The sequence below is a fragment of the Clostridium sp. AM27-31LB genome, assembly GCF_003480745.1.
Lineage (GTDB): Bacteria > Bacillota > Clostridia > Lachnospirales > Lachnospiraceae > Butyribacter > Butyribacter intestini.
The window spans coordinates 348,993-459,013 of the sequence record NZ_QUJS01000002.1; the positions used below are offsets into that span (position 1 = coordinate 348,993).

Sequence of the window (110,021 nt, forward strand, 5' to 3'; positions counted from 1 at the left end):
CATACTCTTGAATACTAGCAGGTTTTCCGTTAATCAGAAGTAACCCTTCCCAATCATTCGAAAATTCCATATAATGTTCTATTAACAGATTTAAACTATTCTCATTACTTTTTACCAATTCTTTAATGAATGGTACACAATTATCTCCCATCATTGTACCATAATAAATATGTTCAGGTCTAAATCTCATTAGAAGCAATGTTTTTGTTCCGGAACTTAGTTGCCTGTAGATATTCCCTTACCATATCTATTTTTTAATGCTTCTCCAAAAACAACATCTGCTTGGTCAATCTTTTTTATTACACGCTTAGTAAAAGGATCGTCAAACCATTCTGTTTTTTCCATCGTGTAAAATAAAGTTTACTATTCATACACACTTTATCCAATGACACATTTTCTCTACCAATAATTAAATTCAACATCGTTCCACCTCCTAATTTTGTATTTCTAGTTTCATTATTTTATAGCCTCCTAAGACTGTCTTTTTCGTTTTCTTGCTAAAGTAATAGTTTACAGTAAAGGGAGTGGGTTAGTCAAGGGGTTGGGGTGGAAAATTAGGGGGTATGAGCAAATCCCATCTGCGTTGCGGACTTCCAACTATGAAATTCGTCTGTCCGAAAATGAAATGGGAATGGAACAGTACTACTAAGAAATCCAAGCGTGTATGCCATTGTGATAACCCATGCACAACTTCTTCCTGCGGAAGAATGAATTTACATCTACCCTGAAAAAAATCTTCGTGCTTACCCCGGATGTGTTCGTGATACGGAAGAATGGGATTCCACATACAAAATACGTGTAAATGTAGAAAAAGCCATTAACCACTTTAAAGACAGTTTTTGTGTTGCAGGTCGTAAGACACAGAATGAAAAAACTCTTCGTTCTGATTTACTGCTTGCAGGGATTGCACAGCTGCTCACTGTCATAGTAGCTGATAAAATTCATAAGCACCCGTATATCCGTAGCTTGAAGCCGTTAATAGCATAATCTTCTATATTTCCCACCTGTTTTACAGGCAGATAATTCTATCTGCTTTGTTTTTATGCAATAAAATCCTATTTCGCATAAACATCTCTTTAAAATCCGGTTCTGCTGGATTTTTCCCTATTGGAATCAAGATTTCAAACTTGTTTCGCAATTACCTATAAAATGTACTTTAGGTATTTTTTTAATCCTCTTTTCATATTTGTATTGCATATTGATTATACTTACCCTGCATCATCACTATCTGCCAAATTTTTTTTCATTACTTCTGTCATTTTTTCACCTACATCTCCATAAAATCCATCAGCGAAATCTGGTTGCTGTGTGGCAGATCACCCATAAGCCCTAAATCTGCCATTGTTTCCACAACTTTCTCGCTGACTTTACATCTGTTCTTAAAATCCTCCCTTGACAAAAACTTACCCTTGCTCGCTTCGTCCTCTATCATCTCGGCAGCTTTATCACCCAGTCCGTCGATTGTAGAGAATGCCGGCATAAGTTTTCCGTCTACTATCTGAAATCTGTTTGCCTTTGCACGATATATATCAATCTTTACAAATTCAAAACCTCTGGCGTACATTTCCTGAACTATCTTCATATCCTCAAATGTATCTTTTTCTTTGTCCGACAGTTCATTTTTTCTCTTTTTATAATCGTCCATATAGTATCCGAGTCTTTCTTTTCCAAGACACATAAGCTCATAGTTAAATGAGGTAGCTCTTATACTGAAAAATGCTGCATAATATGACAATGGATAATGTACTTTAAAGTATGCTACTCTCAGTGCCATCATTACATATGCGGCTGCATGGGCTTTTGGGAACATATATTTTATCTTTTTGCACGACTCAATATACCAGTCAGGTACATTGCACGCTCTCATGTCCTCCTCCATATCAGGGGTCAGACCTTTTCCTTTTCTTACGCTCTCCATTATCTTAAAAGAACGCTCATTCTCAACTCCCATATGAATAAGATATATCATTATATCATCTCGTGTACATATGGCTGTTGAAAGTGTGCAGTCACCTGTTGAAATATAGTATTGTGCGTTTCCAAGCCACACATCAGTACCATGCGAAAGTCCTGATATTCGCACAAGGTCTGAAAAATTCTTAGGTTTTGCTTCTTTTAACATTCCATGTACAAACGGTGTTCCAAACTCAGGAAGACCAAGACAGCCAAATGGGCATCCGTCTATATCCTCAGGTTTTATTCCGAGTGCTTCGGTACTTTCAAACAGCGAAAGCACTTCTTTATCATCCATTCTTATCTGTGATGCATCAACTCCCGTAAGGTCTTCAAGCATTCTTATCATGGTAGGGTCCTGATGGCCTAATATATCAAGTTTTAAGAGGTTTGCATCAATCTTATGATAATCGAAATGTGTTGTTATTATTTTAGAGGTCATATCGTTTGCCGGATGCTGCACTGGAGTAAATGTATAGATTTCTTCTCCCATCGGCAGAACTACAATTCCGCCGGGATGCTGTCCGGTGCTTCGTCTGACACCTACGCAGCCCTGCGATATTCGCTCTATCTCAGCACCTCGTTTTGACTGTTCCCTTTCCTCGTAATATTTTTTTACATATCCGTAAGCAGTTTTTTCTGCAAGCGTTCCTACTGTTCCTGCTCTGAAAGTATGTCCTGCACCAAAAATTACCTCTGTATAATCGTGTGCATTGCTCTGATATTCACTTGAGAAATTAAGGTCAATATCAGGCTCTTTGTCTCCCTTAAATCCGAGGAATGTCTCAAACGGAATGTCATGTCCCTCTTTGCACAGCATTTCACCGCATCTTGGACATTTCTTGTCCGGCATATCACAAGCCGAGCTGCCGACATATTTTTTTACATCCTCCGAATCAAAGTCATAATAATGGCATTTTGGACAGTAATAATGTGCCGACAGCGGATTTACCTCTGTTATTCCCGCCATCGTCGCTACAAATGACGAACCTACCGAACCTCTTGAGCCTACAAGATAACCGTCCTCATTTGACTTCCACACAAGTTTCTGTGCGATGATATACATAACGGCATATCCGTTGCTTATAATAGAGTTTAACTCTCTCTCAAGTCGCTCTACTACGACCGGAGGCAGGTCAGGACCATATATTGAATGTGCTTTATTGTAGCATATATCTCTTAAATCCTGGTCTGAATTTTCAATCTGCGGCGGACATTTTCGCGGGCTGCACGGTTTTATATTGTCTACCATGTCGGCGATGAGATTTGTATTTGTTATAACTATCTCCTCAGCCTTTTTTGCTCCGAGATACTGAAATTCAGAGAGCATCTCAGCAGTTGTCCTGTAATAAAGAGGTGCCTGAAAATCTGCATCTTTAAAGCCTTTTCCAGCCATTATTATGCGTCTGTAGACCTCGTCCTCCGGATTTAGAAAATGCACATCACAGGTGGCGACTACGAGTTTATTATATTCTTCACCGAGAGAAACAATCTTTCTGTTTATCTCCATAAGGTCATTTTCATCCTGTATCTGAGGATATTTGTCGCTGTCCCTTACCATAAATGCGTTGTTTCCAAGTGGCTGTATTTCAAGATAATCATAGAACTTGACAAGTCTGTCTATTTCTTCCTCAGGCTTTTCTTCAAGTATTGCACGATAAAGCTCGCCCGCTTCACAGGCTGAACCTATCATAAGTCCCTCACAGTATTCAAGATAAAGACTTTTTGGCAGTTTTGGTCTTCTGCTGAAATATTTTAAATGTGACTCAGAGATAAGCCTGTAAAGATTTACACGGCCTGTCTCATTTTTGGCAAGTATGACCGCATGGTATGACGGCATTTTTCTTATCGTTTCCATAGACGGCTTACCTATCTCATTTAATTTTGCAAGCGTATCTATACCTTTTTCATCAAGTTTTTTTATAAGTTTTATAAATATCTCTGCCGTACAGCCTGCATCATCTACCGCCCTGTGATGATTTTCAAGTGATACTCCGAGTGCTTTTGCAACCGTGTCAAGTTTATATTTTGAGAGTTCAGGCAATAATGCTCTTGACATTGAAACAGTGTCGATAACCGTAAAATCAATGTCATAACCTCTCTCCCTTGCTTTCTGTGTTATAAATCCCATATCAAACGATGCATTATGTGCGACCATAACACTATCACCGCAAAATTCAAGAAATTTAGGCAGTATCACATCTATATTTGGCGAGCCTGCGACCATATTATCATCTATGCTCGTCAATTTTGTTATATTAAACGGAATAGGTCTTTCAGGGTTTACAAATGTGCTGAAAGTATCGACTATCTGCCTGTTTTCTACTTTTACTGCACCGATTTCTATTATCTGGTTGCTCTTTGCACCAAATCCGGTTGTCTCAAGGTCAAAAACGACAAACGAGCCGCCAAAGTTCTGTCCCTTGTCATTTTTGACTGTTCCGATAAGGTCATCTACAAGGTATGCCTCAACTCCGTAAAGCATCTTTAAATTGTCATCCGGTTTTAAACAATGGTCGGCATCAGGGAATGCCTGAACCACACCGTGGTCTGTTATTGCCACTGCCGTATGTCCCCATCTCTTTGCAGTGTTCAGATAATCAGAGACAGACATAACAGAATCCATCTCGCTCATCTGTGTATGTGCATGAAGTTCAACTCTCTTCATTCCCTCGTAATTATCTTCTCGATATACACGGTTGTCCTTGCCCGGCTTTATGCCCTTTATTGAACTTATTCCCACTTCTCTTGAATATGTATCGTAAAGTGCGATACCTTTCATCTTTATGAATTTACCCTTTTTAATATTGTCTCTTATAGGGTCGGCTTCATCCTTTTTTATAAATATCTTTGCAGAAATAGTGTCCGTAAAATCAGTTACATTGAACATAAATATGATTTTTTCATTTCTTATCTCTCTCTCCTCAGTTGAGGAAACCATACCTTCTATTACAACTTCACCAATCTCATCCTGAATGTCAGCAATCTTTGTGATTTCTCCGTCACAATTTCTGCCATAGAAACATTCCTCATCAAATGGAATCTTGCTCTTTGTAAATTTACCTTTACCATATTTTCTGTCGTTTCCATATCTTGTTGAACCACCTGCGGCTGTCTTTTTTGATGAACCATTATCTGTTGATTTTTTAGCTGCTATATTATTCTGTGCATTGCTGTTTTTTGATGTGCCTGCAGAGCCGTTACCTGAAGCCTGTATGTCAAATCCCATCATGGCGGTATCAGATGCCACAGCTTTAGGCTGCATATTGTTTTCCGGTTCCATACCGGCAGCCGGCTCCACCGGAATATCAAAGCCCATATTCGTTGCAGCATATGCCATATCATCAACATAATAATCCGCCGCATCAAAAGGAATATCTGAACCCATTCCGTCTGTTCCGTTTTTTGACATTGACATACCATTTTGCAATTCGGCAGTGTTCTGTAAAGGGATATTGTCCTGTTTCTGCATTGTTTTTTGCTTTGACGGGAACTTAAATATTTCTGTTTTCTTTTCCTTTTCTTTTACAGGCTCGGTGTATTCAACATCTACAGTTATATCAAATCCTGCTTTCTCATTAAATATCTTTACAAGACTGTCTTTTAAATTTTTTTCCCTGCCACGGTACATACTGTCATCTTCACATGAAATATAAATTTCTGACTCCTTCATCTCAAAATTTCCCTGATAGAGCATATCAAACTCTAATATATTTTCAGCTTTGAATATCTGAAGAAGGCTGTCTTTATACTCATCAAAAAATACCTTTGCATTGTATTGTTGTGAAAGTTCAAATCTGTCATGTACTTTTATGTCAATGTCAGCATTGCCGAAAAAAACACCTAATGCGTACTCTAAAAGACATATCTCCCTGTATGCTACAACATGGCTGCTTACAAGATATATTTCTATCAATTTATTTTCTTTTGAAACAACGACATTTTCAACATTTACATCATCAAATATCTTTCGCTGTCTATCTGTAAGATTAAGACCTTCAAAAGTTTCAAGTAACAATCTCTGCATATTTATTCGGCTCCATTTCTGCATCATTTTCGATATTTAACACATATAGCTGACATTCGCAATTCACTTTCGCTGCCTGCTCATGAACGCAGTTGTCTTATAACATAAGCATCCTACTGTGCTCTATACACGGGAAGTGTAAGAATATTTATAAGCGTTCAAGTTCCTCTTTTAACACGGCAAGTATCTCATTTTCAGGCACTTTTCTTATAATCTCACCTTTCTTTATAAGAAGTCCCTCACCATTTCCGCCTGCTATTCCTATATCAGCTTCTCTTGCTTCTCCCGGTCCGTTTACGGCACATCCCATAACGGCAACTTTTATATCCATATCCATATCTTTTACCATATCTTCAACCTTTGCCGCAAGGCTTATAAGGTCTATCTGCGTTCTGCCGCAGGTCGGACATGAGACAACAGTCACACCGCCTTTTCTAAGTCCCAGAGTTTTTAATATAAGTTTAGCTGAACGTATCTCCTCGACAGGGTCACCGGTGAGTGAAACCCTTATCGTATCACCTATTCCCTGATAAAGTATATTTCCAAGTCCTATCGCTGATTTGATATTGCCTGACAATACCGTACCTGACTCCGTTATTCCAACATGAAGCGGATAAGGTGTCTTTCCTGCTATGAGTTCGTGAGCTTTTATGCACATCATAACATCTGACGATTTTATGCTTATAACAAGATTATCATAATCCATATCTTCAATTATCTTAACTTTATCAAGTGCACTCTCAACAATGCCCTCCGCCGTTACACCGCCGTATTTTTCTATAAGGTCTTTCTCAAGAGAACCGCTGTTTACACCGACTCTTATCGGAATGTTCCTCTCTTTTGCCACATCGACCACTGCTTTTATTTTCTCAGCAGAACCGATATTTCCGGGATTTATCCTTATCTTGTCTGCCCCGTTCTCCATTGCCGCAATAGCAAGACGATAATCAAAATGAATATCGGCAACCAGCGGTATATGAATCTGTTCTTTTATCTCCGCAATCGCTTTTGCCGCTTCCATCGTCGGAACAGTGCTTCTGACGATGTCACAGCCTGCCTTTTCAAGTGCAAGTATCTGCTCTACCGTTGCTTTAACATCCTCTGTTTTTGTATTTGTCATAGACTGTATTGCAATCTTATTTCCTCCTCCGATAGCAACATTTCCTATTTTTACAACTTTCGTATTATCTCTATACATTTTTCTACCTCTTTTCAAAAAAATCAACACTTTTATCTTTTTATGGCTGAACTGTTACCAATTATATATCACAAAAACCATGATGTCCTAAAGACACCATGGTTTAAAATACTCTACTGTCAACACTTGCAATACTGACAATAATGATTGCAACATCTAAGAAATATATCCCAATACACCGGGGCAAAATTCCAAAAAATTAATTCTTACCAGATAGCATTGACCGACGGCTTAATGATTATAAATCTATTGCCTAATGCAATATCTTTATTATATCATTATACATTACAAATACCATGAACAGCATCAGCACAACAAATCCTGCAAAATGTACGAAGCCTTCTTTTTCCTTATCTACAGGCTTTCCTCTTATGGCTTCTATCAGGATAAATACGATTCGCCCTCCGTCAAGTGCAGGGAGCGGCAAAAGGTTCATTACACCTAAGTTCGCACTAAGTAATACTGACATATAAAGTATCTGCAGCATAACGACTTTAAATCCGTAAGATTTACTCTGGTTTATCGCATCCCCTACCGTATCAACGATTCCGACCGGTCCTGATACATTTTTGATAGATACATTTCCCGTTATGAGTGCTCCAAGACTTCCAACTGTTGTCTCTATCCAGTATTTTACCTCAACAAAACTGTACTTGACAACATCAAATGTACTCTTGCTCTTTTCATCCATTGATGCTATAAAGCCAAGTGTTTTTGTTGAATATGGTTCAGGCGTTACTTTGAATGTTTTTTCCTCACCTTTTCTGTCGACTAAAAATGTAACTTCTTTTCCGTCACTGTTTACCTCATTCATAGCCGTACTGAGTTCGCCTGCATTGACAATTTTTTTACCATTTACTTCTTTAATTATATCCCCAGCCTTAAAGCCTGCCTTTTCAAAAGGTTTACCCTCTGTGACAGAAGAAACCTCGGCTGCCGCTTTTTCATTTGTTCCATATGAAAATCCGAAAAGATATGTCTTATAATTAGGGTCTATCTTAAAAGATTTTTCTTTGCCGTTTCTTGTTACAACTATATCCACATCTTCTCCCGTAAGCGGATGAAGCATGGTATATGTGTCTATCTGACGGCCTATCGTTATCTTCTTACCATTTATGCTCTTTACGACATCCCCAACTTCAAGTCCTGAACTTGCTGCCGGCTGGTTGTCATATATATGTTCGATTATAGGATAATCAATTCCGGCATTTGCAAGTATTATCACCGAAAATACAAATGCAAGTATAAAGTTAAAGAACGGACCTGCAAACACTATTGAAAATCTTGCCCATTTGCCTTTCACATTGAAAGAATTTTCATCTTCGTTTATCTCGTCCTCTCCTACCATGGCACATGAGCCGCCAATAGGCAGAAGTTTCCATGAATATTTCGTACATTCCTGCCAGTCTTCATTATTCTCAAAATATTTCTGTGAACAGAACAATTTAAAAATAAATCCTTTTTTACCTTTTGCTACGGTAATAAGTCTTGGTCCCATTCCGACTGAAAATTCAGGAACACCGACACCGTTCTTCTTTGCGAGAAGAAAATGTCCCAGCTCATGTATTACGACTATGACCGTAAATATCAATAACGCCACCAATATATTCATATGATCCTCCATAAAATCTGTTTATTATCATTTATCATATTTACTCAATATATATGAATAAACTTTCTGTTCAATCTCAAGAATTTCTTCTAAAGACGGCTCTTTCACTGTTGTATGTTTAAGCATACATTCTTCAATTATATCTGCTATCTGCAGATATGCTATTTTTCTGTCAAGAAATAACGCAACAGCCTTTTCATTTGCTGCATTAAGGACAGTAGGCATACTGCCGCCCTCCCTGCAGGCATCATACGCAAGCCTTAACCCCTTAAATGTCTCCATGTCAGGTTTTTCAAAAGTTATCTCCGACATTTTCCAAAAATCGAGTCTCTCTCCGGGGAGGTATCTTCTTTCAGGGTATGTGAGTGCATACTGTATAGGCAGTTTCATATCCGGTGTTCCAAGCTGTGCTATAACTGCACCGTCCTTAAACTGTACCATTGAGTGAATAACACTCTTTGGCTGTACCACGACCCGAATATCATCGCAGGACACATCAAAAAGCCACTTTGCTTCAATCACCTCAAGACCTTTATTTACCATTGTCGAAGAGTCGATAGTTATCTTTCTGCCCATAGACCAGTTTGGATGTTTCAGTGCATCCTCAACCTGAATGTTTATAAGTTCTTCTCTTTTCTTTCCTCTGAAAGGACCACCTGATGCAGTAAGAAGGATTTTGTCAATATCCGAAGCATTTTCACCGTTAAGACTCTGGAATATTGCCGAATGTTCACTGTCTACCGGAAGAAGTTTCACACCATATTTTTTTATCATTGGCATGATTATATGACCTGCCGTAACAAGTGTCTCTTTGTTTGCAAAGGCAATATCTTTTCCCGCTTTTACCGCCTCGATAACAGGTTTTATGCCTATCATTCCGACAACCGCCGCAACTGCTATGTCGGCTTCATCTATCGTGGCACAGGCTATAAGTCCGTCCATACCGGTTACTATTTCGGTCTCCGGGTTCTTTAGATTTTTTTGTAATTCTTCTGCTTTTTTCTTATCAAAGACACATACGAGTTTTGGCGAAAATTCCTCTATCTGTTTTTGCAATAAAGTTATATTACTGCCTGCTGCAAGAGATACAACCCTCATATCATCATTGTTTCTTATAACTTCAAGCGTCTGGGTTCCTATCGAACCCGTGGAACCAAGCACCGCTATATTTTTTATTTTCATATCAATTCCCATTTCTGAACAGTTTTTCTTTATTAAAAAGACATTTTAGATTATCTCAAAATATCTCTTCCTGCTCTAAAACAAACATAAGTTTATTATAATTATAATAACATATACTTAACAAGGTAAAATACAATAGGTGCAGTAAATATAACACTGTCAAATCTGTCGAGTATTCCACCATGACCCGGAATAAGATTTCCATAGTCTTTTATATTGTGATTTCTCTTTATCGCCGATGCCGTAAGGTCACCTATCTGTGAGATAACTGCAGAGACAGCACCTATTATCGGCAACTGCCAAAGCATCTGCCCTTTGCCCCAGAATACCATTGCAAAGATAAATCCTATAAGTGCCGCACCGGCTATACCACCGACACAACCCTCTATGGTTTTGTTTGGGCTGAGTTTTGACGGCATCTTATGTTTTCCGATAAGTTTGCCAACACAATAAGCACAGGTATCTGACCCCCATGAACCTATATATATGAACCAGACGAGAAGTATTCCGTTAGGTACATATCTTACCTTGAATACAAATGACAGCATAACCGTCACATATATAAGACCAAACATAAGCATTGTCATCTGTTCTGAATTATATTTAGGATAGGCAATGACATAACACGCCATGAGAACCATAAGCGTGAGGATAAGCCACATGACAAGTTCCTCAAAGCCGTTGTTAAGTATCAATACATCAGTCACTATGCTTGATATATATCCGATAAGTGCAGGCATTGTTTTTTCCATGCCCACGGCTCTGTAAAGTTCATAAAGTCCTATCACTGAGATAAGCGTTATAACAAAGAATAAAGGATACCCTCCGTAAACCATAAGTGCTATCGTTATCGCCATAAGAACGATTCCGCTTAATAATCTTGTTTTAAACATAAATAAACCTCTCTTATTTTACACCGCCAAATCTCCTGTCCCTTGATTGATAAAATTCAACAGCTTTCTGTAAATCTTTTTTTGAAAAATCAGGCCACAATACATCCGTAAAATAAAATTCTGCGTATGCAAGCTGCCATAAAAGATAATTTGAAAGCCTTTGCTCTCCACTTGTTCTTATCATAAGGTCAGGATCAGGGATTCCGCTTGTGTCAAGATGTGAGGATATTATATCCTCCGTTATATCTTCTGGCAAAAGACTTCCTTCTTTAACTTCATTAGCAATGGAAATGATACTTCTTTTTATCTCATCTCTGCTTCCATAATTTAATGCAACCTGAAAATGGAGTCCCGTGTTTTCGGCTGAAACTCTTTCAAGTTCGATTATACGCTCCTGGAGGTCTTTATCAAGTTTTGAAATATCACCTATAACTCTTACCTGCATATTGTTCTTTTTGCTTGTTTTCAGGCAATCCTTAAGATATGAATGTAAAAGCTTCATAAGTGCATCCACTTCTTCTTTTGGTCTTGACCAGTTTTCAGTTGAGAATGCATACATCGTCACATATTCGATTCCCATATCCCATGCAGCGGCACATATTTTTTCGACATTTTTACTGCCTGCGGCATGGCCTGCATTTCTCGGAAGCATACGCTTTTTTGCCCATCTTCCATTGCCATCGAGAATTATTGCAACATGCCTTGGAACTTTTCTTTCTTCCATCTTTATTCTCCATTTCCTGCGAAATTATAGGGACAGACATAATCTGCCTATCCCTTTTATTTACATATAAGCAAAAATATTATACAGTCATAATCTCTTTTGACTTTTCATCGACCATATTGTCAACTTTTGCTATAAATTCGTCAGTGAGTTTCTGAATGTCGTCCTCTGCACCTTTTTGCTCATCCTCTGATATTTCACTTGCTTTAAGCTGTTTCTTAATCATATCGTTTGCATCTCTGCGGATGTTTCTGATTGCAACTTTAGCACCCTCACCTTTTTTCTTAACATCTTTTACAAGCTCTTTACGACGGTCTTCCGTAAGTTCAGGGAAAGTGAGTCGGATAACTTTTCCGTCATTGTTTGGTGTAAGACCGAGATCAGATGTAAGGATAGCTTTTTCTATCTCCTTGATAAGACTTGCTTCCCATGGCTGGATAACTATAGTTCTTGCTTCTGATACGGATATGTTTGCAACCTGCTGAAGATTTGTAGGTGTTCCGTAATATTCAACCATTATCTTGTCAAGTACATGAGGGTTTGCACGACCTGCTCTGATAGTAGTATATTCACTTGCAAGACTGTCTAATGACTTGCCCATTTTATCTTTAAATTCTTTTAATTCAATACTCATAATAGTCCTCATTTCTGCACACATTTTCATATATTTAAATCTGTATCAGGTGTGCACTGACACCGTTCATTTGCACCATACTATAAATTAAGCAGTTACAAGTGTACCTTTTGTCACACCGTTTACCGTGTTTACAATACTGTTTTCTTCATTTAAACCGAATATCATCATAGGCATGTGGTTTTCCATACATAATACGGCTGCTGCAAGGTCAATTACACCAAGTCTGCTGTTTACGACATCCTCAATGCTTATCTCATCAAATTTCTTTGCATCAGGATTTACGGCAGGATCAGAGTCATACACACCATCTATTGATTTTGCAGAAAGAATAACGTCCGCTTCAATCTCGATGGCACGAAGAACAGTAGCCGTATCTGTTGAGAAGTACGGATGACCTGTTCCTCCGGCAAAGAATACTACCATACCCTTTTCAAAATATTTGTTTGCCCTGTCTTTAGAGAAAAGTTTAGTAAATGAACCACACTCAAACGGTGTCAGAACATTTGTTTTTATTCCTACAGATCTGAATATCTCAGATACATATATACAGTTCATGACTGTTGCTAACATACCTATCTGGTCTGCTTTCGTTCTATCAATATTTTCACTTGTGCGTCCTCTCCAGAAGTTTCCTCCGCCTGTGACGATACCAACCTCAATACCTGCATCAACAAGCTGTTTAACCTGCTTTGCAACTCCTATACAGGTAGCTTCGTCAAAGCCTGTTTTATTTGGTCCGGCTAAAGCTTCACCGCTGAGTTTTAATAAAATTCTCTTATATTTTGCCATAATGCACCTCTTATTTTTATGTATTTTTACATTCTTAATTTAGAATTATATCACGATTTGTCTTTCATGTCAAAATCAATGTCTTTTGATGGTCTCCTTTGTCGAGCATATCTTGTCGGCGATGCACACCACCCATCCCTCTAAGCATACGGGCGGTATAGGTGTAAGCGGAAACATATGCCTCTTGATTATGTTTTTTGTACGGCTGTTTATTTCAAAGTCCCTTTCGGCATTTGCAAGTGCCGCCGACGGATGATAAAAGCCGTGAGGTCTTTTGTGCCCATCCTCCTTATCATGCCAGTCATAGAGAAAATAATCATGTAAAAGAGCACCTGTTATAAGTGAATAGTAATCGACACTTAAATTATACTTTTCCGCAATATAACAGCTCATATATGCCACACTGACACTGTGCATATATACGCTTGTCTTTCCATGCTGTATAAACTGTTTGCTGTTTTTAAATCTCGATGACTCTCTTATCTCATTTAATATCTTCCATATAAGCGGTTCATGTTCAATACCTTTTTTCAATCTTCCCTCCCACAGACAATAAGTCCGTATCTGTCCTGAAAAAATATATAGGCTCTGTCAAATACAAGCCACAAAAACTCGGCACAAAGCACACCCAAAATAATAATTATAAATACCGGCATATCTTTTGCCTTTTCTATCATATTTTTTGAGAATATCACATCAAGACCAGTCACGGTGAAAGATATAACTAATGCTGCTATAAGCATGATATGATACAATATCCCTTTTATTATATATTCCGTGCTTTTCCTAAATGTTTTTCCGGCATTTGACGCCTGCCTGTCTTTTTGCCTGAAATACTCCGCGACAAGAACATAAACACAAAAGCCTGCAAATGTAAAACAGTAAAGCTTTTGTGGTGCAAGTATAATTCCTAGAATAAATGCTCCGATTGAAAATCCTAAAGCCGTCACAGTTCCAAATTTTCTCTCAACGCATCCGGCTAAAAATGAAGCTGCCGCAAGAAGAAAAAGTGAGCTTGTCTCTATAATGCCGGATGCTATCTGTAATATCACCGTAAATGCCATAATGATACCGCACCATGCCACCTGTTTTGATTTTAAATGCAACTGCAAAGATCTCCTCCCATACATTCACAAAGCGAATCAGCACACCAAAGGTCACAACAGATATTTCCTGTAGAACAGTTGTCAAGGTTGTTTCCATAAGGACCTCTGCCATAACCCGAACCATATTGCTGATATCTCTGCCTATTGTTATTCTGATTATAGCCATAACCCTGTGCACCCTGACTGTAACCCTGAGTTCCCTGACTGTAGCCTTGCGTACCCTGATTATAACCGTTGTAGCTTGTCTTACCATTTCGCATATCCATTATCTGACTGTATGCTTCCTGAACCTGTTTAAATTTTTCTTCGGCAAGGTCTGACAGTGGATTTCCGGCATTTGCATCAGGATGGTATTTGCGGCTAAGCTCTCTGTATGCTTTTTTTACCTCATCATCAGTTGCATTTGGTGAAACACCAAGTATCTGATAGGGATCTGTAATGTTGCTCATATTTATTTTACCTCATTTCCATTTACTATTTTATCAAATTTATTCCAAACTCCTGCATAGAGTATATTTCTTAATATATCAATATACTGAACGCACGGAAGTTTTTCAAACTCTGCACACGCTTCCGAAATCTCATCGAGAAGCATATCATATACCTTTCTGTTAAAACAATCTTTGTCATCAGTTGCAAGATATTCTTTTTTAAGAGGATTAAATCTTTCTTTTTCTATATCCTCTCTTATATCGTCAAATGCATCCATAATATATACAAATCTGCCAAGATGATACCCAAACTTTCTTATCTGTTTTTCAAAATAATCTTTCTTATAGCAAAAAAGCTCTGCAAGGAGCTTTCCAAAGCAATCGGCTGCTTCAAGTATGTCAGCATTGTCGTTTTTTTCAACGAGTGTAAGTTTTTTAAGACTCTTTTTAATACACGCTGCCTGCCGTCTGTAGACTCTTGCAACCTGTCTGTGAGCTTTGTCATATATAGCGGCACCCACATAACCTTTTACAGAGCCATCATCATTTTTATCATCAAGACAATGATAATAGCTTAAAAGCATATTCATATCAGCACAGTAATCCGTATATTTGTTGTATATGACAGTCTGCTTTTTTGCAGGATGCACAACACACCTCTTTTTTTCAGATATATTGTCAGAATCATATAGTGATGTAAGAAATATAGTCATAAAAGTCATGTCATATGTGAGAGTAAGTCTCCCAATAAAACCATACCTGTTTCTTAGTCTTTCACACAGACCACAATAAAATCCGTGATATACAGTATAATCTTTTATTTTAAGTTCCGGTTTTCTTATCTGAACATATCCAAACAAATCTGTACCTCCCGACAAAATCTTGTAGCACAAAGTGCGGCAGATGCAACGCATCTGGATTTTGGAGTTATTATATCACACTCTTTATGTCTTTATCATTTACAAACAATAAATTATTTATAAAAAATTTATTGTCTGAAATGATTAACATGAATTAGCTGCCTATAAATGCCGCATGAAGATATTTATTTGCATTTGAGATATTTATAATGTTTTCTATACGCTTTTTTAATAAAGTTACATTCACAGGCAGATTTACAACTTCACTGGCACCAAGCTCTATCACTTTTGTCTCATTATCAAAATCACCATATGCAGTCATCATGACAACAGGCATTTTTTTGAGAAAAGATGTTTCTTTTATCTGATCAAGTATTTCAATTCCTGACATTTGTGACATATCTGTACTACATATAACAAGACTAACCTCCGAAAAGTTTTTCTTTAATATATGCAAACCATCTTCGCCCTCATCTGCTTCAATGACATTGTATTTGTCACTGAGTACTCCGGTGAGTAAGGATCTGTTTTTTTCAGAATCATCAATTATAAGGATTGTATCTTTGTCCTCATAATAATCATCGTCAAAATCCATCTCGGATTCTTTCTCAAGTCTTCTCACAAATGACTCTTCAGAAATCGGCTTTGAAAAATAATAACCCTGTATATTGTCACAACCCATACTTTTTAGCATTTCGTATTGTTTTTCGTTCTCGACACCTTCAACTACCGTCTCTATCTCAAGATTTTTAGCCATCTGAATGATAGTATATATAATATTGCTTGCTCTCTCTGACTGTTCAAGATCATCCATAAATTTCATATCTATTTTTAATATATCAAAGCAGCAGTCTTTTAACATATTTAATGACGAATATCCGCTTCCAAAATCATCCATAAGCACTTTGAATCCATACTTCTGTAATGTATGTATCGCCATAATGAGATCTTGAGGATTGTCCTCATAAGCACTCTCTGTAATCTCAAGCTTTATATCGTCTGAGGTAAGTTCATACTTCGCAAGCAGACCTAAAACCTCTTTATAAAGATTTTCATTGTAGAAATTTATTCTTGACAGATTTACTGAAACCGGCACAACATGATTATTATTGTCTTTTTCTTTTCTTTGATGTCTGCACACTTCTTCACAGACATACATATCAAGTTTTGTTATAAATCCGTTTTTTTCAAATGCAGGTATAAAGATACCCGGTGAAATCATTCCCTTTTTAGGGTGCTGCCACCTCACAAGTGCCTCTGCACTTATCGTTTTCTTTGTCTTTACATCAACTATAGGCTGATAATAAACGACAAACTCTTTATTTTCAAGAGCTGAATCCATCTCATTTATAAGTTCCTGCTCTACAAGCATTGATTTTTTAAGGCTGTCATTGTAATAATTCCAACGAGTTATGTAATTCCCCTTAACTTCCTGCATCGCCATTGATGCCCTGTCGCATAGAAGTTCAACCGGTGTATCCATGTCATCGGCAATACAAAATCCGGCATGAAGAAATATAGGATAATTAAGGCTGTTCCATGAAGCTTTTCCAAGCAGAAACCGTTCAAAATCATTTATATTTTCATCTAAGTATTCTTTTGTAGTGCATATCGCAAAATGATCTGCCTCAAGTCTCGCACAGGTACCATGTTTCTTTGTTATCTTTTTTAATGTGGAAGCAATGTTTTTAAGTATCATGTCGCCATTTTTCCCACCAAACAGTTCATTCACGATCTTAAATCTGTCGATATTTATCATACCGATAACATATGTATTCTCTTTGTCGTTTTGCAAAATTTTTTCAACAGATGTGCAAAAACTGTCACGGTTGTTTAATCCCGTAAGTGTATCTCTTTCTACTCTGTATTTTAATTCCATCATGGTATTTTTCATTTTTGTCTCTGCTTTCATCTCTTCGGTCAGATCCATAAATACAACATGGAATGTTTTACAATCCTCATGTTTTGCAAGCATCTTAGCTGATACGCCTGTCCACAATATGTTTTTGTTTTTGTTTATAAGACGCATCTTGCAATGTATTATCTCATCCTCATCCTTGCACATGATTTCTCTTAAAACTTCTTCATCCTTAGCATAAATAACATCATTTATATCATGATTTATAAGAGTTTGAAGTTCACTCTTCATATATCCGAGCATACTTGAAAGTCCATCATTAAAATAAGACATTTTCAGCCTAACGCTTTGTGGTGAAACTTCGATTATACCTATACCACCCGGCACTGTATCTATAAGGTTCGACATCTGATGTTTTGTATCTTCAAGAACCTCTTTCATATTTTTCTTTTGATATATATTTTTCTCTATTATGTTTGTAATTCTTCTTTTGACGATTTTAGGCTCATAAGGTTTTGCTATAAAGTCATCTGCACCTAATACAAGTGCTTTATATTCATTTTCCTGTTCACCCGCCTGTGTATTTACAACAATCGGAATATCACAATATCTCTTATCAGATTTTATGTTTTTCAAAAAATCTATACCATCCATAACCGGCATTATTATATCTAAAAGGATGACATCTACCTTAATGCCATTATCCAGTATCTCTAATGCCTGGGCACCATTTTCAGCCTCTATAACATCATAATCATTTTCAAATATTCCTTTTAATATTACTCTGTTTACCTCTATATCATCTATTATCAGAATAACTATCCTATCATTCATATTTCATCCTACCTCACAATTACATTAGCGTACATAAACCTGCTTAATTTATATTATACTTTGATTTTAACACACTTACAATATTTATTTTCACCTTTTAGAAATCTGTATATGCAAGATAAGCAGACCATATTTAAATGATCTGCTTATTATCTTTATTATTTAAAATCTTTAAGAAGTTTTGGAAATATCTCAAGACTCCTTTTTAATATGCCCTGCATATAAGCTATAGTGATGCCGTAATTTGTAAAAGGCACTTTACTGTCTACGGCACATTTCATTCGGTATCTTACTTCTCTTTCATTTAACATACATCCGCCACAATGTATTATCAGAGCATAATCTTTAAGATTTTCAGGAAAATCCCTACCCGAAGAAGTTTCGATAATCAGTTCCTTTCCTGTATATTTTTTCAGCCAGCGTGGTATCTTTACCGTGCCTATATCGTCACATTGTCTGTGATGGGTACAACCCTCAGATATAAGTATTTTGTCACCATCTTTAAGTTTATCAATGGCATGAACCCCCTCTACGGCTGTTTCTAAGAAACCCTTATATCTTGCCATAAGAATAGAAAATGATGTCAGCTTTATATCCTCAGGGGTATCAGCCGATACTTTTTCAAAAACCTGACTGTCTGTTATCACAAGCGATGGCTTTTTTGAAATCCCTGCAAGTGTTTCACTAAGTTCGCTTTCCCTACAGACTATTGATGTTGCCCCGGCTTCAAGTATATCTCTTATAGTCTGCTGCTGCGGCAGTATAAGTCTGCCCTTTGGAGCAGCAGAGTCGATAGGCACTACCAGAACCACAAAGTCTGACGGTTCGATAATGTCACCAACTATTTTCAGTTTGGTATCTTCGGTCTTAAGCATAGTTGAAACACGCTCTTTAAGTTCTCTCATGCCGATACCTTTTAGTGCACTTACACTTACTGTATTGTCATTTGTTGGAATATCCTGAACAATATCCGATTTATTATATACTATAAGATACGGAACTTCTTTTTTTGAAAACATTTCCACAAGCTGTCTGTCACAGTCCGATAATCCTTTTGCTGCATCAACCACAAGTATTGCAACATCGACCTTATTTACAACCTGCTTTGTCTTTTTTACTCTTAGTTCGCCAAGTTCGCCCTCATCATCAAATCCGGGTGTATCAACAATCATAACCGGTCCCATCGGTAAAAGTTCCATAGCTTTATAAACCGGATCGGTTGTTGTGCCTTTCTTGTCTGAAACTATCGCAAGCTGCTGACCGGTAAATGCATTAACAAGACTTGATTTACCCGCATTTCTCATACCAAAAAAACCTATATGTACTCTCTCTCCTGACGGAACGGCGTTTAACCCTGCTGTCTGACTCATCTCGATGCCCTCCTTGATATAAATAAATACATAGATTATATTGTGTTTACATTTTTTGTCTGCTGTTAATCATTTGTAATGTTTAATTTTGTTGTAAGCTCTTTAAGATGTTCTGTTATGGCAACAACTTCAGATACTATCTCTATATTGTGCTCACTTACGCTTAATGTATCACCCGAATGTGCTGCTACTTCCTCTGAGATTGCTGAGATTGTCGATATACTGTCAACTATCTCCTTATTTGCACCGGCAAGTTCATTAACATAATCGGCAAGTGATTTTGAATTTTCAAATATATTATCCGTATTATCGGAAATAGTCTTAAAACTTGCAGCCGTTTTTTCGGTGGCAATATTCTGCCCCTCTATCATTTCTATCATTTGTCCGGTAACTTCAACCACCCTGTTTAAAGCACCTGTAACATCCTGTATCATGTCTGTTATCTTTACGGTCGCATCCTGTGTCTCATTTGCCATCTTAGATATTTCGGAAGCTACAACGGCAAATCCTTTTCCGGCTTCTCCTGCTCTTGCCGCCTCAATACTTGCATTAAGTGCAAGCAGGCTCGTCTGCGAGGTGATATTATTGATAATATCAACGACCGAATTCATCTTATCCATATCTTCATTAAGGCTTTCAAGTTCTTCTGAAACCTGTTTTCCGGAATTTACTGATGCATCAACTTTCTCTACAAGTGCATTTATATTTTCATTTCCAAGATTGATAGCTTTCTGTGTTTCCTTAAGGCTCGACGCAATCTCATCAGTACCTGATGTTACATCATTTATCTTGCTTTGGATATTTTCAGTCATTGTAAGCTGTTTTTGAACTGCAGTAGCTGTATCATTTGAACCTGAACTTACCTGTTCCATTGCTTCTTTTGTATTTTCGATGGCATTGTCAAGTTCTTCAATATGTCTGCTTGCATCTTCAATGTCAGATGCCATCTGCCCTGATACATCCATCGTAGTATTGAACATATTCTGTGTTTTTTCATTTTGTTCTTTTATCTGTGCCATTTTATATTCATTATTAAACTCAAGCATCCTTGATGAGATTGTTGCACAAATGCATATGACACCCATTAAAAGAATCTGTATCTCTATACTTGCACTGTCTTTTTTTAAATCATATGTTCCGTTTGAAACGAACACGATAACCTGAATGATATTTACGATTATCGCAGATATATTAACATATAATGAATACTTGTAATCATTATATACCATTATAATGATTAACATAGGAATGACATAGACATATGCTGATAAATTTTGTGTCGTGAGTATCAAAAATGTATAAAACACTCCATAACCATATGAGACAAAATGTTGTATCATTTTTGACTCTTTGTCTTTAGAATAAAATATCAGTTCAGCAACAGGCGAAACAAGACCCAAAAACAACACAAACAATACATATGACACTGTTCGTGTTCCCTTAAAAATTTCAATTATATATGACAATATTATCAAAGATGCTATACTGAGATGAGCAAACATGGCAAGTTTATTGCTTCTTGCAAGCTCCGAAACCTTCCCTGCTTTATCCTTAATGTACTCAATCTGTTTTTGGACTGCCAGTTCATTTTTTTCAATAATCATACTTTTACCCTCCAACTTTTGCTATAAAAAATATTGTAAAAATGTCCATATTTTTTATTATAACAACTTATCATTCATTATTCAATAAAAGTTTCCATTCTGTATCCCACATTTCGGACGGTCTTTATACATTTGCCGCTCTCTCCGAGTTTTTGCCTGAGCGTTTTTATATGCATATCAACGGTTCTTGTCTCTCCAAAATAATCAACACCCCAGATTTCCGATAACAACTGGTCCCTTGTATAGACAATTCCCTGATTGCTCAAAAAAAGCTTGAGCATTTCATATTCTTTAAATGTCAGATTGATAACTCTGCCGTCAATACTGACTATATGTCCGTCAACATTCATATGTATATCTCCGTTTGAATATATATGCTCTTTCTTCTTTGGAGAACATCTCCTAAGCACTGCCTTTATCCTTGAAACCATCTCCATCATACCAAATGGTTTTACCAGATAATCATCAGCACCGGTATCAAGGCTCTGAACTTTGTCAAATTCCATGCCCTTTGCAGTCGCCATTATGACTGGAATATCCTCTGTCTTTGGCATTTCTCTCATCTTTTTAAGAAGTGTGATCCCATCTTCACCCGGAAGCATTATATCCATAAGTACAAGTTCAGGAAGCGTGTCCGTACTTACAAGCTCTTTCCAAAATGAATCACCGTCCCCAAACCCTCTCGCTTCAAAACCGGTACTTTTAAGCGTATATATCTCAATATCGCATATGCTGTTATCATCTTCAACGCACCAAATCATTATAATCCCCTCTCCTTTTCAAAAAATCCGAGTCCTCACCCATTACTTACTGCTGTATGTAATGGAACGGGTTGGCTTCCCTGATAGTGTTAAAATTCAAAATCTTCATAATCATGTTTAAGAAAACGATGATATATTACATGACATTCTTCAACCGTAAAACAATAATAATATTTATCCGGAATACCATTGTTAAAATATAACAGATAATCAAATTCACCATTTTTAGTCTTTTCATAATGAATATCATTATTATAACTCAAGAAATACTCTCTTATCTTTTCTATCGTGCAGCCATGTTCTGACACAAGTTTTACCAGACCACATATAAACTCGTTTTCAGCCATATTTTCATGAACATATTCTACTCCCGCATCAGGTACCTTAAAACAAAATCTCTCTCCATTGTTTGTAACTTCTATCTGACCAAAAAACTCTTTAACTTCGTCACAAAAATCATCCAGCACTTCTCTCATTTTTTCTATATCAGCATCAGCCTTCAGAAGATGTTTTAATGAACCGAGAGGATAATATAATCTTATGCTTTCTTTTCTATATCCGAGTTTTGCCTGTTCTTCTTTTATAATATCAATCAGATTATCTTTCATATCAAGATATTTTTCTTTCAAGATTATGCCTCCTTTAATTCTCTTTTATTTCCTACGATAAACATTATAACTGCCGGTGCTATTATCAGTACACATCCTATATAACTGAAAACATCAGGCACCTCCCCAAGTATGATAAAACCAAGTATTCCGGCAAATATAACATTTGAATAATCATATACAGAAAGCTCTTTTGCAGGTGCATGTGAATATGCCGCCGTTATGAAAAATTGTCCGAAAGTTGCGGCAACACCTGTCATAAAGAGATAAAAACACTGTATAGGCTCCATATGCGTGTAGTTAAATATGCAATATGGAAGCGAACAAAGGCACGAAAATACCGAGAAGAAAAATACTATAAACGGTCCCTTTACCCCCATGCCTGTAGCTTTCCGAAGAAGTGTATATGCCATACCTGCACCCATACCTCCTACCATTGCTATAAGTGCCGGAACTGATAACATCGCACTGCCTGACGGTTTTAAGATAAACATTGCACCGATTATAGCCGTGAGCAGACAGCCTATCTGATAATTTGCAACCTTTTCTTTCAATATAAAAAATGAAAAGATTATGGCAAAAAACGGAGATAATTTGTTTAGCATTGATGCATCAGCTATATTAAGATGGTCAACACCATAAAAATTGCAAAATATACCGACCGTTCCAAAAAACGCTCTGCCAAATACATATTTAAAGCTTTCTTTGCTACATTTCAAAGGAGTATGATTTTTCTTTAGCATCGCAAATGCCACAAGTGCTGCTACAAAATTTCTAAAAAATGATTTCTGTAATGTCGGTATATCTCCCGATAACTTTATGAACAGACTCATAAACGCAAATGATAATGCTGAAAATATGATACATAAAATACCCTTTGTTTTTTCTGACATACTGTCCCTCTTTTCTTAAATGCAATCCGTGTAATCAAATATCCGATAAGCTGTAACAGTTCAATTAGTCTTCTCCAAGAATAATATCAAGAATTTCTGACGGCTGCTTTATAATCCTTTTTGCTCCTTTTTCACGGAGAAACTCCTCGTCTCTAAATCCCCAGCCTACCATTATAACATCCATTCCTGCATTTACGGATGTGGCAAAATCAACATCTGAGTCACCTATATAAACTGCATCTTCTTTTTTTGTTTTTAATTTTGTAAGCACTTCATACACGCTGTCAGGTGCAGGCTTTTTCTTGATGCTCTCCCTCTCACCTACAGCAAAATCAAAAAGTCCATCAAAATAGTCCTTACATAAGTCCTGAACGGCGAAATCCGCTTTGTTTGACACAACCGCTGTCAGACAGCCTGCTTTTCTGAGTGACACAAGCACTTCTTTTATACCATCATATGGTCTTGTCTTTACGGCACAATGTGTTTTATAATATTTTTTGAATGTTTCAAAAACTTCATCAACAAGTTCCGGCTCGGAATCTGCCGGAACAGCCCTCTCTATAAGAAGCCTTATCCCATTCCCGACAAATCTTCTGACTTCATCAATCGTTCTTTCCGGAAGTCCGTTTGCCTTTAATGCATAATTTGTACTGTCAGCAAGATCCTCTAAAGTATTTAAAATAGTTCCATCCATATCAAAAACAGCAAGTTTGTATCTCATAATAATCCTCTTTTCTGTATATAATGCACTCTCGGTATCTCCTCAAAACGAGTTATTTCAGCTAGAGTACATATGTACTCAATTTTTATTTCGTAAATAATTTTGCTTCTTTTAAAACAAGTACCTTATTTTTTTTCCATATTGAATAAAATTCACCGGCAGACAAAGGACAAGCATTTTTACCTATCTCCAATGTTATACATGGGATGTTCTTTTTATACATCGCATATTCTCTGAGGTTACCAATATTTTTCTTTTTTGAATGTTCATTTACACTTTCTTCATACCCGGAACTATCCGCATAGCCGGTTATTTTTTTTGCAAGTTCATACATTTTTGTAACAACAGGTTTAACACTTCCCTTTGCATCACCAAAAAGTATCGAACCGGTAGCATGATAGTTTATAAGACCCTTAAGCGTACCGGAAGATTTCATTTTGTCAAGAAAAGCCACTATAGCCTTTGTCTCAGGTTCACTGTTTACCGATTCACCGGTATAGCCTTCACTTCCCCGTTTTCCGCCATATTTTGCGATATAATTATAATTAAAGTTTTTATTCAGGTCGACACCACGGGCATTTGCTTTCCAATATTTTGTTTTATCAGCACCGGGCATCTTTTTTAAAGCATTTTTAAGTGATGCGTTTTGTATGGCTGACAGACCTGATTGCGATATTGAAACACCGTCAGGGTTTGCCATAGGAATATAGTGAACTGCTATTCTGTTTAAAACCTCATTCGTCGATGTCACTCCGATTTTGTCATTATAATTCTGAAGATATAATTCTATTTGTGCCATACAAAGCTGCGTAGTCATGTATTCTCTTGCATGAATTGCTCCTATTACGATAAGAGACCTCCCAGACTTCTGATTTCCTATCACAACATCATATATTTTTCGATTATCACAGCTTTTTCCAAGATTTTTAACATTTACATATTTGGAATATGTTCTTTTAAGAAGTGATATATCCGATGCCATCTCTTTATATGTATATTTCTGATGTGAAGTTGCTACTATTTTTTGGGTAGTAAAAGCGGTTCCTCTATTATTGGAACTATACTTCGCTTTAGAAACAACATTTATTGATTTAACTATATACTTATAATTTTTGCCGGATGAAATTTTCTTATCGACATATCTGCTTTTTCTGGAACTTCCGATAACATTATACTTTCCACTGCCGGTTTTTCTATATATAATAAATTGTTTTGTATGTTTTCCTCTTTTCCAGGTTATCAAAACCTTTTTGTCTGACAATCTTGTATATCTCATTTTTGATACTCTTACCGGCTGGCATACAGTGACCCTTTTAGAATGAGCTAACACTTTTTTCCCTTTTAATGCAGTAACTTTTACATGATATACTTTTCCTGCTTTTATTTTAAAACTGTATCTTCTTTTTCTACTGCTTAATTTTATTGTTTTTTTTATGCCGCCTGATATTTTTATCTTATATTTATCAGCACCCTTTATCGAGTTCCATTTCAATCTTGCATGAGCTTTTCCGCTCTGTGATGCCCAGACTTTCAACACCTGTTTTTTTGCCTTTGTTTTATGCGGCTTCGGTTTTGGTGTCGGTTTCTTAGTTGGTTTGGGTGTCACAACTGCCGGAGGGGTAGTTGCAACTACTGTTGACGGTGTTGTAATCGCTGACGGTGTCGCATTGTTATTCTGAGTTTCGGTTATCTCTGCTGTTTTAAAACAATTATCGAAAAACTCTGTTCCAATGTTTTTTTCGGCATGAACCGGAACTGTACCGGTAATATTTCCTAATATAATTGCCGTAACAAGCAATAGTGATACTATCGATTTATGTTTTTTCAAAACTATTTCCTTCCTTCCAGTTACTTTTAGTCAAAATAAAACATATTTAACCTGACTTAATTTTATTACATATAAATATGCCTAAGTATTATACACCTATTAAACTTAACTGTGCAACCTTAAATTATTTGATTTTTTTTGAATAAAATTTTCCAAGACGCAGCATAATAATGATAAAATAAATTTTTGAATGGAGGCATATAGTGAAAACATTAGATTATATTTTATTGACACTTGTTGTTATAGGTGCTGTCAACTGGGGACTTATCGGATTTTTACGCTTTGATCTCGTAAGAGTATTATTCGGTGACATGAGTATTCTTTCAAGAATAATTTATGCTGCCGTAGGTATAAGCGGGCTTTATGCCATCAGTTACTTTGGACGCATCCGTTCAGCCGGAGAATACTAATTTGGTATTAATTTAAAAAAGTATTTTTATAAAGCGTAAACTCAAAAAGTCATGTGAATGATGATGATTTATCAGACACATGACTTTTTATTGAATAGCAAAATGTCCGCATTGCAATATCACACTATAATAAAAAACGCTGACTTCACTATTTTATTGATTTTCCAATTCGAGAAGATGACTCATCTGTGAATAGAGACTAAATGAATCACTTGCATGCATAACAACAGAAATATAGCTGTTTCCATTGCTGTTTTTTGAATAAAGGATAAGATTAGAACCTGCCATAGATGTTGTTCCGGTCTTTCCACCTATAACAGTCACCCCCTCAGGAGCCTTAGCACTTCCAAGAAGGTATTTATCTGTCGAAGTAAACCATAATGTTTTTTTATTTCCATCTGCTCCGTTAAACTCTGCCTTGTATGAAGAATGATTTATTATATCCATAAATACATCATATTTTAGCAGTTCATGGAATACAAGATAAAGATCATACGGTGTCGTGTAATGATTATCATCATGCAGACCGTGTGGATTTACAAAGTTTGAACCTGAACACCCAAGAGCCTTTACTTCTTTATTCATCATTGCCGCAAACTTGTCTACACTTCCCGCAATATGTTCAGCAATGGCAATACCAGCATCATTACCCGAACATATAAGGAATGAATAGAGAAGTTTTTTCAAAGTAATCTTGTCACCCTCCGCAAAACCACACAACTTGGCACCATACTCATTTATATGAGTAGCATTGTAGCTTATCGTCACCTCATCATTTAGGTTTCCGTATTTTAGTGCAACAAGAGCCGTCACTATCTTTGTCGTACTTGCAGGATACATCTTTGTATAAATGTTATCTGCATAAAGCATTTTATTGTGTGTATTATCAAAAATAAGCGATGCCCCTGCCGTCATAAAAGAATCTTTCTGCGACTGCTTCTTTTTGGGTACTACACATATGTCTGCAGAAAGAAACTCACTATCTATATTATCCGCAGTTGTACCCTCTGATATATCCTGTTCACTGCTCTGTGATAATGGAATCTCATAATTATCGAATACAGATATATCAGTCTCACAGCCTGTAAGCAGCAATGAAACAAGCAGTATTGTAACAATCTTTCTGCTGTTTTTTTTACATTTGTTAAATTTTTCAGTCATGAAATCAGTCCTCCATATATTCTGACTGTCCGATTTTTCTACACAAGCCTACAGTCCCTCTTTTTTTAATATTTCACGCCACTCAAGATCGCCTCTGTCAAGTGCCTTTATAAGAAGTTCTGCCGTTGCAAGATTTGTAGCAAACGGAATGTTGTATGTATCACATAAATGAATAACATTATTTACATCCGGCTCATGTGATTTAGGAGAGAGTGGATCTCTTAAAAATATAACCATATCTATCTGATTGTGCTCTATCTGTGATGCAAGCTGCTGTTCTCCGCCCAAATGTCCGGCAAGATATTTGTGTATATTGAGATTTGTCACCTCCTCAATAAGACGCCCCGTAGTTCCTGTCGCATATATGTCATGTTTACTGAGAATGCCTCTATAGGCTATAGCGAAATTCTGCATAAGTATTTTTTTTGCATCATGTGCAATTAATCCAATGTTCATCGTATCCCTCATTTCTATCTATACTAATATATAATTAAATATCCAGCCCTATCTCATCATCACTGTTTTCAGATGAATTGAGATTTCTCATAGTAAATCCCTCTTTACTTGATTTGGCAGGCTGAATACCAATATTCATAACCAATCCTATACCTATCATTGATGAAATCATGGAACTTAAACCGTTACTGATAAACGGAAGTGGAAGTCCCGTATTTGGAAATATAAATGTTGCAACACAGATATTTGCAAATACCTGAAACATAAACATGGCAGCCACTCCTACTGCTATCATTTTTCCAAGATAATCCTGTGCTTTTTTTGCAACCATAAAACATTTAAAAATAACTATTGCAAACAATAGTAATATGATACAACATCCTATGAAGCCGAATTCCTCGCCAACAACAGACCAGATAAAGTCACTTTCACGGATGCCGACACCATTGTAAGTTCTGCTCTCAAGACCTTTTCCGCCATCCTGGATAAATTTGCCGTAAAGCTGTCCGGATGCTATAGCTTTGATTGCCGAATTTTGCTGCCAGTTAAGATTGTCAGCATTTGGATAAGTGTCAGGATGAAGCCATGCCTGTATTCGGTTATACTGATAACCGTGCAATATAAAATTGTGCGGTATCTGTATATACCAGCCCAAAAAGATACTGACCGGTACGGCTGCTATAAGTACAGGCACAATGATACGGTATGTCACACCGCCGATAAATATCATAATACACATTATAAATACACCGACAAGACTTGATGACAAATCAGGCTGTGTCAGGATTGCAAATATCGGAACTATCGCAACAATACATATCTTTATGACTGAGGAAAACTTATCAAGTTTTGAATGAAGTGCCGCAAAAAGTGTTGCAAGCGTTATTATAAGTATAATCTTCATAAGCTCAGTCGGCTGGAACGAAATAGGTCCGAGTTTTATCCATCGGTATGTTCCTGTATTATTGTCAGTTCCTAAAGGTGTGTGAACAGCAAGTGTAAGCAGTATTCCTACTATATAATATACAATAGAAAACTGGCATATAAAATGATAATCTATCACAGATACAATGGCAATGATAAATAATCCAAATATAAGACCTACTACCTGACCTTTCATAAGAGAATACCCTTTATCGGTTCCTCCTGCCATTCTTACACAATATACTCCCAATATACAAAGTGTAACTACAACACATAATAGTGAAAAGTTATACTTCTTCCAATCATACTGCCTGATTCGGTTGATCATTACAACTCATCCTAACCTTTCATTTATTTACGGAAATTTCTTGATCCCTCTTTAATCGGAATATTTGCCAAAAGTGCATTAACCGTTCCTGATGTTTCATCAAGCTCTGTCTTTGTTACTTTTATATCAAGTCCTTCTGTATCAATATCTACATATTTTGAAATGACCTGGATAATGTCATTTTTCATCTGTTCCATAAGCTCCGGAGAACAAACGGCTCTATCCGAAGTTATAGCTACCTTTAATCTCCTCTTTGCAACATCACTGCTGCTCTCAGAGCTTCTAAAAAAATTTGAGAAAAGTCCCATGATGCTCCTCCACTAATCTGAATTTAATTTATTTTTTGAAAATTGCTGATAATTTTTGGAAAAATCCTTCCTTAACATCAAGGTTCAAATAAGGAACATCTTCTCCCATCACTCTCTTACATATATTCATATACGCCTGTCCTGCAAGGCAGTCAGAACCTACTAACGGCTCACCGTTGTTTGTTGATGTGATAATGTGCTCATCATCAGGCACAATACCTATAAGGTCGATACCGAGAATATCGACAACATCATCACTTGACATCATATTCCCCTCTTTTACCATGTCCGACCTGAGTCTGTTCACGATAAGATGTGTCTTTGTAATCTCATTTGCTTCGAGAAGTCCTATAATCCTGTCCGCATCTCTTACTGCTGATACCTCAGGTGTAGTAACTACCAATGCTCTGTCTGCTCCCGCTATTGCATTCTGAAATCCCTGTTCGATTCCGGCAGGGCAGTCCATGATTATGTAATCATACTCATTCCTAAGCTCGTCAGCAAGTTTTTTCATCTGTTCAGGACTAACTGCAGTCTTATCCTTTGTCTGTGCAGATGGTAAAAGAAAAAGATTCTGATGCCTCTTATCCTTGATAAGTGCCTGCTTTATACGGCAGTTGTTTTCTATGACATCTACAAGATTATAAACTATCCTGTTTTCAAGTCCCATAACCACATCGAGATTTCTAAGTCCTATATCAGTATCAATAAGAACGACTTTCTTTCCCTCCATTGCAAGACCTGTGCCCAAATTGGCGGTTGTAGTTGTCTTTCCCACACCACCTTTTCCGGATGTGACTACTATTACTTCTCCCATTTTCTGTTTCCTCCTGTTAAAAGAAATTTAATAGTGTTACATTGTGCATAACAGATGCATTTAGTAACTTTTAATATTTTTAATAATAATTTTATCAAAAAAAACATTCTGTGTCTACATTACAATTTTATATCATTCATTACATCTTTGTCTAACGGTTCTATATATATGTTTTCATCTTCAAGAAAAGCAATCTTTGTCTCCGGTTTGTGTCTCTTTTTTAGTCTTGCCGGTTTATCCGGTGCCCTTGCGATAACATCTGCTATCTTTATCTGCATTGGATTCATGTCAAGAGCTATTACAAACGCATTAGTATTACCTGTAGAGCCTGCATATACAGTGCCCTCAAGCGTGCCAAGTATTATTACATTACCCTTTGAGACAACTTTTGCTCCGACCTTTACATCGCCTATCACGATAATGCTCGTCTCAACATCAAGCACCTGTCCGGAGCGGAGTGTTCCTTTAAAAAACTGCCCCGTATTTGCATCCTGAACGGCATACTTATTTTCAATGGCTCTTGAAAAATCAGCTTCTTTTTCAGGATCATCAATGGTAATGCATACTATATTTAAATGACAGTTTTCATGAATTATTGATATTATTTCTTCCTGCTGTTCGTCAGTGAGTTCACGCCCCTGAAAGCTTATGGCTTTAGAAACATTTCCCAAAAACTCATCTGATGAGTGAAATTTATCAGCAACAGCTTCTTTTAACTGTTCATATGGAAGTTTGTCATCAAGCACCAGGATTATTCCGGATTTTGTTCCCTTAATAACTACTGATTCTTTCATTTTTCACCCTCCTTAATCTATATGTGATGTACTTGATTCAGGCATCTTTACGGAACCTGAAACTTTCTTTCCTGCCTTAGAACCTTTCTTTCCAAAGTAATATTTGTAAACATCTCTTGCTGTCTGTGCCGCATTTGATGATGCGTAACCATTTGGAATTACACATGTTACAGATATTTTTGGTTTCTTATAAGGTGCATACGAAATAAAATATGCATGATTGGCATGGAATTTACTCTGCTGTGCTGTACCTGTCTTTCCGGCTACCGTGGTCTTAAGATTTTTAAACATAAAACTGATGGAACTTCTTGAACCATTTACAACAAGTTTCATTCCTTTATGAACAGCATCCCATGATGACTGTTTTATATTGATTTTGTTTCTCAATTTTGCTTTGTTGTTTAAAACAGTTTTTCCTTTTACATTCTTAATCTTGTCTACAAGTGTAATATTGTAGCAGTTTCCACTGTTTGCAACAGTTGTAACATAACGCGAAAGCTGAGCAGGTGTGTAAGCATGTGTATCCTGACCTATTGCCGCTCTTACAGCATCAGTAGTCGCAAAATGAGGTGCTATCTCAGGAATTTCAACACCCGATTTATCAGTAAGACCAAATTTATCTGCATATTTTTTAAGTCTCTTAATACCTCTTGGATAGTTAATGTTTCCTGATGATGTTTTTCCTGAAAGCATATATCCTACCTTGTAGAAGAAATAGTTACAAGAAACCTCTATGGCATCTGATACTGTAAGATCTCCATGTGATACAGTGCTCCAGCACTTTGCAGGATGATCTATATCCGAAAATACCGTGTGGTCATATATATGTGTCGATGGGCTTATCACTCCCTCTTCCATACCTGTTACTGCCGATATTACCTTAAATGTTGAACCCGGAGCCATCTCTTGCATTGTAGGTCTGTTAAGCAGTGGCGAAGATGAATTCTGAATAAGTTTTTTGTTATAATATTCAGAATCAACCTTATTTGCCATCTTATTATTGTCATAACTCGGATAAGTAACCATCGCTTTTACATCACCTGTTTTTACATCGGTTACTACAAGAGAACCTGAACAAGGCTCAAGTCCCAAATCTCCCGGTGTTATCTCAAGTTTTTTAATCTGCTTGATTATATAAGAATATGGTGACAAAGCTCCTGACTGAAGATTTGTATAATCAGTCTTACTTTTCTTTACGGCTTTTTGGTCCATAAGTAAAAGACAGGTATCAGTTCCCGACAGTTCATAATGCTGCACAAGATAACCATATATCAGCTTTGCAAAGCCTGTATCATCCTTAAGCTTTTTAAAACCATAATCAAGAAGTTTTTTGTATATTTCTTCCGATGTATAATAACCGCTTTTTATATCAAGCTTTTCCTGGTCTATCCACTGTTTTGAAATAGCATACTGTAAAAATCTGCTTAAGCTTGTTTTTCCCTTTGCAAACTTTTTATATACAGAGTCAGATGTATCAACCTGATTGACAAGAACTATATTATCATCCTTAAGCTGCTTATAAAAGTAGTCAAGAAAATCATTCATATCATCAGAAAGATCTTTTGAACCTTTTGTATAATCTGTAGCCAGATGTTTTTTCATATCTGTAACAATTTTTTTAGATTTGTTTTTGTATTTGTCATAGGTACTTTTTTCAAGTGAACTTGCTTTCCTGCTTTTAAAATGAGTAACATCTATAATATTATTTTTATACAATGCCTCATATACATCATATATAGGTATTTTTATATCAGTCGAGTTAGTACCCTTAGAGCCTGCACTGGAGCTGTTATTTATTCTGCTTATAAGAACACCTGCAAGATTTTCTTCAAGAAGATTATAACACTCCTCCTGAAGTTTCGCATCTATAGTAAGGTACAAATCATCCCCCGCCACCGGATTTTTAGTTTCATCAACTGAAACAATGCGGCTTGTACTTGAATTTATGCTAAGTACCTCCTTACCTTTTTTTCCTTTAAGCTGATCCTCATATACACTTTCGAGTCCCGATATTCCAACCTGGTCATCAATCGTATAATCTGTTTTTTTATTTTTTTTATTTATTGTATCAAGTTTTTCAGAAGATATTGCTCCCGTATATCCTAAAATATGTGCAAAATATTTGCTCTTGTTGTAGACACGCTTAGTATCCTCTGTAATATTTACACCTATAAGTTCATCATTATTTTCTTTTATTGCCGCAACCGTTTTGTCATTTACATTTTTAGCTATCGTGATTGGAAGATATTTCTGATACCTGTTAATAAATATAGCATACCTGATGTCTAATATCTTCATCGCCATTTTATCGTCATATTTGTCTGATATATCAAATTTCGGACTGTTTACGGAAGTATCATATCTTAAAAATTTGTATATATCCTTTGCAGTTGCGTTGAGCAGCTTTTTATTTTCTTTTTTCTTTAATTCCGTAACAGTTTTTGAATAAACCTCAGCTTTATATCTTAAAAGAGTATTACCCGATACCGTAAATTCCGGCTCACCATCACTGTTTAGCTTCATATATGAATCAACCGAAAGTGTTCCGCCATTGCTTTCTATCACGCATATCAGTTTATATATCATATCATTTCTTTCTTCTGATGTCATTTTTGCCGTAACATCAGTCTCTTCATAAGTTATGTTATGTGATAATTTGTTGTAAGCAAGCAAATTATGATTGCAATCGTATATATTTCCTCTCGTTGCCTTTATTGTTCTTGTTTTTCGTGTACTTTTTTCTGCTTCGCTGGCATATTTTTCACCATCTACAATCTGAAGCATAAACAAACGATTACCAAGTATCGCAAAAAACAACAGATAGACAATTACGACTATCGCAATACGAGAATTAAATAATCCTTTTACGAAATCTTTAAATGTGTTCCACATGGGTAACCTCTCTTTCAACAAGTTACTTTTTTGCTTTTATAGTTATTACTGTTCATCATCAGGTTTTGTTTCTACACCAAGATGCACCGGTTCCGGAGGATTTAATTTTCTATCCAGCCAGTGTGCAAACTTAAATACTATCACTCCGAGGATAATTGTATATATCAATTCAGGAATTATAGTGTTTATTAAATACTCTGTAAGTCTGAGTCTTCCCCTCAAAAGAAACTTGAGTACATAAAATAATACTCCGTATATAATATCTCCGATAGCAATAGTCATTGTCGGAAATATAAAATCATCTTCTATATACATCTTATTTGTCATTCCGGTAATAAATCCGATTACGGCATATATGAAGATATTTACTCCGATAATAGAACTAAACATCACATCAACAAATAATCCGGATACTACACCGGTGAACAAACCACAATACTGTCCGTACATCGTTCCTGCTATCGCCGTAAGTATAACAAGTATATTTGGAGAAACACCTGCAATCCGCAAATGTCTGAACAATGTAGTCTGTAGTATAAATCCTACAATAATCATAACGAACATACTTACATAGTTTTTCATTTACCAAGAATCTCCTCTAAGTCTTTTGAATTTTTAACTTTTGTTATGACAAGTACCATATCAAGACTTGAAAAATCAGCAGCAGGCACAAGATAGCCTGACTGTGTAATATTTGTCGAATCTTTCTTTATGTTTTTTGCATATCCAATGAGTATTCCAGGAAGATATACACTGCTTATCTGTGATGTCACAACTTCATAACCGTCTTTTACTTTTGCATCTCTGTCGAGTCCGCTTATCTGTATCTTTCCCTCTTTCATCATTGAGAGATTTCCTGATACTATACATTTATCAGAAGTTTTTAGAAAACTTCCGCTCACTTCGCTTGAATCATCAACTATAGAACGCACTCTTGAATATGATTTATTTGCATCAACGATTCGTCCTACAAGACCGTCACCCGCCATAACATTCATGTTTTTTGCAAGACCGTCATCAGTTCCTTTATCAATTATAAATTCATTGTACCAGTTGTCAGGTTCGCCGCTTATAACTCTTGCAGCCACTTTCGGATATTTTGCATATTGCTCATCAAGTGAATACAGCTTTCGGAAATTTTCAAGTTCATACTTGTCCTGCTGTAAAAGCTTATTTTCAGCATTTGTCTCAGCTAGTTTATCTTTTAATTTTTTATTTTCCTTTGTAAGCTTTTTAACACTGTTTACATATTCAAGTTTGTCGGATATTTTAACTCCGATAGTATTGATTCCTTTTTGCATAGGTGTTACAACACCGCCAACGATAGAACGAACAGGTTCTATTTTATCCTGAAATTTAAATGATACTACTATCAGGATAGCACAGATGACAGAAATGGCGATCAGAATGTATTTGGGATCTATAATCATTTTAGTCTTTTTGCGCATTACTTTATTCCTTCCTTTATTTAGCTTTACTGTTTACACTGTAGATGTATGCTGCAACTATTTAATTTCGACTGCATAGCCTGCTGCAAGTTTCGGATGTTCGGCAAGATACCCAAGACCTGTCACAACCGTTTTTTGTGCATTTTTTGTAGTATTAACTTTAAGAAATGTCTCATTTGCAATAAGCTGGTCAAGACCGTTTATCCATGATGATCCCCCCGTGAGATATACACCATTATGTACTATTTCATGTGATATTTCGTGAGGAGTCCTCTCTAACATGGTCTTAATTGATATTGCAATTTCATAAAAAACATCATTTACAAGTGGAAAAATCTCTGTTGCTTTGATAAGCTGTTTTCCCGGAAGTCCCTTGACAACATCCCGCCCCATAACTTCCAGCTCTCCCTGCATTGGGAATGCAGTTACAAGCTCTTTTTTTATGTGTTCCGCAGTTTTTAATCCTATAACAAAATTATACTGTTTTCTTATATAGCTTTTTATCTGATCGTCAAAATATTTGCCACCGTATGGCAGAAGTTTTGACACCACTATTCCTCCACAGCTTAAGACACTGATCTCCGTTGTGTCAGCACCAATATTTACGATAAGTATCCCATTTGCCTTTTCAACATCAAGACCAAGACCATAGGCATCTGCTATCGGTTTATCTATGAGACAGACCTTTTTAGGCTTTGACTCACTTTCTGATATAATCCTTGAATATGCAAACTTTTCAACCTCTGTTATATCAGCCGGAACAGCAATGTAAAACTGAAATCCTTTCATTCTCCTGCTGCGTGATATTTTCGCCCCCATGAAATTCCACAATGCTATCATGTCATCTATCTTTGATACAACACCATGACTTAACGGAAATGAAACATTTATGCTCGGCGGAACCTTTTCAAACATTTCATATGCTTCCTCACCGATTGCGACAGGTCTTCTCTCTTTTCCTACAGTGGAAACTACATTCTTTTCTATAAGGATTATCCCCTGTCCTTTTTTATATATCTTGATGGTATCTGTTCCAAAGTCTATACCATAGATCTTTTGTGCCATTACAAAATCTCCTTTTTATATACGGTTAAAATGCTAAACCGCTTTCTTTTAAACTTACATACCGGTTGTCACCCAGTATTATGTGGTCAAGTAATTCTATTCCAATAAGTTTTCCCGTCTCAATAAGGCGTTTTGTTATAAGAATATCTTCCCTACTCGGTGTCGGATCTCCTGACGGATGATTATGCATCACAATAATTGAAACTGCTTTATTTTTGAGGGCATTATAAAATATCTCTCTGGGTGATGCCATAGCAGCGTTGAAAGAACCATTCGACAATATAATATCTTTAACAAGAGCATTTCTTCCATTTAATATAAGAAGCCTTACCTGTTCAGTTTCCTCAAAACGCATTTCCGGCATAAAACGAAGTGCCGTCTTTTCAGGCTCATCACATATGAAGTCTGTCTCAGCCAGTGCAGAAGACATCATACGCTTTGTTATCTCCGTAAGACTAAGGAGTTGTACTGCCTTTGCATTTCCTATGCCATGTATATCCACAAGCTGTGCAACCGACATCTGAAACAATCCGCTTATTTTTTTGCCCGGAATTTCGTTTATCACTCTTGATGCAAGCTGAATAGAATTTTCTTTTTTTGTACCTGTTCTTATGATGACAGCCAGCAACTCCGCATCTGAAAGGCTCGACGCACCGTATTTCAGACATTTCTCATACGGTCTTTCTGATAACGGAAGCTGTTTTATATTTGTTTTAATCATCAAATATTCTCCTTTTCCATATCATTATGTGCAGCTATACGCACACAAGGTGCAGTCAGACACAACCTTATCTCTTAAAACCATACAATGCAGATAAGATTTATATTGTAAAAGGAAAATGACTTTTAAATCACACAATAATAATGTTATCACAAAAAAAATTCTTTGTATAGCATTCATATATGAAAAATGTATGTATTTTTCTTATTTTTGCATCAATAAATGCCATTTTTCAACAAAAAATGCTATTTTTTAAGTTTTTATTACAATTGACTGATAAGTCCTTCATTTTTCATATATTGCAGCGACATTGTAATACCGAAGCGCGCATGATACCATGTAAGCCCTCCCTGGAAATATACGGCAAATGGCGGCTCTATAGGACCATCCGCACTGAGTTCTATTGAGGAGCCCTGTATAAATGCCCCTGCTGCCATGATAACATCACTGTGATAACCCGGCATCGCATATGGCTCCGGTGCAACATGGCTGTCAACAGGCGAACCAGCCTGAATACCCTTGCAAAATGCGATAACTGCTTCCGGCGAACCCAGAGTCACCGCCTGAATAATGTCATGTCTTGACTCCGTGCTGTCAGGAACAACTTTGTATCCGAGTTTCTCATATACATTTGCAGCAAATATCGCACCTTTTAATGCTCCTGCCGTAACAGTCGGTGCAAGGAAAAATCCCTGAAAGAATACCCTGTTCACACCGAGTGTGGCACCTACTTCCTTGCCAAGTCCCGGTGCAGTAAGTCTGTAAGCACACAGGTCAATAAGCTCTTTTTTTCCTACAATATAACCGCCTATAGGTGCAAGACCGCCACCCGGATTTTTGATAAGAGAACCTACACACATATCTGCTCCCACGTCTGTCGGTTCTATTGTCTCGACAAATTCACCATAGCAGTTATCAACCATACATATTACTTCCGGTTTTATTGATTTGATAAATGAAATAAGCTCTCCGATTCGCTTAACAGAAAGTGTAGGTCTTGTCGCATATCCCTTTGAGCGCTGGATAGTGACAAGTTTTGTCTTGTCGTTTATGGCTTCCTTTATCGCATCAAAATCAAATGAACCATCCTCTAAAAGGTCAACCTGTCTGTAGCTTATACCAAATTCCTTAAGTGATCCCGGCGGATTGTCATCACCCTTTATTCCTATGACACCCTCCAGTGTATCGTAAGGTTTCCCAACAGGAGTCAAAAGCTCGTCACCCGGTCTTAATATCGCTGATAAAGCCGTAGTAAGTGCGTGTGTTCCGCAGGTAAGCTGCGGACGGACAAGTGCCGATTCGGCATGAAATACATCGGCATATACTGCTTCAAGAGTTTCCCTGCCAAGATCATCATATCCATAACCTGTAGATGACTCAAAACATCCTGCACTGACTCTTTCTTTCTGCATGGCACAAAGAACCTTTATCTGATTTATCTGTGCAACCTCATCTATTTTTTCAAATCTTTCTTTTAATCCGTCTGCTATCCTGTCGCAAAAATCATATACTTCCTCTGTTATGCCTGCTGACATATACTGTTCTTTTAACAGATTACTCATCTTTCTTTCCTCCATAAGTTGATTATTTAGCAATATATCTTCCATATCCGATAAACAATAGTCCAAAAGTTCATTTTCATCCCTAAATTTGTCCTTGTCTATCCATGTAACTGTCTTTTCCCTGTTAAACCATGTAAACTGCCTTTTAGCAAAATGCCTTGTATCAAGTTTTATCCTCTCATAAGCTTCGTCCATATTGCATTTTTGCTCAAATGCATCAATTATCTGCCTGTAACCTATTCCCTGCATTGATACCATATCCTTAGTACAGCCCATATCCATAAGTTTTTTTACTTCCTCTGTAAGGCCTGCCGCTCTCATAATATCAACGCGCTTATTTATACGCTCATACAAAATTTCTCTCGGCAGTCTCAAAACATAATATCTGAAATCAAACGGTGACTCATTTTGATGCTGTTCGTCATTGTGCTCAGATATTTTCTCCCCTGTCTGCTCAAAATATTCCAACGCCCTTATGACTCTTTTTACATTGTTTGGATGAATCTGCTCTGCTGCTTTTTCATCAATTTCTTTTAATCGGTCATGCAATGCTTCATTTCCGTGTTCATCGGCAAATTTCTGAAGTTCTTTCCTGTAAGCATCATCTGTCTCAGTCTTTGTAAAATCTATATCATAAAGCACCGCCTGTATATAAAAGCCTGTCCCCCCGACTATTATCGGAATATTGCCATGACTGTATATCTCTTCAATATATCTGTCACATTTCTGTTTAAAAATTGTGACATTAAACTCCTCGTCAGGCTCTAACTCATCTATAAGATAATGTTTCACCCCCTGCATTTCATCAGGCATTATCTTTGCAGTACCTATGTCCATATGCCTATAGACCTGCATTGAATCGGCTGAAATTATCTCCCCGCCAATCCTTTTAGCAAGAGCTATCGAAAGCTCCGTCTTTCCCACCGCCGTAGGCCCCGTAATTATTATAAGAGGTTTTTTGTTATCAGACATACTATCCCTCCATCTCTCTTACTTCATTACAACTCATATAATATATTTCTTAAACAACTCGTTTAAACTTCTTTTCCAGTTCATATTTACTCATGCGTATCATTGTAGGTCTGCCATGCGGGCAATTATACGGATTTTCAAGCGACATAAGCTCCTTCAAAAGTTCATGTGCCTGCTCAAGTGGAAGTTCATTATTTCCCTTCACCGCCGCCTTACATGACATTGTCGCAACTCTCTCAAGAAGTATATCCTTTGAAAGATTTGTCTTACCATTTGCAAGGTCGTCAATAATTTCCATCAGTAAATCCGTAGTCGCTATATCAGGAAGCTGTGCAGGAATGCCTGTCACAATATATTCCCTGCCGCCAAATGACTCTATCTTATATCCGAGTTCGTCAAATACTTCTATATTATCGTCAACCATCTGCTGTTCAAGCATTGAAAGACTTAGAACAATAGGCGGATTTACCATCTGAACCATCGGCTTATGCTCAGCTATCTGTTTCATAAATCGTTCGTATAAAACCTTTTCGTGTGCGGCGTGCTGGTCAACCATATACATACTGTCCTCATATTGCAATATCCAATATGTTGAAAACACCTGTCCCACTATCCTTATATCCTTTGTCCTGTCCTCTTTTAAGACACCTGTTTCAAAAAGAGTTTCCTGTTTTATATTGTAGGCTGCTTTCTCATGAAGCATATCAAGATTTTTTGAAGCCGCCATACCATTAAATGAGCCGTCTGATTTTGTTTTTTCCTTTAAATCCTGCGTCTGCTGCCTATCGGATTTGTCATCCTGCTGTACACTTTCTGAATTTAATCCTGTGTTTTTCTTATCCGAAGCTGTGAAATTATCCTGTGATAAATTATCATCCTCTAATATATCAGGTCTGTTTTTTGTTATGTTTATATTTTCCGCAGCCTGATTTTCTTTACTATATTTTAAAGATGTTTCAGTATTATTATCAAGTTTTTCCACCTGTCCCATAAGATCGGCAAACATCTTTTTCCGCTGACCCGCATCAGGTCTGTGAAGTTCTGCTTTTCCAATCCTTGATAAAGTATCAGCTTCGTCAATATCTTTTTTTACTTCTGTTTTGTCAGTTGTATCTATACTATTTTTTTTAGGATAATCTTTTGACACCGTATCATTTACAGCACTATCTGTTTTCAATTTTCCGCCGTCTTTTTTATCTTCTTCAAAAGTTACATCAGGAATAAATTCCCTGTGTGTAAGCCTGTCTGATATACATTCATAGATTGTCTTATAGAGTTCTCTCTCATTTGTAAATCTTATCTCCATCTTCTGTGGATGCACATTAACATCTATAAATTCCGGTTCTATATGAAAATGAAGCACTGTAAACGGATATCTGTGCTGCATCGTAAACGGCTTATAAGCCTCCTCTATCGCACGGTTGATTATATTGCTTTTTATATATCTTCCATTTATGAAATAATTTATATATGCTCTGTTTCCTCTGGAAACAACAGGCTTTCCTATAAAACCTCCAATATTACAAATCTCACTTGTAAGGTCAACAGTAAGTAAGTTTGAAGTTATATCCCTGCCATATATCTGGTAAATGGTATCTTTGAGATTTCCATTTCCAGAAGTGTGAAGTTTTGTCTGTCCCTGATTTATAAATCTAAACGAAATTTCCGGATGAGAAAGAGCAAGCCTCTCAATAACACTGCCTATATAACCTGCTTCTGTCTGGTGCGATTTAAGAAATTTAAGCCTTGCGGGTGTATTATAAAATAGATTCTGTATGATAAATGTAGTACCGTCAGGACATCCAACCTGTTCAATTTCCTTACTCTCACCTCCATCAATCCGGTATCTGTAACCCACATCTTCTCTCTTAACCTTAGTTATCATTTCAAGCTGTGAAACAGCCGCCACACTCGCAAGAGCTTCACCTCTGAATCCCAGAGTTGAAACACCTAAAAGATCCGTTGCACCTTTTATCTTGCTCGTTGCGTGAGGAGTAAAAGCAAGTTCTATATCATCCCTCTCAATGCCTGAACCATTATCAGTAATACGCATAAAAGACTTGCCACCATCCTTAATCTCAACCGTAACCATATTAGCACCGGCATCAATCGAATTTTCAACAAGCTCCTTAACAACAGCCATAGGTCTTTCAATAACCTCGCCCGCCGCTATCTTATTAATAGTATCCTGATCCAGTAATATAATAGACATATTTTACTCCTCCTCTCTTTTAAAATTACTTTTCATGTTTACATCTTTATCCTTGTGCTGTTTTTTGCACATGAAAAAACTCTGATATGAGTTTTTTTGACATGAAACATAGTAATTATTAGTCAGCGTTTTTAGCTGACTTAAAATTACTTTTCATGTTTACATCCGTTGCTTTAATTTCATCTGCATCTTATACAAAATATTCATGGCATCAATAGGTGTCGTTGTCGAAAGATCAAGATCATGAAGTTCAATTATTATGTCCTCTGTCTTTACATTTGAACTGCCCATGTCAAACATAGAAATCTGTCCCATCTGTTCTGACTCTATTTCTGACGATGTCTTTTTTCTGCCTCTCTTTTTATGAGTAGTCTGTTTTTCTATATCATAATTATAATCTTCAGGTTCGTACTCTACATCTATCTCTTTTGCCTTATTTGCAATATCGTTGTTACTTAATTTTTCAACCAGCTCTTTTGCCCTGTTAAGCACCGTCTCAGGAACACCTGCAAGTTTTGCAACCTGTATTCCATAACTCTTATCTGCACCGCCTTTTATTATCTTTCTGAGGAAAACAATATCGTCCCCCTGCTCTTTGACAGCAATACAGTAATTATTCACGCTGTCAAGCTTGCCCTCAAGTTCTGTAAGCTCGTGGTAATGCGTTGCAAAAAGCGTCTTTGCTCCGAGAAGTTTCGTGTTTGCTATGTACTCGACTACAGCCCACGCAATCGAAAGACCGTCAAAAGTAGAAGTCCCCCTGCCTATCTCGTCAAGAATTATAAGGCTGTTTTTCGTTGCATTTCTGAGTATATTTGAAACCTCCGTCATCTCAACCATAAATGTACTCTGTCCGCTCGCAAGGTCATCTGATGCACCTACTCTTGTAAATATCCTGTCAACAATACCTATCTTTGCACTCTCTGCCGGAACGAACGAGCCAATCTGTGCCATAAGAACGATAAGTGCCGTCTGGCGCATATATGTAGATTTACCAGCCATATTAGGTCCCGTGATTATTGCAATGCGATGACTGTCATCGTCAAGAAATGTATCATTTGAGATAAACATATCATTCTTTATCATCTTTTCAACAACAGGATGACGGCCATTCTTTATATCAATACATCCATCCTTACTCATGTCAGGTCTTACATAATTATTCTGCTCAGCTACAACAGCCATAGATGCAAACATATCTATCTGTGCGATTATCTTTGCCGCCTGCTGTATCCTGCCTATCTCGCTGTAAATAGCATCAAGTGTTTCATTAAATATATTGTATTCAAGCGTGAAAAGTTTCTCCTCGGCACCAAGAATCGTATCTTCAAGTTCCTTAAGTCTCGGTGTGATATATCTCTCACAATTTGACAAAGTCTGTTTAACCGTCCACTCAGGTGGAACAAGATTTTTATATGAATTTGTGACCTCAAAGAAATAGCCAAATACTTTGTTATATTTAATCTTAAGATTTTTAATATCGGTTTTTTCTTTTTCCTCTTCCGTCAGGTCAGCTATCCACTGTTTGCCCTCAGTTTTTGCCTTCCTTAACCGGTCAACTTCCTCATTAAAACCATCCTTTATAATCCCGCCCTCCCTCACTGTTATAGGCGGTTCTTCAATAATTGACTCATCAATAAGTTTATAAATATCTGAAAGGTCATCAAGATTTACACCGTACTCTTTTAATTTTGACTGAGAAAATGAGGAAAGTACATATTTAATATGTGGAAGCATTGAGAGTGACTGTCTGAAAGCGATAAGATCTCTGGGATTAGCACTCTTATAACTTATCTTGCTTATAAGCCTTTCTATATCGTATATAGGACTCAAATACTCTCTTAACTCCTCTCTTGATATAGCATTATCATTAAACTCAGATATTATATCAAGCCGTGTATTTATCTCATCTATATCTATAAGCGGCTGTTCAATGGAGTTTCTTAAAAGTCTCGCACCCATAGCCGTCTTAGTCTTATCAAGAATCCAGAATAACGAACCTCTCTTTGATTTTTCACGCATCGTTTCACAAAGTTCAAGATTTCTTCTTGTTGAGCGGTCAAGAAGCATATAGTGATTTGTGATGTAAGGCTTTATGGATGTAATGTGATCCATCGAAGTCTTCTGTGTCTCCGTAAGATACTGCATAACAGCTCCGGCGGCAGTTATGCCGATACTGTAATCGGCGAGACCAAGCCCGTCAAGTGACGATACACCGAAATGCTCCATAAGTGCCTGCTCACATTTGCTCTCATCAAAATGCCAGTTATCAACCGCCGATACGACAACATTTAATCGTATATGAAGTTCCTCAAGGTCAATTCCTGATACAAGAAATGAATCATTGCATATAATTTCTGACGGTGCGGTCTTAAAAATCTCATCAAGCAGTTTATTTTCACTGTCAAACTCTGTCACATAATATTCACCCGTTGTAACATCAACATATGAAACACCATATGCATTTGTTGTATATACAATGCACATGAGATAATTATTCTTTGTCTCATCAAGCGACTGCGTATTTAGATTTGTTCCTGGGGTCGCAATCCTAACGACAGCACGTTTCACAAGACCTTTCGCCTGCTTTGGATCTTCAACCTGCTCACATATTGCCACCTTGTAACCACGGCTGACAAGTTTGTTAAGGTATGTATCTACAGCATGAAAAGGAACTCCGCACATAGGTGCTCTCTCTTCAAGACCGCAGCTTTTTCCGGTAAGGGTAAGTTCAAGTTCTTTTGAACATATCTTTGCATCATCAAAGAACATCTCATAAAAATCCCCTAAGCGATAAAAAAGAATACAATCTTTGTATTCCTCTTTGGTTTCCATATATTTTTGCATCATTGGTGTAAGTGGCATGACTGTATTCCTCTTTTTCTATATTTTCACATATACCCACATAACTTTTGATATGTTATGCAAATATCTTATATAATCTTTTGTTATTATATTGGTGTCAAAAAATATTCTGACCCCTGCATCATAATATAAAAACAATAAATTTTCATATCAAAAAATGAATGAGTAACACTATAAGCCGAGTTCTGTATCAAAACAATCATCTATCTAGACCTGATGTTGCCACCAGGCTCAAGCAACCTACCCGAGACACGACGGGCAGCCGTATCATCTCTGTTCGGTCTTGCTTCGGATGGGGTTTACACAGCCGCTTCTGTTACCAGAAGTGCGGTGAGCTCTTACCTCGCCTTTTCACCCTTACCTGCTATAGCAGGCGGTTATTTTCTGTTGCACTTGCCTGGGAGTCACCTCCACCGGACGTTATCCGGCATCCTGCCCTATGAAGCCCGGACTTTCCTCACCTGCAGCCTTTCGGCATTTGCAGCCGCGATTGTCTGTGCTACTCATTACCGGAGTATTTTATCATGTCGAAAGAAAAAAGTAAAGTGCATGAAATGAGAATATTTTTTATTTGGTAACAGTTCAGCCAAAAAAAGATAAGTCAATAATACACAAGCTTGCTCATTGTATTGTTAAGTACCTTTTTACATATGCACCTTCCTGTTTACTTTTTGCAAACCACACTCATTTAACTGTTTTCTCCATGCAAAAACTCCATTGCCGCCTTACTGACCAGTTCGACATACTCTCTGCTTCGTCCACGCTTCATAAGTATATCACCGACAAGTTCATCATAGGAAACAAATGCTACTTTGTCGACTTCTTCTTTCTGGATGTGACAGTCTGGCAGTTCAAAATCTTTTTTAGCAAAAAAAATCTCTATTATCCGGCGTTCCTTTACAAACCGCCCTGCATAATATAAATCTTTTTCGTCTAATTTTATCCCGACTTCTTCCTCTGTCTCCCGTAATATGGCATCAACGCTGCTCTCACCCGAAATCGCAGCTCCTCCGGTTATATCCCACTCACCGGGATGCGACTCTTTATTTTCCGAACGCTTCTGAATAAGAAATCTATTATCAGAAGCCAATAGATACATATGTACACATAACATATAATCTCCCTCTTTCGGGATACCTCTTTTCATCGTGCGTCCTGTCCTGTTACCATATCTGTCATATATGTCCCATATCTCAGTCATATCTTCCTCCATAATCGTCTGCCGTTTATAATTGCGATTTTATCGGCAGACGACAACAATCATCCCTCTTGTTTCATGCGTTTTTCTGCCTCTGCCCTACTGTAAATACAGCCACAATAATTTTGACGGTAAAGGTCATATTTCTTTGAATATTCTATTGACTTTAAATATCCACCTTTCTTCTTAAAGTCTGATACGAGATAATTTATACCATATTCCTGTTCAAGTTTAAGACCTATCTCATTTAATTTTCCGGCATTCTTATGCGGACTGATAGACAATGTAGTAGTAAAATAGTCAAAGCCGTGCTTTTTTGCATATATGGCAGCTTCTCTCTGTCTTAATTCATAACACTTAAAACATCTGATGCCACCCTCAGGTACATCCTCAAGTCCTTTTGACATATCAAAAAAAGTCTGCGGATCATATTTTCCTTCCTCAAAACATATCTTATTTTTTACCGGAAGTTCACTTATCAGTCTTTTTTGTTCATTTACTCTCTTCTGATATTCTTCTAAAGGTGAGATATTAGGATTATAATAAAAAATAGTTATCTTAAAATATTCTGCAAGGTAACTAAGACAATAACTGCTGCAAGGTGCACAACAACTGTGCATAAGAAGTGTTGGCGTCTTATTATCTTTTTGCAATTTTTTTATTATCTTATCCAGTTCAAGCTGATAATTTATCTTATTCATTTTCTTTTTCATCAACTCCTCTTAAATCATCAAAACAGTTAGTGTCCCTCTATGGTACAAAGACCGATAATAATATGGTATTATGGATAACTGATTTCGTAAGTCCGATATTATCAAATACAGATGATGGTATCACCGAAAACAAAAACATACAGATGACATATATTATCATAAAATCCACGAGAAATCCTGCAACCGCCCCGCCGACCTTATTTACAAATCCGATTACCGGAATATGGTCTATCAGCTTAAATATTTTTATAAGTCTTCTGAAAAAATACCTTACAACAAAAAATATAAGCATAAATATAACCGTATATGAAAACGCCTCGGTCACACTGAGTATGCCACCCTTTACAAACTGTATATCAGGGGATATCTGCTGTGTTATAAGTTCAGCAATATAAGGGGATATCATCTTTGACAACATCCCCGAGAAAACATATGAGATGACTACAACTATAAGACTTGCCACTTTCATGACAAGTCCCTGGTGCCAGCCACTCACAATAGATACCATAAATACAAATGCTAATACCACATCAATTATCGTTCCGATTTCCATTACATCAAAACATCTGCCATGTCATAAAGACCTGCAGCCTTTCCTTTGATAAATTTAGCTGCGGTAACAGAACCCTTTGCAAATACGGCTCTTGAATATGCCGTATGTGAGAATGTAACAACTTCATCTGTTCCCGCAAATATAACATCATGTTCTCCGACTATAGTACCGCCTCTTACAGCCGAGATACCGAGTTCTTTTTTGTCACGCTTCTGTCTTACTTTAGAACGGTCATATACATATTCATACTGTCCGCCCATCTCATCATTGATGGAGTCTGCAAGTGCAAGTGCCGTACCTGACGGTGCATCAAGTTTCTGGTTGTGATGCTTTTCAACTATCTCAACATCAAATCCCTCTGTTGCAAGTTTTTTTGCAGCTTCTTTTACAAGCTTTATTAAAAGATTTACACCAAGTGACATATTTGCTGATTTCAATACAGCTACTTTTTTACTTGCTTCTTTGAGATAATCAAGCTGTTCATCTGACAAACCTGTTGAGCATACAATAATAGGTACCTGCTTGTCCACTGCGTAATCCATTCTCTCCTCAAACCCGTTTGCAGATGAGAAATCAATGATTGCATCAGCTTTTACATCGCAGTCTTTTATATCAGTAAAGACGGGGTATGGATTTTCTCTGTTGTTTACTATGTCAATTCCGGCAACTATCTGTGCTTCGTCATCCTTTGCAACTATATCTGTTATCATCTGACCCATGCGGCCGTTACATCCTAACATTATTATGTTTGTCATTTTATCCTCCATTTTTTAAAAGGGCAGACCAAATGACCTGCCCGTTTTTATCATTATTTCCAATAATATCTTGCTTATACATATTTTTCACGGGTGTTTATGTTTTAATAAATAAACATATATCTGCCTTGAAAAATTATGCAACTACATTAAATCCTGCATCTTTTAATGCCTGTCTGAGGACTTCCTTATGAGCATCCTCCATTTCTGAAAGCGGCATACGAAGTGAGCCTACATTGAAACCAAGCATATTCATTGCTGCCTTTACAGGAATAGGATTTACCTCGCTGAAAAGTGCATGGATGACAGGAAGGAGTTTTATCTGAAGCTCCTGACTTCCCTTTACATCACCTGCCATAAGTTTTGCAACAATATCATGAGTTTCTTTTGGTGCAACATGAGAGAGAACTGAGATAACTCCCTTGCCTCCTAATGCCACGATTGGAACTATCTGGTCGTCATTACCTGAATATACATCGATTCTGCCCTCTGATTCATATATAATGTTTGCAACCTGCGAAAGATCTCCTGACGCTTCTTTTACAGCAACAATATTCTCTACTTCCTTAGCAAGTGAAGCTATTGTTTTTGGCTGGATGTTCACACCTGTTCTACCCTGAATATTGTAGAGTATCATAGGAATATCAACGCTGCCCGCAATAGCAGTAAAATGCTTTTTAAGACCATTCTGTGTCGCTTTATTATAATAAGGAGATACAACTAATATTCCGTCAGCACCAACTCTCTGTGCCTCTTTGGATAAATAAATCGCCGTGTCAGTGCAATTTGAGCCTGTACCTGCAATAACCGGTATGCGCTTCTTTGTCATCTCAACACATGCTTTTATTGTTTCAATATGTTCCTCGTGTGTCATGGTAGATGCTTCGCCTGTTGTTCCACAAACTATTATGGCGTCTGTTCCGTTTTCAATCTGATAATTAACGATGCGCTCCATCTCATCATAGTTTATAGAGCCATCTTCATGCATAGGTGTGATAAGTGCAACACCTGCACCGGTAAAAATAGACATAACTATCTCCTCCTCATCAATTATGTATATAATATTATATTCAAAATAGTTACACTTGTTGTGTACTTTTTAAATCAAATTTATTTCATGAAATTTATTTCATGTCATCTTTCTCAAGATCAAGTTTTGATATGATATTAACATACTCTCTAAGTTCCTCAGGCAGATTTCTTCCTGTAAGCACAAGTCTTGTATAATCATCACGGAGTTCTATCAGCTTTATTATATCCGAAACTTCTATAAGACCAATATCTAAAAGTCCTAAAACTTCATCGAGCACTAATACATCGCACTCACCCGTATCAATGACTTTCTTTGCAAAATTAAATCCATTGAGGATATTCTGCTTTTCCTCTTTTTGCTGTGATGGCAAAAGAAGATCATATGATTCCTCAGATTTTTCAAACCTGAACAGCTTTATGTCAGGTTCAAGTCTTTCAAGGAAATTAAACTCCTCTGCATCCTTTCCCTTAAGAAACTGAATGATTATAACTGATTGTCCGAGACTCGCCGCCCTGATGCACTGTCCTACGGCAGCAGAAGTCTTTCCCTTGCCCGGTCCGTAAAAAACCTGAACTATTCTTTTTCCCATTTTTCCCTCATTTCTTTCCGGATTCTTAATTTAATAATAAGAATGGCCAGATAACGACTTTACAAAATACCATCGTCAACTCTAGCCATTCTATCACATTTATTTTAAAAAATCTACCTTATTTTTTTAATTCCTTAGTCAGTAATGTATGTTATTATGTTTATTATGATTATACCTCTCTATCCTTAACCTCATTTTTCTTAGTTTCGTCAGAAACTTTTAAGCTGAACCTGTCACAAGGTTCATTGATAAATTTTCTTATAAATAAGATTGTCATTCCTCTGAGAGATACTCAAGTTTACTTACTGACACCTCATATGCAATCCTCTTTTCATAAACTTCCTCATCAATCTTTTTCTGATATTCCCTGCTTTGAATCCTGCCCCAGAGCTGAACATGTGCACCAACTTCAAACTGGTCTGCATATCTTGCATTTCTTCCCCAGCAGATACATGGAATATAATCTGATTTGCCATACGGTCTGTTTACTGCAAGCAATACATCTGCTATCTCTCTGCCAAGAGGTGTTTTTCTATATACCGGTTTCTTACATACATATCCGTCAAGGAATATGTGGTTAGGATTTTGTTCTCCCTCCGGAATTTCAACAAATGATACCTCTCTTGCAAAAACTGATAAAACAAGTCTGTTCTTAGTCTCCTCATGTCTGTTATAGGATCTGAACTGACCGCTTGCCTGTAAGATACATCCCTTATAATCGCCCTTAACATCCATAAGTCTGTCTGATACCATAACCGGAATAATATCACATGAATCGCTGAGTCTGCTTACCGCTATGTTCACTAAGAAAAAATTCTCACCATAGATTTCATGGCTGAAAGTAAAATCACTTACAACTTCTCCTGCAATAGTTACCTGGTTATTCGTAAACACTTTATCCAACATATTTTCTTTTCCTCCATTATTTTGCAGGTGTGTTATGACCCGCTTGTATTTTGTTTTAATAAATTATATGACATTTTATCTTTTTTAGAACAGTAAATTCCCCCTATCTCCCTATTTAAGTATATCATTTTTCGACATCTCTATTATAAAATACATCTTTTTTACAAAAATATCCATATATTTTTGATATTTTAAAAGATAATAACTATTTTACACTATATTATTCTCTTTTTGATTACATTTTTGTTAATTTTTATATCTTGTATATAACGACTTTTTTCGATATAATAAATATCTGTGAACTTTTTTGTATGAAATTTTAATAATGGAGGCAATATAATGAATATTAAACGCGAGGATATAAGAAACATTGCTATCATCGCCCATGTAGACCACGGTAAGACTACATTGGTAGATGAGCTGCTCAAACAGAGTGGTGTTTTCCGTTCTAATCAGGAAGTCGCTGAAAGAGTAATGGATTCAGGTGATATAGAAAGAGAACGCGGTATCACTATCTTATCTAAAAACACTGCTATCACATATAAAGATACTAAGATTAACATTATTGACACACCGGGACATGCTGATTTTGGTGGAGAAGTTGAGCGTGTACTTAAAATGGTAAACGGTGTTGTACTTGTAGTCGATGCCTTTGAAGGTGCTATGCCTCAGACTAAATTCGTTCTGAAAAAGGCTTTAGAACTTAATCTTCCGGTTATTGTCTGCATCAACAAAATAGACCGTCCGGAAGCACGCCCTGCCGAAGTTGTAGATGAGGTGCTTGAATTATTCATCGACCTTGATGCAAGCGAGGAACAGCTTGACTGCCCATTTATCTATGCTTCAGCAAAAGCAGGTATCGCATCTTACAGTATGGATGAAGAAGGAAAAGACATGGTTCCTCTCTTTGAGACTATTCTTGACTACATCCCTGCCCCTGAGGGTGATCCTGATGCCGGAACACAGGTGCTTATCAGCACTATTGACTACAATGAATATGTAGGTCGTATCGGTATCGGTAAAGTGGACAATGGAAAAGTCAGCGTAAACCAGGATGTTGTTATCGTGAATCATCATGATAAAGACAAGATGCAGCGTGTAAAGATAAGCAAACTTTATGAGTTTGACGGACTTAATAAAGTGGAAGTCAAAGAAGCAGGTATCGGTTCTATCGTTGCCATCTCAGGTATTGCAGATATTCATATCGGAGATACTTTATGCTCTCCTGAAAATCCCGTAGCAATCCCATTCCAGAAGATTTCTGAGCCAACAATAGCAATGCATTTCATAGTAAATGACAGCCCGCTTGCCGGTCAGGAGGGAAAATTTGTCACTTCAAGACATCTTCGTGACAGACTTTTCAGCGAATTAAACCATGATGTAAGTTTAAGAGTTGAAGAAACTGAAAATACTGACAGTTTTAAGGTTTCAGGCCGTGGTGAGCTCCATCTTTCAGTACTTATCGAAAATATGCGCCGTGAGGGTTATGAATTTGCCGTAAGTAAGGCAGAAGTTCTCTATAAGACAGACGAACGCGGCAAAAAGTTAGAGCCTATGGAGCGTGCTTATATTGATGTTCCTGACGATTTCTCAGGAAATGTTATCCAGAAGCTCAGCAACCGTAAGGGTGAACTTCAGGGAATGTCATCTATTGGCGGCGGATTTACAAGACTTGAGTTCCTCATCCCATCACGAGGACTTATCGGTTACCGTGGTGAGTTTATGACAGACACTAAAGGAAATGGTATTCTCAACACAATGTTTGAAGAATACGGTCCATATAAGGGTGATATTGCATATCGAAAGCAGGGTTCTCTTATCGCATTTGAGTCTGGCGAGACTGTTGCTTATGGATTGTTCAGTGCCCAGGAGCGTGGTACTCTCTTTGTAGGACCTGGTGAAAAAGTTTATGCCGGTATGGTTATCGGTCAGAATGGAAAGGCAGAAGACATTGAATTGAATGTATGCAAGACAAAACATCTTACAAATACACGTTCTTCTTCAGCAGACGATGCACTCAAGCTCATTCCTCCAAAGAAGTTAAGTCTTGAGGAAGCACTTGAATTTATTGATACAGATGAATTACTTGAGATTACTCCTGAAAATCTTCGTATCCGTAAGAAAATACTTGATTCAACACTTAGATTCCGTTCTAAGAAAAATACAAAATAGTAAGTGCATCAAATTTAAAATGAGTACATTTGTACTCGTTATCCCATAAATTCCATATATTTCATAACAAAACAAGCCGGAAATCATTAAATTTGATTTCTGGCTTATTTTCATTAACCTTATTTTATATTTTACTTATTTAGTTCTCTTCATCTGCTCCACTATCATTATCGTCATCACCGGTATCCGTACTCTCCTGTGTCGGCTGCGGTGTCGGCTTGCTTGTTGCCTTAGGCTTGCCTGTTGCACTGACTTTATTTTCTTCATCATTTTTGTTATCAGAAGATTTCTTTTTTATCCGCACTTTAACCTTAGGCTGGCTGATTATTTCACATTCATCTCCCACATCACACTGAAGTCTTATCGAATATGTTCCGTCATCAAGTCCACGGCAGTTTATATATGGATTTACGGTCTTAGTATTAAGTTTTTTAAGTTCTGAAGCAGTTCCCGCAACCATTATATATATATTAGACAAGTCTGATTCCGGTATAGCTTCGTATCCGTCTTCCAGCCCTCCGAATGTTATGTCACTCAATGCAATCTGTATTTTTTTCTTAAACATTTGTTCTATGACTATCTTGATAGATACTGTTGAATACTCATCAAGCACTGTAACATTTTCAGGCAGATAATCGCTTACCATAATATCCTGTTCGAGTTTTCTTGAACCGCTGTTCATACCTGATATTTCAACCGGAATCAGAATCGCACTTATATTAGAAAGCACTCTTGGGCGTCCTGCTATCTCAACTTCCTTAGGCAGACAGTTTGTCTCGATATAACGATAACCCTCTGCCGGCTTTCCGATTATCTTCACTTTCACAGGAACTTTCTTTATCTCTAATACACTTGCACTGACCTTTACGGTATCATAGCTGAAAGTCAGCGTACTTGATGTAATCTTGTTTCCATCTGAGTCATATGCCGCCGGTGTAAGCCGTTTCGTAAAATCATCAGATACATTGCTTACATTAAGATAAACATTAACTGTTTTTATCTGATTTATTGCTGATTCTCCTCCGGATACTTCTATCATATTTGGCTTTGCAATACACTCGCCTATACTATATCCTTTCTGTGGATTTCCTTCCGTAATAACATTGATCTTAACCTGTTTGCTCGCTCTGTCCTCCAGCGATACTTTAAGAACCTGATCACACTCTAAAGTCACCTCTGACGAAACATTCACCATAAGCGATGGTTTTATCGCAACTGCATTTACTGCAGAAAGATCAGAAAGATCCGCCGTAGCTTTTATATCAGATGCCTCTAATTTATCTACAACACTTTTTTTGCCTCGTACTTTGACATTTGCTGTATTGCCGTCGATTACTTCATATACCTTGTTTACCGATTGAAGTGCACTTTCGTTTATTGTCTCTACATTTACACTGAATGTTCTCGTCTTATACGGATCATCAATATTTATGATTATCATCCATATGATCATTGCCAGCAAAACAGAAACAATTTTTATGCCAAGATTTTTCAAATAAATACTCTTTGTTTCTTCTTTCATAATCAACCCCCGATTTAGTTTTGCTTTGATTTCTTTGAATGAAAATTAATTCTGAATCGTTTCTTTGTCTCAGATGTATTACCTTGCAATTCATCTATCTGCTTTCTGAGAAGATCACCATCTACATTTCTTAAAAGCTTTCCGCCTATGGCAACAGAAATCTTACCTGTTTCCTCCGAAACGATTATAGTAAGGCTGTCACTTACCTCACTAATGCCAACTCCTGCTCTGTGTCTTGTACCGAGTTCTTTAGACAACCCAAGATTGTCCGATAAAGGCAGATAACAGGTTGCCGCCACTATCCTGTCACCCCTTATTATAACGGCACCATCATGAAGCGGTGTATTATGTTCAAATATATTTATAAGGAGCTGGGAACTTATTGCCGAATCCAGATTTATACCTGTTCTTTCATATTCAGAAAGTACAATATCCTTTTCAAGTATTATAAGTGCACCGGTCTTTACATTAGCCATCTCTACCGTGGCACGAATAATCTCATTTATGGACTTGTCCGAAAATCTTTTGTTCTTGTCTTTCTGCTCGTCAAAAGGAACGATAGAACGAACGATATTTTTCTTTCCAAGTTCTTCAAGTGCTTTTCTGAGTTCAGGCTGAAACACGATAAGCAATGCTGTGATTCCTATGGCAAGTGTTTTATTAAATATCCATAAAATCACACTCATATCCAAAAGATATGCAATGATATAGCATAAAAATAATATCAATATACCTTTTACAAGTGCCCATGCCCTGGTTTTTTTAACCCATAAACTCACATGGTATATAGTAAACGCTATTATCAATATTTCTAAAATGTCAGTCAAGCCAACTTTTGGAAAAGATAATACATAAAAATACTCTTTAAGTAATGAAAATACAGCCTCCATTGTTCCTCCATGTCATTTTAATCGCTTTTTATGATATATATTTTATATCTATTTCTCTTTTTTTTCAATATTATTTATATATTCATCATCAAGTGATACCGTAAAATCAAAATTATGGTCAAAATCTTCACCTGCTGAATCATTATGTTCTTCATTTTCTTTATTTGTTTCCGTAATATTCTGAGAATCGTCATGATGTCTTATAAAATTATGAGCATTGTATCTTTTGACATTTTTATCAGCTTTAGTAATATTATTTTTGGGAACTGCCCTCACATAATAATAATACTCATCATCTTCAAACTGTAGATTTTCCACGCCTGCATAATTTAGCGAAAGTCTGAAAAGCTGCACCAGCCATACAAATACAACAGACAATATCATTGTTATAAAAAATCTGAAAACATTAATATTTATATCCATAAAAAAGTTCATAAACAAAAGCAATATTGTATTTAAAAAACCTCCGCTTATGATTGCTATTTCAAAAGAATAGTCTATTTTTGAATTTCTGATAAAATAAACAAATATTGTAACTATTGAAAAAACAATTAGTATTATATAAAGTTCTTTATCTTTAAATGTCTGTTTCAGCACAAGGTGGTAAAGATTGATGCTGTCTTCGGTGGAGGTACTTACAACTGATATAACATTTTGTAAATAATGATAGACTATCACACCTATCGACTCAGGTATTATTGCTATCGGATCTGCAATAATACCAAGCAGTATCGGAAGTATGTACGGTGCCCCAAATGAAGAAAGTACCGGCATTGACAAAATAACATATCCGTCCTTTGGTATAAATCTTACATACACAAAATACAGGATTGCAAAAAATATAGCTGTGACAAATGCAAGATAATGTGAAACATATAGTATATGCAATGTTATAAAAACTGCTTCAAAAAACAACAATATCTGTGCAGGAAACACCACTGAAACAGCAGAAAAAACGAGTTCCGTGTATGTATGGTCAAGATACGGATTAAATCCAATTACACGGTTTGTCGCAAAAAATGTAATAAATGCTGCTAAAAACCGCAATATTACATTTAATACGGCAGCATATTTCTGATAAAATTTTTGAATATAATCCCTAATTTCCAGCAGTATTGACATCCTCTGTCTCCTTCCCGTCCTCAGCATAAATTTTCTTTAATTTTAGTACATTGTCATAATATTCTTCCAATATCCTGTGCTCATTTTCATATTTTTCCAGGTAATGTATCCTTGATATCAGCACGCATAGAAAAAATAACAGTGCATATGAAAACAGCATAACCATTCCAACTGTCAGATAATCAATCACAACAAAATTCAGCAGTATATAATTTATATTATAAAATATTATGAGAAAAAACAACAACAAATATGCTATAGTATAACTCCATAATACAGCAAGTACATGACTGCGGACATAATCCTTTTTAAAGAACTGCATATTTTCCGTAATCTCACTGCCATATTTTTTTTCCTCTCTTGCCATTGCCGTCATTATTCTTACTTTGTCTTCATTTACCATTTTTAATACCTTTCAATTTTATTTTGAATATATTATATCAATATTTTTTCCGGACATCTCACTTTTAATACTTATCAAAAGTACCACAACTATTTAAGGCGTTCTCTTGTCTTTTCCTCAAGCCATATTTTCTCATCCTCACTTAAAAACGGTGATATTTTTTCATATACGGCTTTGTGATACCTGTTTAACCTGCAAACATCACTTTCAGTCATATATCTTACATCAATAGCATCCCAGTCAAACGGGACAAATGTAAGATTTTCAAATCTCATAAACTGTCCATAAGGTGTTTTCTTATCTTTAAGGCACAAAATAAGATTTTCATGACGGATTCCAAATCTTCCCTCCTGGTAAAAGCCGGGCTCATTTGAAGTTATCATACCCTCTTCAAATACTGCATATGGCAGTTTTTTATTTCTCATCTGCCAGCTTATTCCGTTTGGTCCCTCATGAACATTTAAAATATATCCGACACCATGTCCTGTTCCATGATTAAAATCCATTCCATGCTGCCACAAAGGCTCTCTCGCTATGGCATCAAGCTGTGTTCCCGTCATTCCATATGGAAATCTTGCTGCTGCCAATCTCAAATGAGCAGTCAACACAACAGTATAAGCTTTCTTTTCTTCCTCTGTTAGCTTTCCCAGAGGAAATGTCCTCGTTATATCGGTAGTTCCCTCTATGTAATGTCCACCTGTATCCGAGAGTAGAAAACTTCTTGGTTCGAGAACCGCATTTGACTTTTCTGTTGCAGAATAGTGAACAATCGCACCGTGCTCGGCAAATGCCATGATAGGCGTAAAAGAAGCTCCCAGATAACCGTCCTGCTCACACCTAAACTGTTCAAGTTTCTCAGCAGCACTTATCTCAGTAATTTTTTCTTTTCCGACATTTTTTTGCAGCCAGTACATGAATTTTGTAACCGCAGCTCCGTCTTTTATATGGGCTGCTTTCTCATTTTCATATTCGCACTTTGTCTTTACTGCTTTCATTAAAATAATAGGACTTTTTTTATTTAACACGAAAGCATCTGCCGGTATGCACATTTTTGTGCAATAATTCGAGTTAGCATAGTCAAGTTGTATTTTACTGTTTTTATCAATTTTTTTCAACTCATCATAAAATATGTCGTAATCTCTTACTTCTACATTGAGTTCTTTAAGATAACTCAAAATTCCATCATCAAAAATCTCATTGGCAGCATATAAGACCGCTCTATCCCTAAATATCATCATATACGAAAGAAATACGGGATTACAAAGCACATCATTTCCCCTAAGATTTAAAAGCCATGCTATCTGATCGAGTGCTGATACAATCAAAGTATCAATACCATTCTCACTCATCTTTGCACGTACATTTATAAACTTTTGAGAGGAATGTAAACCGGTATATTTTTCATCGAGCTTCCAGACCTTTTCTTTAGAAAGCATTGGTCTGTCCTTCCAAAGCTCACCAACAAGATCAATATCATACTTAAATGTTATATTCTTAGAAGACACCTTGTTATATATTTTCTCGGCAAATGCTGTAGTTAATGTTCTGCCATCAAAACCAATCCTGTCACTATCTGAAAGTTTATCATAAAGATATTCCTCAATCGCAGGTACACCCGTCTGAAACATCTTCATAAGCTTTATCGTACTCCCTGAAAGCTCATCCTCCGCCTGCAAAAAATATCTGCCGTCAGTCCACAATGCAGCTTCATCATAAAGTATGACTAAAGTTCCCGCCGAGCCTGTAAAACCTGACATATATTCTCTTTCCTTAAAATAATCACCGGCATACTCTGAGCCGTGATAATCTTCCGTGCAAATAATATATGCCTGCACATTATTTGCTTTCATTTTATTTCTAAGATTTTCAAGTTTTTCTACTACGGTTTTCATTTTACAAATTCCTTTCAAGCTTATACCTATTATACCTATATTCACATCTTGAGATGTTTTAATATCATTTTCTTTAACTGTTCCTGTCTAACAGGCTTAAATATCCAGTCGTCCATTCCTGCAGCAATATATTCATTTTCAACTCCCTGAATGGCATTTGCCGTCAATGCGATTATTCTTACATTTTTTCCATCTCCACCGGGAAGTTTTCTTATTCGTTTTGTCGTTTCCACTCCATCCATCTCCGGCATCATATGATCCATAAAGATAATATCATATTTTCTTCCATACTTATACGCTTTTAGTATCGCTTCTCCACTCATAAATGTTTCTATCTTGACTTTAAAATCCTTTAACAATGCGGCTTCTATCCTGAGATTTACTTTATTATCATCAACAAGTGCAATATGCACATTGCTGAGATCAAATTCGCCATCCGTATTCCTTGTCTCTTTAAAAACAATATCATACATCTGCTCGAAAATACACTCTCTGACTTTAAGTATATCAACCGGTTTAACTAAAACATTCCTTTCTTTATACACCGATTTATCTTTGACATAATCGGCTATTGCGATAGTCCTGAACGGAAGCTTCAAAGCATCTATTTTTTTCTTTATATTGTATGAATACAGCAATATCGTTTTCATGCTATTTGGATTTTTAACTGATATTTTTTCAAGCTGGCTTATCTTATGTACCAGTATTACTGATATTCCAAGCTGTGAAAATATTTTGCTGATATGCCATTTCAGTTCATACTCATCAGTATAAAGATATACTTTATAATCAACAGCCTCACTGACATTAGGCAGCTTTTCAAGTTCGATGTATTTTTGCATAATATTTATTTCAAAACTGCTTCCAAATCCATACTCACTTGAAACTGATATATCACCGTCTAAGAGTTTTGCAAGTCTCTTCGACAGTGCAAGTCCGATGCCTGTTCCCTGTGCTTTTCTGTCTACTCCGTCATCAACCTGACTAAAACTTTTGAATAGTTTTTTCATATCAGCAGGCTTTATTCCGATTCCGGTATCTTTTACCTTAAATGTTATCTTTATGTTTTTTTCGGTAAATGTATTGAAGGATATATCTAATATTATTTTTCCTTTTTCAGTAAACTTAGATGCATTACTGAGGATATTCTTTAATATAGAATATACTTTTTCATAATCTCCATACAGTTTCTTTGGAATATTAGCACCTATATTAACCTCAAAATCAATATCCCTGCCTGCAAGCTGTTCCTCCATATAGTCTTCTGCATTACACAGCAGCGTCACAAATTGGTATTCAGATTCATTTATACCAATTTTTCCCGAATCTATCTTAGAATAATTTAAAAGATCATCAACTATTGAAATAAGTTTTTCGCTGGCAGATCTTATTGTTTTCACCGAATCATCCTGTGTGCTATTAAGGTTATCCTTTTCAAGAAGCTCCGTCATGCCGTAAATCGCATTTAGCGGAGTCCTGAGTTCATGCGATATATTTGCAAGAAATGATGATTTTGCTGCATTTGCAGCTTCGGCAGCTTTTCGTGCCACCTTTTCTTTTTCATTTGCATCACGCATCATTTTAGGATGTACCAGCGTAAGCTGTATGATAAATGCACTTATCGCCATAGCCGCATCAAGTAAAACATATCCTCCTACAAACATCTGTATATACAAAAATGCAATGCAGACGATTAAAAAAAACGATGAAATAAACTGATAGTAAAATCCGAGATGTTTTCCCTTAAACCATATTATAAATGAGGCACTTAAAAGATAAAAAACTGACACTGCCACAACACCAGGCATAAGTATCCCCCTGTGATAGCCATGCTCTGCCGAATATATATATACCCATTTTGTAAAAGGTGAGACCGCTAACAAAAGCTGTACTAATACTGCTGGCATGAGCCATATATATTCTTTTTCAGGCATTTTTTTATATTTGCCTGTTATTGTTATGACAAACATACAATAAATTGGTGCAACAAAATGAGTTGCAGCAAAATTTACCCACATAAAGATATAGTTCAACCATACATTTTCTTTAAAATATATGGATACTACCATTCCACTCAAAGCATCTGCAATACTGCTTATAAATCCAAACAAAAGAAATAATCTAAACAGTCTTACCTCAAGATTGCGTGCCTGTGGGATAAAATAATTATATACAAGAAGAATAACTAATACAACGGCAGCCGCTATATCATATTCATATTTAAATGTCATATATATCCTCCAATTCTCAAAACCCAAAAATTACAAAAATTTCTTTTCAAATGTGTCAACAGATAATGGTTTTGAAAAATAAAATCCCTGAAACATCTCACATCCATGTCCGATAATGAGATTTGCTTCTTCCTCTTTCTCAACACCCTCCACCAGCAGACCTTTGCCAATTTTTTCAGTCAATAAAACTGTAGCGTCAAGTACCGCAAGTTTTTTTTCATCATTTATATTATCATTAAAAAGTCTTATATCAAATTTAATATTATCTATAAGGTTGCTGTTTAACATATTTAGTGAAGAATAACCACCTCCAAAATCATCTACTTCTATTTTAAATCCAAATTTTCTAAGTGCAGACAATACATTTAGTTTTGTTTTTGTTTCAGTCATAAGAACATTTTCAGTTATCTCCAGTCTAAGTCTTGACGGATCAACCTCATACTTATTGACTAAACCGGTAAGAATTTTATACACATCAAGATAAAAGAAATCTTTTGCCGAAATATTTATCGACAGATACAGATTTTCTTTTCCCATATCTTTCCATCTTTTTAACTGGATTATCGCCTGTTCCCATACCCAGCCGTCCAGCTGATATATAAGCCCCTTCTTTTCAAATATACTGATAAAACGCCCTGGCATTATCAACCCTTTTTTAGGATGTTCCCATCTTACAAGCACTTCTGCTCCATGAATTCTGCCGGATTTTGATACTCTTGGCTGAAGATTAATCTTAAACTGTCTTTCATTAAGAGCAGTATCAAAATCCTTTATGAGCTCCTTCTCAAAACTTATCTCGTCCATCATATCATTATCAAAATATGCAACATTACATTCACTATTTTTCTCGACATTTTCAATAGCAATATAAGCCTTATCACACATTTCAGAAACCGGCTCATCAACATCATTCACCTCATATATTCCTATATTTATGCATACTCCAAACAGCTTGTTATGATAATGTCTGCTAATCTTTGCATTTTTCTGCACGAAACTATCTATATCAAACAGTTCTTTAGGAACACACATTGCAAACTTATCCCCTATAAGCCTGCCGTAGACATATTCTGTTCCCGCTTTTTCTTTTAATATTTCAGCCTGCTGTTTTAATACTTCATCTCCCATCTCAATTCCAAAAAGATCATTTATCATCTGTATATTATTTATTTTGGTACAAATGATAAGACGCCTTATGTCAGGATTCATATGTATCACTTCATTTACTCTGTCATAAAACTTCTCACGCGTATATATACCTGTTAGATTGTCATGAGTAGCCCTGTAAACTGCACTTTTGTACTTTTCAATCTCATTTGTTCTGTCACTCATACAGAAGTAGTATCCGATAAGCATATCCTTATCATCATATATTTTTTTGAACTCAGCCTTTATATATATTTCTTCATCTTTATATATATGTCCCTCTGTCCATACAGACGCTTCCTCCCCATCCATATGTCTTCTTTCAAGCCATATAGGCAGATATTTTTCAAAAATTCTTATATCATCCTGCACTTCAAACAGATCTCTTGCAAGTTGATTTGCGTATATACATTTTCCCTGAAAATCAAAGCAGATTATACCACTGTTCATATCATCCACAACAAGCGAAAGTGTTTTTTCAACAAGACCCGCCGGCATAAAATTAAGTGCATAATAACTTATTAAAAACGCTTCAAGAACATATAACGGAATTGAGATATCTACTGCTATTGCGGAATATATGTACATTGCATTTAAAACAATAACAAACGCAAGCGTAAATAAAACAACTCCATATTTTTTTCTGTAAAACTGTGGCACTTCCCTCATTTTTTTTATCAACAATAAAATAACAAATGCTATAAGCAAATATGAAAAGGCTAAATGCAAATAGAATAATGGTTTGAAATTGCATAAATAATTAAAGCCTGTCTTTCCATAACATATCCGACCTATTGAGAATGCCGTCTTAAATTTCACATTTAAAAGCAGATTTATGTCATCAAGCATTGCAATAAAATACATAATCCATTTTATCTTTTTATGCGAATATGTAAAGTCCGTATATATCTTTAAAAATCTCAAAAAGAAAAGCATCAGCCAGTCAATTGAACCACAATATAAAGCAGCAAATAGATAGCCTGCATTTTTATTGTATGCATTTAAGAAAAGTACATAACCACAAACTGTCACAACTGAAGTCTTAAGTAATTTTCCTATTGAGTTTGAAATATCTGTATTTATGTATTTACATCTGTAAATGCATGATAACAATCCGATAAGAATCAGAATCCAGATAATAAATAATACAATTATCATATCTTCCTCCAAATATATTCTCCATAATGATGCCATAACTTGTTACTTTACTGCATATGTATTATATTATAACTCTTTTTGAATGAAAATTGTATTGTTTTTTTTTATAAAAACCAGCGTTTTGCTCCCCAAGAATTGCTTTGCAATTCTCGTATGTAAAAAAGACAGGGCTTTTTATGCCCTGTCTTTTTATCTTTTAATATTTTTATATTAGAAAAGATCAACCTTACCTGCATATCTGTCATTGATAACATAATATGCCGCTCTGTCCTCAGGTTTTAAGTAAAGTTTCAACGACTTGATATTGCCTGCTCTGTGTCCCTCTGATACATACTGTTCTTTGATTCTTTCTATAATAGCATTCTGGTCTGCTTCTTCTCCACAATACTGTAAATAAACTTCAGGAGCAAGCTGCTCTTTTGGCTTATTTTTGCTTCCCGGCTTTCTTCCTCTCTTTTTTGGTGCATCAGCTTTTTTGTTTGTTTCAGTCTTTGAAGCTGTCTGCTTTAATCCGGTTGTCTTTTTCTCTGTAGCTGTAGTTGCTTTCTTTACTGTAGCATCTGCTGCTTTTGTTTCTGTCTGCACTTTCTTATCTTCAACAATTTTTGCATCAGCAGTTTTCTTTTCATTAACATCTTCTGCCTGCTTTTTAACATCAGCTTTTGTTGCCTCTTTATCAGTAGAAACATTAGTTTCCTGTAAAGTATTCTGAGTCTTTGGTGATTCTTTTTTACTTCCTGCAACAGTGTTTTTTCTTCTTCTTCCTGCCATGATACCCTCCAAAAAATATTATTAATTATGTACGATAGTCATATATTTATGTGTTTTTAACACACTTTATATATACACTAAATATATTAAGTATATTACCTATTAAATAAAAATGCAATAGTTTTTGTTATTTTAATTTTTTTCTCTGTTTACAAACCATATTCCAAGTGCAACTAAAATTATTGAAATAATATATCTGAAATAAAACCTTTCACCCGTTAAAATGCAGGATGTAAGTGTTCCAAACACTGGAATAAGTGCATTAAATATTGCAATCTGCCCCACCGGATTACATGATAATAATTGGTTATATAACACAAAACCGACAACGGAAATTGCCACAAGACAAAACATAACAACTATTCCTTTCAAGGTTACTTTTGTCAATGTACCTCCCAAAAACAGACCACCTGCAAGTAACAGAACACCTCCAATAGTCAGTCCATATCCTGTTGCCTTAACCGCATTTATATTTCTTACCGTTGTTATTATCCTCACGATAACTCCGCCAAAGGCGGCACATAATGTACTTATAACAAGAAATCCTTCACCCTGAAAGGAAACTTTACTTATAATATCAGTACTGAAATTCGCAATGATTATACCTGCAAATCCAAACAGACAACCTAAGATTTTATTTGAAGTAAGCCTTTCTTTAAAAAATAATACCGCAAGAAATATAAGCCAGAAAGTACCAAGAGAATCTATTATTGATGCCTTGCTTCCGCTGCAATTAGAAAGTCCCATATAAAAACAAAAATAATGAAAACCGGTATTTACAAATCCAAATAAAAACAGCCAGGAAAAATCCTTTAAAGATTTTATTTTAATATTTTTTTCTCTTTTATATGTAATTATAAGCGTTATGATTCCGGCAAGAAAGAATCTTATTCCTGCAAAAAGCATCTTACCTGCCATGTCATCATTTGATATGGCATATTCTTTCATTCCCAGTTTAATAAACGGAAATGCACATCCCCATGAAAACATTGCAATTATTGCAAATAATATCACTGTTTTTCTCTTTGTAAAAAGACTTTTTTTCATTGTTCTTTCTTTGTCATTTTTATCTGTTAATATCATATCACTCCTCATTTCTGCACATATTTTTTGTGCATAATGTGAAATTAAAAATATTTACACTATTAACTCATCATTTTATTTTTTTGCCGGATTTACATGTACCATTATATGTTTTACTTTTGGAAATTCTTGTTCTATTGCATCATGAACGCGCTCTGCAACAGCGTGTGTTTCATCTAATGTCTTATTTCCGTCTGCAGCAATCTCCATATCGACATATATTTTATTTCCAAAAACTCTTGTTCTTAAAAGATCTATATTTTCAACTCCCGGGATATTCATCGCACACGCCTTTATTTTCTCCATTGTCTCATCATCACATGATTTATCGACCATTTTATTTACTGCATCCATAAATATGTCATATGCAGCTTTCTCAATGAAAATACATATAACAACAGATGCCAAAGGCTCCATTATCCCAAATCCAAGCCTTGCACCGATAATACCTATAAGAGCACCGATTGAAGAAAGTGAATCTGACCTGTGATGCCATGCATCAGCCATAAGTGCACTAGAATCTATCTGTTTTGCATAATATCTTGTGTACCAGAACATAAGCTCTTTTACCACTATTGATACAACTGCCGCTACAAGTGCCAAAATTCCCGGCATTTCAACATTATAATCCCCCGCCATAATTTTTACAACTGCACCATATCCGATGCCTATGCCTGTAGCTGCAAGTACCGTGGCAAGAATTATCGCTGCTACACATTCAAGTCTCTCATGTCCGTACGGATGATCGTTATCAGAGTCTTTTCCTGATATTTTTACTCCTATCATAACTATTATCGTGCTGAAAACATCAGATGCAGAATGAACGGCATCACTTATCATAGCTCCTGAATTTGCAAAGATTCCCGCAAATAGTTTTCCCGCTGATAATAATAAATTCCATATAACACTCACGATTGATACCTTCATCGCCGTCTTTTCATAATTATCTGCATTCGTCATAATAATTCCTCCTTTTTAACTGAATGTACTCTCGGTATCTTCTCAAAACGAGTCATTTCGAGAGCACACCCCTATTATTGACTTTTTAAGCTGCACCCGAAAGAATTGCTTCGCAATTCCCGTTGGCACCACACTACTTTACGAGCATTTTTCTATACAATAAAAAAGTGAAAATCCATACTGTCCCGGATTTTCACTTTAAAAAATTGAGTAAAAAAGACCACGGGTCAGTATAAGTAACTACTGTCCCGTGGATATGATAATTTCTATCACCAATCATTTGACGATATATGATAAATCTCATATTGTATATAAATACATAAAAAACATAATAATCCACTGTCACTAATGTGACCCGGCTCCTATCGGCCTGTTCAGTTTGTACTGTAGTAAATATATGCAGTGCAAAGAGTTTTTAATAGTTTATTTTAAATATATTACATCAGTTTATCTGAAATTGCAAGTATTTTTTTCTTGCCCGACTATACATCATAAGTATAGTATTCATATCCATTCCTTTTGCCACAAGACAAATAAAATGTTCTCTTGCGGCCTCATAATAATTAAATAAAATTAATTTTTCCGTAAGATTATCATAAACTTTCCAATAACCTGTATATAATTCATTTTTTCCATTGTTAATTATAAATCCTTCTACATCCTCGACCGGATAGCCTAGTAATATCCCCATCTCATGTGGAAAATCCTCCTGAGTAGTCTGATACATAGAAAATCGTATTGCAAATTCCGGCAGCAGTTCATCAATATAAACGCTGTCATAACCAAGTTTTCTTACAAACTGCCTGTTTTCTTTTTGGAAAAGATATTGTTGAAGTTCATTTTTTCTGTATAAAAGTATGTTTGCCTTAGCCGCATCCTCATACAGAAAATATGCAGATATATCCGTCTCATCTATAATGTTATAAACTTCATCTACCTTATTTTTATCAATTATAAAAAGATTGGAAACCTTTATCCCTGTTATTACAGGAGCACATTGTAACGCAAGCTGCAATTCTACATCTTTCTTATCCATATTTTTCAATAAACAGAGTACATTTGTCTTCATATAACCTCCTGCAAATGTTATCAGTAATTGTCCAACTGATTAACATTATAAAACTCTAGTTAGATGCTTCTAACTTATATTCTAATGCTACACTAAATAGCATTTGCAGTCAATAAGGTTATTGATACAATATATCATTACTATTATATGGCAACAAATATATTTATCACTCCGATAACAGCACCGATAAGTGCTCCAAGATTTACTATAGTCTGAAGTTCATTTTTCATCACCTGCATAACAAGGTCTTCAAGTTCGCTTACCTCCATCTCGTTTATCTTGTCCTCGACTATTTTCTGTATGTCTATATATTCAGAAATTATATCTCCGCCTTTTGAGATAACTGTATCAAATATCTTTTCAAATACAGATTCTAATATATCAGTATCAAGTCCGAGTTCAGAAAGATTTTCATTTATAGGATTTTCCATAAATGATATGACCTCGGCATCAACCAACGGATGTATAAATTCCTCACCATGATTTTTTATATACTCAGCTAACGCATTTCCGATAGGTGCCGACATTGTGGATATTGTCGACTCATTTAAAAACATTTCCATCATTGTGCCTTTTACTTTTTCGGCAAGCGTTTTTCCTGCTATCTGTGACACTAATGCATTTAAATCAACTTTTTCAAAAGCATTTATTATCTTTGAAGTTATAACATCACTCACTCTATCTTTGAGCCTGTCATAATCGCTCTTATATTCTGCTTCCTCTATTATATTTTCATAATCTTCAGTTTCATATTCTGTATTTTTTGACACTTCATTTTTATTTTCAGCAACATTTTCGTTTTCTTTTTTAAGGCTGTACTCTGTAATATAGTCTTTTAATGAACTATCGTTGTCAAAAACCGTTTCTTTTATCTTCTCAAATAGATGCTCTTTCAAATCTGACTCTGTTATAGCTGCCACTATATCATCATTTGTAAATAGATTTTGTCCAACTGCTTTTCCAACGGCTGATGCTATCCTCGGCTGATTTTTCGGAATGACTCCCGGTGTAAAAGGCAGTTTCTTTCCAAATACAAATACAGGTTTTCTGGGTCTGAAAAGCATTTTTATTGCAATATAGTTTGTGCAATATCCTATTAATGCTCCGACAAGTATCGGTATTATAATTTTTAAGTATTCCATGATTTTCCTCCATTTCCATGCAGTTTACTGCACATATCAGTTTTGTATCAGGCACAAAACTCTGATGTAATTTCTATAAGTAAAGTGTTCAGAAGCACTTTGACTTCACTCTCAAATACAAAGAAAAGCCAGAGTTTTAGCACCCTGGCTTTTGATTTTTTATCCCTTTTCAGGCTATTAAATTGTTCGTTTTCAGATTTCTTCTAAAATTTCATTCAAGAAATGTCTTTCGCTTTCAGATTTTACTCTGCTGAATCTGTAGTTTCTTCATCCTCATCTTCCTGGTTATTATTTGATGCGATAACATTTACAACTATTGTCTCCGGATCTGTTGTAACTTCAATCTTATCATTCTTTGATATGTCAAGGTCTTTTACTTTTATCGTATCACCAAGTCTGAGACTTCCAACATCAAGTTTAATCTTGTCAACCAAATCAGCAGGATATGCTTTATATGATACTTCCTCAAGCAACTCTTCAAGAACACCCTCAACTACTTTTTCTTTATTAAGTAATACAATCTCAGCAGTATTGTGAATCTTTTCATTGCTTACTAAAGCCTGAAACTCTATATCCAAAACATGCTTAGCCATATTGTCATAATCTATTTCCTTAATGATTACATCGTATTTCTTTCCCTCAACTTCAAGGAACAACTGGCTTCCTTTGTCATTGTAGCGCAATACATCACTTACATCTTTCTGAGTCATTTTTACAGGAATAGAACCCTCTATCTCTCTGCCGAAAAGGTTACCTGTGACATAACCCTCTCTTCTTAATGCCTTAGCCTTTGCGTTTCTTTTCTCTGCTTTTAAAGTATTCATTTGTCTTTTCCTCCAAAACGATTAAAATTTGCAACTGCAAATATGAAGATTTAATCCATATTAGTATCACTGCAGTTGTAGGCAAAATTTGAAATCGCCTGGTGATCACTAGGTATCTTTCTGATACAATTGTGTTATACCACTTTATTTGGCACTCGTCAAGTATGAGTGCTGATTAGAATTGTGAAAATTTTGTGAACTTTTTCTTTTGCACATCTGCCATAAATGATATAAATTTTTATAAAACAACCTATTTATCTCATAAATTATTACTTTAATAATCCGGTCTCATAAGAGTTCCCTTTTTAAAGGTAACACCTGCCGTCTCAAACGGATATGAAATTTTTGAAACATAATACCACGGATCATTCTCATCGGCAGGATTTTTAAGAATGTGAAACTGCTGTGCAGGCATATAACCCTGTCCGAGCAAAAAAGCCTTGTCACCATCTTTATTTTCGCATACATCAACTACCATCTCAACATGACCCGGACTTCCGCCATATATAAAAATGTCTCCCGGCTGTATATCTTTCTCAGAAATCTTCTTTGACTCCTGAACCATTGACAGTGTACCTGCATAAGTAAATACAAATTTGAGATAGCTGTCAAATATTTTATATGAACTGTCTGCTTTCTCACTGTGCACCCAGTAGGTCTTATTTCCGTCAACTTTCACTCTCATGCCCTGACTCCATTTTGAAAATCCTACCTCAAAACCGTTAGTCAGATGAAATTTTATCCTGTCATATTTTTTTTGCTTATAATAATACTCCGCATAAAGTCTTATGACCGAATCGGCACACTGCTGAAGATTTCCATCGGTGAGTTTCATTTTTAATACTGCCGCATGGGCATCCTGTCTGTGGCTTAATTTTCCATTGTATAGTGAAATCTTTTTTCCATCTTTATATAGAGGATATTTTCCGAGGAACTCTCCGAATGAATTTTTTGAGATATTTCTTTTATAACCCTTTGGAGTTTTAAACCTTGTCCTGATATTATTTCCTGATATATTAATTATGCTTTGACTGTTGTCTTTTTTCGTTGTTTCGGCGGTATCACCGGACTTGTCCTTTCCGTCTTCACCATTCTTTTGGGAACTTATCACCGAAGCCGCTTTTTGGCTTTTTCTGTTCATGTCTTTTCTGGCACATATCACCGTATCAGCGATAACAATGATAAGCACAATGATAAAACTCATCAAAGTCAGATGTTTAAATCGTCCGTTTTTCATAAAATCCCTCCCTATGCAAAAGCAGAACATCACTCCGCTTTTTATGTACAAATAATTCTGCCGCTAAAAAATTTACAACTCACAAAATCATAACTTTAATAATACCTTGCGACATATTAATACTCTGCTAAAATTATAACACATCGGTCAAAAAAAACTATTAAGATTTTATTATTTTTAATGCATAATCGTAACAGTTCAGTTACAACAATATAATCGGTAATATCTTAGCTTACTTAATGTATTGCTGATTATATTGTTATTGTAGAATAGCCTTTAAAACTTTTCTCCTTGAATATCATTGCCAAATCTCCTATAATAAAAACATCGAAAAAAATAATATGCTCTCGAAATCTTCTGAACGAAGAATTTTGAGCGTAACATATCAATGGAGGAAATCAATGTTAAAAACTTGTAATGTGCCACAATAAAAACATAACTTTAGATGGTATCACATTTAAAAACATGAAATACGGACATTTTATAGAGATAGATGCTTCTAAAAATGTGACGGTAAACAACTGCACATTCACCGGATATAAAGCAAGTAAACGCCATACTTCCGAAGCAATAAACCTTGACACTCCAGATAAGAAAACAAAGGGATTTACTCATGACTGGAGTAAATATGACTGCACTGCAAACCAGAATGTAAAGATTACAAAATGTATTTTCTCAAATCTTGAAAAGGCAATCGGAACACACCAGTACTCTGTTAAAAAATATCATACTGGAATTACAATATCCGATTGTACCATAAAAAATTGTGTCACTGTTATCAAAGAAGTCCCCCGCTTCTATTAGAAGTGGGGGACTTCCCTAATATCAGGCTGCCTGTTCTTCTCTGTTTACATTCTTATCACTCTCAAAAATCTTAAATACATTTCTCACAAGAGGTCCTGCTATAAATGTCTGCCAGAAAAATGCCATTGGGAAGTTTAATACATATTTCTGAAGCCATACAGCAACTACTTCTGATCCTGGATGTGCAAACAATACCGTAGCTATAAGACTCATTGTAGGGCACATAAGTGCAACTATCATAGATGAGATAGCAACCGTTACCATAAACTCGCTTTCTTTCCCCGGTGTTACAAATCTGAAAGCAAGCTTTATTGCAAGTCTCTCAAAAACAAACATTTCAAGAATAACTGCCACTGGCCACATTATAGGCATTTCATGAAAAGCTATCAAAAAGATTTCGTTACTCATTTCTCCTTTATCAATGGCAATATTGTAACACACCATTCCATAGACCATGATAAATGCCATAATGGCAGTAAAAATAAAGTTCTGAAGTTTCGTTCTCTGCATAATAAATATCTCCTTTTTTCTAAAAATGGGCATAAAAAATACATGTGTGTTGTTCGTTAATCAGGTGATAGTTCACACATGTGTCGTTTCCAATTTTTTACCAAAGATTTTTATGCAGTTTTTAACAACGAGTGAGATTATACCACATAAAAAAAGACTTTGCAAGAAGTTTTAACTTTACTGTTAGTAATATTTACGGCACTGTCTTACATAGATAATCATAATAAAAAGAAATAGCATCCTCTACGGCTCAATGTGAAAGATGCTATTCTTTATAGTTATTTTACTGTATCTCAAAATCTTTACTGTATCTTAAACAGTTTAGCACCATGAGAAGCTACAAATACGCTATCCTTATCAATAAGGTCAACATCTTCATGATTCCAAAGCTCTACTGCTTTAGTTCCCGTCACTCCGTAGTTTTTAACATCCTCCCACGGAATAGCCACATCACAGTTCTGCTCTTTGAGATTAAATACTGCTACATAGTATGAACCGTCCTCTGTGTCTTTTGAGCACCAGATAACATGTTCATCATCTCTCTCTATCTGTCTTGCACCCTCAGAATGTTTTAAGAGTCCTAGCACATCCTTGTTTGTGATAAGTTTCTTTGTCCAGTCATCAAGCTGCAAAAGGTCTGCTCCGAGCATAAGTGGTGAACGGAATATGCTCCAAAGTGTCATAAGTGTTATCTGCTCATCATGCGAGAAATTACACTCCCACTCATGACCGAAACCTTTTCCGAGTTTACCAAGTGTCAGCATATCACAGTCAGGATAACATCCTTCACTCACATGGTTCTGCCAGAGTTCACAACGCCAGAACATAGGCAGGAGTAAATCCCATCTGTCCCAGAAATCGTCAGTGATACGCCACATATTAGCATATTTCTCATAATGCCATGCCTCTTCTATCTTTGCCGGTCCCGGTGAAAGACTTAAAACTATCTCACGACCACACTTCTGAATTGCATTGTAGAGCATTTCTATCTCTTTTTTTGCAGATGGCATATCCATACGGCAAATATCATCACATTTAATAAAATCAACGCCCCACTGTGCGTAAAGTTCAAAAATGGAATCATAGTACTCCTGTGCACCGTCGGCATCAGGACGGACACCGTACATATCAGGATTCCAGTCACAGATGTTTGACGGGTCTGCTATATCATTTGCAAGAGCCGTACTTCCAAGTATCTTTGTATGCTCATGTGCCGCCTGTCTCGGAATACCACGCATTATATGAATACCGAATTTAAGACCGAGACTGTGTATATAATCTGCCAACGGCTTAAATCCGTTGCCTTCTTTTGCTGATGGGAATTTATCCACACATGGGAGAAGTCTTGAATATTCGTCCATCTCAACTTTCCAGAACGGAATATACTGATATTTGTCTCTTTGACTTCCCGTATCATAACTGTACCATTCAATATCGACAACGACATATTCCCAGCCAAACTCTTTGAGATTTTCAGCCATGTACTCTGCTGTCTTTCTGACCTGCTCCTCATTTACCGATGTGTCATAATAATCATAACTGTTCCAGCCCATAGGCGGTGTCTTTGCAAAAAGATTTTTGTTCATAAGTCCTCCTGTAATAATTTATATTAAAATTTCGTCTTCCACACAAAAACAAATTTTGCATGGAGTAATTTAGTTATCTATAAACTATTTTACCAAAAACTTAATATCTTTTCAATCCCCTTTATAAATCTGACTTAGAATAATCTTGTGCATCCTTTATCTGCTCATAAAGTGATTTTCTGACTTTTTTTCTCGTGACCTCGACAAGTCCGAGTTTTGTCATATCGACAAGTATCGTTTTTACCGGGTCTTTCGCAAACTCGGTTCTAAGTCTGTCCATAAGCTGTTTGTTATAGTCTGCATCCTTCATATCTATAAAATCTATGAGTATCATTCCTGACAGATTTCTAAGCCTTAGCTGCTTTGCTATCTGTGTTGCCGCTTCGAGATTGACTTTTAAAAATGTTTTTTGCACATCTTTCTTTTTTGAGATTGCTTTGCCTGTGTTCACATCAATAGACACAAGTGCCTCAGTAGGCTGTATCACAAGATAGCCGCCGTTTTTAAGCCAGACTTTAGGCATAAGTGCGTGTTCTAATGTCTTTGTAACATCATAGACTGCATCAAGTTTTCCGTCGGCATTATCCCAGCGTTTTATCTTTTTTATATCCTCAGGCTGATATATCTTCGCAAACTCCATTATCCTGTTAAAGATTTCATCATCATCCGTAATTATGCTTTCAAGCAGTGAATCATAAGAGTCTCTTATATCGCACAAATAAGCGTCAGGGGCATGGTAAAGACAGTTAAACTTCGCCCTGTGCACACCAAATTTTTTTATATTTTCAAGCTGCTGTTTAAGAAACGCTATCTCTTTTAATATTTTTTCATCCGATGCATCCTTACAGTTTGTCCTTGCCACAAATCCGTAATCTCCGTCTATATTATTTCTCAGAAATTCCCTGAGCTGCTGTTTTCTCTCGGCATCTTTTATCTTCGACGATATGCTGACCGTTTTCTCACCGTATATCAGCACGACATATTTTCCCGGAAAATTAAGTGTTCCTGAAAGCGTCGGCGGCTTTGTCTTTACCGCCTCCCTCTCTATCTGAACGATTATCTCATCACCTATAAGCACTCTTGTCCCGTCCGATACAACACCGTCCGTATGTATAGGACAAACTTTTGCATCGAGCGAGAGATACCCCATCTTTCCCTGCTCATACTCGACAAAAGCCGCATTTATATTTTTGACTATATTTCTGACTTTGCCGACATATATATCTCCTAGGAGTGAACCCGCATCCTCAGGCTGTGCCTGTATCTGTGCGACCTTTCCGTCCTCAACTCTCACCGACAGTACCGCACCGTCTTTTTTAGTTATAAGTAACTGATTTGCCATTATTTAAGCCATCTCCTGTTTTCCAAACTCTGATAAAGGTACAAGACTGCACGGTATTTCAGAATAAAGCAGATGCACCTCTCCTTTTTTTGCTGTCTTATCAGCATACATTTCAAGCCTGTGTATCTGATAGTCGAGCGTATTATACTCAAATCCGTTCATCTTTGCCATAGCTTCTAAGACAAGCTCCGGCTTTATATTTACTACACTTCCCGCTGTAAGCTGACAATAAAATACAGGCTTATAAAAAGCAGTGTCTAATTCAAGACTGCCGTAATCATTTTTTGTCTCATTTTTGAAAGCATCCATATCATTTTCAATATGATATATGTTCGGCTTTATATCCACTACCTTTTCTGAACGCTTTGTCTTTTTTAATATCTCTATCTTTTCGGCTTCTTTTATCTTTCTTACTGCCTCTTTTGCAAATGCATCATCTGTAAGAGGGTTGTCCTTATCCGGTTTTATACATATCACATAGTCACACGCCGAGAGCATTGCCATTGACGGCTTTGCTTCATCATCAAGTATCGTAAAATCCTTGACCGTTATCTCATCATTCATAACGGCATTTATACGCTCTATCATTTCTTCCTGCGAATCACTTTTTTCCAGTGTCACATCAAGGTACTCCGCATCACTGCTAAGTCCTATTCCGAGTGGTGATGCAAAAGACATAAGCTGATGTGGTGAAAATCCCTTACTGTAACTTACTTCTATCTCGGCACGCCTAAATGCTTTCTGAAAATATCGCATCACATCCAGATGGCCTATAAAACGCATTGAACCAATTTTACTGAATTTTAATCTTGCTTTCATATCCGTCACCCGTTCCTTTCCGCATCACTGCCTGTCAGATTTTCAACACATACACCGCACTTAAATTTCATAGCACCGCAGCCTGCACATTTCACACGACAGTTAGGGGTAACCTGTGCTTTTAACGAATTTTCATACTCTCTTCGCATAAATTTCTTTGTGACACCTATATCTATGAAATCCCACGGGAACAGCTCGTCCTCAGGTCTTTCACGGCCGATATAAAATGCCATGTCAAGTCCATTGTCCTCAAATGCCTTAAGCCAGTTCTCATATTTAAAATATTCCGACCACGCATCATAAAAACACCCACTCTGATATGCTTCAAGTATAACCTTGTTAAGTCGTCTGTCACCTCTTGCAAACACTCCCTCAAGCTCTGATACATCTGCATCATGGCAATTATACTTGATACTTTTCTGATTGAGCTGTTCTCTTACCTTGCCAAGCAGGAAATTTCTCTTATCCTTTGCCTGCTCCTTTGTGTTCATAGGTGACCACTGGAACGGTGTAAACGGCTTTGGCACAAATATTGATGTACTCGTGACAATGCTTACCTTTCCGTTTCTCTCATCTTTTGGAATCGTATAATATTCTCTTGCTATCTTGTCAGATAATATTGCAATCCCCTCTATATCATCATAAGTTTCACCCGGAAGTCCGAGCATAAAGTAAAGTTTTACCCTGTTCCAGCCTCCACGGAACGCATCCATGGCACCTGTAAGAATATTTTCCTCCGTAAGCCCCTTATTTATAACATTTCTCATTCGCTGTGTTCCCGCTTCCGGAGCAAATGTAAGACTTGATTTTCTTATATCCTGCACCTTTGACATTACATCAAGTGCGAATGCATCTATCCTGAGCGACGGAAGTGAGATATTTACACCCTTGTCCCTGTATTCGTCTATAAGCCAGTAGACAAGTTCCGGAAGTTCCCTATAATCGCTTGAACTGAGCGAACTAAGCGAAATCTCCTCATGTCCCGTTGCCTTTAACATAGCTGCTGCTCTCTTTTTAAGAAAATCAAGACTTCTCGGTCTTATAGGTCTGTAAAGCATACCCGCCTGACAAAAGCGGCATCCTCTTATACATCCACGCTGTATCTCAAGCACAACTCTGTCCTGCGTGACCTTGATGTAAGGCACGAGCGGTTTTTCGGGATAATAAGTTTCCGACATATCAAGTTCCACCTGTTTGATAACAGTCTTAGGTGCTTCTTCCACGATAGGATAAAAATCTTTAAGTGTTCCGTCCCCGTTATACTCCGCTTCATAAAACTGAGGTATATACATTCCCGGTATCTGTGCGGCAGCCTTTAAAAATTCCACTCTGTCATTACCTGACTTTTTCCACTCCTTGTATGCGTCCATAAGGTCAAAATATACAGTTTCTCCCTCTCCTATATAAAATATATCAAAGAAATCTGCTATAGGTTCAGGATTGTATGAACAGGGACCTCCGCCTATAACAAACGGATCATCCTTTGTCCTGTCCTTTGCCAGAAGCGGTATCTTTGAAAGGTCAAGTATCTGTAATATATTTGTATAACACATCTCATACTGAAGCGTAATTCCAAGAAAATCAAAATTCTTTATCGGCTCCTGACTCTCCAATGCGAAAAGCGGTATATCCTGCTCACGCATTATCTTATCTAAATCCACCCACGGTGAGTAGACTCTCTCACAATATATATCATCCCGCAGATTGAACATATCATATAATATCTGTATGCCAAGATGCGACATACCTATCTCATATACATCGGGAAAACACATACAAAATCGTATATCTACTTTTGACGGATCTTTTTTTATCATGTTAATCTCGCCACCGATATATCTTGCCGGCTTATCAACAGATAACAATATCTCATCACTTAAAGCTAGTTTTCTCATTCAGTTCCTCCATAACATCACTTATAATATTTCCGGTAATTTCAACCATATCATGCCAAACTGTGCCTTCTTTTGACATCGCCTGTCTGATAGATTTATTACTATAGTTTCCGATTGTAAGATCTCCAAAACATAAAACAAGAACAGCAGAAAATATAAGTAAAAGAAGTGTTATCTTTGTCATAAGCGACGAACCATCACCCACATTTTCCTGCATTTCCTCGTAATTGTCAGAAAATGCCAGCCGCGCTCTCATTATTTTTTCTGAACGTGTATCAACTGGCATTTCTTCATTATAATCATATTCATTCATATTCTTATACATAATTTGCATAACATAACTTTTATGTAAATTATGCTGCATACCCTCCTCATCACAATTATCTTTTTTTAAAGGATATGCTTTTACATTTAAAGACATGACTTTTATCTGGTACTTTATTTTTATTTATCAGCGTCCCATGTAAGACCTTGATACTCATGACATTCCTCACGCGTGAGAAGTGTCTGGATTGCATCAGTGGCAGATACTCCGTCAAATAACACCTCGTTTATCTGTTCTACGATAGGCATTGAAACATTGTATTTCTTAGCAAGTGCAAATGCAGCTTTTGCTGAATAAACACCCTCTACAACCTGATTTACCTCTTTCATAGCCTCATCCATAGACATTCCTTTGCCGATTAATACACCTGCATTATGATTACGGCTGTGTGTACTTGTACAGGTAACGATAAGGTCACCTATTCCCGAAAGTCCACAGAAAGTTTCCATATGTCCACCCATAGCAACACCAAGTCTTGCAATCTCAGTTATACCTCTTGTGATGAGTGCTGCCTTCGTATTGTCTCCAAGTCCGAGTCCGTCGCAGACACCGGCTGCAAGTGCTATTACATTTTTGATAGAACCTCCCAGCTCAATGCCGATTATATCAGGGCTTGTATATACTCTGAAACGGTCATTCATAAATATCTTCTGAACATATTTTGCTGTTTCTTTTGATGTAGAACCAACTACAACTGTAGTAGGCATACCTATTGAAACTTCCTCTGCATGACTTGGTCCTGACAATACAGAGACATCCATTCCAGGCATTTCCTCACAAATTATATCTCTAAGTGTCATCAATGTATCATTCTCAATTCCCTTTGCAACATTTACTATCCTTTGTCCCTTAGGGATAAATTCTGAAGCTTTTTTTGCTGTTGATCTGACATAAGGTGAAGCAACAGAAAAAACTATAAGATCGAATCCCTTACAGGCACTTTCAAGATTACTTGTAACAACTACTGACTCAGGAAGCTTAACTCCCGGAAGTCTGTCTTTATGTTCCCTGTGTGTCTGTAACATCTCAACTTCCGACTCTACAGCCGACCAGAGTGTTACCTCATGACCATTATTTGCTAACATTATCGCAAGTGCCGTTCCCCAGCTTCCGGCGCCTAAAAAACTAACTTTACTCATAATAATCCTCCATTTCTGCACAGTCTTTTGTGCATCTCATACCATTCTCTTTTCTAAAATAATGTGACATTTCTGCCACTACATCTCTTTTTTTGAACCAATCTTATTCTCTTTTCCATGAATCAGTCTTACAATGTTCTGCCTATGCTGGAAATATGCAAAAGCTGTAAATAACAGACTGATTACCATCATATGTATAAATCCCTTATCATTTCGATGCATTATCAAGGTATTTGCCGGTATATACCACGCAACAACAAGTGAACCAAGTGATACATATCTCGTACACACAACTATCAATGCAAATATCAAAATTCCGGTTGGAATAAAAAGCGGGTGTGCAGCCGACATAACGACAGCCGCCGTAACTGCAATACCTTTTCCACCCTTAAATCCAAGATAAAAAGGGTAATTATGTCCAAGTACCACACCAAGTCCCATATACAAACATAAGAGATACCAGTTGTCAGGTGATAAGAATATCCTTATCACAAGAATCGGCATGACAGCTTTTGCAAGATCTCCCACAAATGTTATAAGTGCAGGCAGCTTGCCTAAAACTCTCAAAACATTTGTAGTACCTGCATTGCCACTCCCATGTTCCCTTATATCTATATGATGGAATTTTCCCACAAAATATCCGCTTGATATACACCCGCAAAAATACCCTATCACCAAACAGATTATGTTATGAATCATATCTTCGCCCATTTCAATCTCCATTCCCACTCAAAACATTGAGTATGGTATAAAAAAGCTGAATCAATTTTCATACCGGCCTTTTATTTTTCTTTGCGTTCTCTTATTATAAACTTAAGAGGTGTCCCGGCAAAACCGAATGCCTCTCTTATCTTATTCTCAAGATACCTCGTATATGAGAAATGCATAAGTCTCTTGTCATTTACAAATATAACAAATGTAGGCGGTTTTACGCTTACCTGTGTCATATAATATATTTTAAGTCTTCTTCCCTTATCTGATGGCGGCTGCTGCATTGCAACTGCTTCAGTAAGGATTTCGTTAAGAACACCCGTTGCTATTCTTAATGAATGATTTTGTATAACAACCTCAATGGCCTCAAACAACTTTGGAAGTCTCTGTCCCGTAAGTGCCGACACAAACATAATCTCAGCATAAGGCATGAATGACAGTGTATTTCTTACTTTTTTACTAAATTCAGACACTGTCTTATTGTCCTTTTCAATAGCATCCCACTTATTGACTGCTATTATCATACCACGACCTCTGTCATGGGCGATTCCGGCAATCTTTGCATCCTGCTCGGTGATACCCTCAGTCGCATCGATAACAAGGACTACCACATCGGCTCTCTCAACAGCTGAAACCGTACGGAGTATTGAATATCTCTCGATTTCCTCTTTTATCTTATTTTTTCTTCTAAGACCTGCTGTATCTATAAATACATATTCTTTGCCATTCCACTTTACTGCCGTATCAACTGCATCTCTTGTAGTTCCGGCAACATCAGACACAATAACCCTATTTTCTCCGAGAAGTTTATTTATAATCGATGATTTTCCTGCATTTGGCTTGCCGACTATCGCAATCCTCGGTCTTTCATCCTCAGCATCATCCTCATTTTCAGGAAAAAGAGCTGTGACTTCATCGAGCATATCACCAATTCCTAATTTGCCAATTGATGATATAGGATACGGATCTCCGAGTCCTAAATTGTAAAATTCGTAAACATCAGGCATAAGCTTGTCAAAATTATCTACTTTATTTACGACAAGAACTATCTTTTTCTGTGCTTTTCTAAGCATCTCAGCGACTTTATAATCAGCATCGACAACACCCTGCTTTACATCGACAACGAACATTACAACATCTGCCATCTCAATCGCCATCTCAGCCTGCTCTCTCATATGGCGGAGCATCTGATTGTTTGTCTCTGGCTCGATTCCACCGGTATCCATCAGTGTAAAGTGATAATTAAGCCAGTTTACATCAGCATATATCCTGTCTCTTGTAACACCCGGAGTATCTTTTACTATCGACAGGCGTTCGCCGACAAGCATATTAAAAAGTGTTGATTTTCCGACATTTGGTCGTCCGACTATCGCTACTATAGGTTTAGCCATATGAACCTCCGTTTCTATTTTATGTACTCCCGGTATCTTCTCAAAGCAAAGAATACTGAGAGCACATTATTTGACACTTTATCCGTTACAGCACGCACTTTAAATTACGAACAATAACCTTATCTGTAATTAACCTGCTTTATGCTTCTTTAACATTTTTGATAAGATAATTTTTTACATTCTTATATAAAATATCATCTTTTATAATAGACTTGGCATCTACTCCATAATAATCCTTAAATGTAGAATTAAGTTCTTTCTCATTCTTACAATTATAGTTTGTAAGATAAGTCTTAACTTCATCCTTATACTGTTTGTCTGTAACCTTTATATTTTCTTTTTCAGCTACAGCACCATAAACAAGCTGCTTTCCAACATCAGACTTAGCTGTAGTCTCAAGCTGTTTGTTAAAATCTTTAGTTGAAAGATTCTGTGACTTAAGATAATTCTCAAGTGTGTAGCCATTATTTTTAAGGTAATATGTTATAGATGTCTTAAGCTGTGTTTTCATTGTGTCCATCTTTGATTTAGGATAATCTTTTATCTTACAAGTGTCATAGAATACCTTCCATGCCTTCTCACCTAAAAGCGTGTCCCTTACATACTGTGTATATCCCTTTGCAGTATTTTCATAATTCTTATCAAAATCTTTTAAATTTTTCTTTACGAATTTGTCCGTAAGTTTTGGATATACTTCCTTAAAGTTTATCGTAACAGAAAATACTGCCTTTTTACCGGCAATTTTCTGGTTCTGACTGTAAGATTTAGGGAATGTAACCTTTACTTTACATCTTGAGCCAATCTTTTTACCGATAAGTCCATCCTCAAAGCCGTCAATGAATGATTTTGAACCGATTTCAAGATCATATCCTGCTTTGTTTGTCTTTTTTGTAAGACTGCCTCCGTCAAAAGTCTTTCCATTTATTTTTCCAACATAATAGATATTTACTATATCGCCTTTTTTTACTTTTCCTGTTTTTACCTTTTTATAATCCCCTGTACTCTTGATATTCTTCTCCACCTGCTCTTTTGTGGATTTGTCGATCTCACTCTTTTTGATCTTAATGGTTGAATAATCGCCAAGTGTTACATAATCAAGACATTTTACACTCTCTGCACTTTCTTTTTTTGTATCAGAAGTTGTCTTTTTATTTGTTATCGCATTTTTAAGTTTGTTCGTAGCTGAACATCCTGTTGATGCGAGTGCAATCGATGCACAAAGTGTTACTGCCAGCAATTTACTATATTTTTTCAAAATAATTCCTCCAGATAATAAATATTTATTTTATTTTGTAATACTTTAAAGTACACATTTTCGCTTCAAAGCAAAACACAACAATCTATTTTATACCATAAATCCATCAAAAAATCAACCTTGTATATCACTTGACGATATTTCAGAAAAAAGTTATAGTATTTCAAGGTAGTTATATACAACTAATTAAAATAAACGCATACATTCTGATGCAGAGAGAGGTAGATAATGTCCAGTAGAAAATTCAAAGATTCAATGCCACTTGCCCCGCTTAAAATTGTCGCTCTTGGCAATCAGACGGAACTTGGCGAAAAGATTAACAAAGAGATTATCGCTCGAAGACACAAAGCACTTTCCGAAATGCAGAAACCTGATTTTAAGATGACAGGATATGATACGGAAAACTATCTTGTTTCCTATGACTGTCCAAGATTTGGTACAGGCGAAGCAAAATGTGTCATAAACGAGTCTATGAGAGGTGTAGACCTTTTTATCATTGTTGACACCGTAAATTACGGACAGCAGTACACTATGAGAAATGAAACAACTAATATGTCACCTGATGACTTTTTCATGGATCTCAAGCGTGTCATAATGGCATGCAGCGGTCACCCTAGAAGAATAACCGTAATAATGCCATATCTCTATGAGGGCAGACAGCATATCCGTTATATAAATGAATCACTTGACTGTGCACAGGCACTTCAGGAACTTGTTTCGATGGGAGTTGAAACGATAATCACTTTTGATGCACATGATAACCGTGTTCAGAATGCGATACCAAATCACGGATTTGATAATTTCTTCACATCTTTCCAGTTTATCGATACAGTTGTAAAAACAAATCCTGATATAAAGATAGACCCTGAACACATGATGGTTATCTCGCCTGACCTAGGTGGTATGAAAAGAGCCGTATATTACGCTGGTGCTCTTGGCATTGAGATGGGATTATTTTATAAACGAATGGATTATTCAAAACTTATTGATGGTGAGCATCCTGTAGTTTCGACACAATTCCTCGGAAATGATGTTTCCGGAAAAGACATTATCATTATTGATGATATGATTTCAACAGGGCACACTATTCTTGAAGTCGCAAAGGAATTAAAAAACCGTGGTGCAGGCAAAATATTTATCTGCGTAACATTCGGTCTGTTTGCAAATGGAACAACAGAACTTGACAACGCATATAAAGACGGCTTATTTGATGCCATCTACACTACAAATCTCTGTTATTGCCCGGAGGAGATAAAGAACAAGCCTTATTACCACAGCGTTGATTTGAGCAAATATATAGCAGCGATCATCGACACTCTCAACCATGATACAAGTGTCAATGACCTAATTGATGCAACTCAGAGAATACAGGAGCTTATGGAAAAACACTCTATGTCAATCTGATAAATCCGTTCAGATTTCCGCGTTTTCCCCTGCTTGCTCTGTGGGAATATAATATATCAGGATTACAGCAGGTACAGATGCCGCTTATATGTATGTTTTTATCAGGTACTCCGGCATCTGAAAGCTGTACCCTGTTAGCCTCCCACAGATTTAAAAGAAACTTATCTTCTGTCTCAGGTTTTCTCATAACTATATTTTCTGCTATGCCATTCCTGCCAAATTCTTTTATGAACTCTATTGCTACATCTTCACTGACCTCATAACATTTCCGGCATATTGAAGGACCTATTATACATATTATGTTCTCAGGTCTGCTTCCAAACTGCTCTGCCATCTTTTTTATGGTCTTTTGTCCTATCCTTGCTACAGTTCCTCTCCATCCCGAATGGGAAGAACCAATAACTTTCCCCACTGTATCAATAAAAAACAGTGGTACGCAGTCAGCAAATGATGTTGCAAGCGTAAGACCTTTTTTGTCAGTTACCATACCATCAACACCCTTTAGCTTCTTTTCGATTTTCTCTCCGGCAGCATATCTCTCATCGACATATTCAATTTTATCTCCATGTACCTGGTCTGAAAGTATGAGCTTTTTATAATCAGTACCCAGTGCCTTACACATTCTGCGGTAGTTTTCTCTGACATTTTCTTCCTTGTCTCCTCTGTCCCATCCAAAATTAAGACTTGAAAGATAATCTTTATCAGTCACACCCCCAAGTCTTGTCGAAAACGCAAGCGATACAAAGTCATATCCGTCAAGGCAGCGAAATCTTATCATCGGAACACCCTTGTTCACCTCGCAATAGCACTCTTTACTGCTCATCTCCCTGCGTTTTATCATATATTCTACCTTTTCCTTATATTTTTCAACCATATTCACACCTCTTTTTAATAATATCCGTCAAATGCGTTTTCTATATGATGGAACATCGTACCGTTTATGGCAATAACATCAAATCTGCATGACAGTTCATCAGTTTTATATTTCTCTATCATATAATTTTGTGCTGTTTTTACTATATGAAGCTGCTTTTTCCTATCTACGGCAGACTCGCCAAGTCCAGCCTTTGAACTTTTTCTGTACTTCACTTCGACAAAGACGAGCACATCATCCTTTTTAGCAATAATATCTATTTCCCCATATCTGCAAAAATAGTTCTGCCCGACAATACTATACCCGTGTTTTTCAAGATACTCCACGGCTTTTTGTTCGTAGGCAGAACCAATCTCTCTTTTATTCATTTCTGTTATTTTCCTTTTTATCCATTACCTTGCCTTTAATCTTATCCATGGCATCGACAAATACAAGCACCTCCGCCACAACCTGATAAAGTTCAGGCGGTATATACTCTCCTATCTCAATGTTTTCAAGGCTCTTTGCCAACTTTTCATCCTTATGAACCGGTATATCTTCCTCGTTTGCCTTGTCGATTATCTTCTCGGCAAGATAACCTTTACCTGATGCGATTACCTTAGGTGCTTTATCGTGAAGTGTGTACTCAAGTGCAACCGCCGATTTATCCGGTCTTCTTTTTCCGACAACATCACGCCCATAAATCATCTTATTTCTGTTATCTGCCATACAATATCCCCCTTATATTAAAATAAACTCTCGTTATCTTCACAAAACAAATACTTTCGGCTTGATTTACGATAATACATTCAAGGTTCGCATTAATATTGCCTTATTCCTTTTAAGGTTATCACCTATACTCAATCTACAAAATTTTTGATAAATGTCTGACGATGAATAGGCGACGCACCATATTTTTTAATTGCTTCAATATGGGATTTTGAACCATATCCCTTGTGACTTGCAAAGCCGTATTCGGGATATAACTTATCCATCTCAACCATAAATCTGTCCCTAGTCACCTTTGCAAGAATACTTGCAGCAGCTATGGAAACACTTTTTGCATCACCTTTGACAATTCCTACCTGCTTTATATCTACATCCGGAATATGAACCGCATCGACCAAAAGCAAATCAGGATTTTGTTTTTCAGACATCCGACCTATCGCTTCACGCATTGCCTCATATGTCGCCTGTAAGATGTTTATATCATCTATACGCCCCTGTGATACTATTCCTATCCCATAGGCTATAGCTTTCTGTTTTATCTCATCAAAGAGTTCATCTCGTCTCTTTGCACTCAACTGTTTTGAATCGTTCAGATATAATATCTCACAATCTTTTGGCAATATTACACTTGCAGCAACTACAGGCCCCGCAAGTGGTCCTCTGCCCGCCTCGTCAATTCCCGCAATATACTCATATTCACTGTATTTATCTTCAAATTCATGCATCTTTTTAAGACGCTCAAGTTCTTCAGCCATAGCAGCCTTCTGCTTTTCGTATTTCTCTACCAGCTTCAATACGCCTTTTCTTGTATCTTTCTTACACAATTCAAGAAGACTTTCTCTTGTATCTTTATCGGCATTTTCCAGCTCTGCTTTTATCTCACTTATAGACTTCAATTCAATCCTCCAAATTCTCTAAACGGCAATATTCTAAATACGGCTTTTCCAACAATATCTTTTCTTTTAACCAGACCAACCATTTCATTTCTGCTGTCTGTACTCATGTTCCTGTTATCACCTAATACAAAATATTCGTCTTGTGCAAGTGTCTGTGGAACAGAGGCGAGTCCTGCATCCTTGATGCTTTCCTTTCCATACTTATCACTTTTTAAAGGAGTTCCATTTATATACACTCTTCCATCATCAATGCTTACTGTTTCTCCCGGAAGTGCTATTATCCTCTTTATAAAATAATCTTGTTTTCCTTTTTCCTCTTTGACTGGAAAAACTACTATGTCATATCGTTTCGGTGAACCTATAACATATGAAAATTTGTCAATTATAAGCGAATCATCATTTTCAAGTGTCGGCAGCATTGACGTACCTTCAACTGTGCTCTGAAATGCAACATTATCTATAAAAAGATGTGCCGCACCAAAGGCTATAAAGACACATAATGCTAAGAGTACCACATTACTAAAAAGCCTTTTTGGAATCGATATATATTCATCAGCTTTTTTTCTGTATATTGCCGCAATATCAGAATATGTAATATCTTCATCACCCACAGCAATACTGCTAAACCTGTCCTTTTTGGCATCTTTACGACTTATTATATCCTCTGCGATTTGTTCCCAGTTCTGCTTTTCAGACTCAGAATACTGTCTCTGATAATCCGCATCGGTTCTATATATTTTTCTGTCACAGAATCTTAAACTGTCTTCAATCTGTTCATAATCATACATCCCGACTTACTCCTAATCATATAATAATTAGTTTCGCAATCCCCGGATGCAGCGTACAGCAAACAACTTTCAGACTGCTTTGCCATACTAACCGGGAATTTCAAGACTTATCTTTCCAATCCTGCCATTTCTAAAATCATCTACAAGACATTTTGCTGCTTTATCAAGGTCATACTCTGCACCACTCTTTATGCATCCTCTTTTTATTGATATCCTCTCTAACAGTTCATTATTTGAGTCTGAATTTTCTATCTCATAAAAATCTGCTACTGCATCAGGATAATTCTTTATAAGATAATCAAGCAGCAAAAGGCTCAACTCATAGATATTATAAAGTTCATCTTTGATAGAACCTATAAATGCAAGATTTAATCCTACCTGCTGATCTTCAAATTTAGGCCAGAGAATACCAGGTGTATCAAGTAGTTCTACATTTTTATTAAGTCTTATCCACTGTTTACCTTTTGTAACACCCGGCTTGTTCCCTGTCTTTGCACATGCTTTTCCGGCAAAGCTATTTATAAAAGTAGATTTGCCGACATTTGGAATACCTACTATCATCGCTCTTATAGGACGGTTCAATATTCCTCTTTTTCTGTCACGCTCAATCTTTTCTTTACAAGCTTTCTGTATAACATCATTTACCGCTTTTACGCCCCTGCCATTCTTTGAATTGACCGTTGCGACAAAATAGCCTTTTTCTTCATAATATTTTGTCCATTTGTCAGATACCGCTTTATCGGCAAGATCATATTTATTCATGAGGAGTATTCTCGACTTCCCATTTGCAAGTGTATCTATATCAGGATTTTTGCTGCCAAAAGGCACTCTCGAATCAACCAGCTCTATAATAACATCTATCAGCTTGATATCTTCCTGCATCGCTCTCTTAGCTTTCGTCATATGTCCGGGATACCATTGAAACTGCATAAAATTATTCCTCCAAATCAGTATTAGTTATGTTCTTAATATTTTTCAATCTCCCTCACTCTCTGTTCGGTCAATTATCATTATTTTTATAGTTTAATTTATAACTCGTCCTATCTTTATAGGTTTTCTGTAATAAGCATTTGATATTTTTATTCCATCCCTGTGATTGCTCGCATGGATTATCTGTCCGTTTCCGATATACATAGCGACATGGCTTATATATCCATTATTTCCATAAAAGAACAAGTCCCCGACTTTTACATCTGATGCCTTGACCGTTTTGGTAAATGCTGCCTGCGATCTTGATACTCTCGGTATCTTATAGCCAAAATGCTCATATATCCTCATGGTAAAACCTGAGCAGTCTGTTCCGTTTGTGAGGCTTGTACCTCCCCAGACATATTTGTTTCCGAGAAACTTCATCGCATAAGCTACAAGCTTTGAATATATCGAACCCTTACCGGAGCTTCCATTATTCTGTCCTGATGATGTATCTGAACTGCTATAGGTAACAGCCTTTGATAAATCATAGTTAAACTCCAGAAAATCCTTGTTTATAAATACATCCTGTTCATCTATCGAAAGCATTATCCAGTTATTCAAATCCTGATACATCGCTTTCTTATTAACACTTTTAAGCTGTTTTTTTCCAAATGTCTTATTAAGATTTTTCTTTATATATTTTTGAAGCCATTCCTTTTTAATATCGGAATTGCCAACTGTATATTCTTCCTCCTGTGACAATGTATCACATATTTTTGAATCTATTGAAGGGAGCGTCCTCACATTTAAAGTCTTGGTATTGACTATGGCTCTTAATCTTGCCACGCTCTTTGCCCTCGACTTTGCTTTATCACCCGTCAAAAGATATTTAGACAAAACGTATCCATTAACTTTCCCTGAAACAATATGTGACCATTTACCTTTTGTCCCTTTTATATCACATCCATTGTCTTTCGTCATCTTTCCGACAACAGCCGAACTCTCTGACGCTTCCCTATGGACATTTAACGCCCCTGACACATTTGCAACACCAAGATTTTCATACTTAAATCCCGCATTTGCCAGTGTATCATATATGTTTGATTTCTTTTTAATTTTCTTCCTGTTATTCTTTTTTGCCTTAACCTGTTCTTTTCTATCATCTGTCTTCCTTTTAACAGAAGCAGAATAAAATCTGTCAAGATACACGGTCATTCCTGCAAGAGATGTCTCTCCTGTTATGGCAGCCGACTCACAGGCATCCGTCTTAAAAGAAAAAGCCATACAAAGACTTAAAAACAGAAAAGCAAAACATTTTATCGTATTTTTTCTAAACAATATTTATCCCTCACCGCAACTATTATTACCGTCCGTCTACGCTTTATACTATCATTTAAAGCCCACTAATATAATGTTATTGTACTACTAACCGTATATCATTTCAACATTTTTATCAGTCAGTTTAATGCCACATATCCTATGTTTAATAACCTTTTCCAAAATATTCATAGACTTCATGTAGAAATGACAGTGAGCCAAATACAACTATCCTGCCCGTAACACCATCTCTGGAAATGCTTGACAGTGCCTCTCTTACATTATGCTTTGCCTCAATATGTTTAATCTTATTGTCTGATATTTGAGCGGCACATTCCGCCAGTTGTTCCGACTCAAGTCCTCTCGGTGCCGGAGCATTTATCGTATATACTCTTTTTGCACGGGGAAGTGTAGTCCTTAATATCTGCTCATAGTCCTTATCTTTAAATACACCTATTATATAAATAAATTTTTCACCCGGGAAATATGCACTCAACGAATATTTTAGCAGCCTTGCCGCATCAGGATTGTGTGCACCGTCAACGATAACATAGGGATCATGCGATACAACTTCAAATCTTCCCGGCCATCTGCACATCTTAAATGCTTCTTTTATAGACTGTTTGTTTATAAGTCTGAAACCTGAGCCATATAATACTTTTGCCGCTTCAAGTGCCAATCCGGCATTGTCAAGCTGGAAAATTCCCGCCTGACTTAGTGTGAACTTTTCATTTTCATATATGAACGAAGTCTTGTCTACCGAAAATTCATATGGTCTTATATCGTCTCTTGAAAATATATTCAGATTTGCATCATGTCTCCTGCAAGTATATTTTAACTCCTCAAGACATTCAGACTCAGGTTCTATTGCAACAACAGGCACTCTGTTTTTAATAATTCCATATTTTTCTTTTGCTATCGCAAGGAGCGTGTCCCCAAGATAATCCATATGATCCATCGAAATAGATGTTATCACAGATAAAACCGGTTTTTCTACTATATTTGTCGCATCAAGCCTTCCTCCCATTCCGGTTTCAACTATCGCAACATCAACTTTCCAGTCCGCAAAGACTTTGTATGCCATAACAGTTTCTATTTCAAATGCCGTGGGAGCCTTTTTTACCTCTTTTCTTATCTCGTCCGTCTTTTCAATAAGATATGTGAGATTATCCGCAACTTCCTGTTCTGATATATATTCTTTCTGTAAACCATATATATTTCCGGTAATCTTTTGTATTTTTTCTCTATAGTCAAATAATGCAGGGGAAACATATCTTCCGACGGTGTATCCCGACATGGCTAAAATTCCGGCAATGAAATTTCCAACAGAGCCTTTACCGTTTGTCCCTGCAATATGTATTATTCTTGATTTATTTTCAGGATTTCCAACTTTATCCGCTAAATATTTTATCTGTTTAAGTGAAAGGTCACTGCCAACCTCTGTCTGCAGCTTTTCTATATAATCCGTGGCTTCACGATAATTCATTTTTACCTCATTTCCAAAATAAGAAACAAAACTGTATCGGAAACTATGTACCAACAGATATTTGTTATTATTTCAAACAAAACCTGCATTTGTCTGCCGGTACAATTCATGCTCCAATACAGTTTTGAAACCTTTTTATGTTACTGTTCACACCTTTAGTACGACCGGTAACTTTTATTATATAGCCTTCTCCTTTTATCTTTATCCTGTCAGATAACAGAATAAAAATATCTAATAATGATAGTATTTTTTAGTGCTTATTTGATAATTCTTACTTTTAATACACCATCAACTGCTGAAAGTTTATCAGCTACATCTGCTGATGACTCAGAGTCTATGTCAAATATACAATATGCATAATTTCCACGACTCTTATTTGTCATATGAGCTATATTGATGTTTGCTTCAGAGAATACATTTGTAATACGGTTAAGCATTGCAGGTACATTTTTATGGCAGACTGTAATTCTTCCCTTTGTATCACACACTCCGGCATCACAGTTTGGATAATTTACGGAATTTACGATATTTCCGTTTTCCATGTAATTTCTTATCTCATCTACAGCCATAACTGCACAGTTATCCTCTGACTCTGCTGTTGAAGCTCCAAGATGTGGTGTTGCGATTACATTTGGCATCTTCATAACTGCCGGATTCGGAAAATCAGTTACATATTTTGCAACTTTTCCTGACTCAAGAGCAGCCTTCATATCATCGTCATTTACAAGAGTATCTCTTGCCATATTTAAGATAACGACGCCATCTTTCATCTTATCAAAAGCTTCCTTATTTAACATTCCCTTTGTATCTTCAAGAAGCGGTACATGAATGGTGATATAATCACAATTCTTATAGATTTCTTCATAAGATTTAACTATCTTTACATCTCTTGAAAGAGAAAGTGCGTTGTTTACTGAAAGAAATGGATCAACTCCATAGACATCCATCTTCATACGGTTTGCAACATTGGCAACGAGAACACCAATAGCACCAAGACCGATAACACCGATCTTTTTGCCCATGAGCTCTGTTCCTGCAAACTGCTTTTTAGCTTTCTCCATATCTTTGCTGATGTTTTCATTGTCAGCATTTTCTTTTGCCCATTCGATACCTCCTACAACATCACGTGCTGCAAGAAGCATACCTGTAACAAAAAGCTCTTTGACACCATTTGCATTTGCTCCAGGAGTATTGAAAACAACAATACCCTTATCTGCACATTTGTCAAGTGGGATGTTGTTTACACCTGCACCTGCTCTTGCTACTGCACAGAGATTGTCAGAAAGCTCCATATCATGCATCGCTGCACTTCTTACTAAGACTGCGTCTGCTTCTGCAAAATCGTCTGTCTTTGTATATTCGTCAGTAAGATTGTTTAAACCTACATCTGCGATAGGATTAAGACAAGTATATTTAAACATTATGCATTCTCCTCCTCAAACTTCTTCATAAACTCAACAAGTTTCTCAACACCCTCTTTTGGCATTGCATTGTAGATACTTGCTCTCATACCGCCAACTGTACGATGACCTTTAAGATTTACGAAACCTGCTTTCTCAGCTTCTGCAACAAATTTTGCATCAAGTTCCTTGTCACCTGTTACAAATGGAACATTCATGAGAGAACGATCTTTTGCAACTACAGTACCCTTAAATAACTTGCTCTGGTCAAGGAAGTCATAGAGAATCTTTGCCTTTTCTTCGTTTCTCTTTTTCATAACTTCAAGTCCACCCATCTTTTTGAGCCACTTAAATACTTTTCCACATATGTAAATTCCGTATGCAGGTGGTGTATTATATAATGAGTCTGCGTCTGCGTGTGTCTTATACTGAAGCATTGTAGGTGTTCCCTCTAAAACATCTTCTGTAATAAGGTCTTCACGCATAATAACGATAACTACACCTGCAGGTCCGATATTTTTCTGAACTCCACCGTATATAACACCATATTTTGTTACATCTACCGGCTCAGACAAGAAGCATGAAGAAACATCTGCAACTAATGTCTTGCCCTTTGTGTTTGGAAGTTCTTTATACTTTGTTCCATATATCGTATTGTTCTCACAGATATATACATAATCTGCATCTTCAGAAATCGGCAAATCCGAACAGTCAGGAATATACGAGAATGTTTTGTCCTCAGAAGATGCTATCGCATTTGCTTTACCATATTTACAAGCTTCTTTCCATGCTTTCTTAGCCCACTGACCTGTGATAATATAGTCAGCAACCTTATTTTTCATAAGATTCATAGGAATCATAGCAAACTGCTGCGAAGCACCACCCTGGAGAAACATAACCTTGTAATTATCAGGTATGTTCATCAACTCTCTAAGATCTTTTTCTGCTGTCTTGATGATGTTGTCATATACTTTGGAACGATGGCTCATCTCCATAACCGACATTCCACTGCCCTGATAATCAAGCATCTCATCTGCAGCTTCTTTTAATACTTCTTCCGGTAATACCGCCGGACCGGCTGAAAAGTTATAAACTCTGTTCACTTTCATGTGCCTCCTTCTGTAATTAGTTACTAAATCAATATTTATATGTTTAAAGTGTCAAAAAACCATTTGCAAAACCCTAAAGCTTCCGACACTCTAAATCCAATCATTTATGTCTGACCTCCGACGATAAACTGTCATCTTTGGCATACATACAGTGTCTGTAACATATATCATTGTAAGACTTTCTCGCCATATAGTCAATCTTTAATAATTTATCTGCCATTTCAAGGTAACAGTTCAGCCATAAAAATATAATCAGTAATATCTGAGTCTGCCCATTGTATTGTTGATTATATTTCTGTTACTTTTCAAGGTCCTTCTCGTCAAAGACTTCATCCAGTCCCTTGCCCGGTGCAACCATAGGGAATACCTTGTCATCACTCTGGATAATACACTCGATTACCACAGGTTTTCCTGAAGCTATCGCCTCTTTTAATACCGGTTCAACTTCTTCCTGTTTAGTGATGCGGTACCCTTTTGCACCCATTGCTTCTGCAAGTTTGACATAGTCAACATTATTGTCGAGTACTGTATGTGAATATCTCTCGCCGTAGAACAATGTCTGCCACTGTCGTACCATACCGAGAACGCTGTTATTAAATATTATCTCGATAACAGGAATATTCTCTCTCACTGCTGTCGCTATCTCATTCATGTTCATACGGAAACATCCGTCACCTGCAATATTTACCACAGTCTTGTCAGGATTTCCGGCTTTTGCTCCTATAGCAGCCCCAAGCCCGTAACCCATAGTTCCAAGTCCGCCTGATGTTATAAGTGTATGCGGCTTCTTGTATTTATAATACTGTGCAGCCCACATCTGATGCTGTCCTACCTCGGTAGCAATGATAGCATCACCCTTTGTAACCTCATAAAGTTTTTCAACAACATAAGGACCTGTGAGTACATCATGATGGTAATTAAGCGGAAGTGCATCTTTTCTAGCAAGCACTTTATTTAACCATTCTTTATGATAAAGCTGTTCAAGTCTTGAATTGAATATATCAAGAACTGACTTTATATCACCAATGATACTGAGGTCTACTTCCACATTTTTGTTTATCTCAGCTTCATCAATATCAATCTGTATTATCTTTGCATTTTTGGCAAAACTCTTTGTGTCAGCAGCAACTCTGTCCGAAAATCTCGAACCGACAACAACAAGTGCATCACACTCTGAAACACTTAAATTTGCTGTCTTTGTTCCATGCATACCTAACATTCCGACATAATACTCGTCATTGCCGTCAAATGCCCCCTTACCCATAAGAGTATCTGTCACAGGTGCATCTACCTTTTTGACAAAATCGGCAAGCTCTTTATCGGCATCTGCGATAACTGCTCCACCACCTACAAGTATCATAGGTTTCTCTGATTTTCTTAATATCTTGATTGCTTCATCTATAGCCGTCTCGTCAATTTTTTCTGTCATTCTAGGAATAAGCTTTGGAATTTCTTTCTCGTATTCCGCAACATCACTTGTAGCATTTTTAACAATGTCTACAAGCACCGGACCAGGACGACCTGTCTTTGCTATCTCAAAAGCTCTCCTGAGTGTAGGTGCAAGGTCTTTTACATCCTTTACTATAAAGCTGTACTTTGTGATAGGTGTAGTAACTCCCGCTATATCTATCTCCTGGAAAGAATCTTTTCCAAGAAGTGAGATACCTACATTACAGGTTATCGCAACAATCGGAACTGAATCCATATATGCCGTAGCAATACCTGTTACAAGGTTTGTAGCTCCCGGACCGCTTGTCGCCATACAGACACCAACTTTTCCGGTTGAGCGTGCATATCCGTCTGCCGCATGGGAAGCTCCCTGTTCATGTGATGTAAGAACATGTCTTATCTCATCCTGATGGCGGTACAACTCATCATAAATATTTAATATGGCACCGCCCGGATAACCAAAAACCGTATCAACGCCCTGTTCTTTTAAACACTCTATAACTATCTGTGAACCTGTCAACTGCATTTTTATCTCCATTCTTCTCTAAAACTTTGTATATCTTTCTTCTATCAGATGATGCCACGGATTGCTTTATTGGCATCATATTATTTAATCTGAAGAATAGCACCCTTATCTGCTGATGTAACCATTGATGCATATCTTGCAAGATAACCTGTCTTAACCTTTGGCTCTTTAGGTGTCCATGCTTCTTTTCTCTTTGCCATTTCTTCATCAGATACTTTGACATTTATCGTATTTGCAGGTATATCTATTGCGATAATGTCCCCCTCCTCAATAAGAGCGATAGGACCGCCTACTGCCGCTTCAGGAGATACATGACCGATAGAAGCTCCTCTTGATGCTCCTGAGAAACGACCGTCAGTTATAAGTGCAACGCTTGAACCAAGTCCCATACCGGCGATAGCTGATGTAGGGTTTAACATTTCTCTCATACCAGGACCACCCTTTGGTCCCTCGTAACGGATAACTACTACATCGCCCTCAACAATCTTTCCTGATTTGATTGCATCAATGGCATCTTCCTCACAGTCAAATACTCTTGCAGGACCTTCATGTACCATCATTTCAGGTACAACTGCCGAACGCTTTACAACACAACTATCCGGTGCGATATTTCCACGGAGAACGGCAATTCCGCCTGTCTTCATATATGGGTCATCTATAGGTCTGATTATCTCAGGATTTTTGTTTTCACATCCCCTGATATTCTCTCCGACAGTCTTTCCTGTTGCAGTGATAAGGTCTGTATTTAAAAGACCTGCCTGTGCAAGTTCGTTCATAACTGCATAAATTCCGCCTGCCTCGTTAAGTTCCTCCATATAATGATGTCCTGCCGGTGCAAGATGGCAGAGGTTTGGAGTCTTTGCACTTATCTCGTTTGCAATGTCAAGATTTATCTCAACACCTGCTTCATGTGCGATTGCTGGAAGATGAAGCATTGTGTTTGTCGAACATCCGAGAGCCATATCAACTGTAAGAGCATTCATAAATGCTTCTTTTGTAAGAATATCTCTTGGACGGATGTTTTTCTCAAGAAGTTCCATAACTTTCATACCTGCGTGCTTTGCAAGTTTGATACGCTGTGAATAAACAGCAGGGATAGTACCATTTCCCTGAAGTCCCATACCAATTGCTTCAGTAAGACAGTTCATACTGTTTGCCGTGTACATTCCTGAGCATGAACCACAGGTAGGACAAGCATTGCATACATAATTGTCAACTTCCTCATCACTCATCTTTCCGGCTGCATTTGCTCCAACTGCCTCAAACATAGATGAAAGACTTGTCTTCTGACCGTTTACATGACCTGCAAGCATAGGACCGCCGCTTACAAATACGGTAGGGATATTTACTCTTGCTGCCGCCATAAGAAGTCCCGGAACATTCTTATCACAGTTTGGCACCATTACAAGTGCATCAAACTGATGTGCAAGTGCCATACACTCTGTAGAGTCTGCAATAAGATCTCTTGTAACAAGTGAGTATTTCATACCCATATGTCCCATTGCAATACCGTCACATACTGCGATAGCAGGGAAAACGATAGGAGTACCGCCTGCCATTGCAACCCCTGTCTTAACTGCTTCTACTATCTTATCTATATTCATATGACCCGGTACAATCTCATTGTATGAGCTTACGATACCTACAAGCGGTCTTTCAAGTTCTTCCTCCGTAAGACCTAATGCATTGAACAAAGATCTCTGTGGAGCTGTCTGCATACCTTTTTTTACAACATCACTTCTCATTTTGTATTCCTCCCGAAATTTTACTATATTCTCTCACAGATAAGGTCACCCATCTCAATTGTTCCTACCTGTGTCTTTCCTTCATCCATAATATCAACTGTACGGTATCCGTCTTTAAGTACCTTTTTAACTGCTGCCTCAACTGCATCCGCCTCTTTTTCAAGGTCAAATGAATAACGAAGCATCATTGCTGCTGAAAGAATAGTTGCGATAGGATTCGCCTTATCCTGTCCTGCAATGTCAGGTGCAGAACCGTGGCTAGGCTCATAAAGTCCAAGCTTTGTAGCACCAAGACTTGCTGATGACAACATTCCGATAGAACCCGTCACCATACTTGCTTCATCTGACAATATGTCACCGAACATATTTTCAGTAAGGATAACATCAAACTGCTTAGGATCACGCACAAGCTGCATAGCACAGTTGTCAACGAGCATATCCGTAAGTTCAACCTCAGGATAATCTTTAGAAACTTCCTTAACGACCTTTCTCCAGAGTCTTGAAGAATCAAGAACATTCGCCTTGTCTACGCTGCAAACCTTTTTGTTTCTCTTCATCGCAAACTCAAATCCCCATTTTGCAATGCGGCGTATTTCATTCTCATCATATGTAAGTGTATCTGTAGCCTTAAGCACACCATTTTCCTCGACTGTCTTTCTCTCTCCGAAGTAAAGTCCGCCCGTAAGCTCTCTCATAACTACAAAGTCAAAACCGCCCTCGGTAATATCCTCTTTAAGCGGACACGCACCGCTAAGTTCGTCAAAGAGAATTGCCGGACGAACATTTGCATAAAGTCCAAGACCTTTTCTTATCTTTAAAAGACCTGCCTCAGGACGCTTATCAGGTGGTAACTGATACCAGTTTGACTGACCTACATTTCCTCCGACAGCACCAAGAAGAACTGAATCACTCTCCTTTGCCGCCTGTAATGTCTCATCCGTAAGCGGCTCACCGTAAGCATCTATAGAACATCCGCCCATAAGAAGCTCCTTATACTCAAATGTATGTCCAAATTTCCCGCCAACTTTATCAAGAACCTTTCTTGCCTCTCTGACAATCTCAGGTCCAATGCCGTCACCGGCTATTACTGCAACTTTGTAGTTCATAAATCATCTTCCTTTCAGAATAATTTCATGCATGACTCTTTATAAATAATACTTTAAAGTCATAAACACTTAATAAAATATAGTATATATCAGTTATTTATTTACTGTCAAGATTTTGTTACTGTTTGCCCGTACTTCCAAAACCGCCCCTGTCAGTTTCTTCAAGCCTTTCCACCTCATTAAAGTTTATTGCAGGCTGATTCTTCATTATCCTGAACTGACATATCCTGTCATTCACATGAATCTGCGCATCTCTGACCGCAAGCACCGGCATACGCCACATATCATTGTCACCACAATATGAACCGTCAATAACGCCCATATGATTTGTCTGTATAACACCAAAATTTTTAAATGTAGAACTTCTGGGAACCACATGAGCCTCATAACCCTCAGGAAGTTTCATTCCCACTCCAAGCGGAATAAGAGCAAACTCTCCTTTTTTAAGAGAAACCTCCTCCGATGCACGAAGGTCAATCCAGTCTGATTTTCCTCCGATATATTCAAGTTTATCAATCTTGTCCGAAAAATATTTAATCTTTATTGTTTCCATGATTTCCTCCAATTTTTTAATTATATCTATTTTAAGTGATTGCAAAACTGTCTGTAACTTGTGCAAGCAACACAACATATAATTAGTTTCACAATCACCTATCATATCTCTTATAAATTATAATAATCTATAACCACCCTTTTCCTCAATAATGTGAATAATATTTCTTTCATTGAGTATCTTTTCAATATTATCTTTTATGAAATCAGGCTTGATATTGCTCGTCCGAATTTCATCTATCGGCAGCCACACCAGTTTTTCTCCGTCATCTGTCACACTCTTGCATAAACTAATATCATCATCAGGAATTTGCATACGATAATAAAATTCTATGGTATGACAGTCAAATCCGTCAATATTACCGCCGAAGCCTTTAAAAAAGTTTTCACTTACAACTGCAATAGATTGTACTTCTGCATGAATACCTGTTTCTTCAAAAACTTCTCTTTCAATACAGACATCTGATGTTTCACCCAAATGAACTCCCCCGCCGACCATATAATAATAATCATCGACAGCACATTTAACAAAAAGCATTTTATCATCGTGCAGTAAAATTCCTCCCGTGCGGTATCTGAACCAGTTATTTTCCTTTGTAAAACAACAATCGTATTTCATATCTTCCTCCTAATCTTAACAATAACCATTAAGCTATATACCAAAATCTGAATTTTATCAGACACAACAACCGGCACACCACATCAGTTTATCACATTTTCATCTTCTGTGAATATATTTTAATAAACTTTTTATATTGATGGTAACAGTTCAGCCACAAAAAGATAATTGGCGATACAATGAGCTTGTTCATTGTATTATAAATTTTCTTTTTATAATAACTGTATTGGTTTATGAAAGGAGCAAAAATATGGACACTACAACAAACGGACAGACCCCCGATATAAACGAGACACCTGTACAAAATAACGATAACATAAGTAATGAAGGTTTTTTCCAGGCTTTTGTGACAAGCTCTGTTTCGGGCAGACCTGTTGAAAATGCCTCTTTAGAGATAACATACCCCGATTTCAGCAATACCGCCATAGACAATCTTACAACCGACCAATCCGGCAAAACACCCGTCATAAAATTAAGAACTCCCCCCCTGCAATACAGCCTTACACCCCTAAGCAGCCAGCCCTACTCTGTATATAACATAATAGTGCGTGCAAGAGGTTACGAAGAAGTCGAAATAGCAGGTGCCGAGATTTTTCCAGGAGAAACTGCCATACAAAATATAAGTCTCATTCCTCTTGATGAGAGCGAACCTGAAAGTGCAGAAGTTTTTGTAATCCCGCCACATACGCTTTACGCTGAATATCCTCCAAAAATTCCTGAGGATGAGATAAAAGACATAAATGAATCAGGCGAGGTCGTTCTTAGTCGCGTGGTAATCCCCGATGGAGTGCGATTTTAACTTACTTTTTAATCCACGCTTTTCTATCAGATAAGGATATGTTCGCATATATAAATTGTTCTTTTGAAATTATCGCCGGGACTGCCTCCTCACAACATACCCATTCCTCTTTTGTTACATTTATTCTTTTACCTATCTTATAATTTATTTTTCTGGTCTTGCCCTGTTGCAAAACTCCCGTATAAATTTCATTATTTAAAATCCTTCTAACTGAGTAAGGTTTCCATACAGACACTTCCGAATTTGTAAAAGAAGTTTTATAATTGCTATTGTTCGCTTTTTTATACATATACGGTGACAATATCTTTTCCTCATTAAATGCTCTTACGATTTTTTCAGCAGAATATCCAGCAATACGCATATCAAATATCCGTTTCACGACTTTTGCCGCCACATCATCTATAACAAGCCTGTTTTTATCACTATCAGACTTTTTGTACCCGTAAACCGCAAATGCCCCTATATATTTTCCACTCTCCCTTTTTACTTTCTGCGAATATCTTACTTTACATGATATATCTCTCGCATATGAGTCGTTTAACAGATTTAACAAAGGCACTGTTATCTTTCTCTCGTGATAGTCCGCTTTGTCGCTGTCATATCCGTCGGAAACAGAAATCACACGGATGTTGTTCATAGGAAAATAATATTCTAACAATCTTCCGGTCTCAATGTAGTCTCTCCCAAGTCTTGACAGGTCTTTTACCATAATACATCTGACATTATTTTTTTCAATCCAGCCAAGCATTTTTATAAAACCCGGTCTGTTAAAATTCGTGCCCGTATATCCCTCATCAACAAACTCAGCAATATGTTTAAAATCATTTTTCAAAATAAACCGTTCAAGTAATTTCCTCTGATTTTCCACACTATTAGTAATACTACTAATAGCACTGCAGACAGCATTACCGTTTACATTAGCCATATCTTTGGAATTTAAAGTATAATCTCTTTCTCTAAGACCATCATTTTTTGATACTCTCAGATATGTAACACACTCCACCATATACGACACCCTCTCCCTAAATACAAGCCAATTTTAAAATGCAGCAATCCGGCTTCTCAATTTACTACATTCATAAACCTATCAGCAAACTGCCTATTGCTGTTACCTAAAAAGAAATTTATATACAAAAAAAAGAGCTGATAATTCATAACAGTCAGGTGCATTGTCATCCTCTTCAAAAATATTACTCTCATCCGGGATAATATCCTCTTTTAAAAAGGTATCATTTTCTTTAAAAATGCTGTCTTCTTTTCGGCAAATGATATATTTGTCTAAAATGCTATCTTCCATCAATTTTTTTTGGGAAACATTATTATCAGAAAGAAAATTTTTATGAACATCATCTTCCGAAAGAATTTCTTTTTTCATATAAGACCACCTGTGATTAAAGAGTCACCCCATTACCTAAAGATAATGGGGGTTTTCCTCAAGTTTATGCGCTCTTTATATTTTATTATGATTAATTTTGTTTATGACAATTTACAATCATATCTGCATTATCCGCAATTTTTAAAATGTCAGGAATTTTCTATCCTTACCTCCTTAATCGGTTTTAAAAATGTATCAGGTGATATCAGCTTAAGTTAAATAAATTTTCATTCACTCCTCAAACTCCTCAACAAATCGTTTCACCTCTGCCCACGCATTTTTTGATTCCTCAAGACGCTCAAGTCCCATCTGAAACACATGAAACATTTCTTCATATATCGTGATATTTGTTTTGCATCCCGCTTCTCTCGCCTTTTTCTCTGCAAGTACCGAATCACTTAAAAGCATCTCTATACCGCCTACCTGAAAGAGCATTGGTGGAAGTTTCGAAAAATCACCAAACAGCGGCGAGATATAAGGTTCTTTAGGCGAATGACCTCCGAGATATTCACCACTGTATATCATACTTTCCCTGGTATTTCCAAACAGCGGGTCAAGTGTATAATTATCGTCATATGACGCTCCTGATGCCGTAAGGTCCGTCCACGGTGACATAAGCACAAGTCCCGCCGGAAGCGGCATATCATTATCCCTCAAATACTGGCTTAAGGCAAGACTAAGTCCGCCGCCCGCCGAATCTCCGGCAATGATTATATCTCTGCCCTCATACCCCGTAGCAAGCAGCCATTTGTATGCCGCCACAGCATCATCAAGAGCCGCCGGAAAAGGATTTTTCGGTGCAACTCTGTAATCTATCGACAAAGTCTTTATACCGCCACGCATCTCACAATACTCTTTTGCAAAATTCCTATACACATTTCTCATCTTGCCAATATAACCGCCGCCATGAAGCTGAAGCACAACAAATCTGCTGCCCGTATTTTCAGGCGACAACAATTCCATTTCAAAATGCTTCATGTGTATTTTTGCAACCGAATATCCGTCCGGGCAATGCCACGGCGGCTCGACAAGTCTTCTCCTTATAGTTCCCTTTTTTATTGCAGGACCTATGATAAACCCTGATGAAACCATGTTTATAACATTTCTCACAAGTTTTGCGCGCAAACTTATATTATCAACTTCTTTAACCATAAAAACCTCACTTAATATAATTAGATTGATATTTGTAGCAAATATACTTTGCCTCTGACTGATGAAATTGCTGTCTGCTTCTGACAATAACATCATCATATATAAAATTTCCGCTTTAATTCATTTCTTGCCTTTCTGTCTCCAATAACCACGCTTGAGGTAAATAAAATAAGCGATACCAAAAAACTTGTCCACGGAAGGACAGGGCTTTGAAGTACCTTTGTAAAATAAAGTGCCATCTGAACTGCACCGAGTATAACACAAAATATCTGAAGAAGCAGATAACTCTCCCAGTTCTGCCTGTTTATTATCATACAGACTATTATTATCGCATCAAGCGTAAGCACGATAACCGGCATCCCGACACCCAACGACCAGCCTTTGTAACCAAGCACAAAATCCACAAGCATTATATAAAACAATGCACCTATAAAACCAACATACATCTTTTTAATATGTCCGTAATGATCGTTTATTATAAAATGGAGCAAACATATAACATAAATAATAGCACCTCCTGATATCGCCGACCATTTAACACCTTCAAAATTATAATAATTTATAACAATGAACACGATTTCCAGAACAATGGCAAAATAAGAAAAAATATTTACTATCCGTCTGAGTATCTTTGTTTTCTGCCTTACATCAGGATATGTGTTCTCGTTATGTTTATCATCACCCGACAAAACCATATCACACATAGGACATATCTTAGTTTTATCTTTTATTTTTATTCCGCAATTTTTACATTCAATCATAATACACCCCGTTGCTTTCTATAGAAATATCAACGCCATCTTCTACAAGTTTTCTGAAAAATCCTCTCTGAATAGCAGTATCCCTCAAAATCGAAGTAAAAGTAAATACCATCGTATCATTGTAAGAACATATTGCTCCCTTTATATTTTGTCCCGTTGATATTGAAATCATCGCATGAAAGCTTTTTATAAATGGTGAATACTCCTCGTCTATTTTTATATTTCCAATATTTGTCACAGTCGAAGTATTTGCCTTTGCTGACGAAAGATATACGAGCTTCATTGCTATCTTTTTTATAAAAAACGGAATAGACCTTAAAAGTATATTTTTTTGATTTGAAACATTGTACGAAAATAAATCTTCAAGATGTTCTTTTGTTATCTGCCCACGCAGACTTTTCTTTACAATATCCGCTATTTCCTCAAAAGAATACTCATCTTTTTCCGGCTTAAAAACAGCACTCACCATAACAAAAAAATTTCTTGTCGTCATCGAATCAAAAAACGGTCTGAGATTTACCGGCACGGCACACACTATAGGCTTATCAGACCTCATTCTTTTAAGATATTCAACATATACACTATACATAAATATAATGACAAAATACTCATTTATGCTCGTATCATATTTTTTAGCTGCCTGCTTAACCTGTTTCACGCTCATATAACCGTGCATGACGCCAAGCTCACCTCTTGAGAGCTTTTCGCCTTTTACCTCTATTGCTCTCTTTGTTTCATAGCCTTTTGCATGACCTTTTTTATAATTTTTTACATAACTGTCCTCAGTATTTAATGATGTATGCTCAGACAACCTGTTCTTCTTTACTGCCGCAATCTCCGGATATTTAAGTCTGAGATACTGATATGTGACTTCTCTTAAAAAATTAATACCGCCCATGCCATCCGCAAGCACATGAAAAACTTCAAGGTTTATTCTCTTTCTGTAATAAGTAATCCTGAACAGATAATTGTTGTTACTGTAAGGCTCAATATATCTGCAAGGAAAATCATGCTCCTTTACAACCTTTGGAGCGGGCTTGTTATTTGTCTCAAAATAATACCAAAATATTCCTTTCTGCATACATACATTAAATGTATCAAAACCCGGCAGCACCATATCCAGTGCTTTTTGTAAAAGCTCTGCGTCAACCTCCTCGGTAAGATTGACTGAAATTCGATATACATTCGTCGTCTCCTCCGAAGCAATCGCCGGGAAAAGAACTGCCGTATTATCAAGTTTTTCCCAATTTTTCTTTCTATGTCTACGCTTTTTCATAAGCTGTCCCCATTCTTAGTTACTGTGAAAGCAAATTCACTTTTTCAAAGACTTTACAAAAATTTGTCTTATTTATAGTATATACTAAAAAATAATATTTTTAAAGTATGATTTACGCACACCTGCCCCCGAATATGTAATCGTGCATGACGGTCCGCCATCTGACAGCCGTGCCAAAGATTATTATGTGACATACAAAGACTATATCAAAAATGTTGCATCCAGTGAAATCTATGCTACATGGCCTGAGGCAACCCTTACAGCAAATATCCTCGCCATACAGTCCATAACTTTAAACAGAGTTTATACGGAGTGGTACCGAAATAAAGGCTATGATTTCACAATCACCTCTTCCACCGCCTACGACCAAAAATGGATTCCCGGAAGAAATATCTTCGATAATATATCAAGGATTGTTGACAACATCTTTACAAACTACATTTCAAGACCAAATGTAAGACAGCCGCTTTTTACACAGTATTGTGATGGAAAAATGGTGTCATGCCCTGACTGGATGCGTCAGTGGGATTCAAAATATCTCGGCGACCAGGGATATTCTGCGATAGAAATACTCCGTGCATTTTACGGTAATTCCGTTTATATAAACAGTTCAACTGAAATTTCAGGAATACCATCTTCATGGCCGGGTTATGACCTGACGATAGGTGCAACCGGAAGCAAAGTTTTGCAGATGCAGCAGCAGTTAAATGTAATAGCAGATGCATATCCTCTTATACCTAAAATATCCCAGGATGGAATTTACGGTGAAAAAACTGCAAATGCAGTAAAGATATTCCAAAAAATATTTGGTCTGCCCCAAACCGGAGTAACAGATTTCCCAACATGGTATAAAATTTCTGAGATTTATGTCGGCGTGAGCAGGATTGCTGAAATGGCTTAAGCACTAATCTTTAAAAAATGAATATCTGAAAAACAGACAGACCATAATGAATAATTGCTATGGTCTGTCTTATAGTATAACAAAATATGAAGATATTAAACTCACCATTTCAAGCATAATTCCAATGTAAAGAATAAGTAAAATATTTCAAAATGCTTGTAAAAAGGCTGGTTTTTTTTCATAGATTAGCATAAAATATATACATTGATAAAAATACTTAAGGAGGGAGCATATGGCAGTTACTATTTTCGCCGCTATTGATGTCGGTTCACATGAAACATCAATGCGTATTTATGAAATATCCAAAAAATATGGTGTGCATGAAATCGAATATGTCCACCATACCGCCAGACTTGGACTTGAAACATATTCGACAAAACATATAAGCTACACCACCATAGATAAACTATGTAATATTTTAAACGGTTTTTCTGAAAAAATGAAAGAATATGACATACACGATTACATGATTATTGCTACCAGTGCATTGCGTGAAGCCGATAACAATTTAATCGTTCTTGATCAGGTAAAGCAGCGCACCGGTTTTTTAATAAAGATACTTAGCAATTCCGAACAGCGCTATCTTTGTTACAAATCATTGACACTTAAAGAAAACTCTTTTCACAGTCTTATAAAAGACGGCACACTTCTCGTCGATGTGGGAGGCGGCAGCATCCAGTTGTCACTTTACGACAAAAAAACACTTATAGCAACACAAAATATTATGCTTGGTTCGCTCAGAATACAGGAAGTTCTACAGGATATGCAATACAAGACCGATAACTATCAGAACCTTGTATATGACTATATCGCACACGGACTGCATACTTTTGTGCAGCTCTATTTAAAGAGCCGCAAAGTTAAAAATATAATAGCACTCGGAAATCAGTTGCAAAGTTTTGTTAAATATATGACGCTTCACAATTTCGGAACATTAAAGTCTGCCGATGACAAATATGAAAAAAGAAATTGTGTCAACCGCATTGAATTTGATGATTTTTACAAATCCATCACCTCAAAAACACCGGATGAACTTGCCAAAGAATTAAATACATCACTTGATAAGGCATCCCTGCTTCTTCCTATTGCCATGATATACCGCAATATTCTTGAAGAAACTGATGCAGGACAGATATGGATTTCTAAAATGACAATCTGTGACGGAATGGCAGCAGATTTTGCTGAGAAAAAGGAAAAAATCGCCCCTGCCTTTAATTTTACTGACGGCATCCTCTCCACTGCAAGAAATATTGCAGCAAGATACCGAGCTGACGAGGCACATTACCGCAATGTTGAAAAAAACTGTCTTTTATTGTTTGATGCAGTTAAAAAACTGAATAATCTCACTAAGCACGACAGGCTTTTACTTCAGATTTCTGCAATTTTGCATAACTGTGGCAATTTTATAAACATGAATGCAGTTGGTGAAAATTCATATAAAATAGTAATGTCAACTGAGATAATCGGTCTTTCACATAAAGAAAGAATGATGGTCGCATATATGGTAAGATACCTTGACTCATCTTTTCCAAAATATGCTGAGATTTCTGATGTTTTCAGCCAGCAGGAATTTATCAAGATAGCTAAATTAAATTCTATCTTACTGCTCGCTGACGCAATGGACAGAAGCCACAAGCAGAAGTTTGCAAACACTACCGTATATCTGCGAGGCTCAAATCTTTTTATCACCGGAAAAACATTGTATGATATTACACTCGAACAGGGAATTTTTGACAATACTTCAGATTTCTTTGAAGAGCTTTATGGAATTAAACCTGTTCTCAAGCAAAAAAAAGAATTTTAATCTAATTAGGATAGTGTGAAAAATATTTTTTTCACACACAAGATTTGTGTCTGCGCACACTTGACACAAACTCGATATGCCCAAAAAACGTGTGCAGAAATGAGGATTTTATGTCAGAAAATAATTATTTAAAACACGAGTATTTTTATAATAGAGAACTTAGCTGGATTTCGTTTAACTACAGGGTTTTAAGTGAAGCACAGGATAATAAACTCCCTCTTTTAGACAGACTTCGTTTCTTAGCCATAACAGCATCAAACCTTGATGAATTTTTTATGATAAGAGTTGCTTCATTAAAAGATATGGTTCAGGTTAATTACACAAAAAAAGATATTGCAGGCATGACACCGGGTGAGCAGCTTTCTGCCATCAGCAAAAAAACTCATGAGCTTGTTCACGACCAGTACGATGTGTATGGAAAGCTTATCTCCAAACTTTCAGACAACGGCATCCACCTTATCTCCCACTACGAAGAACTTGACGACAGACAGGAAAGGTATGTAAATGAATATTTCCGTTCAGAAGTATATCCTGTACTCACTCCTATGGCAGTTGACTCGGCAAGACCTTTCCCTCTCATACAAAATAAATCACTTAACATCGGTGCAATATTAAAATTTAAGCCATCAAATAAAAAAGACGGCAACGGTCATTTTCGTGAACTTTATGTCTCACATCAGGGCAAAAAACAGGGTGATAACATAAGCGATACTGATTTTGCAACAGTTCAGGTTCCATCAGGACTTCCTAGATTTGTCGAGATACCTGCAAAAAATGACGGAGATAAATGTTTTATATTGTTAGAACAGATAATTGAAAAAAATATTGATAAATTATTTGTAAACTATGAAGTATTATCAGCTTTCCCTTATCGTATAATGAGAAATGCCGACCTTTCCATCGACGAGGACGAGGCAGCCGACCTTCTTATAGAAATACAGCGACAGTTAAAAAAGAGGCAGTGGGGACAGGCGATACGACTTGAAGTTGAAGACGGTATTGACAAGAAACTTCTCAAAACCTTAAAGAAAGAATTAAACATAAGTGAGGAAGATATTTTTAAGATAAATGGTCCTCTCGACCTTACTTTCCTCTCAAAACTTGCAGGTATTGAGGGCTATGACGACCTCAAAGGAAAAGGATATACACCTCAGCCTGCAAAATGGATTGATGCAAATAAAAATATCTTTGACCAGATAAAAGAACATGATGCACTTTTAAATCATCCGTATGAGACATTTGAACCTGTTATCGAGCTTGTACGACAGGCATCAAAAGATCCAGATGTGCTTGCCATCAAACAGACACTTTACCGTGTAAGCAGCCACTCTCCTATCATTGCTTCGCTTGCGGCAGCAGCAGAAAACGGAAAACAAGTTACCGTTCTTGTCGAACTTAAAGCAAGATTTGATGAGGAAAATAATATCATTTGGGCGAGAAAGCTCGAAAAAGCAGGCTGCCATGTTATTTATGGACTTGTCGGTTTAAAGACACACAGCAAGATTACACTTGTTGTTAGGCGTGAGGAGGACGGTATCAGAAGATATGTGCATCTTGGTACCGGAAACTATAACGACAGTACGGCAAAAATATATACTGATATGGGACTTCTCACCTGCAAGAAAGCTATCGGTGAAGATGCCACTGCATTTTTCAATATGCTTTCAGGCTATTCAGAACCTGCCGCATGGAACAAACTTGCCGTAGCTCCTATCTGGCTTCGTGACAGATTTACCGAAATGATAAACAGAGAAACAGCATTTGCAAAAGCGGGCAAAAAAGCATTTATCAAAGCAAAGATGAATTCCCTCTGTGACCCCGGCATAATAGCTTCACTTTATAAAGCATCTGCCGCCGGAGTTAAAATCGACCTTGTCATCCGTGGAATATGCTGTCTTAAAACAGGAATAAAAGGCATAAGCGATAATATCACTGTCCGTTCCATCGTAGGTGATTTCCTCGAGCACAGCAGAATATTTTATTTCCACAACAATGGCTTTGAGGAGGTCTATATGGGAAGTGCTGACTGGATGCCTAGAAACCTTGACAAGCGTGTTGAAATCCTGTTCCCTGTAGAGGACGAAACACTCAAGGAAGAAATCATTCATATTCTTGATATACAATTTGCAGACAATGTAAAAGCAAGAGTAATGCAGAGTGACGGAACATACATTATCCCACCACGCAAAGTCGGTCAGAAAAAAATATGTGCACAGCAATATTTCTGCAAAGAAGCCATTGCAAATGCTAATGAAAAAAAACATCAGCACAGTGCAACATACAATACAAGTTTTGAACCGTTACTTCATATTGACGACGAAAAAAAATAAAAAATAGCATTAGTTTGTAAAAGCAAAATACTCTGGAATATACCCAAAAAGAACTTAACAAAGTTAATTTTCATAAAAAATTTAAACGCACCGGACAAAAAATCCGGTGCGTTATAAACAAAACAAGTCATTTTTTAATATTATATCTTCTATTTTCTGCTACTTGATCCAACACTTTTTATACTTGCCTTTAGTAATTCATTTATCCTTAATTGCCAAAATCCTCACACGAAACTTTTTCTTACGATATTTTCGATTCCGAAAATATCTACCGTCCATCTATCAACACCTCTTTACCTCTAAACGCAAAACCATAGTGATGAATGTTTTCTTCTTTCACTCCTCTTTTGATAAGTTCTGCATCATAGTTTTTCTCCTCTATCTGCTTTAATGCCGCTGCAACTGTTTCTTCAAGTGTGTTTTCTTTTCTAGGATTTATTACTTTAAATTCTATTACGATACCAGGGTATTTTTCATTTGTTTTATCTATCGGCTCCAGCATTATGTCATATCTTCCATAGCCGCTTTCACGGTTTGAGGTAATGATATAGTTTTCCGTCTGGTCTACCATAAGTCCTAGTACAAATCCGTGGTAAAAATTTTCTGGAGCTTTCCTATTAGATTTTTTCTTTCCAGAATCAAATGAACTAAATGTATTCAATGCTACATCATTCATGTACTCATTCATACTTTCTATATCACCACTTATGAGTGCTCTTATAAACTCATTTGTTTCATGCTTTGCGGGACTGAACCATCTGA

At 36.7% G+C, this 110,021-nt stretch carries 94 protein-coding genes, 1 other RNA gene, 3 pseudogenes and 1 riboswitch (1 of these 99 only partly in view); of the genes and pseudogenes, 9 read left to right on the plus strand and 89 right to left on the minus strand.

Annotation, left to right across the window (positions count from 1 at the left end):
- Window positions 1–232 carry the 5' portion of a DUF4869 domain-containing protein gene (locus DW721_RS16590; RefSeq protein ID WP_279221140.1) on the minus strand. Its footprint begins 143 nt before the window's first position, so the window shows 232 of its 375 coding nt (coding positions 1–232); it begins with the start codon at window positions 230–232; its stop codon lies off the left edge, out of view.
- A 334-nt stretch (window positions 233–566) separates the two neighbouring features.
- Between DW721_RS16590 and DW721_RS05175 the strand changes: the two are divergent.
- A pseudogene (locus tag DW721_RS05175) lies at window positions 567–928 on the plus strand (ISNCY family transposase); the annotation flags it as partial.
- A 339-nt stretch (window positions 929–1,267) separates the two neighbouring features.
- Here the strand turns inward: DW721_RS05175 and DW721_RS05180 are convergent.
- From DW721_RS05180 to DW721_RS05275, 20 genes are all read right to left on the minus strand, one after another.
- Window positions 1,268–5,980: a PolC-type DNA polymerase III gene (locus tag DW721_RS05180; protein WP_118745055.1), complete on the minus strand. Its 4,713-nt coding sequence runs from the start codon at window positions 5,978–5,980 to the stop codon at window positions 1,268–1,270.
- Between the two features lie 148 nt (window positions 5,981–6,128).
- Window positions 6,129–7,178 (minus strand): flavodoxin-dependent (E)-4-hydroxy-3-methylbut-2-enyl-diphosphate synthase, encoded by a 1,050-nt coding sequence (ispG, locus tag DW721_RS05185; protein ID WP_118745056.1) that lies wholly within the window; start codon window positions 7,176–7,178, stop codon window positions 6,129–6,131.
- A gap of 253 nt (window positions 7,179–7,431) precedes the next feature.
- Entirely contained in the window at window positions 7,432–8,790 is a 1,359-nt protein-coding gene (rseP, locus tag DW721_RS05190; protein WP_182436219.1) for an RIP metalloprotease RseP, read from the minus strand.
- Window positions 8,791–8,817: 27 nt separating this feature from the next.
- Window positions 8,818–9,966: a 1-deoxy-D-xylulose-5-phosphate reductoisomerase gene (gene dxr, locus DW721_RS05195; RefSeq protein WP_118745123.1), complete on the minus strand. Its 1,149-nt coding sequence runs from the start codon at window positions 9,964–9,966 to the stop codon at window positions 8,818–8,820.
- Between the two features lie 107 nt (window positions 9,967–10,073).
- The gene (locus DW721_RS05200; protein WP_118745058.1) at window positions 10,074–10,865 is read right to left on the minus strand and encodes a phosphatidate cytidylyltransferase; all 792 of its coding nucleotides are present in this window, start codon (window positions 10,863–10,865) and stop codon (window positions 10,074–10,076) included.
- A gap of 13 nt (window positions 10,866–10,878) precedes the next feature.
- Window positions 10,879–11,589 carry an isoprenyl transferase gene (locus DW721_RS05205; protein ID WP_055941865.1) on the minus strand — a complete coding sequence of 237 codons (711 nt, stop codon included), beginning with the start codon at window positions 11,587–11,589 and terminating at the stop codon, window positions 10,879–10,881.
- A gap of 79 nt (window positions 11,590–11,668) precedes the next feature.
- Window positions 11,669–12,223, minus strand: a complete 555-nt coding sequence (gene frr, locus DW721_RS05210; protein WP_022013437.1) for a ribosome recycling factor — start codon at window positions 12,221–12,223, stop codon at window positions 11,669–11,671.
- An 87-nt stretch (window positions 12,224–12,310) separates the two neighbouring features.
- Complete coding sequence (pyrH, locus tag DW721_RS05215; RefSeq protein ID WP_118745059.1) at window positions 12,311–13,015, minus strand: UMP kinase; 705 nt, start codon at window positions 13,013–13,015, stop codon at window positions 12,311–12,313.
- Window positions 13,016–13,090: 75 nt separating this feature from the next.
- Window positions 13,091–13,549, minus strand: a complete 459-nt coding sequence (locus DW721_RS05220) for an HD domain-containing protein (RefSeq protein ID WP_022013439.1) — start codon at window positions 13,547–13,549, stop codon at window positions 13,091–13,093.
- Window positions 13,546–14,127 (minus strand): hypothetical protein, encoded by a 582-nt coding sequence (locus DW721_RS05225; RefSeq protein ID WP_118745060.1) that lies wholly within the window; start codon window positions 14,125–14,127, stop codon window positions 13,546–13,548. Before DW721_RS05225 ends, DW721_RS05220 begins: the two co-directional genes overlap by 4 nt.
- Entirely contained in the window at window positions 14,112–14,570 is a 459-nt protein-coding gene (locus DW721_RS05230) for a DnaJ domain-containing protein (protein ID WP_022013441.1), read from the minus strand. The genes DW721_RS05225 and DW721_RS05230 overlap by 16 nt, the downstream gene beginning before the upstream one ends.
- A gap of 2 nt (window positions 14,571–14,572) precedes the next feature.
- Window positions 14,573–15,412 carry a DUF5685 family protein gene (locus tag DW721_RS05235; RefSeq protein ID WP_118745061.1) on the minus strand — a complete coding sequence of 280 codons (840 nt, stop codon included), beginning with the start codon at window positions 15,410–15,412 and terminating at the stop codon, window positions 14,573–14,575.
- Between the two features lie 154 nt (window positions 15,413–15,566).
- A complete protein-coding gene (locus tag DW721_RS05240) occupies window positions 15,567–18,104 on the minus strand; it encodes an EAL domain-containing protein (protein ID WP_118745062.1) in 2,538 nt (845 codons plus the stop codon).
- Between the two features lie 158 nt (window positions 18,105–18,262).
- Complete coding sequence (hydF, locus tag DW721_RS05245) at window positions 18,263–19,474, minus strand: [FeFe] hydrogenase H-cluster maturation GTPase HydF (protein WP_118745063.1); 1,212 nt, start codon at window positions 19,472–19,474, stop codon at window positions 18,263–18,265.
- Between the two features lie 65 nt (window positions 19,475–19,539).
- Window positions 19,540–21,078 carry a methyl-accepting chemotaxis protein gene (locus tag DW721_RS05250; protein WP_118745064.1) on the minus strand — a complete coding sequence of 513 codons (1,539 nt, stop codon included), beginning with the start codon at window positions 21,076–21,078 and terminating at the stop codon, window positions 19,540–19,542.
- A 77-nt stretch (window positions 21,079–21,155) separates the two neighbouring features.
- A complete protein-coding gene (locus tag DW721_RS05255) occupies window positions 21,156–21,839 on the minus strand; it encodes a response regulator transcription factor (RefSeq protein WP_118745065.1) in 684 nt (227 codons plus the stop codon).
- 89 nt (window positions 21,840–21,928) lie between these two features.
- Window positions 21,929–22,468 carry a DUF3877 family protein gene (locus DW721_RS05260; RefSeq protein WP_312032797.1) on the minus strand — a complete coding sequence of 180 codons (540 nt, stop codon included), beginning with the start codon at window positions 22,466–22,468 and terminating at the stop codon, window positions 21,929–21,931.
- Between the two features lie 2 nt (window positions 22,469–22,470).
- A complete protein-coding gene (locus DW721_RS05265; protein WP_055941845.1) occupies window positions 22,471–23,340 on the minus strand; it encodes a DMT family transporter in 870 nt (289 codons plus the stop codon).
- Window positions 23,341–23,404: 64 nt separating this feature from the next.
- Window positions 23,405–24,061, minus strand: a complete 657-nt coding sequence (locus DW721_RS05270; RefSeq protein WP_118745066.1) for an HAD-IA family hydrolase — start codon at window positions 24,059–24,061, stop codon at window positions 23,405–23,407.
- An 85-nt stretch (window positions 24,062–24,146) separates the two neighbouring features.
- Window positions 24,147–25,889, minus strand: coding sequence for a M14 family zinc carboxypeptidase (locus DW721_RS05275; RefSeq protein WP_118745067.1), 1,743 nt, complete (start codon window positions 25,887–25,889; stop codon window positions 24,147–24,149).
- Between the two features lie 203 nt (window positions 25,890–26,092).
- On the opposite strand from DW721_RS05275, the gene DW721_RS05280 reads away from it, so the two are divergent.
- Window positions 26,093–26,299, plus strand: coding sequence for a DUF378 domain-containing protein (locus DW721_RS05280; RefSeq protein ID WP_022013451.1), 207 nt, complete (start codon window positions 26,093–26,095; stop codon window positions 26,297–26,299).
- 153 nt (window positions 26,300–26,452) lie between these two features.
- On the opposite strand, the gene DW721_RS05285 is transcribed toward DW721_RS05280, so the two are convergent.
- From DW721_RS05285 to DW721_RS05390, 23 genes and pseudogenes are all read right to left on the minus strand, one after another.
- On the minus strand, window positions 26,453–27,460 hold the full coding sequence (locus DW721_RS05285) for a serine hydrolase (RefSeq protein WP_022013452.1): 1,008 nt from the start codon (window positions 27,458–27,460) through the stop codon (window positions 26,453–26,455).
- A 48-nt stretch (window positions 27,461–27,508) separates the two neighbouring features.
- On the minus strand, window positions 27,509–27,916 hold the full coding sequence (gene mgsA / locus DW721_RS05290; RefSeq protein WP_022013453.1) for a methylglyoxal synthase: 408 nt from the start codon (window positions 27,914–27,916) through the stop codon (window positions 27,509–27,511).
- 34 nt (window positions 27,917–27,950) lie between these two features.
- Window positions 27,951–29,168 carry an FtsW/RodA/SpoVE family cell cycle protein gene (locus DW721_RS05295; protein ID WP_118745068.1) on the minus strand — a complete coding sequence of 406 codons (1,218 nt, stop codon included), beginning with the start codon at window positions 29,166–29,168 and terminating at the stop codon, window positions 27,951–27,953.
- A 23-nt stretch (window positions 29,169–29,191) separates the two neighbouring features.
- A complete protein-coding gene (gene minE, locus DW721_RS05300) occupies window positions 29,192–29,476 on the minus strand; it encodes a cell division topological specificity factor MinE (protein WP_022013455.1) in 285 nt (94 codons plus the stop codon).
- A 28-nt stretch (window positions 29,477–29,504) separates the two neighbouring features.
- Window positions 29,505–30,293 (minus strand): septum site-determining protein MinD, encoded by a 789-nt coding sequence (gene minD, locus DW721_RS05305; RefSeq protein ID WP_022013456.1) that lies wholly within the window; start codon window positions 30,291–30,293, stop codon window positions 29,505–29,507.
- A 119-nt stretch (window positions 30,294–30,412) separates the two neighbouring features.
- The gene (locus DW721_RS05310; RefSeq protein WP_055941837.1) at window positions 30,413–31,087 is read right to left on the minus strand and encodes a septum site-determining protein MinC; all 675 of its coding nucleotides are present in this window, start codon (window positions 31,085–31,087) and stop codon (window positions 30,413–30,415) included.
- Between the two features lie 12 nt (window positions 31,088–31,099).
- The gene (locus DW721_RS05315; protein ID WP_118745069.1) at window positions 31,100–33,979 is read right to left on the minus strand and encodes a penicillin-binding transpeptidase domain-containing protein; all 2,880 of its coding nucleotides are present in this window, start codon (window positions 33,977–33,979) and stop codon (window positions 31,100–31,102) included.
- A 45-nt stretch (window positions 33,980–34,024) separates the two neighbouring features.
- On the minus strand, window positions 34,025–34,561 hold the full coding sequence (gene mreD, locus DW721_RS05320) for a rod shape-determining protein MreD (protein ID WP_118745070.1): 537 nt from the start codon (window positions 34,559–34,561) through the stop codon (window positions 34,025–34,027).
- Window positions 34,558–35,427: a rod shape-determining protein MreC gene (gene mreC / locus DW721_RS05325; RefSeq protein ID WP_055941829.1), complete on the minus strand. Its 870-nt coding sequence runs from the start codon at window positions 35,425–35,427 to the stop codon at window positions 34,558–34,560. Before mreC ends, mreD begins: the two co-directional genes overlap by 4 nt.
- 57 nt (window positions 35,428–35,484) lie before the next feature.
- Window positions 35,485–36,492 carry a rod shape-determining protein gene (locus DW721_RS05330; RefSeq protein WP_022013461.1) on the minus strand — a complete coding sequence of 336 codons (1,008 nt, stop codon included), beginning with the start codon at window positions 36,490–36,492 and terminating at the stop codon, window positions 35,485–35,487.
- 25 nt (window positions 36,493–36,517) lie between these two features.
- Window positions 36,518–37,213, minus strand: coding sequence for a DNA repair protein RadC (gene radC, locus DW721_RS05335; RefSeq protein ID WP_055941823.1), 696 nt, complete (start codon window positions 37,211–37,213; stop codon window positions 36,518–36,520).
- Between the two features lie 263 nt (window positions 37,214–37,476).
- Window positions 37,477–38,790, minus strand: a complete 1,314-nt coding sequence (locus DW721_RS16330; RefSeq protein ID WP_347560356.1) for a methionine gamma-lyase family protein — start codon at window positions 38,788–38,790, stop codon at window positions 37,477–37,479.
- A gap of 87 nt (window positions 38,791–38,877) precedes the next feature.
- Window positions 38,878–39,747 (minus strand): annotated as a pseudogene (gene miaA, locus DW721_RS16335) (tRNA (adenosine(37)-N6)-dimethylallyltransferase MiaA); the annotation flags it as partial.
- A gap of 49 nt (window positions 39,748–39,796) precedes the next feature.
- Window positions 39,797–41,959 carry a DNA mismatch repair endonuclease MutL gene (mutL, locus tag DW721_RS05345; RefSeq protein WP_118745072.1) on the minus strand — a complete coding sequence of 721 codons (2,163 nt, stop codon included), beginning with the start codon at window positions 41,957–41,959 and terminating at the stop codon, window positions 39,797–39,799.
- 159 nt (window positions 41,960–42,118) lie between these two features.
- Window positions 42,119–44,824 carry a DNA mismatch repair protein MutS gene (gene mutS, locus DW721_RS05350; protein ID WP_243020483.1) on the minus strand — a complete coding sequence of 902 codons (2,706 nt, stop codon included), beginning with the start codon at window positions 44,822–44,824 and terminating at the stop codon, window positions 42,119–42,121.
- A 158-nt stretch (window positions 44,825–44,982) separates the two neighbouring features.
- An RNA gene (gene rnpB / locus DW721_RS05355) (RNase P RNA component class A) lies at window positions 44,983–45,330 on the minus strand.
- Between the two features lie 182 nt (window positions 45,331–45,512).
- Window positions 45,513–46,025, minus strand: a complete 513-nt coding sequence (locus tag DW721_RS05360) for an NUDIX domain-containing protein (RefSeq protein ID WP_182436220.1) — start codon at window positions 46,023–46,025, stop codon at window positions 45,513–45,515.
- Window positions 46,026–46,084: 59 nt separating this feature from the next.
- Entirely contained in the window at window positions 46,085–46,723 is a 639-nt protein-coding gene (locus DW721_RS05365; RefSeq protein WP_118499015.1) for an epoxyqueuosine reductase QueH, read from the minus strand.
- 49 nt (window positions 46,724–46,772) lie between these two features.
- The gene (locus DW721_RS05370; RefSeq protein WP_055941813.1) at window positions 46,773–47,288 is read right to left on the minus strand and encodes a CvpA family protein; all 516 of its coding nucleotides are present in this window, start codon (window positions 47,286–47,288) and stop codon (window positions 46,773–46,775) included.
- Window positions 47,288–48,043, minus strand: a complete 756-nt coding sequence (dapB, locus tag DW721_RS05375; protein ID WP_118498903.1) for a 4-hydroxy-tetrahydrodipicolinate reductase — start codon at window positions 48,041–48,043, stop codon at window positions 47,288–47,290. Before dapB ends, DW721_RS05370 begins: the two co-directional genes overlap by 1 nt.
- Before the next feature lie 136 nt (window positions 48,044–48,179).
- Window positions 48,180–49,073, minus strand: coding sequence for a 4-hydroxy-tetrahydrodipicolinate synthase (dapA, locus tag DW721_RS05380; RefSeq protein ID WP_022014010.1), 894 nt, complete (start codon window positions 49,071–49,073; stop codon window positions 48,180–48,182).
- 94 nt (window positions 49,074–49,167) lie between these two features.
- Window positions 49,168–49,665 (minus strand): cob(I)yrinic acid a,c-diamide adenosyltransferase, encoded by a 498-nt coding sequence (locus DW721_RS05385; protein WP_022014009.1) that lies wholly within the window; start codon window positions 49,663–49,665, stop codon window positions 49,168–49,170.
- A gap of 273 nt (window positions 49,666–49,938) precedes the next feature.
- Window positions 49,939–50,571 carry a single-stranded DNA-binding protein gene (locus DW721_RS05390; RefSeq protein WP_118745074.1) on the minus strand — a complete coding sequence of 211 codons (633 nt, stop codon included), beginning with the start codon at window positions 50,569–50,571 and terminating at the stop codon, window positions 49,939–49,941.
- A gap of 339 nt (window positions 50,572–50,910) precedes the next feature.
- On the opposite strand from DW721_RS05390, the gene typA reads away from it, so the two are divergent.
- Window positions 50,911–52,743: a translational GTPase TypA gene (typA, locus tag DW721_RS05395; protein ID WP_118745075.1), complete on the plus strand. Its 1,833-nt coding sequence runs from the start codon at window positions 50,911–50,913 to the stop codon at window positions 52,741–52,743.
- 139 nt (window positions 52,744–52,882) lie between these two features.
- On the opposite strand, the gene DW721_RS05400 is transcribed toward typA, so the two are convergent.
- The 14 genes from DW721_RS05400 to DW721_RS05465 all read right to left on the minus strand — a co-directional run bounded on the left by DW721_RS05400 (window position 52,883) and on the right by DW721_RS05465 (window position 70,193).
- The gene (locus tag DW721_RS05400; RefSeq protein WP_118745076.1) at window positions 52,883–54,265 is read right to left on the minus strand and encodes a CdaR family protein; all 1,383 of its coding nucleotides are present in this window, start codon (window positions 54,263–54,265) and stop codon (window positions 52,883–52,885) included.
- 14 nt (window positions 54,266–54,279) lie between these two features.
- Complete coding sequence (cdaA, locus tag DW721_RS05405) at window positions 54,280–55,155, minus strand: diadenylate cyclase CdaA (protein ID WP_022014004.1); 876 nt, start codon at window positions 55,153–55,155, stop codon at window positions 54,280–54,282.
- A 48-nt stretch (window positions 55,156–55,203) separates the two neighbouring features.
- Entirely contained in the window at window positions 55,204–56,277 is a 1,074-nt protein-coding gene (locus DW721_RS05410) for a hypothetical protein (RefSeq protein ID WP_118745077.1), read from the minus strand.
- Entirely contained in the window at window positions 56,255–56,680 is a 426-nt protein-coding gene (locus tag DW721_RS05415) for a hypothetical protein (protein ID WP_055941791.1), read from the minus strand. Before DW721_RS05415 ends, DW721_RS05410 begins: the two co-directional genes overlap by 23 nt.
- Before the next feature lie 89 nt (window positions 56,681–56,769).
- A complete protein-coding gene (locus tag DW721_RS05420; protein ID WP_118745078.1) occupies window positions 56,770–58,572 on the minus strand; it encodes an aminopeptidase P family protein in 1,803 nt (600 codons plus the stop codon).
- A gap of 41 nt (window positions 58,573–58,613) precedes the next feature.
- Entirely contained in the window at window positions 58,614–60,803 is a 2,190-nt protein-coding gene (locus DW721_RS05425; protein ID WP_118745079.1) for an ATP-binding protein, read from the minus strand.
- 30 nt (window positions 60,804–60,833) lie between these two features.
- Entirely contained in the window at window positions 60,834–63,107 is a 2,274-nt protein-coding gene (locus DW721_RS05430; protein ID WP_182436221.1) for a GGDEF domain-containing protein, read from the minus strand.
- Window positions 63,108–63,317: 210 nt separating this feature from the next.
- Window positions 63,318–63,878, minus strand: a complete 561-nt coding sequence (locus tag DW721_RS05435; RefSeq protein ID WP_118498889.1) for a DUF6465 family protein — start codon at window positions 63,876–63,878, stop codon at window positions 63,318–63,320.
- 132 nt (window positions 63,879–64,010) lie between these two features.
- Entirely contained in the window at window positions 64,011–64,961 is a 951-nt protein-coding gene (locus DW721_RS05440) for a DMT family transporter (protein WP_182436222.1), read from the minus strand.
- 75 nt (window positions 64,962–65,036) lie between these two features.
- A complete protein-coding gene (locus DW721_RS05445) occupies window positions 65,037–65,921 on the minus strand; it encodes a cation diffusion facilitator family transporter (protein WP_118745082.1) in 885 nt (294 codons plus the stop codon).
- Window positions 65,922–66,162: 241 nt separating this feature from the next.
- Window positions 66,163–66,309: riboswitch (NiCo riboswitch) on the minus strand.
- Between the two features lie 54 nt (window positions 66,310–66,363).
- Window positions 66,364–66,990: a DUF3793 family protein gene (locus tag DW721_RS05450; protein ID WP_118498883.1), complete on the minus strand. Its 627-nt coding sequence runs from the start codon at window positions 66,988–66,990 to the stop codon at window positions 66,364–66,366.
- A gap of 143 nt (window positions 66,991–67,133) precedes the next feature.
- A complete protein-coding gene (locus DW721_RS05455; RefSeq protein ID WP_118745083.1) occupies window positions 67,134–68,132 on the minus strand; it encodes a DUF445 family protein in 999 nt (332 codons plus the stop codon).
- A gap of 242 nt (window positions 68,133–68,374) precedes the next feature.
- Entirely contained in the window at window positions 68,375–68,956 is a 582-nt protein-coding gene (locus tag DW721_RS05460; RefSeq protein ID WP_055942800.1) for a 50S ribosomal protein L25, read from the minus strand.
- 274 nt (window positions 68,957–69,230) lie between these two features.
- Window positions 69,231–70,193 carry a DUF4846 domain-containing protein gene (locus tag DW721_RS05465; protein WP_182436223.1) on the minus strand — a complete coding sequence of 321 codons (963 nt, stop codon included), beginning with the start codon at window positions 70,191–70,193 and terminating at the stop codon, window positions 69,231–69,233.
- Window positions 70,194–70,658: 465 nt separating this feature from the next.
- Here DW721_RS05465 and DW721_RS05470 point away from each other — a divergent pair, with 465 nt between their 5' ends.
- Complete coding sequence (locus tag DW721_RS05470; RefSeq protein ID WP_243035955.1) at window positions 70,659–70,997, plus strand: hypothetical protein; 339 nt, start codon at window positions 70,659–70,661, stop codon at window positions 70,995–70,997.
- A gap of 21 nt (window positions 70,998–71,018) precedes the next feature.
- Here the strand turns inward: DW721_RS05470 and DW721_RS05475 are convergent, their stop codons facing one another.
- The 10 genes from DW721_RS05475 to DW721_RS05520 form a co-directional block, all read right to left on the minus strand.
- On the minus strand, window positions 71,019–71,507 hold the full coding sequence (locus tag DW721_RS05475; protein WP_118745085.1) for a DUF2798 domain-containing protein: 489 nt from the start codon (window positions 71,505–71,507) through the stop codon (window positions 71,019–71,021).
- Window positions 71,508–71,809: 302 nt separating this feature from the next.
- Window positions 71,810–73,093, minus strand: coding sequence for a glycoside hydrolase family 27 protein (locus DW721_RS05480; RefSeq protein WP_118745086.1), 1,284 nt, complete (start codon window positions 73,091–73,093; stop codon window positions 71,810–71,812).
- Between the two features lie 121 nt (window positions 73,094–73,214).
- Window positions 73,215–74,435, minus strand: a complete 1,221-nt coding sequence (locus tag DW721_RS05485) for a ribonuclease E/G (RefSeq protein ID WP_118745087.1) — start codon at window positions 74,433–74,435, stop codon at window positions 73,215–73,217.
- Between the two features lie 3 nt (window positions 74,436–74,438).
- Window positions 74,439–75,254: a TIGR03936 family radical SAM-associated protein gene (locus DW721_RS05490; protein ID WP_147355383.1), complete on the minus strand. Its 816-nt coding sequence runs from the start codon at window positions 75,252–75,254 to the stop codon at window positions 74,439–74,441.
- A gap of 5 nt (window positions 75,255–75,259) precedes the next feature.
- On the minus strand, window positions 75,260–77,149 hold the full coding sequence (locus DW721_RS05495; RefSeq protein ID WP_055942819.1) for a TIGR03960 family B12-binding radical SAM protein: 1,890 nt from the start codon (window positions 77,147–77,149) through the stop codon (window positions 75,260–75,262).
- Window positions 77,127–77,513: a hypothetical protein gene (locus DW721_RS05500; protein ID WP_022013985.1), complete on the minus strand. Its 387-nt coding sequence runs from the start codon at window positions 77,511–77,513 to the stop codon at window positions 77,127–77,129. Before DW721_RS05500 ends, DW721_RS05495 begins: the two co-directional genes overlap by 23 nt.
- A gap of 80 nt (window positions 77,514–77,593) precedes the next feature.
- Window positions 77,594–78,613, minus strand: coding sequence for an NAD(P)H-dependent glycerol-3-phosphate dehydrogenase (locus DW721_RS05505; RefSeq protein WP_118745090.1), 1,020 nt, complete (start codon window positions 78,611–78,613; stop codon window positions 77,594–77,596).
- A 78-nt stretch (window positions 78,614–78,691) separates the two neighbouring features.
- Window positions 78,692–79,324 carry a glycerol-3-phosphate 1-O-acyltransferase PlsY gene (gene plsY, locus DW721_RS05510; protein WP_022013983.1) on the minus strand — a complete coding sequence of 211 codons (633 nt, stop codon included), beginning with the start codon at window positions 79,322–79,324 and terminating at the stop codon, window positions 78,692–78,694.
- Window positions 79,325–79,395: 71 nt separating this feature from the next.
- Complete coding sequence (der, locus tag DW721_RS05515; protein WP_022013982.1) at window positions 79,396–80,715, minus strand: ribosome biogenesis GTPase Der; 1,320 nt, start codon at window positions 80,713–80,715, stop codon at window positions 79,396–79,398.
- 139 nt (window positions 80,716–80,854) lie between these two features.
- Window positions 80,855–81,970 (minus strand): FKBP-type peptidyl-prolyl cis-trans isomerase, encoded by a 1,116-nt coding sequence (locus DW721_RS05520; protein ID WP_118745091.1) that lies wholly within the window; start codon window positions 81,968–81,970, stop codon window positions 80,855–80,857.
- A 225-nt stretch (window positions 81,971–82,195) separates the two neighbouring features.
- On the opposite strand from DW721_RS05520, the gene DW721_RS05525 reads away from it, so the two are divergent.
- Window positions 82,196–83,374 (plus strand): ribose-phosphate pyrophosphokinase, encoded by a 1,179-nt coding sequence (locus tag DW721_RS05525; protein ID WP_347474828.1) that lies wholly within the window; start codon window positions 82,196–82,198, stop codon window positions 83,372–83,374.
- On the opposite strand, the gene pgeF is transcribed toward DW721_RS05525, so the two are convergent.
- The 15 genes from pgeF to DW721_RS05600 all read right to left on the minus strand — a co-directional run bounded on the left by pgeF (window position 83,361) and on the right by DW721_RS05600 (window position 98,861).
- Window positions 83,361–84,248: a peptidoglycan editing factor PgeF gene (gene pgeF / locus DW721_RS05530; protein ID WP_243035956.1), complete on the minus strand. Its 888-nt coding sequence runs from the start codon at window positions 84,246–84,248 to the stop codon at window positions 83,361–83,363. The two genes, DW721_RS05525 and pgeF, sit on opposite strands and share 14 nt — an antisense overlap.
- Before the next feature lie 14 nt (window positions 84,249–84,262).
- Complete coding sequence (locus DW721_RS05535) at window positions 84,263–84,616, minus strand: YraN family protein (RefSeq protein WP_118745092.1); 354 nt, start codon at window positions 84,614–84,616, stop codon at window positions 84,263–84,265.
- Complete coding sequence (locus tag DW721_RS05540) at window positions 84,609–84,956, minus strand: EscU/YscU/HrcU family type III secretion system export apparatus switch protein (RefSeq protein ID WP_022013977.1); 348 nt, start codon at window positions 84,954–84,956, stop codon at window positions 84,609–84,611. The genes DW721_RS05535 and DW721_RS05540 overlap by 8 nt, the downstream gene beginning before the upstream one ends.
- 131 nt (window positions 84,957–85,087) lie before the next feature.
- Window positions 85,088–85,852 carry a ribonuclease HII gene (locus DW721_RS05545; RefSeq protein WP_118498874.1) on the minus strand — a complete coding sequence of 255 codons (765 nt, stop codon included), beginning with the start codon at window positions 85,850–85,852 and terminating at the stop codon, window positions 85,088–85,090.
- Window positions 85,849–86,640, minus strand: coding sequence for a signal peptidase I (gene lepB / locus DW721_RS05550; protein WP_243035957.1), 792 nt, complete (start codon window positions 86,638–86,640; stop codon window positions 85,849–85,851). Before lepB ends, DW721_RS05545 begins: the two co-directional genes overlap by 4 nt.
- A gap of 87 nt (window positions 86,641–86,727) precedes the next feature.
- Window positions 86,728–87,570, minus strand: coding sequence for a ribosome biogenesis GTPase YlqF (gene ylqF, locus DW721_RS05555; RefSeq protein ID WP_118745093.1), 843 nt, complete (start codon window positions 87,568–87,570; stop codon window positions 86,728–86,730).
- Window positions 87,571–87,663: 93 nt separating this feature from the next.
- Complete coding sequence (locus DW721_RS05560) at window positions 87,664–88,890, minus strand: C40 family peptidase (RefSeq protein ID WP_243035958.1); 1,227 nt, start codon at window positions 88,888–88,890, stop codon at window positions 87,664–87,666.
- 145 nt (window positions 88,891–89,035) lie between these two features.
- On the minus strand, window positions 89,036–90,355 hold the full coding sequence (locus DW721_RS05565; protein ID WP_118745094.1) for a folylpolyglutamate synthase/dihydrofolate synthase family protein: 1,320 nt from the start codon (window positions 90,353–90,355) through the stop codon (window positions 89,036–89,038).
- A gap of 257 nt (window positions 90,356–90,612) precedes the next feature.
- Window positions 90,613–91,776 carry a phosphoglycerate dehydrogenase gene (locus DW721_RS05570; protein ID WP_055942850.1) on the minus strand — a complete coding sequence of 388 codons (1,164 nt, stop codon included), beginning with the start codon at window positions 91,774–91,776 and terminating at the stop codon, window positions 90,613–90,615.
- Window positions 91,776–92,858, minus strand: coding sequence for a 3-phosphoserine/phosphohydroxythreonine transaminase (gene serC / locus DW721_RS05575; protein ID WP_118745127.1), 1,083 nt, complete (start codon window positions 92,856–92,858; stop codon window positions 91,776–91,778). The genes DW721_RS05570 and serC overlap by 1 nt, the downstream gene beginning before the upstream one ends.
- A gap of 304 nt (window positions 92,859–93,162) precedes the next feature.
- Window positions 93,163–94,839, minus strand: a complete 1,677-nt coding sequence (ilvB, locus tag DW721_RS05580; RefSeq protein WP_118745095.1) for a biosynthetic-type acetolactate synthase large subunit — start codon at window positions 94,837–94,839, stop codon at window positions 93,163–93,165.
- An 80-nt stretch (window positions 94,840–94,919) separates the two neighbouring features.
- Window positions 94,920–96,584: a dihydroxy-acid dehydratase gene (ilvD, locus tag DW721_RS05585; protein ID WP_022013968.1), complete on the minus strand. Its 1,665-nt coding sequence runs from the start codon at window positions 96,582–96,584 to the stop codon at window positions 94,920–94,922.
- A gap of 23 nt (window positions 96,585–96,607) precedes the next feature.
- Window positions 96,608–97,690 carry a 3-isopropylmalate dehydrogenase gene (leuB, locus tag DW721_RS05590; RefSeq protein WP_055942859.1) on the minus strand — a complete coding sequence of 361 codons (1,083 nt, stop codon included), beginning with the start codon at window positions 97,688–97,690 and terminating at the stop codon, window positions 96,608–96,610.
- A gap of 118 nt (window positions 97,691–97,808) precedes the next feature.
- Window positions 97,809–98,243, minus strand: a complete 435-nt coding sequence (locus DW721_RS05595) for a dUTP diphosphatase (RefSeq protein WP_118745096.1) — start codon at window positions 98,241–98,243, stop codon at window positions 97,809–97,811.
- A 117-nt stretch (window positions 98,244–98,360) separates the two neighbouring features.
- Window positions 98,361–98,861, minus strand: a complete 501-nt coding sequence (locus DW721_RS05600; protein ID WP_118745097.1) for an NUDIX domain-containing protein — start codon at window positions 98,859–98,861, stop codon at window positions 98,361–98,363.
- A 250-nt stretch (window positions 98,862–99,111) separates the two neighbouring features.
- Here DW721_RS05600 and DW721_RS05605 point away from each other — a divergent pair, with 250 nt between their 5' ends.
- Window positions 99,112–99,660: a carboxypeptidase-like regulatory domain-containing protein gene (locus DW721_RS05605; protein WP_118745098.1), complete on the plus strand. Its 549-nt coding sequence runs from the start codon at window positions 99,112–99,114 to the stop codon at window positions 99,658–99,660.
- A 1-nt stretch (window position 99,661) separates the two neighbouring features.
- Here DW721_RS05605 and DW721_RS05610 read toward each other — a convergent pair whose 3' ends face one another.
- From DW721_RS05610 to DW721_RS05630, 5 genes are all read right to left on the minus strand, one after another.
- Window positions 99,662–100,666 carry a recombinase family protein gene (locus DW721_RS05610; RefSeq protein ID WP_118745099.1) on the minus strand — a complete coding sequence of 335 codons (1,005 nt, stop codon included), beginning with the start codon at window positions 100,664–100,666 and terminating at the stop codon, window positions 99,662–99,664.
- Window positions 100,667–100,768: 102 nt separating this feature from the next.
- Window positions 100,769–101,035: a hypothetical protein gene (locus DW721_RS05615; RefSeq protein WP_118745100.1), complete on the minus strand. Its 267-nt coding sequence runs from the start codon at window positions 101,033–101,035 to the stop codon at window positions 100,769–100,771.
- A gap of 231 nt (window positions 101,036–101,266) precedes the next feature.
- Entirely contained in the window at window positions 101,267–102,187 is a 921-nt protein-coding gene (locus DW721_RS05620) for an alpha/beta hydrolase (RefSeq protein ID WP_055942876.1), read from the minus strand.
- 95 nt (window positions 102,188–102,282) lie between these two features.
- On the minus strand, window positions 102,283–102,948 hold the full coding sequence (locus DW721_RS05625) for a DUF6320 domain-containing protein (RefSeq protein WP_118745101.1): 666 nt from the start codon (window positions 102,946–102,948) through the stop codon (window positions 102,283–102,285).
- Window positions 102,941–104,224, minus strand: a complete 1,284-nt coding sequence (locus DW721_RS05630; RefSeq protein WP_118745102.1) for a hypothetical protein — start codon at window positions 104,222–104,224, stop codon at window positions 102,941–102,943. Before DW721_RS05630 ends, DW721_RS05625 begins: the two co-directional genes overlap by 8 nt.
- Before the next feature lie 127 nt (window positions 104,225–104,351).
- Here DW721_RS05630 and DW721_RS05635 point away from each other — a divergent pair.
- The 3 genes and pseudogenes from DW721_RS05635 to DW721_RS05650 form a co-directional block, all read left to right on the plus strand.
- Window positions 104,352–105,125: pseudogene (locus tag DW721_RS05635) on the plus strand (peptidoglycan-binding domain-containing protein); the annotation flags it as partial.
- A gap of 232 nt (window positions 105,126–105,357) precedes the next feature.
- The gene (locus DW721_RS05640) at window positions 105,358–106,929 is read left to right on the plus strand and encodes an exopolyphosphatase (protein WP_118745103.1); all 1,572 of its coding nucleotides are present in this window, start codon (window positions 105,358–105,360) and stop codon (window positions 106,927–106,929) included.
- 110 nt (window positions 106,930–107,039) lie between these two features.
- Window positions 107,040–109,259 carry an RNA degradosome polyphosphate kinase gene (locus DW721_RS05650; RefSeq protein ID WP_118745104.1) on the plus strand — a complete coding sequence of 740 codons (2,220 nt, stop codon included), beginning with the start codon at window positions 107,040–107,042 and terminating at the stop codon, window positions 109,257–109,259.
- Between the two features lie 268 nt (window positions 109,260–109,527).
- On the opposite strand, the gene DW721_RS05655 is transcribed toward DW721_RS05650, so the two are convergent.
- Window positions 109,528–110,021: PD-(D/E)XK nuclease domain-containing protein (locus DW721_RS05655; protein ID WP_182436224.1), on the minus strand; the 494-nt coding region annotated here is incomplete at its 5' end.

Coding starts and splice junctions, on each gene's coding strand:
- DW721_RS05180 (WP_118745055.1), bottom strand. CDS start 5,980: ATGCAGAGATTGTTACTTGAAACTTTTGAAGGTCTTAATCTTACAGAT.
- ispG (WP_118745056.1), bottom strand. CDS start 7,178: ATGTATAGAGATAATACGAAAGTTGTAAAAATAGGAAATGTTGCTATC.
- rseP (WP_182436219.1), bottom strand. CDS start 8,790: ATGAATATATTGGTGGCGTTATTGATATTTACGGTCATAGTCGTAATA.
- DW721_RS05200 (WP_118745058.1), bottom strand. CDS start 10,865: ATGTTTAAAACAAGATTATTAAGCGGAATCGTTCTTATGGCGATAACG.
- DW721_RS05205 (WP_055941865.1), bottom strand. CDS start 11,589: ATGGAAGAAAGAAAAGTTCCAAGGCATGTTGCAATAATTCTCGATGGC.
- frr (WP_022013437.1), bottom strand. CDS start 12,223: ATGAGTATTGAATTAAAAGAATTTAAAGATAAAATGGGCAAGTCATTA.
- pyrH (WP_118745059.1), bottom strand. CDS start 13,015: ATGGCAAAATATAAGAGAATTTTATTAAAACTCAGCGGTGAAGCTTTA.
- DW721_RS05230 (WP_022013441.1), bottom strand. CDS start 14,570: ATGAGCAACATTACAGATCCCTATCAGATACTTGGTGTTTCACCAAAT.
- DW721_RS05240 (WP_118745062.1), bottom strand. CDS start 18,104: ATGAATGATAGGATAGTTATTCTGATAATAGATGATATAGAGGTAAAC.
- hydF (WP_118745063.1), bottom strand. CDS start 19,474: ATGAGTCAGACAGCAGGGTTAAACGCCGTTCCGTCAGGAGAGAGAGTA.
- DW721_RS05250 (WP_118745064.1), bottom strand. CDS start 21,078: ATGATTATTGAAAAAAATGAACTGGCAGTCCAAAAACAGATTGAGTAC.
- DW721_RS05255 (WP_118745065.1), bottom strand. CDS start 21,839: ATGATTTGGTGCGTTGAAGATGATAACAGCATATGCGATATTGAGATA.
- DW721_RS05265 (WP_055941845.1), bottom strand. CDS start 23,340: ATGTCAGAAAAAACAAAGGGTATTTTATGTATCATATTTTCAGCATTA.
- DW721_RS05270 (WP_118745066.1), bottom strand. CDS start 24,061: ATGAGATACAAACTTGCTGTTTTTGATATGGATGGAACTATTTTAAAT.
- DW721_RS05285 (WP_022013452.1), bottom strand. CDS start 27,460: ATGACTGAAAAATTTAACAAATGTAAAAAAAACAGCAGAAAGATTGTT.
- mgsA (WP_022013453.1), bottom strand. CDS start 27,916: ATGAACATTGGATTAATTGCACATGATGCAAAAAAAATACTTATGCAG.
- DW721_RS05295 (WP_118745068.1), bottom strand. CDS start 29,168: ATGATCAACCGAATCAGGCAGTATGATTGGAAGAAGTATAACTTTTCA.
- minE (WP_022013455.1), bottom strand. CDS start 29,476: ATGGGACTTTTCTCAAATTTTTTTAGAAGCTCTGAGAGCAGCAGTGAT.
- minD (WP_022013456.1), bottom strand. CDS start 30,293: ATGGGAGAAGTAATAGTAGTCACATCCGGAAAAGGTGGTGTGGGAAAG.
- DW721_RS05310 (WP_055941837.1), bottom strand. CDS start 31,087: ATGAAAGAATCAGTAGTTATTAAGGGAACAAAATCCGGAATAATCCTG.
- DW721_RS05315 (WP_118745069.1), bottom strand. CDS start 33,979: ATGTGGAACACATTTAAAGATTTCGTAAAAGGATTATTTAATTCTCGT.
- mreD (WP_118745070.1), bottom strand. CDS start 34,561: ATGAAAAACTATGTAAGTATGTTCGTTATGATTATTGTAGGATTTATA.
- mreC (WP_055941829.1), bottom strand. CDS start 35,427: ATGCGCAAAAAGACTAAAATGATTATAGATCCCAAATACATTCTGATC.
- DW721_RS05330 (WP_022013461.1), bottom strand. CDS start 36,492: ATGGCACAAAAGATCTATGGTATAGACTTTGGAACAGATACCATCAAG.
- radC (WP_055941823.1), bottom strand. CDS start 37,213: ATGATTAAAACAAATATAAAACAGCTTCCGTTATCAGAAAGACCGTAT.
- DW721_RS16330 (WP_347560356.1), bottom strand. CDS start 38,790: ATGGAGGAAAGAAAGATGAGTAATCTGTTAAAAGAACAGTATATGTCA.
- mutL (WP_118745072.1), bottom strand. CDS start 41,959: ATGTCTATTATATTACTGGATCAGGATACTATTAATAAGATAGCGGCG.
- mutS (WP_243020483.1), bottom strand. CDS start 44,824: ATGCCACTTACACCAATGATGCAAAAATATATGGAAACCAAAGAGGAA.
- DW721_RS05360 (WP_182436220.1), bottom strand. CDS start 46,025: ATGACTGAGATATGGGACATATATGACAGATATGGTAACAGGACAGGA.
- DW721_RS05365 (WP_118499015.1), bottom strand. CDS start 46,723: ATGAATAAGATAAATTATCAGCTTGAACTGGATAAGATAATAAAAAAA.
- DW721_RS05370 (WP_055941813.1), bottom strand. CDS start 47,288: ATGGAAATCGGAACGATAATTGATGTGGTATTAGCATTTGTATTTATG.
- dapB (WP_118498903.1), bottom strand. CDS start 48,043: ATGACAAACATAATAATGTTAGGATGTAACGGCCGCATGGGTCAGATG.
- dapA (WP_022014010.1), bottom strand. CDS start 49,073: ATGTCTATTTTTACCGGTGCAGGTGTTGCACTTATCACACCTATGCAT.
- DW721_RS05385 (WP_022014009.1), bottom strand. CDS start 49,665: ATGGGAAAAAGAATAGTTCAGGTTTTTTACGGACCGGGCAAGGGAAAG.
- DW721_RS05390 (WP_118745074.1), bottom strand. CDS start 50,571: ATGTTGGATAAAGTGTTTACGAATAACCAGGTAACTATTGCAGGAGAA.
- typA (WP_118745075.1), top strand. CDS start 50,911: ATGAATATTAAACGCGAGGATATAAGAAACATTGCTATCATCGCCCAT.
- DW721_RS05400 (WP_118745076.1), bottom strand. CDS start 54,265: ATGAAAGAAGAAACAAAGAGTATTTATTTGAAAAATCTTGGCATAAAA.
- cdaA (WP_022014004.1), bottom strand. CDS start 55,155: ATGGAGGCTGTATTTTCATTACTTAAAGAGTATTTTTATGTATTATCT.
- DW721_RS05410 (WP_118745077.1), bottom strand. CDS start 56,277: ATGTCAATACTGCTGGAAATTAGGGATTATATTCAAAAATTTTATCAG.
- DW721_RS05415 (WP_055941791.1), bottom strand. CDS start 56,680: ATGGTAAATGAAGACAAAGTAAGAATAATGACGGCAATGGCAAGAGAG.
- DW721_RS05420 (WP_118745078.1), bottom strand. CDS start 58,572: ATGAAAACCGTAGTAGAAAAACTTGAAAATCTTAGAAATAAAATGAAA.
- DW721_RS05425 (WP_118745079.1), bottom strand. CDS start 60,803: ATGACATTTAAATATGAATATGATATAGCGGCTGCCGTTGTATTAGTT.
- DW721_RS05430 (WP_182436221.1), bottom strand. CDS start 63,107: ATGATAATTGTATTATTTATTATCTGGATTCTGATTCTTATCGGATTG.
- DW721_RS05435 (WP_118498889.1), bottom strand. CDS start 63,878: ATGGCAGGAAGAAGAAGAAAAAACACTGTTGCAGGAAGTAAAAAAGAA.
- DW721_RS05440 (WP_182436222.1), bottom strand. CDS start 64,961: ATGATATTAACAGATAAAAATGACAAAGAAAGAACAATGAAAAAAAGT.
- DW721_RS05445 (WP_118745082.1), bottom strand. CDS start 65,921: ATGACGAATGCAGATAATTATGAAAAGACGGCGATGAAGGTATCAATC.
- DW721_RS05450 (WP_118498883.1), bottom strand. CDS start 66,990: ATGAAGACAAATGTACTCTGTTTATTGAAAAATATGGATAAGAAAGAT.
- DW721_RS05455 (WP_118745083.1), bottom strand. CDS start 68,132: ATGGAATACTTAAAAATTATAATACCGATACTTGTCGGAGCATTAATA.
- DW721_RS05460 (WP_055942800.1), bottom strand. CDS start 68,956: ATGAATACTTTAAAAGCAGAGAAAAGAAACGCAAAGGCTAAGGCATTA.
- DW721_RS05465 (WP_182436223.1), bottom strand. CDS start 70,193: ATGAAAAACGGACGATTTAAACATCTGACTTTGATGAGTTTTATCATT.
- DW721_RS05470 (WP_243035955.1), top strand. CDS start 70,659: ATGAAATACGGACATTTTATAGAGATAGATGCTTCTAAAAATGTGACG.
- DW721_RS05475 (WP_118745085.1), bottom strand. CDS start 71,507: ATGCAGAGAACGAAACTTCAGAACTTTATTTTTACTGCCATTATGGCA.
- DW721_RS05480 (WP_118745086.1), bottom strand. CDS start 73,093: ATGAACAAAAATCTTTTTGCAAAGACACCGCCTATGGGCTGGAACAGT.
- DW721_RS05485 (WP_118745087.1), bottom strand. CDS start 74,435: ATGGCAAATCAGTTACTTATAACTAAAAAAGACGGTGCGGTACTGTCG.
- DW721_RS05490 (WP_147355383.1), bottom strand. CDS start 75,254: ATGAAAGCAAGATTAAAATTCAGTAAAATTGGTTCAATGCGTTTTATA.
- DW721_RS05495 (WP_055942819.1), bottom strand. CDS start 77,149: ATGAGAAAACTAGCTTTAAGTGATGAGATATTGTTATCTGTTGATAAG.
- DW721_RS05500 (WP_022013985.1), bottom strand. CDS start 77,513: ATGCAGCATAATTTACATAAAAGTTATGTTATGCAAATTATGTATAAG.
- DW721_RS05505 (WP_118745090.1), bottom strand. CDS start 78,613: ATGAGTAAAGTTAGTTTTTTAGGCGCCGGAAGCTGGGGAACGGCACTT.
- plsY (WP_022013983.1), bottom strand. CDS start 79,324: ATGGGCGAAGATATGATTCATAACATAATCTGTTTGGTGATAGGGTAT.
- der (WP_022013982.1), bottom strand. CDS start 80,715: ATGGCTAAACCTATAGTAGCGATAGTCGGACGACCAAATGTCGGAAAA.
- pgeF (WP_243035956.1), bottom strand. CDS start 84,248: ATGGTTGAAAAATATAAGGAAAAGGTAGAATATATGATAAAACGCAGG.
- DW721_RS05535 (WP_118745092.1), bottom strand. CDS start 84,616: ATGAATAAAAGAGAGATTGGTTCTGCCTACGAACAAAAAGCCGTGGAG.
- DW721_RS05540 (WP_022013977.1), bottom strand. CDS start 84,956: ATGGCAGATAACAGAAATAAGATGATTTATGGGCGTGATGTTGTCGGA.
- lepB (WP_243035957.1), bottom strand. CDS start 86,640: ATGTATGATTATGAACAGATTGAAGACAGTTTAAGATTCTGTGACAGA.
- ylqF (WP_118745093.1), bottom strand. CDS start 87,570: ATGCAGTTTCAATGGTATCCCGGACATATGACGAAAGCTAAGAGAGCG.
- DW721_RS05565 (WP_118745094.1), bottom strand. CDS start 90,355: ATGAATTATCGTGAAGCCACGGATTATATAGAAAAGCTGCAGACAGAG.
- DW721_RS05570 (WP_055942850.1), bottom strand. CDS start 91,776: ATGTTTAAATATACTTGTCTTAATCCTATCGCAGATGTAGGTTTAAAC.
- ilvB (WP_118745095.1), bottom strand. CDS start 94,839: ATGCAGTTGACAGGTTCACAGATAGTTATAGAGTGTTTAAAAGAACAG.
- ilvD (WP_022013968.1), bottom strand. CDS start 96,584: ATGAGAAGTGATGTTGTAAAAAAAGGTATGCAGACAGCTCCACAGAGA.
- leuB (WP_055942859.1), bottom strand. CDS start 97,690: ATGAACTACAAAGTTGCAGTAATAGCCGGTGACGGCATTGGACCTGAG.
- DW721_RS05595 (WP_118745096.1), bottom strand. CDS start 98,243: ATGGAAACAATAAAGATTAAATATTTTTCGGACAAGATTGATAAACTT.
- DW721_RS05600 (WP_118745097.1), bottom strand. CDS start 98,861: ATGAAATACGATTGTTGTTTTACAAAGGAAAATAACTGGTTCAGATAC.
- DW721_RS05605 (WP_118745098.1), top strand. CDS start 99,112: ATGGACACTACAACAAACGGACAGACCCCCGATATAAACGAGACACCT.
- DW721_RS05610 (WP_118745099.1), bottom strand. CDS start 100,666: ATGGTGGAGTGTGTTACATATCTGAGAGTATCAAAAAATGATGGTCTT.
- DW721_RS05615 (WP_118745100.1), bottom strand. CDS start 101,035: ATGAAAAAAGAAATTCTTTCGGAAGATGATGTTCATAAAAATTTTCTT.
- DW721_RS05620 (WP_055942876.1), bottom strand. CDS start 102,187: ATGGTTAAAGAAGTTGATAATATAAGTTTGCGCGCAAAACTTGTGAGA.
- DW721_RS05625 (WP_118745101.1), bottom strand. CDS start 102,948: ATGATTGAATGTAAAAATTGCGGAATAAAAATAAAAGATAAAACTAAG.
- DW721_RS05630 (WP_118745102.1), bottom strand. CDS start 104,224: ATGAAAAAGCGTAGACATAGAAAGAAAAATTGGGAAAAACTTGATAAT.
- DW721_RS05640 (WP_118745103.1), top strand. CDS start 105,358: ATGGCAGTTACTATTTTCGCCGCTATTGATGTCGGTTCACATGAAACA.
- DW721_RS05650 (WP_118745104.1), top strand. CDS start 107,040: ATGTCAGAAAATAATTATTTAAAACACGAGTATTTTTATAATAGAGAA.